Raw genomic sequence first — 115,343 nt, 5'->3', positions numbered from 1 at the left:
TTTCCTCGATCGGATAAATACCGGGGTTCCCGTATACCGCTGCCGAAGAGGCAAACACCATTTTCCTCACCTTGTACCGGACACACATGCGAAGAACATTAATCGTCCCCACAATATTCACTTCAGCATCCAGATGAGGATTCTCGAAGGAGCGGGGCACGCTAACCTGGGCGGCCAGATGAATACAATAATCGGGCTCCTCCTTGGCGAAAATTTGCTCCAGCTCTTCCGACACAATATCGGCCTCATAGTAGGTAACCGACTGGTCATAGGGCAGCTTATGATCGCCTCGCCGCTGATCGACTACAATGACCTGATACCCCTGTTCGAGCAACTGGCTTACAGTGTGGCGGCCAATGAACCCTGCTCCCCCGGTAACTAACACCTTCATCTTCTTCTACTCTCCCATTCTTCATAAAATCCGTCTCAACACTTTATGAATGAGAGGATTAAATTATGCTTTACCCACATATTCATAGTTCAGATTCAATCTTTTATAGATAGGCGAAGGAGATTAGTAATTATGACATTTAAAATATACCGGAGAGGCCCCTTACTGAAGCGAAATTTATATAAATCAAGGTTTTTAATATACTTGTTGCTCTTTGCTCTTTCGGCCATTGCCGTTCTTGCTATAGTCTCTCCTTATCGCAGTACAACCATTAATATTAAGCAGGCTGGAGCCCATGGAGACGGTATCCGTGACGACAGCGCTGTATTCATTCGCGTTCTTCATCAGGCTGTCGGACGCAGAGGCCCGACGCGGATCATAGTTCCTGCAGGAACCTATCTGCTTAATGTGAGGGCCCCGCTTGAGCTATCCAGCAAAACCCGCCTTATTGGAGAAGACAAGCCTGTATTAAAATTTAGCGTCCCGCCTTCAGAAGCCTTTGGATATGAAGCAATCCGCATCTCTGGTCCAGATGTGCTTGTTGATGGTATCGATCTGGATGGATCAGGCCGCTTCATCCGCGGCATCGGTATTCATCCCGGGTCAGCGGACGTCACGATCGCCAACTCGGTCATTCGAAATATGAGACAAGCAGCCGATCCGCAAAGCCCGCTCTATTCGGCGGTCGTCTCCGGCATCATGATCTACGGCGATACTGAGGACATTAAGGTGCTCACCTCGCTTATCACGGACATCAGCGCGAGGCACTTGCAGCCGGTTGCCCGGGGGATCATGGTCTGGAACGGATCAGGTGCGTCTCCAGCCAGGCGTGTAACCATCTCTGGCAACGAGATCTCACATATTGCTCCACGCGAGGATGCAGACGGCATCTTCTTCGATGTCCCCCCTAATCCGGCGGAGCTGTCCGGGTCGATCATTGAGAACAACCGGATTCATCATGCCGCCAAAAGAGGGATCAAAATATCCGCTCCCGGAGTCGTCGTGCAGAACAACCACATCACTAACCCTTATTCAGGGAATAATCATTATTTATTTGACCCCGATCAACCTCTATCGCAGGATATGTATTCGGCCATCTCGATTTATGCCAGCCATGTCACCGTCAGCGGAAATCTCATTGATGGCATAGGGAGCTATTATGCTGCGATTGAAGCAGATTTTGAAAATCTGGACCGGATCGTGATTGAGAACAATCGGATCGATGGAGAACAAACGGAGCAAGCGGAGGAAATGACGACAGGAATTCGCCTTGGAGCTTTGAATCGCTCTAGCGTTCGCGGCAACATCATTCGGCATGCAGGAACATCCATTCATGTCATAGGTCAGCATGCGGAGTATGATAACCATGGTCTTGAGAGCATGTTAACCGACAATGATGCAGCTGATAATACAAACAAAACAACACCTGCCAACCCTAAATAGAATAATTAGGGAGACAGGTGCTTCTTTTTTCAGAATCATGTCATTAGAAGGCAACTATCCATTTATTTGACGACAATATTTATCGCTCTGGGCGGAATGACGATCTTCGCTTTGCCCGCCGTGATATTGTTGCCAATACAGGTAATATTCTTCTGTACATATCCGCTTAGATACGTAGTAAGATCAATTCCCGTGCCTTTCCTCACGACAATAGAGTTGCCCTGGATCACTCCCTGATCGGCATTCTGCCATGTCCAGACGCCTCTCTCCCCGTTGCTGATATTGTTGTTCAGCAGCTGGAAGCCGCGAATATTTCCCAAGCGAATCGCCGTAGTCCCCGCGATACTGCTCCTGTCCCCCATACTGATCGAATTGCCCTGGATCAATGTGTTCTCGATCAGATCGCCGGCACTTACCTCAATCGCGGCGTAGAAGCTGCCAACCCCGCTAATGATATTATTCACAACCACATTGTTGCTTCCATAGATGCTTATTGCCGAATACATATCAGGGGCAAGCGTGCCTTTCTTCGTGCCTTTATAATAGTTGTTATTCAGGAACGGATTCTCAATTTGATTGCTCTGGACTTGCATCCCCAGAGCATAGACCTTGATCGCTCTTTTACTGCAATAAGTGAAGCGGTTGTTGGCAATCACACTTCCGGTATTCTCACCTTGGTTATTATCCATCGCCGGGTCCTCGTAATAAATGCCATCCCCGTCATCCGCCGGACTAATATGGTGGATATAGCAGCCCGATATTAATATTTTCTTGCCGATCTTCTCCGTACTGCCCCATGTCGTCGTCACGAAGATTCCCCTTGCGATCAGACTTCCTTGAGAGACATTAATAGCTGAAATGTTATAAATCTCCGTGTTTGAGATTGTAATCGAATTCGTATTGCCATAGATTACGATTCCGGACACCACCCCGGCGTAATAATCGCTTTTTCTATCGGTACTGTGCGTAGCATTGGCTACAGAGGAGTTGTTAATCACAATATTAGAGCTGCCCCCGCCTATAGCCAGCACCCGATTCACGCGATTATTCCCATCCAGCGATACGTTGTTAATATTGATATTGCTTCCCTGTACCCGGATCATATCCCAGCCGAACCCGCTGGAAGCGGCCTTAATGACCGATGTCTTGCCATTGCCGATAATGGAAGTATTCGTCCCTATCGACAGTGTCCTGGCCGGGTCAATGATATACACCCCGTCCGGGAAATAAACCGTATCCTTGCTTTGGGCTGCCTGCTGCAGTGCTCTCTGAATGACTGCCGTATCATCCGTCTTTCCATCTCCCCGCGCCCCTGCTCTTTTTACGTCAATCACGTTAATCTCCTCCCGCTAATACACGTAATAACGAGCACTGCTGCATATTGAGCCGCGAACATATCTTTAGCTTTATTTAATAACGGGAGATAAAATGGAACAATCGGCATCTGACCTGCAGGTTGGCCTAACTATTGTGGAGATTATTTGACATTAGCTCGTTTTCAGCCACAATTGGGCAGGATTGCTATCCATATTTTAGAGAAATCGGTACATCTCGTACTGCTGGATCGGATCCCTCTGAAATCCTAAATGCTGCAGGAATCCATGCAATCCGGCATTATTGGAGAACGATATCTGGAGCCGTGTTAAAGCTAATTCACGAACGGCGCTGTTCAGCAGCATTGGGGCTATTCCGCGTCCCCGCTCGTTCTTGTCAACCATCAACAAGCTGATCCGCCCCTGACGGGTAATAGCCATAACAGCGGCGGGATTGCCTTTTATCAAAGCCCCATAAAATACATATTTGTCCGAGCGACAAATATAATCGAGATCATTTTGCCAATTCAGATGGAAATATTCCCGGCCTTGGACTGCCTCCACGAACCGATGACTGTCAAGCTGTGCGATATTGGCCATGCCATGACCTGAGGCCTCCATTTGCGTTGCTGCAGTCAAGCCGGATAAGTTGGTCAGCGTATAATAAGACAAATCATACAGCCTCTGATATCCATGTCGGTTATAGAAGGCTATCGCCCGATCATTCCCCTGAATGACCTCTAAATATAACTGACGGCAGCCTTGATCAACGGCCTCCTGATGATGCAGCCGCAACAACTCCTTGCTTATCCCATGTCCACGCAAATCAGGACGGACGGCAAGCGCACCGCAGCGCATCGTCCGGATCCCTTCATACAGCTTGATCCCTCCAAGTATGATGCCAACTGCTTCACTCCCGGACATCGCGACAAAAGAATGCTCTCGCGCATTTCCTTCCTGATCGAAGAGGTGGGCGAAAAACTGTTCCATGGTAAGGTCAAGCTTCACGACATAGTCGACGAATCCAGCTTGAAAAGCGGAGAACAATACTTTCCTGTCCTGTTCTGTACCGCGATAATATTGGAGCATCCCCTTACCTCCTATTAAAAAGTCACTGATCTCGGTTGAGCCTGTAGGAATAGCACCGCATCATTCATGCGGCATTAGCAACCTGCTCCCAAGCTCCCTTCCTCAAGTTATGAAACCGCCGGCACTTCCTTCCCTATCTCGGGAATCTCCATCCATTCGACACCGTTCCCCCGCTGCAGCAGCTGGTCGGCGGCCATCCTCAGCTTCTCGCCCTGATGACAGGAGATCAGCAAATAATCGGTATCCACCGGATTTTCGTTCAACAACTCCTCCAGCAGGGTCGACATCGAGACGGTCCGATCCAGAACAAGCCTGGCCAGCGTTGACAGCAAGAGTTCAAACTGATCGGCTGCCGCAGAAGGTTCAATTCTGACCGATTCTCTGGGGCCATAGATCAGATGGCCATTGCAGATCAATCCCGTCTCGACCCCGCTGCGCAGCGCTTGATCGGCCACCGTAGCAGCGTATCTGATGCCCCGTTCTATCCGGGCCGGGTCATTAATATTTCGCCACATCGTATCGCTGTCCTCCAGATTAAGACAAATCATAAGCCGATGATCAGCTGTATAATCGCGCTTATGAACCTGCAGCGCACCGGTACGTGCCGTCGCCTTCCAATTGATCGATCCCATAGCGTCGCCGGGGCGATATTCGCGAATTCCCGAAGTCAAGAACGGATCCTCCACGATCCAGCGTCGTACAGCAAGCTCTCCAATCCAGCTATGATTTGGCAGCGGCAGCTCCTGCAAATCTAGGATTTGCGGATATACAAGCAGCTCCAGATTCAGCGGAAATTTCTGCGCCTTGGAGATCAGACCAAGCGGATCACCTGTCGTCAGCGTAGCCGAATCCAGATGGAAGAGGCCGCGCCGCGAGCATATAACCTGATGATGTCTCTTAATTCGACGATACGAACGAAGATAGAACAGACTGATATGATTCTGATAGATGTCCCCGGAGTAGATGTCCAGGTTGGCCTGATCCCCAAACCGGAGCCCGGATTGAATGCTCGACTCCAGCCGCAGCCAAGGCAGCGGCAGCCATTTCGCGTTGGAGATCACCTCCACCATTTCCACCGTATCCCCTTCGAATACGGCGTCCTTGGTGAAGTAGCGCGTATAGCTCAACCCTCGCATCGCCCTGCGTTGATAAATCATGGCCAACAATCCGATTAGAACGGAAGCGCTAACAATTAACCAGGTTAATTGCATGTCAACCACCTACTTCCCTCTTCCTGTCAGTACATCCTCCGCAGGAACCTCCACTTCGCCGAGCACTTGCCGCACGATAACATCGCTTTGTCGATCATCCGGACGGAGTCCGTGGCGAACGAGTAATCGATGGGCCAGCACCGGCTCGGCAACTCGCTTGATATCGTCCGGAGTTACATAATCCCGGCCTTGCAGCAAAGCGATTCCCTGCGCGGCACGCATCAGAGCAGTACTGGCGCGCGGGCTGGCACCAAGCCTCACATCAGGATGCTTCCGCGTTGCCTCCGCAATGCGAACGATATAGCCCAGCAAATCCTTAGACACGCTGATTCCTGCCACAAAGCGCTGGACAGCAGCGACCTCGGCACCTGCAGCTACCGGAATAAGCTCTTCCAGCGGATTCTTCACCTGGAAGCGTTGCAGAATATCCACGCCTTCCTCATGCGTAGGGTAACCGACCTCAATCCGCATCAGAAAGCGGTCAAGCTGCGCCTCAGGAAGTGGAAATGTCCCTTGATTATCGACCGGGTTCTGTGTGGCCATTACGAAAAACGGACTGGACAGCTCATGGGTCAGACCGTCTATCGTCACCTGGCGCTCCTCCATACATTCCAGCAGGCTGGATTGGGTTCGCGGCGTCGCCCGGTTAATCTCGTCCGCCAGCAGCACCTCCGTGAACACAGGTCCCGGCCTGAATTCAAATTCACTTGTCTTCTGATTATAGAAATTAATCCCGCTTAGATCAGAGGGCAATAAATCAGGAGTAAATTGGATTCTCTTGAACTGCCCGTCCAGGGAACGGGCCAAAGCCTTGGCCAGCAATGTCTTGCCCGTGCCGGGCACATCCTCCAACAACACATGTCCATTGCCGAACAGAGAGGACAGCAACAACTCAATGACCTCTTCCTTCCCCACGATCACTTCACTAATATTGGTATGAATTCGCTTCGATATCGATACCGCTTCCTGCAAGTCCATAGTTCCACCGCCTTAATAACTAGATTAGGATTACAATAGAATAGTTTAGTTATGTAAATTTTTTCTTCTATATATCATACCAAAAAGCCCGCTGCGATTATAGCGGGCCTTCCGATGAATATTGGGCTTACACTCTGGCTTCGATGCCGCTTAGGATGGTACGCTCCAGCGGGAGCAAACTGCCCTCGGCTGCAGCTTCCTGATAAATATCCTGAAGCTGGTCGCGCAGCTCCTTCGCCTCGGCCAAATAAGCGATCGATTGCTTCATGGAAGTGGAATAACGGTTCTTAAACGTTAGAACGGCATCTGCAAACTTCTCATCCGTCCCTTCGGCGATCGCGAGCTGATATACATCGAGGATCTGATCTCCTTCGCGCACCGGGAAGTGCTCATGGGGAGCCGTACTGTCGAATATAGCAACCCCCAGCTCCGGGAAGATCAGCATATCCAGGCTATTCGGATCAAAGCCGCAATGATAGATTTCCGTATCAATGCCCTTCTGCTCAGCGGAAGCAGCCAGACTTTTAAATAGAGTCGATTTGCCGGAACCCGGACGACCCTTTACATAAATGCGTGTCTGTAAACGATCTGTCAGATTAGGCACGAAATCGATAGCTCCTCTCCAGGTCGCCGCACCGAGGAAGCGATGGACGATTTGCGACTTTTTGCCCGCTCTTACAGGTTGTAAATACTGCTCCGACCATTCGGTTGCCAGCGTATTCATCGCCTCGCGGTCCAGATGATCAATAAAAATCTTCTCCCATTCATCATGAATACGCAGCGTCTTTAAAAACGTATCATATGCCTGCTCATAAGCTATGTCGATCTGCCCCTGCAATCGTTCAATCTCTTCGGAAGAAGCCTCCAGCTTACCTGTATCAAGTACGGAACAAAGGTCGATATATCTGATGTCCGCTCCGGCCGGCTCCGCATCTGCCGACCAGGCATCCCCATCGACGATCCCAAACGACAGATTCGTAACGATAATCCCCTCCAGGGATTCGTGGTCCAGAGGCTGATGAATTCTATGCAGGTTGAAGCCGCGCTGCTCTAATGCCGCTGCAATCCGCCCCATCATCGCCTCCGTTCCCCCAGGAAAGCCTTGCAGCACGTAAATGGTGCTGAGTCCCTGAAATACCGAATCCGCCAAGCTGACTAATCCTTGCGCTGTATTTCCCCGCATAAAATAATGAAGATCCTGCTCTGCCATTTCCAGTTCTGCCCCTTTCTCTTTGCCGAAAATCAATACCCTACACTTTATGCATCAGGTTACGACTGTGTGTTAGCCTATGACTTCCGGAAAAATTCGCGACAAGGAACCCGAGATGAAGCTCTACCTATAGGCATCGCAGGTTTGCTTGAACTGACCGGCAGAACCTGCGCATAGCTGGATCACAGCTTCAGCCATCGCTGCAGATCCACAACGGAATGAAGAGCATATTGCTTCTGCACCAGAAAGCCCGCCTGAAAGATGATCAAAGCCGGCACACTGGAGACTTCCCAATCCTGCGCCAAACCTGGCGCATAGTTGATATTTATTTTAGATACAGGAATCGTTCCGCCGGCTTCAAGAACAATCCCCAGCATTCTCTCCGCAAGCTTACAAGTCCCACAAAGTGGTGTATAGAACAGTACCGCCTCTCTGGAACCGGCCTGCTCCCATCTACCCCTCAGTTCTTTTGCTGAAATCTCCTGCAGTGCCATAGCCATATTAGTAACTCCTTAAAGAACATTATGAAGATCCAATTGCCCAATTCGTTCTCGTGATTTTGCCCGTAGCAGAGCTTAGCTGCTGCCACCCCGCTTGCGGTAACTGCTCGGCGATATTCCAGTGACCCTCTTAAACACACGGGAGAAATAGAACATGTCTTGATATCCTAACGCCTCGGCAAGCTCCTTTACGCTCCTTTCCGTGTTCAACAGTTGATTTTTCGCCTCGGCAATTTTTAGCCGATGAATAAATTCATTGAGCGGATAGCCGCTGTACTCGTGGACAATTCGCCGCAGTGTAGATACGGATATATGATGGCGGTCTGCAATATCCTCCGGCTTCTGCTGCACATAGACAGAACGGGCAAGGTCTTCAATAACTTTTAGCGTCAATGTCCCGCGGTGGCCGGCCTGGGTCTGCTCAATCTGCACCACAAGCTCGTACAAGAACAGCTCCAGCATCATGGCTGCCCTGTCCAGGTTGCCCGGCTGGTTGCTGTCAATCAGCATAAGCATCATCTCCATCCGGTGCAGCAATGCCTCATCAGCAACACCGTGCTTCACCTGTTCAGGGTTATTGAGCCAATTCTGCAGCCATTCATCAACCCGTTCGCCGTATACTGTGAAATAGTATTCATCCCAGAAGCCCCCTTGATGGGGACCATAACTAAATACAGCCCCGGGATACAGACAAAACCAGGAGCCGGGGACTACTTTCTGCCTTTCTCCCTCATTAACTTGATAAAATCCCTCTCCGCCCGTTATCATGACAAACGCCCAATGAGCGAATACAGAATTCATTCTTTGCAGCGTCCTCCCGGGCAAATGCCCAGCGCTATGGAAGGCCAATGATTTAAGTTTTAGCTTGCTTGGATCCACGAGCGGCTCATAGGTGCGAATCGGGTATGGGCTGATCATATAATCCATATATTTTGTCATCCTGAACATTCTCCCTTACAAATTCTTATGATAGATTGTAGGTAATTGAACAAATAAACCATGCCGCTGTGAATGAAGTACATAATATTGTAGCAAATTCGCTGCGGGGATGAAAGGATGTAAGCGTAAACAATGAAACAGGTAAAAATCGGTCTCATCGGCTGCGGCTCCATCTCTGAATGTCATTTGAACGCCTATCAAGCAAATCCTCATGTCCAGCTATATGCTGTTTGTGATCTGAACGAGGAACGGGCTAAAAAAGCAGCAGAAAAGTATAATGTACCTCATGTCTATACCGATTATCGCGATCTGTTGGCTAACTCGGAAATAGACGCTGTCAGCATTTGTACCTGGAACAATTCCCATGCAGAGATCAGCATCGCGGCTCTTGAAGCCGGTAAGAATGTACTCTGCGAGAAGCCGCTCTGCAAAACTGTAGACGAGGCTCTTCGCGTACAGGAAGCCGTACATCGCACTGGCAAGACGCTGCAGGTCGGCTATGTCCGCCGCCATGCTTCCAATATTGAAGTACTGAAACGGTTCATCGATGCCGGCGATCTGGGTGAAGTTTATTTTGCCAAAGCCAGCTTGATCCGCAGAATTGGCAATCCCGGTGGCTGGTTCTCCGATATTGAACGCTCCGGCGGTGGGCCGCTGATCGATATCGGCGTACACGTTATAGACCTATGCTGGTACCTGATGGGCAAACCAAAGGTTAAATCGGTTACTGGTAATACGTATCGCAAGGTAGGCAACCGCTCCAATGTTCTGAACTATGATTTCTATAAAGCAGCGGACTATGATGCTTCCCATAACACGGTTGAAGATATGGCCAACACCTTGATCCGCTTTGAGAATGGAGCTTCCCTGATGGTTGATGTCAGCTTCAATCTCCATGCGACACAGGATTCGCAATCGATCAGCATCTACGGCGATAAAGGCGGCGCAGAGCTTGAACCACAGCTGAAGATCACCACCGAGCGACATAATACGATGATTAATATCGATCCGCAGATCACATATCCAGGATTCGACTTCCAAGGGGCTTTCAACCGTGAAGTGGACCATTTTGTAGAATGCTGTCTGGGGAACACCGAGACGATCTGCCCTGTAGAGGATGGAACTCAACTGATTCAAATTCTGAATGCCATCTATCAATCGGCCGCAGAAGGAAAAGAAATTCAATTCTAAGTTCATAGAGTGTTTTGATTTTCGCTCAAGCATCAGAACGAGTCCTGCTGTGAGCAACACAAGAGAATAAAGCTCGGCTGGTCGTTCTGATGCCTTCGGCAGCCTACAAATATCAAGGAGTGTGAATCCAGGTGAAATTGACGAACAAAATCGGTGTTATTGTAGACAGCTTCGGAATCGGCGTTCGTGAAGGCTTGAAGAAAGCAAAGGAAGTTGGGGCGGAAGGCGTACAAATCTACGCGGTATCGGGCGAGATGGACCCGGATCAGCTTAGTCCAGCCCAACGTAAGGAATTGCGTCAATATATCGCAGACCTGGGGCTGGAGATCTCGGCGCTTTGCGGTGATCTGGCCGGACATGGCTTCCAGGATGCAGCCGCCAACCCGGCAAAAGTCGAGAAATCGAAAAGAATTCTCGACCTGGCTATGGACCTCGGCACCAACGTGGTGACCACTCATATCGGGATTGTCCCGGAAGATCGCAATGGACCAATTTACACGGCAATGCAAGAAGCCTGTGAAGAGCTGGGCGTCTATGCGAACAGCTTGAACGCTTACTTCGCTATCGAGACCGGGCCCGAACCGGCAGCCCATCTGAAGAGCTTCTTGGACACGCTTAGCACCCGCGGCGTCTCCGTCAACTTTGACCCTGCCAATATGGTTATGGTCACAGGGGACGACCCGGTAGAAGGCGTCAAGACGCTCAAGGATTACATCGTGCATACGCATGTCAAAGACGGACATCGTCTCCGTCCTGTCAATCCTAAGGACGTCTATGGCTATCTTGGCTATGATGCTATGGATCATCAGAAGATTGCCGAAATGGCCAGCTCCGGTGCTGCCTTCGAAGAAGTTCCGCTCGGGGAAGGCAAAGTGGATTTCCCTGCCTACTTCGCCGCTCTGCAGGAGATCGGCTATAAAGGCTACCTGACGATCGAGAGAGAAGTCGGAGATAACCCTGCCGCGGACATCGAGAAGGCTGTTAAGTTCATTAAAGCTTACCGCAACTAGATTATAATGCGAGTTCAAAAAGTTCGGTTTTCAGCAACGGGAAGGTTGGATGAGGCTAGAGACTCGAACAACCTCTTATAGCAAAAGGAGTGACTTGTCATGAAACTGGGAATTAGCTCTTATAGTTTATATCAGGCCATGGAAGCAGGGGCTATGGATATACTGAGTGTCATTGATTGGGTAAAGGAGATTGGAGCCGAGCATATCGAGATCGTTCCTCTGGGGTTCAACTTGGCAGACAATCCTCAATTAGCAGATCAAATCGTGGAACGTGCCGCAAAGGCAGGAATCGAGATTTCCAACTACGCCATCGGCGCCAACTTTATTACAGATACGGAGGAGGCCTACGAGGCTGAGATCGAGCGAGTGTTAAAGGAAGTGGATGTCGCTCACCGGCTTGGCGTTAAGTTAATGCGCCATGACGTCGCTTCCCGTCCTGACACCTCGATCGTGAACTTCAATTCCGATCTGGAGCGAATCGCAAACGCCTGCCGTAAAATCGCTGATTATGCCAAGGGCTTTGGCATTACAACTAGCGTTGAGAACCATGGCTACTACGTTCAAGCCAGCGACCGGGTTCAAACGCTGGTGCATACTGTGGGCCGGGACAACTATAAAACAACGCTCGATATCGGCAACTTCGTCTGTGTTGATGAAGATCCGATCCGCGCGGTCAAAAATAATATCAGCATCGCCTCCATGGTGCATGTGAAGGACTTCTATATCCGTCCTGCCGACCGCAACCCGGGAGAGGGCTGGTTTCCGAGTGCAGCAGGCCGTTACCTGCGCGGAGCCATTGCCGGACAAGGAGACCTCGACGTGCCGGCCCTGCTCGGTATCGTCAAGAGCTCGGGCTACGACGGATACCTGTCGATCGAATATGAGGGTATGGAAGATTGCAGACGCGGAGCGAAGATTGCCTTCGATAATGTAAAGCGTATCTGGAACGAACTGTAGTCATAGAGAAAGGGGCAGCCCCGGTCGTTGACTCGCCGTATTTTCCAAAGTTAGCTCTTTGGCGGCGGGTTCGACTTAGGGCTGCCCCTTTTTTTATTTGGTCTGAGCCGTATTCATCAGATCTTGGATTGGTCGCAGCTCGCGATTCACGTCATACGGATAACGATTCAACACCTGCAGCAATAGCTTATGCAGCTTGCCGTTATTATCGATTTGCTGCAGAAGTTCTTCCATTTTCGCAATAAGCTGTTTATATTCCTGAATATGATCCGCACCGTATACCTCGAATTCGAAGAAGGAATTGCCGAACACCGTTGCCCGCTTCACGCCCTGGAATTTAACATAACGCGCCTGCTTCGCATCAAAGGTAATTATATCGAGATTGCCCTTGGACTGGATCACGCCGTCTTTATCGCCGGATACGCTGGTCCAGTGGGTCTTGTCCGTGGACACCAGCAGCTTGAATTTCTCGGCATAAGCCGCTTGCCAGCGGATAATGACCTTGCTGATATCCTTTGTATCACCCAAATCAACCATAAACCAGGCATCATCTACATAAGCGCTGGACCATCTGGAGGTTGGGGAGACATCCCCGTCAACCGCCATATCCGGCGAGTAATACGGAAATTCGGTAGCGGAAGATTCCGCCTTTTGATGCAAGGCCAGATTATCGCTGTTCTGCAAATCGATCGCCTTGTTGTAAATCATGACATTATCCAATACACCCTTAAATGCGTTCGTTGCGCTGCCGATCCGGAGCGTTGGCAGGACAAGCGTATTCATTTTAGGATAGGTCTCTTCCAGCCGTTCTACATACTCGTCTATATTAACAAATAAAGTCACACCTTTATTGTCGCCCTTGAAGGTCAGGTGCGTCCATTTCCCCTCCGGAACAGAGTAGTTAAACGTGCTGTCATAATGCTCCTTCGTAAAGCCCAGCTTGCCTGTATTTCCCTGCTTCAGCTTCAGCGTTCCTACGGGGGATTCCATCAGAACCGCATCGGCCGGGTTGCCTGGATCGGGCTTAATCCACATGGAGGCTGTCCAGTCAAAGCCAACCGCTTCGATCGGAGTTTCAATATAGCTTTTCCCCCCATTCAGCCGGACGCCATTTTCATATTTTCCCTGTGTTATATCAACATTCACGCCGTTGCCATCATAATGGTTGCCGGAGGCATCCTCCAAACCTTTTTCGAACAAATATTGTATAACGCTGTTCTCATCATTGTTGACGGCAACCGTATGCGACAGATTGGCATTTGGCGCATCGCCGATCTTCTTCTTCCGCTGCTCGAACCGTTCGAAGGATCTGTCATCCCTTGTTCCGGTCCACATTTTCTCTGCTACAACCTGAATGCCCGGAAGCATACGATCATGTGAATCATCCATCGACAGTCCATTGACTTCGGAAGCATCATTCCATAAGCAGAACATGCCGCCTTTGACGTGGGGATGGCCGAGTGGCAGCGTCGTTGTCTCCCATTTGACCGGCTCCCATTCATTATATAGGAACTGGGTATTCAGATAGTTCCCGTATAAGGTCGGAACGATGTACATATAAGTGTTCTGGGCATTGATGACATCATAGCCAAGATCCACCGCTTGCTGCGGAGCGCCATAAGGTTCGTGCCAGATATCCATCGTGGCATCCGTACTGATCGGCGTCATTCCGTTATATTGCGTCAGTCCGCCCCATAAATGAGGGCGTTTGCCTTTGCTGTTAATATGCTTGATGAGGGTATCCATGTACCCGCGGAAAACCTCGGTATCACCATTATATTCATCCGTGCCAATGTTGATATCAGGCCCGATGAAGGTCGGGTCATTACCGTCCAAGTATTCATCCAGCAAGGACTTGACGAACTGAACCGTCTCCGGCTTGGTGATATCAAGCATGTTGTCGTCCCCTGACGACGGATTACCCAATGCCGGGTTATAAGTAGTAAATACACGGGAGTGCCCCGGCGTATCGATCTCCGGAATAATGTTTACGCCATACTCCACCCCCATGAGCTGCAAATCTTTGAATTCCTGCTTCGTATAATGGCCGTTTGAGCTAGCCAGTCCTGGATAGGTGCTGCTCTCCAGCCGGAAAGCGGCTCTTGTGCCGTCTTTGAATGGCGTACCAACACTATCGTTCAAATGAATCTGGAACGTGTTCATCTTGTACCAGGACAGCAGCTTCACATAACTTTTCAGAAAGTCCATCGTATAGAATTTGCGTGCCACATCGATCATAAGCCCGCGCTGCTCGTATTTGGGGTAATCCCTTGCCTCGCCGCGCGGGATGGTCCGATCCGGATGCTGCTTAATAATCTGCAAGGCCGTTCTTGTGCCGAAAAAGACGCCTTGGGCAGTAGATGAAGTCATGGAGACGTAATCCTCAACCCGGAACAAATTCCCCTCATCGCCAAGCCATGTCAGGGAAGGATCAATCGATAAGTACAGATCGCCTTTCTTCGGCTCTCCATACTCAACCTTAAGATCGAATCCGGTAATATCCTGCAGATCCTGGCGCGTCAATTCAGCGGCATTCTGCAGAATATCCTGGTCCTTCGCATCCACAACGATCCGCGATGACTTCGTCAGTGTATAATCCCCCTTGTTGCCGTACCATTCTCGCAGCGAGGGGATCACGTCAGGCTCGGCATTCCGATCCGCTGTTTGTTTATGCCGTCCCGGAACTATAAGGGGGATATTCTCGGAGAGCAGCTTGCGGTCCGGATTTTTCTTATCCGTAACCTGGATGAGCAGATTGACCTTGGCATCCACTAAGGGCTCGTGAATATTGCCTTCCAGATCAATTACAGGCAGTCGGTCGCTGCCATATAAGGCAACCTCATAATCTTCAGGTACATGGGCCGCAGACCAATCAAGCTTCGTCTGTCCGGCAGCTACCGTAAGCGCAGCTGTTACGCTGTCCACAATGGTCCGCAGATCATGCAATTGATACACTTCGAATTCATAAAAAGAGTACCCATACAACGTGCCTTCAACCGGAGCCCGCTTGACCCCCTGGAACTTTACGTATCTTGCCTTGAGCAGCGGAAAATCAACCGTCTCTACGCCGCCCTTGCTTGTGATGATGCCGCCGTCCGCTCTTACATTCTTCCAATGCTTGGCATCATCTGATACGAAAATCTTGTAGCTTTCCGCCGGCGTCTGCCAACGGATAACGACGCGGTCGATCTCCTTCTTCGCACCGAGGTCCACGTAGAACCACTGATCATCCTTGTAAGGGGATGACCATCTGGTATTCCCCTTCCCATCAACAGCCAGCTCCGGCTTCAAAGCATCCACTTCATTTCCCGAAGCGAAGACCGGCTTGTTCAAGGCCAGATTCGTCTGCGAGGACGAACCCTTCACAGCTTGCTTGGAAGCAGGCTGGGCATGGACGGTTGCCGACGGAGCTACAGGTGCCAACATCATAGCCAACACCAGCATGGTTGAAATGGCCTTCCAAATGATTTTCTTCATAGTCCCTCCATATGCTTTTGGATTTGATGAAACAGTTTTGCTTGACATGGATGCAGGAAAAAACCATTTTACCTTAAAAAGATGGATGAATAATCCACCTTTATCTTATAACAGGGATTTTTTCGCTGACAATATACATCTCTTTACATCGCAAAAAACCGCCTGTACACCAGACGGTTAGACGGCACTATAATTATGTACGAAAATAGGCTGCTAAAAGTTAACAGGGTCGGCTGCTTCCTGTTTCATAATTAACAGTCAACCCTGCTCCTATACCTGGAATAATCTAGACCAATCCCGGAAACTTCAGCGAAATGACCGCTCCGCCTTTGCTGCCATTGCCGGCCTGAATGAATCCCCCGCAGCGCTCCACAATCGCACGCGAGATGGCGAGCCCTAGCCCGGACTCGCCGTCCTTGCCTTTGACAAAGCGATGGAACAGATACGGCAGCAATTCCTCCGGTATGCCCGGTCCGTCATCGCTAACATTGATGATGATCTGCCCCTTGCATAACTCGGCATGAATATAGATATGATGCTGCGCATAACGCACGGCATTGGAGACCACATTGAGCATCGCCTGCAGCAGCTTATCGCGGTCCGCGCACAGCTTGACTGCTCCAAGACTCCCGTATTCCGTATGAAGCGCAAGCTCCTGCCTGACCAGCAGAGGATTCAGGCGCTCTACGGTCTCCGTCAACAGTTCCTCCAGCGAGATCTCCTCGCTTCTGAATACATCCTCTTCGCTATCCAGCTTAGCCAAAAGCGTCATCTCGGTAACAAGCTTCTTAAGTCGGGCGCTCTCATCCATAATGATGTCCAGCCCTTTCCGGACATTCTCTCCCTCAAAGACGCCGTCGCGAATCCCCTCCGCATAACCGGAAATAGACATTAGCGGCGTTTTTAATTCATGGGATGCATTTTGAAAGAACTGCTTCTGGACTTGATTGAAGTGGTTCAGCTCGGTGGCCATTTCATGCACCGATTGAGCGACCGAACCGATCTCCCCTCCCGCCTTAATGAGGGCCACATCCGTGAATTGACGCTGTTTGACTTTATTCAGTTCATTGCGAAGCCGGATCAGCGGGTTAATCAGCCTTTTTGTGATAAAGATGCTAAGTAGCAGCATGGCGACACCAGCAGCGCCGAAAATAATAAGCAATCGCTTCAGCAAGGCCTGCTCAATCGTCTGGACCTTGCTAATTGGGGTGTACAACGTTAGTTTTCCTTGAGGCGTTAATTTTTCTACCGAAATGAAGTTCTTATCCGATCCGGCCTGGATGCTCTGAACGCTGGAAGCCATGTTGGTTGTAACCGCAGCCAGTGTCTCCACTTTCTTGGTTGTATAGGTGATTGGAGACGCCGCAATCACACTGCCCGTCTGGTCAGTCAGAACAGCGCTAATGTCCGGGGAAGGAGCCGTCATTGGAAGCTCAGTCGGCAATTTTCTCATCGAGATGTCGGTGACCTGGGGATAATCCTCCTTAAGTATAGCTGTCATTTCAATACTCATCGCTTTCAAGTCTTCCCTTTGCGCTCCGATCAGGTGATCCAGCAATACATAGTGAATGACAATTCCAGCAACTGACAATACCAGCACCAGTGCAATACCAAAAGCCAAATTGATCTGATGTACGAGTTTCATTACGCCCTTCCACCTCCATCATGTCTCATCCGGTAACCGTGTCCCCATATCGCTTCGATGGGAAGGTCTCCGATTTTTTTGCGCACCCGTTTGAGCAAATGGTCCACTGCCCGATCGCTGCCGAAGTAATCATCCCCCCATACATAAGCCAGCAATTCATCGCGTGTAAAAGCGCGGTTCGGATTGTCGGCAAACACCCGCAGCATCGCAAACTCCTTGCTGGTCAGGTCCACTTCTTCCCCGTCCCAAAAAGCCCGTCGCTCATCCGGCAGCAACAGTAGCCGGCCAAGCTCAATCTGTACAGGCGGAGATGGGATTGCCGATTCCTCAAGCTGATTTAACTTGTACCAGCGCTGGAGCTGTCTTTTGACCCGGGCTACCAGCTCGCGCGGGCTGAACGGCTTGACCAAATAGTCGTCGCTGCCGAGCTCCAGGCCCAGGATCTTATCGACTTCGCTATCCCGTGCAGAAATCATTATAATAGGCACTTCCGCTTCGTTGCGGATGCGTCTGCAAAATTCATATCCGTCCATGCCAGGCAGCATAATATCCAGTACCCATAAATCAGGAGGATGGCCTCTCCATAGATCCCAGGCCTCCTCCGCACTGCTTAAGCCGATGGTACGGTAATTCTCCTTCTGTAAATAGGCCTCTACCAAATTTCGAATATTTAAATCGTCATCGACGACGGCAATCACATATTGATGATTCATTTTCATGTCCTCCAGCAGTTTCTCCTATATCAGTATAACAACGAATTCCGCTCGACAGCGTACCTGCCATCGTTTTTCCACAAATTCACCAATCGGCTGACATAGACGTTTCTTACACTAATACATGCAAGCGCCGATGGGATACCCAGCGGGGCAATATCACTTCAGCTATAGGAGAATAAACGGTGCCAAAAAACAGACGGAATTCAACTCGAAAAATAACGGCAACTATGAAAAAGGCGTGCCTGGTGACCGGTTTCATGCTGATATGCTGGTTCGTATTTTTAGCCTGTTCCAGGGCTGCGATACTGACCTATGACGTGATATGGGGAGGTTTTGGCTATTAGCAGAAATACAGAGAGGGCCCTACTGCTCAAGACAAACCGAACCAAGGCTTCCGCAAATCTACGGATGCTTGCAACAACTAACTTTTAAAGGAGTGTTCACTCATGAACCTGCAAAATGTAATTAAAAAAACCGTACTTTCCGCCGTTATGTTATCCGCAGCCGCTGTCCCGGGAATCACCCATGCTGCAGACAACGCTGCAAAAACAGTAATCCCTAGTGTGAAAACACAGGCGGCCACGATGTTAAGCATGGATGGCAAATCGCAAAACATCACCATTGCCAAAATAGCTGATCCGCTGGAGCTGGCCAAGCAATACGCTCCCGATACGGTGGAGGATTGGAAGCAAGCGCTGGAACAGTTAGGGAAAAATACCGTTGCTACAAAAACCATCGAAGCGAAGCAAGTAAAAAGCCTGTCTGAAATAAAAGTAGGCGACAAGGAGCAAGCCAAAACATTACCTGGACAAGCCTCGGTCGCTGTATTCATCTCGAAGGACAAGGCCACTGTAGCGGAGGATGCCTTCTCGAAGGGCTGGGCCGCCCTGGCCAAGGCGGAAGAATCCAAGGATGCTGCCGCTATTCGAGAAGCGCTGGACGGACTGTTAGAGCAGCTTAAACTGGTTAACGCCGAGCGGGATGCAGCGGGAAAATAAGAGGTTCTACAGTTCGTTGAACCGATGCACTGGCACATAAAATAAAGCAAACTGCAGCGTAAAATTAAAACAGGGCCGGCCCCGTCATATTCCATGACGAAGAGCCAGCCCTGTTCTATTTTTTGTATATAAAAATATTAAGCTTCAGTCTCCAAAGGATACTCTTCCATATAGCTGAGCAGCTCATCCACTGTTGTGAAGGCAAGTCCGGTTACTGTGTCCGCACAGCCATAGTAGATGGCGATCCGGCCGGTTTCTGCATCGGTCAAGGCTGCACAAGGGAAGGTTACGTTCGGAACATCGCCTACGCACTCATACAATTCCTCAGGCCCGAGAATATAGTTGCGGGAACGCGCCAGTACTTTCCAAGGCTCGTTAATATCCAGCAACGCACAGCCCACGCGGTATACGAAGCCGTTCGCCGTATTGATAACGCCGTGGTAGATCAAGAGCCAGCCTTTATCGGTCTCAATCGGAACGGGTCCTGGGCCAATTTTCTTGGATTGCCAAGCAGAGGCATCCCCGTTTACTGTACCCATTACATAACGGTGTTTGCCCCAGAAAGTAAGGTCAGGACTTACACTGTAGAAAATATCTCCGAATGGAGTATGTCCGGTATCGCTCGGGCGGCTGACCATAGCGTAATAATCGCCAATTTTGCGCGGGAACAATACGCCGTTGCGGTTATATGGCAAGAAAGCATTCTCTAATTGATGGAAGGTTTTAAAATCGGTCGTATAAGCAATGCCGATCGTAGGACCATGATATCCATTACACCAGGTGATATAATAACGGTCATCAATCTTGCAGACCCGTGGATCATAGCGATACTCACGCTTGGTTACTTCTTCATCACCTTCAAATTGAATCGGTTCATGATTGATCTCCCAATTCACGCCATCTTTACTGAAGCCGGCGAAAATATCCATACTGACGGATCTGGAGTCACAACGGAATACACCGGCAAAGCCATCTTCAAAAGGCACTACAGCCGAGTTGAACACACTGTTGGAGTTCGGAATCGCATTCCGCGGAATGATCGGATTGGCCGAATAGCGCCATACTGGAGAGTTGCTGCCAGCAGGCTTGTCCTGCCAAGGGATGTTCGTCAGTTTTTCGCCAATAATTCTGCTCATTTTAATTCTCCTTTTCAGTTAACGATAAGTATTAAGTAATGATAAATCATACTCAAGAGCACTTTCGCACTCCGAATTGTAAGTGACGAAAGCCTAATTTGCAATTGAAGAATCACGACATCGCGTCGCGGTTCATCCAGCTGCTTGCGGCTTTTTAAGCCGTTGCTGCGTTTATCTCCGGTTTACAGGATGCCTTCCTTCATGGCCCGATATACGAGCTGAGAGAAGAGGCTGTTCGACCAAGCGAACCACTTCCGTGTAAAGATCGTTGGATCATCGACATGGAAACCTTCGTGCATAAATCCGGTATCCGCATCAGTGCTCTCCAGCATCGCGATCATTGCGAGCTTCTCTTCCTTCGTCTGCGCCGTGATTCCCTGCATGGACAACGCCATATGCCATACGTAATTCTCCGGGGTATGCGGGCTGCCGATGCCTTTAGCTGCTTTTCCTTCAAAATAGAACGGATTCTCTTTGCTCAGTGCAAAACGTCTCGTATTCTGATAGATCGGGTCATCAGCCGTTACGTATCCGAGATACGGAATGGAGATCAGGCCTGGTGTACCCGCATCATCCATCAGGCAGTAGTTGCCAAAGCCATCCGTCTCATAGGCATAGATCGGGCCAAACTCCGGATGACGATAAATCCCGTACAGCTTAATGCCGTAGTCTACCTCGAACTCCAGCTCTTTCAGCTCAGCCAGGAAGTCCATATCGCGGAATACCCACTCGGCAAACTCCTGCATCTGCCGCAGGGCTACAACTGCAAACATATTGCCTGGAATGTTGTAATGGAAGTCACAAGCATCGTCGCTCGAACGGAAGCCGGACCAGATCATTCCCGTATAGTTGACCGGCATGCCAAGCCCCTTGTTGCGCAGCGAATCTTCCGGGATTCCATTGTTACGGGTAAAGCGATAAGGCGAATTCTCAAAATGATGCTGTTCCGTCTTGAAGACTTCTACGATCTTTCTCATCGCTGCTTTGAAGCCGGCATCAAAGATGTCCGTCTGCTCCGTCTCTTTCCAATACGTATAAGCCAAGCGTACAACAAAGCACAGAGAATCGATCTCGAATTTGCGCTCCCATACCCATGGGGACATATCGGTCTCATCCGTCGTATTCCAATGCCAATCATTTGCGGATTCATTGAAAGCATTCGCATACGGATCAATATGAATATATTGAATATGGCGTTTGATTAACCCGCTGATGATGCGCTGCAGATCTTCATCCTGCTTGGCAAAGGGGACGTACTGAATGACCTGCTCAACCGAGTCGCGCAGCCAGGAAGCCGGAATGTCACCGGTAATAACAAAGGTCGTTCCGTCCTCCATCAGCTTGGTCGTCGTCTCCAGCGTATTCGGGAAGCAGTTTTTGAACAATTGCAACAGCTTCGGACGGTGAGCCAGCTTCACCTCTGCTTCGGCTAATACATCCTTGATTGCCGCCGGGAGCTCCAGCTTAGGCATCGGTATTTTCGGGAGTCTGAATTGCTCCATGTCGTCACGCTCCTATAGTCTAAAATAAATGGTATTAGTTAATTAATCCGTATCCGCTTAATCCTCCCGTACCCATAAGTCAGCGCTTAGCGTGTCATTGACATGCCTGCCGACCAGAATACGGAATTGCCCCGGTTCAACTATCAGCTTATAGTCTTGTCCGATATATTGCAATTGTTCGGCACCAACTGTAAACTCGACTGTTCTGCTCTCACCCGGCGCCAGCTTGATCTTACGGAAGCCCTTCAGCTCCCTGGCCGGTCTTGTAACAGCGCTAACCACATCAGAAATATACATTTGGACAACTTCTGCACCTTCACGGTCGCCGACATTAGCAACCTCCACACGAACCGTCGCTTCTCCATCCGCAGGGATTGTCCGGGGTTCCACCGTAAGATTGCTGTAGCTGAACTCCGTATAGCTAAGCCCGTAACCAAACGGATAACGTGGCTGCGAATCGTCCTCCAGATAACGCTTGCCTCTGGAACGTTTGCCATGATAATAAACCGGTAGCTGTCCGACATGCTTCGGCACGGAAATGGTTAACCGTCCCGAAGGGTTCACATCCCCAAACAGAATATCAGCTATGGCATGTCCTCCTTCTTGACCCGGGTACCAGGCCTCCAGAATCGCATGCGCATGGTCTTCAATCCACGGCTCTGCAATCGGACGACCGTTAATATAAACAACGATGACAGGCTTGCCAAGCTTATATACTTCTTGAATCAGTTCAAGCTGTACACCTGATAATTCGAGAGACATACGGTCGATCCCTTCACCGCAATCCATATCGCTCCAGGAGTGTTCCGTCACCTTGGAGGCTCCTGTCTTCAGATCGATCGTGCCCTCGCCAAAGTCGCGTGCACTGGAACCGCCAACAACCATAACAACCGTATCGGCTTGGCCGGCCATTTCAAGCGCATTGTCAAAGCCCTCTCTCGATTCATCCTTAATCCGGCAGCCCGGAGCATAAAGCACGCGCTCTGACTCGGCCGAGAGCTTGCTGCGGATTCCGCCCAGCACGGTTGTTACATTCGTTGCCGGTTGAGGAGAAGTGTAGTCTCCAAGCTGGTTATAGCCCATATCGGCATTGGGGCCGATTACGGCGATCCGGCCGGACTTTTTCGACAGCGGAAGCACCTGGGCTTCATTCTTCAGCAGAATGATTCCCTCTTCAGCAAGCCTTCGGGCGAGGTTCACATGCTCCTCACACCCTATGACTCGAGCCGCGCGCTCAGGATCCGCATATGGCGCATCGAATAAACCGAGCTTGAACTTCAAATCAAGCACCCGGCGAACCGCAGCGTCGACAATCGCTTCGTCCAGCTTGCCCTGGCGCACGGCTTCAAGCAGATGATGACCGAACATTTCACCGGACATCTCCATATCAATACCGGCGCGAATAGCCTGAACCGCCGCATCCATTCCGTTCTCTGCGGTATCATGACCTGCGGCCACCATATCGATCGCGCCGCAGTCGGTAATAACCATGCCTTCAAAACCCCACTCTGTGCGGAGGATATCCTGCAATAGCTCATGATTTGTTGTACAAGGAATACCGTCAATTTCATTGTAAGCCGGCATGATTGAGGCTGCGCCCGCCTTCACCGCTTTCTTGAACGGAAGCAGATCCACCTCCAGCAGTTCACGCTTGCCCATATGCACCGGCCCTGCGTTTCTGCCGCCTTCCGAGCTGCCATAGCCGACGAAATGCTTCAAGGTTGCAGCTACGCTATCCTCCTGATCCAGCGACTGGCCTTGCAGCCCTTCCACCGAGGCCACCGCAAGCTCGCTGATGAGATAGGCATCCTCGCCGAAGCATTCCTCCGTCCGCCCCCAGCGCGGATCACGAACTACATCCAGCACGGGCGAATAAGTCGCTGCCCCGCCCTGGCTGCGCGTCTCGCGAGCCACAGCGCGGCACATCTCGCGATAAAGCTCCACATTCCAGGCGCTGCCCAGGGTGAGCGGCACAGGAAATACGGTAGCTCCTATCGCCATATGGCCATGTGAGCATTCCTCGCCAATCAGGATCGGAATCCCTAAGCGGGAATGTTCAATAGCATAACGCTGAATTTCATTAACCGCGGCTGCGCCGGCTTCTGGCGATAACCCGCTCTCCAGCGTAACACCGGTCCACGGGTCAGCGCGGAGCACGCCGTACAGGGAGCCTATTCCACCGTTTGCAACCTGCTTCTTGAAGGCTTCAGTCAGCTCGATTCTACCGTCCTTATGTTCATAGACCTGCCAGCCGAAAGGTTGAACCAACTGCCCGATCTTCTCTTCAAGTGTCATCAGACTCAGCAAATGCTGCGCCCGTTCTGAGTCAGAATAGCTACGATCCTTATAGATCACTATCTCCGCACTCTCCTTCCAGAGGTGTTCAAAAGGCCTGCTGTGCTGAACACCGCCTTTTTGAACTCACATTTTATGAAGAGGTTAGCTTATTCTTTAACGGCCCCTACTGTAAGACCTTGGATGAAATAACGTTGGAAGAACGGATACGCGAAAATAATCGGCAGCGTGGCCAGAACGACCATCGCCATCCGTGAAGTATCCTGAGGCAGCGATCTCATAGCTTCGAGACTGAGCGAGCTGTTCTGAGCATTTTGCATAATGAACTGCATGCTTGTCTCAATCCGCATCAACATCGACTGCAATGGCACCAGATTCGGATTGTCGATGTAGAGAAGTGCGTTGAACCAGTCATTCCAGTAACCGAGGGTACTGAACAAACCGATGGTCGCAAGACCTGGCAAAGACAATGGGAGAACAAGCTTGATAAAGATACGGAACTCGCCCGCGCCATCAATTTTACCCGATTCGATAATTGCATCCGGCACGCTTGTCGCATAGAACGTCCGCAGAATCATAATGTAAAAGGCGTTCACGGCGAGCGGCAGAATCAGCGCCCAGACCGTATCCTTAAGTCCCATCAGCTGCGTTACGATAATGTAGGTCGGTACAAGACCGCCGTTGAACAGCATCGTAAAGAATGCAAAGAAGGAGAAGAAATTGCGGTAACGGAAGCTCTTTCTGGAGATTGCATAAGCATAAAATGCCATGAACAATAAAGCTATGACTGTACCCACCACGGTGACGAAGATCGTTACCCCGTATGAACGAAGCAAAGTATCGCCCATATCGAACATGTAGCGGTAAGCCCCCAGGCTCCATTTCTCCGGAATTAATCGGTAGCCATTTTTGGCCAGTGTTCCTTCATCCGTCAAGGAGATGATAACCACGAACAGAAAAGGGAAGACGCAAAGGATAGCAAAAATCCCGGCAATCAGGTTAAAGGTTATATTCATCGGTGTGGATAGATTGTGAAAATCGCGTTCTTTCTTTCGTTGAGACACTATGCTCACTCCCTTGCAATATATTTAGAACAAGGCGTTATCCTTGTCGTATTTGCGTACGATATAGTTCGATGTCATGACGAGAATGAAACCTACGACGGATTGATACAAGCCTGCCGCAGCACTCATGCCAATTTCACCTGTTGTTTTCAGTCCACGATATACATAAGTGTCAATAACGTTCGTTACCCCGTACAATGTACCGGAGTCTCTTGGTACTTGATAGAACAGACCAAAGTCTGCATAGAATATTTTCCCGATCGCCAGCAAAGTCATAATGGTAATGATCGGTTTCAGCAGAGGCAATGTGATCGCGCGAATTTGTTGCATTTTGCTGGCTCCGTCGATCATTGCTGCTTCATAGAGAGATCTGTCGATCCCCATAATCGATGCCAAATATACAACGCTGTTATAACCTACCGCTTTCCATAGGTATACCAACACCAAAATTAACGGCCAATACTTTGATTCCGAATACCACTGAACTGGAGGAATTCCTAACGAATTGAACAACCCGTTCAGCAAACCGCGGTCCGAGCTAAGAAAACTGAATGTGAAATAACCGACGATGACCCATGACAGAAAGTATGGGAGGAACATGCCGGTTTGATATACTTTTGATAGCCGTTTATTCGTAATTTCCGACAAAATAACAGCCAACGCTACAGAGAAAATTAAGCCTAAAAAGATAAATACAATGTTGTACAGCAGCGTGTTCCTTGTGATGATTAACGCATCATTCGTACTGAACAGGAACTTGAAGTTCTGCCATCCAACCCACTTGCTGTTAACGATACTGGCCCAGAAGCCGTCCCGATCAAAGCGATATTCCTTAAATGCAATTACCGTACCGAACATCGGCAGGTATGAGAAGAAAAGGAACCAGAGCGCCGCGGGGAGCACCATGAGCAGCATCATTCTATTCTTGACGATATTCTGGAAAAATTCGCCGACCCTTTTCACGTTTTATCCCTCCTGAATGTAATGAAATAAAATGCCTGTTGATAGACAGTCGGCCCTAGACAACTATTTAAAAACGGCCGTACGTTTGAATCAAAAAAAGATCGGGCATAGGCAAATCACCCGCCCGATCTTCTCCTTTAGAGGTTCAACCTCTTATTCAAGCTATTACTTACCAGCGCTTGCTTTCCACTCATCGATTTGCTTCTGAGCTTCAGCGATGATCTTATCAAGACCAGCGGCTTTGAACTTCTCAATCGCTTTAGGAAGGTATTGATCCGGATCCACTGTACCTGTCATCAATGCAGCCCAGTATTCTTCCTTCACGTTTTGAACTGCAGCCAGCTCAGTAGTTACCTTCGAAGTATCAAAGTTGAATCCAAGCAATGGGGCTTTGATACCCGTGTCATTAAACTTCTTGAATTGTTCCCACTTGTCAGCAGGGTCACCCTCGTTCAAGTAAGTGATCATGATGTTGCCAAGGGAGAAAGTAGGCATGTCGTAGTTCTTGGATGCATCCAGGTTCTTCATAACGTTGTCGCCAACTTTTTCGTAATGAACCCCTTCAAGACCGGAGTCAACCATATTGCGAAGCACTGGATCTGTATTCAGAAGGTTCAGGAATTCCATGGCTTTCTCAGGGTATTTCGAGTTAGCGGAGATCGCTTGCATGGAGCCCATTACCGACCAGTTATAGATGTAAGGATCGCCAGCTGGTGTAGATACTACAGGGTATCCGTAACTTGCGGACCAGAGATTATCAGCAAAAGGCTGTGTGCTGGCACGGTCCATAAACCATTTACCGGATTTCATCAGATCATCTGTAGATGTTGTTGTCGCTGCTTCTGGAGAAATATAACCTGCTTGATAGAACTTGTGCATCGTTTTCAAAGTATCTTTCAATTCAGGACTTTCCAGAATGTTAACGACTTTATAGTCCTTCGTGTCCATTGCAACTGCCATCGGCAATTTTTCAATGATGTAGTCATATGGAATCAAAGGCATATAGGTCTTGTCCATTGCAAAAGGAGTAATGTTGGATTCGTTCTCCTTGATCGTCTTCAACAATGGCTCAAGACTTTCCAAGGAGCGTACACTGGACATGTCCAATTTGTACTTGTCCAAAAATTCTTTATTAAAACGCCATACTTCCTGCGCTGGCAGCTCTTTATTAGCTGGAATTCCGTAGTTATGTCCGTCTACCTTGGAACCTTCCAGGAATGCAGGATCAAGTGTCTTCACAATGTCTTGACCATGAGTCTTCAGCAGATCATCAAGCTCCATAAACGCGCCTTTACGTGCGTTTTGTACATAATCAAATGCCCACGAGCTGGTAAACATGATGTCCATCGGTTCGCCGGATGCAGCCATAACCTGCATTTTTTGCGTATAGTCACCGAAGTCGATCTGTTTCATTTTGACAGTGACATTGATCTTCTCTTTCGTATATTTGCTGACTTCTTCCATAACTTTATCTGTATCTTTTTGCGGCGTACCGATCGTGTACCAGAGTAATTCGACAGGTTTTTCACCTTTGCCGTCCCCAGACGCGCCATTGTTTGCCGCATTCTTGCCACCGCAGGCACTAACGAGCAGTGTAAGTGCCATCAGCGAGGCCAACATTAGAGAGAATTTTTTTCTTTTGGAACTCATTGTTGAATACCCTCCTTTTTAATTAACCTTGACTATTTATCTGTTCTGTATTCAAGGACTACTTTAACTTTAAATTATGAAAGCATTTTCAAATAGAAGTGAAAATAAATAAATCCATGTACAAAATAAAGAAAAAGGCCTGCAGGCGATATTCGCTAGCTAAGCCCTTTATATTCTGTCGGTGAAATGCCGACGTATTTGCGAAATTGTTTGTAGAAATATCCGGTTTCCCAGTAGCCAACCCCCCGGGCAATTTCTTGTACCTTCATGGGGCTATGCTTCAGCAATTCCTTGGCCTTCTCAATCCGGTACCAATTAATATAGTCGGTAAAGGACTGATTTACTTCCTTATGGAACAGTTGACCAAGATAGACCGGATGGATATTGTACAGGGCCCCAAGTGTCTTCAGCGAAATGTCCTCGTTGTAGGACTGATCGATATAATGGAGCACCTGCTGAACGACCGGACTCTTCATATCATTGGTTAATGATTCAACCGTAATCCCGGCAACCTCATGCATGATTTGTACCAGCTCCTCAATGGAGGCGGTTGTACGGATTCTCGCGAACTGATCCTTGTAAAGATCGGGTTCCTCGTCATGCCTGATCTCCTCCAGTTGCATCTTGAAGCGGATAATCCATTCCATAGCCAATTCCTGAAGAATTTCGGGCGATATACCTTGCATCTGCCGCAGCACTCCGAAATCTTCATCTATGCGGGCGATTAGCCCGGCCTTATCCTTCGCCATAATCAATTTGGAATATTCGTTCCAATTCATTGGAATACTGCGTTCGGCATGATCCTGATGACCCTTCAACTGATCATAATGCAAAATATTCCGCTCCGGATAGATCATAAAGTATTCCTGTGCTTTCTTGGCATGTGTATAGCTCAGGAAGGGCTCTGCCTCCATTTCCTGGGCACTGCCAATCGACATCCTGAGCGGTCGGTAAGACAACAGAACACTCATCAATTGATGATTCGTTAGTTCGATCTCCTCCAGGCCTTGCTCCAGTTCATCGAAGTTGTACACTAGTACAATATTCCCCTCTACATCACGAAACGGGATCACTCCCTCTTTCCCCCACAATTGATGGAGCACGGCCTCAAACAACGACTGGCTCAATTCCTTGCTCCGCAACAGCGATACCAGGACGTAACGCTTGTCCAAGCGAATTCCCAACAGGTCAGCGCGTTCCTGGAATTCCGGAGGCTTGATTTGATTCCTTACCCAGCGGTACATAATATTGTCCTTCAGGATGAGGATACTCTGTTCATTAAGATCGACGAAAGGACTTTTGGAGGCATTCAATTTCTCAGCGACGGTGTTCAGTGTAGCTTTGAACTCCTCCAGGTTGATTGGCTTCAGCAAATAATTCTCGATGCCAAGCATCATGCCTTCCTTTAAATAATCAAACTCGTTAAAACCACTCAGGACAATCACTTTAAGCTCTGGATGCAATTCGCGAGCCTGACGGATGAGATCAAGCCCATTCATCTTGGGCATAGAAATGTCAGTGACAAGTATATCGGCAGGGATATGCTTCAGCGCTTCCAGCGCCTCAAGTCCATTCCCGGCCTGTCCGACAATCTCCATATCGAGCTCCGCCCAATCTACAATATCGTATAGACCTTCAATAATAAATGGTTCATCATCGACTATGAACACCTTGTACATCGTCTGTTCCATCCTCCCCCAGATCAGGGAACAATACGGTGACCACCGTTCCTCTTCCCAGATCACTCTTGATATCTACACCGTACGGAGCTCCGTACAACAATTTTAACCGTTCATGTATGCTGCGCAGCCCAAACGAGCCTGAATACTCATCCGGATTCACGAGGGCATCTTTAATTTGTCCCAAGCGATCCGGAGGGATACCCTGCCCGTTATCCTTGATCTCAACACACAGATATTCCTCTATTTTCGCAACCTGAATCATAAGCTTATTATCGGTTCCATCCGTCCGCATCCCATGCAGGATATAATTTTCGATAATCGGCTGTAAAGACATTTTCAGCAAAGTTCTGCTCATCAGCTGTTTATCGCAAATAATCTCGTAGGAGAATTTATCCTTATAGCGAATTCGGAACAGCTCCAGGTACATGCGGCAGGCCTCAAGCTCATCCTTCAGGGTGTAGCGAGGCTTCTGCTGAACATAGTTCTTGAACAGCATGGACAGGCTGTAGATCATCTCCCCTACATCCGCCGCCCCCTGGGAGACCGCGCGCATGCGAATGACTTCGAGCGTATTATAGAGAAAATGAGGATTCACCCTTGCTTCAAGCGCAGCAATCTCCGTATGCTTCTGCTTAATCTCCGCTTTATAGACCCGGTCAATATACAAGTTCAGATCCACCAGCATCTCGTTGAAGCTCTTGGCAATCTGTCCGATCTCATCGTCCTTCGTCTCCTCAATTCTCGCATCCAGGTCTCCGTTCTTCACCTTGCGCGTAAATTGAATAATACTGTGGGTCCGTCTGGCGAAATTCATAATAAACAACGTGGATATCAGGATCGCGAACAGGATGCAGACCGAACTGACCAGAATAATTGTATTGCGAACTCCACGATAGGTGGCGGCGAGCTCATTTTTAGGGATCAGACTGAGTACGGTATAACCTCCCTGAGTGTCCGTCAGCTTGATAATCGAATCCCCTTGCTCCGTTACATCATTGTCGTAGACTATGTTAATCTGCTCCACATGTGGATATCTATTCCCATAGTAGCTGCCATCCGTATCGAAAATGACATCACCGCTACCGGACAATACAACGATGCGCCCCTTGATTTCCTCCCTGTAATTCTCAATGCTGTTCCATATTTTTTCCGAGTTGAAATAGACCTCTAATTGGCCGATATTGCGCAGTGTAATATTATTGTTAATCGGTATGCGCACGGAAAACATCGGTGACTCCGGCATTTCAATCGTCTTTCTTACCCACACATTAGGTGTAGAAACCTTCGAATTCTCTCCGGTATACATCGCATCGGGAACGAGGGATTTCGCCGCATTGGTGCCGATGATTTTAAAATTCGCTTTGTTATACACATACAACTGCTGCAAGGAAGCACTATATAACATCAGGGTCGCGATATCCGGATCATCCTCGAACCGATTTCTGAATATTTGCACGGTATCGCTGGTGGAACTGCTATTATTGCGATTCAGCCTGTATTCGATGTACTCTTTGTACGGATGCTCCAGGAAATAAGCGGTGTTGAAAGCCAAATCAGCGTCCCTATAGGTATCACGCATCATGTTCTGCACAGATTCATATTTATTGTTGATATATTTATTGATGTTCTGCACTGCGCTGCGCTGAATGCCGAGCTGCCGCTCTACCGCAGCGTCCGCCATGGAGCGGAACATCAGATATGAGAAGATGATAATAGTTACGATCGTAATCGTCGAAAAGAGAAATATGATCTTCAGAAACAATTTATCTTTGAAATATTTGCGGTAAATCTTCATGAATCATCAATGTCCTCCTTCGATCTATACGCCACGATCCGGTTAAAGCCGGCAGAATTATCATAACCGTTATCCTATACATAGAACAAGCGCCCGCCTTCAGGATCTACTGAAGTGCGGGCGCTGCACTGGTATATAATATATATTCGATTAACCGCGGAATTCCTGCAAACCTTGATTCAGTTCGCGGGTCGCTGAGTAAACTTGCTGATACAGCTTGAAGAGGCGGGCGTAAGTGTCCACATTGGCAGGAATCGGTTCATATATTTTGCCATATCCGATAAACTGATCGGCGCATTCCTTAAGGCTGTCGAACCAGCCGCTGCCTACAGCCGCCATCATCGCAGCGCCCATAGCCGGACCTTGCTCGTTCTTGAGCGAGACGACCGGTGTATTGAAGATATCCGCCTGCATTTGCAGCCATACCGGATTTTTCGCTCCACCGCCGATGGAAATGATCCGTCTGGTACTGATTCCCGCCTGACGGAAGAGCTCAAGCGATTCAGCCAGCGAGAATGTGATGCCTTCCATCACAGCACGGGCCATATGCTCGCGGCGATGCGTACCGGACAGACCGATGAAGCTGGCCCGAATCGCGCTGTCGGCGTGCGGCGTGCGCTCACCAACCAGGTAAGGTGTGAACAACAAACCGTCCGCACCCGGCGGCAGATCAGCAACCGGCTTCAGCATCTCGTCAAAGCTAAGCTCTGAAGCAAGTGAATCCTTAAACCAGCTTAAGGAGTAACCTGCGGCCAACGTAACGCCCATGGCATAGAAAGCGCCCGGATGCGCATGATTAAAGAAATGCACTTTCCCTGCGAAATCCTTGTTCTTGTCTTCTTCATAAGTCAGTACAACGCCGGAGGTACCAATGCTGCACATCGCATCGCCCTCACGAACGATCCCCGCGCCAACAGCTCCGCAAGCGTTATCGGCTCCACCGCCAAATACACGCGTCTTCTCGGACAAACCGCTCAGCTTGGCGAACTCAGGCAGAATCGTACCTGTATCCTCTGAGCTGCCGACAATCGGCGGACAGAATCCTTCCGGCAAATGGAAGGCCTGAATAATTTCTTCAGACCATTTGCCTTCCGGAACGTTAAGCATCAACGTACCTGCTGCATCGGAGATTTCCATCTGTACATTCCCCGTCATGCGGTAGCGCAAATAATCCTTCGGCAGCATAAAGCGGGCTGCCTTTGCGAACAGTTCTGGCTCATGCTTCTGCACCCACAGCACCTTCGGAAGGGTAAAGCCTTCCAGTGCCGCATTGCGGGTAATCTTTAACAATCCGTCACCAAGCTTCTGCTCAATCTCGCGGCATTCCTTCGTCGTGCGCGTATCATTCCATAAAATCGCGTTGCGCAGCACGTTGTTCTGTTCATCAAGCAGCACAAGGCCGTGCATTTGCCCGGAGAAGGATACCCCTTCAATGTCCTCCGGAGATATGCCGGATTCCTGCAGCAATTGCTGCAAACCGGAGACCGTTCCGTTCACCCATTCTTCCGGATTTTGCTCGCTGTAGCCAGGACGTTCGTGAATAAGCGGATAAGAGGCGGTTGCTTCGCCTCGGATCTCCCCCTGCTGATCCACCAGCAAGGTCTTCACGGAGCTCGTGCCAAGATCGATACCGATTACGTACTTCATCTCGTATGTCTCCCTTCAATTCATCTAGGGTTCTTACTATTAACAAGGTCGGTGTTTAGCACCGAAGCTTTACTTCAGTTGAATGAAGCCAGGGTCTGAGGAGCGTAGCGTACGTTTTGGGTACGTGAGCCCTGAGATGTTTCCGCAAGAGACATGACTTCGCAAGCATCTGTTTAGGCCTGGCTCAATTCAGAATTAAATACCGTTGCTTCTTGATTCACTTCGTGATTAAAAGCAAACCTACAAAAAGGGACGACCCAGCGTCCCTTTTTGTGTTGTGCTATTGCATCATCTATATCACCGGCCTGATCATACTTGTTCAATGCCGGCGGCTATTATTTGGTTCCGAAAATATATTCGTTCAGACGAGCCTTCAACAGCTCCAGATGATTCGATTTGTTCACGATGTGGCTGTGCTCAAGAGCATAGGCTTCCAAGGTCTTGAAGTTTGCTTTGCCGGATACGATATCGGCACCGACGCCTGTCTTGAAGCTTGCATAACGATCAGCCAGCAGGTTCTCGAAGAATTTGTCGTCGATCATTTTGCCGGCGACTTTCAAGCCTTTAGCAAAGGTATCCATACCAGCGATATGCGCATAGAACAAATCTTCAGGTTCGAAGGAAGTACGTCTTACCTTCGCGTCGAAGTTCACGCCGCCGGAGCCAATACCGCCATTTTCCAAGATTTCATACATCGCAAGCGTTACAGCATACAAATCTGTAGGGAATTCGTCGGTATCCCAGCCGAGCAGCATGTCGCCTTGGTTCGCATCGATCGAACCAAGCATATTGTTGATGCGAGCTACGCGCAGCTCATGCTCAAATGTATGACCTGCCAAGGTAGCATGGTTCGCTTCAAGGTTTAGTTTGAAATGTTTGTCCAAGCCGTATTTTTGCAAGAAAGAAATCGTCGTTGCTGCATCGAAGTCATATTGGTGTTTGGTTGGCTCTTTCGGCTTAGGCTCAATCAGGAATTGACCAGTAAATCCGATTTCCTTCGCATAATCAACAGCCATATGGAAGAATCTTGCCAGGTTATCCAGCTCGAAGCCCATATCCGTATTGAGCAAGGACTCATAACCTTCGCGGCCGCCCCAGAATACATAGTTCTCAGCGCCCAGCTCAAGCGCAGTTTCCAGACCCTTCTTCACTTGCGCTGCTGCATAAGCAAATACGTCTGCATTGTTAGTAGTAGCAGCACCATGAACATAACGCGGATTGGAGAACATATTAGCTGTGTTCCAAAGCAGCTTAACGCCTGTGGAATTCATGCCTTCTTTAATTTTAGCGACAATTACATCAAGATTCTCGTTAGACTCTTTCAGTGTTGCGCCTTCAGGAGCCACGTCAACATCATGGAAACAGAAGTAAGGAGCGCCCAATTTCTCGATGAATTCGAAGTTCACTTCAACGCGAGCTTTCGCCAGATCAAGACCGGATACAGTCTCCCATGGGCGAACCATGTTTGCTTGACCAAATGGATCGCTGCCGTTCATCGTCAATGTATGCCAGTAAGCTACTGCAAAACGAAGATGTTCTTTCATAGTTTTGCCGAGCACAACTTCATTTTCGTTATAGTGTTTGAATGCCAACGGGTTGTCGGAACCTGCGCCTTCATACTGAATTTTGCTAATATTCTTAAAATAACTCACGCTAAAATCCTCCCTAAATTAGAGTTTTTTGAAAGCATTTACACCCTATCTGCGAAAGGTATGATTGCCTTTACACCTAGATCGTATCATGTTCGACTTAGTTTGTCTAGTAAACTAACTAAGAAAAGTGAAAATGTGTAATATTCATGTTTTAATTGATTCTGCACATCGTAAAATAGGCCTTTACGCGGAGGGCTTGTAGGTAAACTGTGGGCAAGTGAAACTCGGCTAATTGTCGATGGAAAATAAAAAAAGACCCTGCTTGTTCATAATAGCAGGGTCTTTATCGATACTTTCGGATTGCATTGCGGTGCTTCCACTAAAGTAATTATATACTATCCCAATTATTGATACGGGGGCGATTGCTAGAGTTATTAAAAAACAAAGGCTTGTGATATGATGACAAGCAATATGAACAGAACCAAAATCGCTGCAGTTGAAGTCCCCAATCCGCCGCCACATGATCCTCCACCAAGAAATTCACCCATGTGTGCTTACCTCCTTGTATTTAGAGTACACACCATCCTATTCAATCTTTTACAATACAGATTGGACATCTTCCCCTATGATAAAGTCTATTTATTAGATACTCGTACTACAAATTCTACCCACCGCCATCAGATTTGGTTCAATTACTGATAACAACTGTTGTATCCAACAGTCCTAGCGCGATGCTGCCATCGTAAGCAGATCCTGCTTCATCAGATCGGTTAAATCGAACAATCCCGGCCGGTGTCCAAGAAGTTGAAGCAAGAGCAGTACCGGGGATACAATTCCGCCATCTGTTTATTCATCGCTCTTTACCTCCGTGATATTTTTTATTAACCGATTGATTACGATGGCTGTTTCCTCTCTCGTGATCGGCGCGCCCGGTCTTGTCCCATCAAAATAGCCGTTTGCCGCAGCTTCGCCCCAAGCCGCTGCCGCCCATGGGCTTACTTGGTTAATGTCCCGCTCTGCCATTTTCGGCGCCTCCTTTACAGGTGTATTAAATAACTCCTGTTCAGCTTTGCGCCGCCTGACCAGTCCAGCCAGCACATTACCGCCAGCCTTGTTGTACTTGGTCAGATTGTCCGCAATCTGCGCGATGCTGCGGCCTTTGCAAAGAGACAGCAAGTTCCCTGGTCCGCAGTTGTAACAAAAACTAACCAGCACATCAAACTGGTTTTGATTAAGCTGCGTGATCACAGGTACATATGCCGGATTGTTAACGTACACTTCATATTTAGCCAGATCAGCCATTAGCATACGATCTGCCTGCGCCTGAGTGATGATCATTCCCTGCCTCACATCAGGTCCATAATGCCCCCAACCAATGGTCCAATACTGCTCCGTGCCGACTGGCTTGTACGCCGCTAAGCGGCAGCCCTCAAAGTTTTTGATCAGCTTAATGCCCGCTTCTGATATTTTTCGCATCTTATATCACTCCCTCTAGTAAAATATGCTAGATTGCCACTAGCCTGCTTGTACTCACGCCCCGCTTTGCAACTTATTTACTGACTCTCTCCAAACCTTGGGTAGTTTGTTACAAAACGTCCCTTCATTTTCCTGCCAGCAGCTAAAGATCCATCCATCGTCTTCTCGTAGACTTTTATGACATGCGCTGTTATATCTTCTTAATAGAGAAGAAGCCATCCTTCTTAGTCTCAATAATCTTCTCCAGCAGCAATGATTGTTCTATTCTCCCTGGAATACTCCATATGAATACATTCAGCTGAAATATAATAGGATGTCACATGGGTGACGAGGCTCTGTTTTCCAAAATGTTATTTCACCACATCTTGCGAAGATTGTAGTAGAATGAAAAATGGTTTTATTTGCAACTATGCCCTGGCAGAATGTGAATGGCCGTATTCAAAAAAAATCCATATCGTTCAGTCGAGTATAGAAAATCGCTTCTCACGGGCTTTTTCAACCGACCTGCTATGAGGATGGATTGAAGGGGTAAGAAAGACATGACAACATTACGGAAGCTGTTCACCAATTACTGGAGTCCATATGTCGCGATTGGTATTGCAGGCGTACTCAGCGCTCTGTACTTCGGAATTACCAATACGGTATGGGCCGTTACCGGCGAGTTCACTCGCTTTGGAGGACATATTCTCCAACTCTTCGGCGTTGATATTTCCGACTGGGCTTACTTCGACCTGATACAGATGAAGGGATCAACTTTCGATCGTACGGACGGATGGATTGTCTGGGGCATGTTCATCGGCGCGCTGATTATGATTTTGCTCAGCAACAATTTCAAGATTCGCATGCCCAGGCAGAAGCGCCGCTTGGTGCAGGGCCTGATTGGCGGCATTATTGCAGGTGTGGGTGCAAGACTGGCGCTGGGCTGTAATCTGGCCGCCTTCTTCACGGGCGTACCCCAATTCTCATTTCATGCCTGGATCTTCATGGCGGCTACAGCCATCGGCACGTATGTTGGCGTGAAGATTGTCAACACGAGGTGGTGGAAGGGCAAGCCTATTCTGCAAAAAGGGAACGCGGCCCCCGCCGTGCGCAGGTCGAAAAAGGTGCAGCCTTATATCGGCGGGCTTGTTGCGCTGCTCTACGCAGGACTTATCGTGTATTTCTTCCTTCATGGCAAGACGATGCTTGGTGTAGCGGCCATCTTTGGAGCTGCCTTTGGCATCCTGATTGAACGAGGACAGATCTGCTTTACTTCCGCATTTCGCGATCTGTGGATTAGCGGACGTGCCACGATGACGAAGGCGATTATCCTCGGGATGGCGATCAACTCTGTCCTGACGCTCATTGTCATTCTTGTGAACGGCGTCGATCCGATTACGAAGATAGCCGCGCCAAGCACCTTCATCGGCGGCCTATTGTTCGGCATCGGAATCGTACTTGCCGGCGGCTGCGAGACCGGCATGATGTATCGCTTAATGGAAGGACAAGTGATCTTCCTGCCCGTATTTATTGGCAACATCATCGGAGCCACCTTCCTTGCCTACGCTTGGGATCATCTTGGCGTATTCGACTTGTTCGTGAAGAGCGGAGCAAAAATCAATCTGATCTCCGTCATGGGACCGGCATGGGCCCTTATCGCCACGCTCGTATTGCTTGCCATCGGATATATCGTAGCAAGCTACTGGCAAAAAAATTACCGCTTCGGCGTTGGCTTCAAAAAAGGAGGTGCAAACAAATGACCATTGATTTCACATTGGATCTTAGAGGGGAACCTTGTCCGTATCCTGTCATCTATTCATTAGAAACGTTGCAGGACATGAAGAAAGGCCAGGTATTACAAGTCATTGCAGATTGTCCGGCTGCCTTCAAGAACGTCCCGGAAGAGGTCGTCAAGCATGGCTATACCCTTGTGCAGGAGCCTGTAAAAAACGGCCAGGAACTGATCTTCTACATTCAAGCGTAATTTTATTAGCATATGTTCAAAGGAGCTGATCCACAGGCAGCTTGCCTGCTTGCCAGGGCAGCTCCTTTTCTTATCGTATTATTATGTATAATTAAAAGTAGTTAATTTGTTCATTAAACTAACTAAGTTGTTTATTTTTATTTCTCGCCTTGTGTTATTATAGTATCATGTTCAATAATTTCTGGAGGACTAATGATGAAAATTACGGGCGACCAGCAGTTAATCAAGAAAATGAACAAGACGATCGTCCTGGATACGATCAGACAGCGGCAACCGTTATCAAGAGCGGATATCTCATCGGTGATCGGACTTAATAAAGCGACGGTCTCCTCGCTTGTGTCCGAACTGATCGAGAGCCAGCTGGTCTCCGAGATCGGACCGGGTGAATCCAGCGGGGGACGTAAACCTACCCTGCTCCTGTTCAATCGTAGCGCGGGATTCGCCATCGGTGTGGATATCCGCGTAAATGATCTGCTGGCTGTCCTCGTAGATATGGAAGGCCATGTGATCCGTGAGAAGACAGTTCCACTGGAGGACTACTCTCCAGGCAAAGTGCTTGATCAAATTCGCAAGACAATTCGCATGCTGATGAGAAGGCTGCCTGCTACACCTTACGGGGTTGTTGGCATCGGCATTGGCGTTCCTGGCCTGGTTGACGAGAAGAGCCAGGTCATCTCTGCTCCTAATCTTGGCTGGGATAATGTCAATCTATATGAAGCGCTAAGCGCTGAATTCGGGTCTAATATTCATATTGATAACGAAGCCAACGCCGGGGCAATCGGGGAGAAATTGTACGGCGCAGGCCGTGACTCCAAGGATTTAATCTATTTAAGCATCGGAATCGGTATTGGATCGGGCATCATCGTTGGTGGGGATTTATACCGTGGCACCTCCAACTTTTCGGGCGAGGTAGGCCATATGACCGTTGCTGAAAATGGACCGTTGTGCCGCTGCGGCAATCGGGGATGCTGGGAGACGCTTGCCTCCGAGAAGGCTTTGCTTGACCAAGCGGAAACGCTCTGGCAGGATCACGCTCCAAGTCTGGAGGAGATTCTCAAGGAAGCTGAGCAAGGGAATGGGCAGGTCCTGGCCCTACTTGAACGGATTGGCTCCCAGCTTGGCGTCGGCCTTGCTAATCTGGTGAATATTCTCAACCCGGAGTTCATTGTGATTGGCAACCGACTCTCACTGGCCGGCGACTATTTGCGGCAAGCGATGTTAAGTACGCTGGGCAAGCGCAGCCTGTCCTATCATCGCAAGCAGACTCACGTCGATTTTGCCAAATTAGGTATCCGCTCTACTGCGTTAGGAGCTGCCTCCCTGCCGATTACTGCATTTCTGGCAGAGCCGGACGGAAGCATCACGGAAGCCGCAATGAATCCCTAACAAGTCATACTAAAGTTATCTAATGGCTACAGAACTTTCCTGACCTACCAATAAACAAATCCGGTCCACTGGGGTGTAATTCCCAGTGGACCTTTTCGTTTGCCCTCATTATCCATACAATAGAGGTATAGCCCATTGAATACTCAATGGAAATATCTATACAAGGAGCATGTCCACATGTCTGAACCGCTAAATATTCTGGTCACTTTGAACTCTAACTACGTGAAGCCTCTGCGAGTGATGCTCTACTCTTTATTCCTTAATAATAAGGGAGAGCAGTTTACGGTTTATGTCATGCATTCAAGCTTAAAGCGCCAGGAGATCGAGGGGTTGCGCCGGTTATGTGCTGAACAAGGGAACGGCAGCATGCTGGAGGAGATTGAAGTCGATGACCATAGCTTCGCCGCAGCCCCTACCCTACTCCATTACACGAAGGAAATGTATTACCGCCTGCTCGCCTTTCGCTTCCTGCCGGACCCTATGGAACGAATCCTCTACCTGGATCCGGATATTCTGGTGCTGAACTCTGTCAGGGAGCTTTACGAAACCGATCTGGAGCATTATTTGTATGCCGCTGCTTCCCATGACCTGATCTCTATTAAAGAAATCAACAAGCTTAGGTTAAACCCTTATAAAATTGAGTCTTATTACAATTCCGGAGTACTGTTGATGAATTTGAAGCTGCAAAAAAAGCTGGTTAGCGAGGAGGAAATCTACGACTTCGTTGAGAATAATCGCACCAAGCTGATTATGCCGGATCAGGATATTATCAATGCGCTGTATGCCAAACGAATCAAAAACATCGATGAGAAGCTGTACAATTATGATGCGAGATACTTCCGCTATTACAAAATTACGAGCAACGGGGAATGGGATATGGAGTATGTGATCAACCATACCGTTTTCCTACATTTCTGCGGCAAAAGAAAACCCTGGAAGAAAGACTATAGCGGCAAGTTCCATGCACTGTACAAATATATGGAGAGGTTATGTGATGCTACCAACTCACATTAAGCTGCTGCACGTAGGTATAAAAAGGCCGGTGACATCACCGTCACCAGCCCTAACTTCCTATTCGTCCTTCCCCTTCTCCACCGCATCCAGAAAGGGCTTGTTCACGAAATAATACATAAAGCCCATCAGCAGTACGCCGCCGATTAAATTGCCGATCGTTACCGGAACGAGGTTGTGGATAACCCCATAGAAGGAGATCGTTCCTGGATGGTTCAGCACAAGCGCAATCGCAAAGGTACACATATTGGCAATACTGTGCTCATAGCCGGATATGAAGAAGCAGAACACGAACAGCATCATCGCAAACATCTTGGCTCCGTCGCCTTTGAGCGACATCGGAATGAAGAAAGCCAGACAGACAAGCCAGTTACATAGAATAGCCCGGAAGAACAGCTCGATCGCCGAGGTGTTCATCTTATGCTCAACAACATTCAGCAGGAAGCTATTCACTGAAGCATCGGTAAACAGACCTGTCAAAAAAATAAGCAAGGCGAACGCGGCCGCTCCCATAATATTTCCTACATAACTGAATACCCATAGCTTACCGACCTCAGACCATTGCAATTTCTTGCGCAAGGCCGCGTAAGTATAATAGAACGTATTGCCGGTGAATAAATCCCCTCCGCCATAAGCGATCAAAATGATAGCCGCGCCGAACGTAATCGCCGCCATCGGATAGGTGAACGGGGAGTTCTCCATATAGAAGAAGTTTCCGGTCTTAAAAGCAACAATCACTCCGAATCCGATGAACATACTTGCCAGCATGGCCCTGGCGATGTAGCGCAATTGGCTCTGCCGAAAGATCCTATATTTCTTTAAGGCCAGCTCTTCAACCTTCAATAGCGATTCTGTCTCCATAAACCCTCCAAGTATGTTATTTCCCTCATTTTCCATGATTTCTGGACAAAGTCAAGTCAAGTATTACGATTCTGTGAACCATTTATGCACTTTCCAGAAACATATACGCCAATTGACGAAATCCCCCATTTATGTGTATATTAAACGAAACTGCAATACGATCAAACTTACGATGGAAGCACCCGTAAGCTTGGCTCTTGATGAGCCTGGCCTGCGGGTGCTTTTTGGCGTGTACGTGTATATGTATAGATGTTGATGACTCGTATTGCGGCAATCTGATTAAGGAGAGATGCTCTATGTTAAACCCTCTTAGAACCGGCATAACTGTACTGGTGTTCGTCATTCTCATTGCCGCGGGAATCACCACCTTGTCCCCACCGGGACAGGCCTCCGCTGCCGCCTTCGAGTTCACCGACTCGATCAACGCTCAACTCGGCGCAACCGCAGATAAAGCTGGCAAGAACGGGGCCAAGCTCCGCAAGCAATACACGGATTTCAAGAGCAGCCGGACGCAGATAGCAAGTCTGGATGACCGAACCTCGGCCCTGCATTACGACAATGAGAGCAAGGCAACGGCTGTCCGCAAGGCCATTAGCAATATCGATTCAAGCAAGATCAGCAAGCTGGAGGAGCAGGTCAAGACAACCAAATCGAAATACCAGCCCCTATACACCTCGTATACTTCATTGAATAAGCAGGTAGCTGCCGCCAATAAATTGAAGGACAAATCCCTTTACAAGGTATTGAAGGCACAAGCTGAAGGAATGAAGCTGGTGGTCGACATCACCAAGCAGGACCTCAAGTCGAAGGAGGCCGCTTTGAAGACCGCCAAAGCAGAAAGAACAAAGAAACAGAAGCAAATCCGTAGTATCCTGTCGGAAATCGATGCCGTAAAGACGAAGATCAAAGCTGAGAAAAGCGCTGTCTCCACCCCCAACAAACAGCTAACCACCGAGTGGTCCAATTTCAAAGCTGCGGTAAAGAAAAATGACGCTGATCGAACGATGGATATCCTGGCCAGACTACTTACTCTATCCGCTCAAATCAATACGAAGAAGCAAAACATATATAATCACGAGTCAAAAATATCTTCGATCATCCAGCGAGCCAACAGTATGCTGCCCTAAACTCCCACTTATTGCAAAGAGGCCTCGGAAACTTAAATTCCCGAGGCCTCTTTCCCTATCCAATATATCTCTATCCCCGCCTTAAGGCATAGGGTCTCTCCCTGAATCGCTGTACCGTAGCAGGTTGTGAGCATGTTACCACCATATGGATTGCCGGATAAATGAAGTATGTCACATCATACAGCGGACTTTTTTTGCACCACTTTTTGTCCCTTAACCGAAAAATGAGTACATCAATACGAAATCTGAAGCATTATCCTCACTCCGTTATCCAATTACAATGAAAGTATATTTAGCGAAAGTGCTTTCAAACAAGATACTGCATAACTTGGAGGTTACTATGGAAATGCAAAAGTCTACACCGCCCACAGCCATGATAGATTCGAATATATCACCACCAACGGCAAGGCAGAAATGGCTGAAGAAACTTGTATCTCAAAGACATATTCAAATTATGGCTTTGCTCGGAATCGCATGGATGATCATCTTCAACTACATCCCCATGTACGGCGTTGTTATCGCATTTAAGGATTATGACATTATCAGAACGATTTCCGAAGCACCCTGGGTCGGACTGGAGCACTTCAAGGAGTTCTTGTCGGATGAGAACTTTGGCTACGTGATGAAGAACACTTTGGGAATCAGCTTGATTAAACTGATGACCTTCCCGCTTCCGATCATATTCGCGCTCTTCCTGAATGAGGTGCGCAACCTGCGGTTCAAGCGGGCGATTCAGACTATTTCGTATCTTCCCCACTTCCTGTCCTGGGTTGTACTCGGTGGAATCCTGGCTACTTGGCTGTCGGATGTAGGGATCATTAACGATATCCTGATGGCCCTGCATTTGATAGATCAGCCAATTTCCTACCTGGCTGAGCCAAAATATTTCTGGACGATTGTGATTACATCGGATATTTGGAAGGAGCTTGGCTGGTCAGCGATTATTTATCTGGCAGCGATCACAGGGATTTCGCCTGAAATGTATGAAGCAGCAACCATCGACGGTGCCGGACGCTTCCAGAAGATGTGGTATGTTACTCTTCCGGCAATTAAAGGCACAATCAGTATCCTGTTTATACTAGCCGTCAGTGGTGTTCTGAACTCCAACTTTGATCAGATTCTCGTATTGCGCAACTCTCTGAACGACAGCGCAAGTAATGTTATAGATTACTACGTCTACTATACAGGGATTTCCCAAGGCCGTTACTCGTTCTCAGCGGCGATCGGATTGTTCAAATCCGTTATTGCGCTCACACTGCTGCTGATTGCAAACCAAGTATCCAAAAAACTCAACGATACTTCGTTATTTTAGGCCAAGGAGGAACTGCACATGTCTTTCATAAAACGTAAAACCATAGGCGAAGCCATTTTTGATATTATTAATAATCTGGGGATGCTGCTGATCTGCTTCGTTACCCTGTATCCGATCTGGTATGTCCTGATCAATGCCTTCAACGATGGCAAGGACGCTATGCTGGGCGGCATCTACTGGTGGCCACGGGTATTTAGCCTGGAGAACTTCAAGGCCGTATTCGACAACCCCGGTATTACGACAGCCATGCTGCTGACCGTTGCCAAGACTCTCGTGGGGGTGGGAGCTCACGTCTTCTTCACCGCTATGGTAGCTTACGCATTCTCACGCAGAGAGTTGATTTTCGGAAGGTTCTATATCTTCCTGGGAACGATCACGATGATCTTCTCGGGAGGCCTCATTCCCACTTATTTATTGATTCGCGATTTGCATATGCTCGATACATTTGCGGTATTTATTATTCCGGTGCTGTTCAGCTTCTTTGACCTCATCATCTTTATGACCTTCTTCCGGGAAATTCCCGACGGACTGGATGAGGCGGCTCGAATCGACGGGGCCAACGACTGGACGATTCTTCTAAGAATCGTGCTCCCGGTGTCGATGCCTGTTATTGCTACCATCGCCCTGTTCCACGGGGTATACCAATGGAATGACTATTTTGCCGGGATTATCTACATTAATAAAGAGTCGCTGCAACCGATCCAGACCTTCCTTTACCGGGTAGTCGCTCAATCCAGCTCGAATATTATGACTACCGCCTTGCAGGGAAGCGCCGTAACCAAGACGGTCACCTCGCAATCGGTGAAGCTGGCGACGATGGTTGTAACTACGCTTCCAATCGTATTTGCTTATCCATTCCTGCAGCGCTATTTCGTCAAAGGAATGATGATCGGCTCTATCAAGGGATAAGCCCTCATTTACAGTAACTCCTCCAGGCCGCTTAACCGCGGCTTTGGAGTTGCACAATATAGCACTAATCAAATTGAGAAAAGGGGTTAAAAAGCATGGGCATGAAAAGAAAGTCCAAAAAAGTGATAATGCTTCTAATGGCATGTATCATGGTTCTGTCCTTGGCGGCTTGTTCCGGTAAAGGAAATAATACCGCTAAAAAAGAAAACGCTAACAATACTCCAGCGAACACATCTACGTCTGACAAACCAGCTCCATCCGCAGACGAGCCAGGTTGGAAGTCAGACACCTCTCCGATTACGTTTGACTGGTATTTGAACTTCGCCTGGTTCCCTAATAAATGGGGGGTTGATCCGACTTCCCAGTATGTCACTAAAAAGACAGGCGTTGATATTAACTTCATCGTTCCGGCCGGTAACGAAAACGAAAAGCTGAATACACTGATTGCTTCCGGCAAGCTGCCTGACTTCATTACGCTCGGCTGGTGGGAAGATGGCGTGAAGAAGATGATCGAAGGCGGGCTCGTACTTCCGCTCAACGAATTGGCAGAACAATACGACCCTTACTTCTTTAAAGTATCCGACCCTGACAAGCTGGGCTGGTACACCCAAGACGATGGCAACGTGTACGGTTATCCGAACTCTTCCTCGTCCCCTAAAGACTATGAACAATTTGGCGATACTTATGTATCCAACCAGACGTTTGTAGTACGCAAGGATATCTACGAGGCGATCGGCAGTCCAGACATGCGCACGCCGGAAGGCTTCCTGTCTGCCCTGAAGGCTGCCAAGGAGAAGTTTCCGGAAATCGACGGTCAACCGATCATTCCGTTAGGACTGCATGAGTTCATCCAGACAGGAAACGACTCCCTGGAAGGTTATATCCAGAACTTCCTGGCGATCCCGCGGGAAAAAGACGGTCAACTGTATGAGCGTGAACGTGATCCAGAATATATCAAATGGATGAAAGTGCTGCGTCAAGCGAACCAGGACGGCTTGCTGGCGAAAGATATCTTCATCGACAAACGTGCCCAAATGGAAGAAAAAATCGCTCAAGGCCGTTACTTCGCCATGCTGTATCAACGTACGGACTTTGCGGCCCAACTCGGCACCTTGTACCAGCAAGATCCTAACAAAATTTATATCGCCGTCGACGGTCCTGCAAATGCTAACCTGGATGCGCCAACCTTGAACGGCCCAAGTATTGCCGGCTGGACTTTGACCCTGATCTCTAAAGATGTGAAGGACAAAGAGCGCGCCATTAAATTCCTTAGCTACCTGAACAGTGAAGAAGGACAGAAAGACCTTTATCTTGGTGAAAAAGGCGTGAGCTATGATACAATTGACGGGAAGGATCAATTCCTGCCTGAAGCATTTGATCTGATGAACAAAGATCGCTCTGCCTTTGATAAGCAGTACGGTTCCTCCTTCACCTTCTGGATGATGCAAAATACGAATATTACCCAGCAATGGGCACCGGAATCGGTTGAACCATATAAACAATTGGAAGATTGGACTCGCGGCAAAGCGAAGAGCTTCTCTGAATTCGATGAGCTTGATCCGCTTGCCAACTCGGAAGAAGGCATTATCAATACCAAGATTAAGGATCTACGCGGCAAGACATTGCCTAAATTGCTTATGGCAAGTTCCGAAACCGAATTCGATAAAATTTGGGATGATTATATTAAAAAGCAAGATGACCTTGGCTATGCCAAAGTACAGGCATACAAACAAGCGAAATATGAAGAAAATAAGAAGAAGCTCGGCATGTAACTATAGCCCTGCCCAAAACGCCCGCTTATCGCGGGCTTTTGGGTGTCTATAAAGGAGTCGGCTAGCTATGATGAGGGAGAAGCGCTTGCGAGCGATTTGGGATTCATTAATGTATTGGATCGGACGCCGTTCTCTGCAGAGCCGCCTGATCGCTGCCTATATTTTTATCATTTTAGGGCCCTGTTTGCTGGTGTCCTTCTATTCTTATAAAGCAATCAACAATATGTATTTGCGCGATGCTCAGGACAAGAGCATGTCCCTGCTGGAAATGGAGCAATTGCATATTGATACGCAAATTGAATCCATGGTTCGGGCAGCACAGGTCGCTTATGACGATCCGGATGTGAAGGATTACCTCGCTAATACCAACGCTCCGGATACCGATGAACTTGTAAACTTTAACAACTACAGCTTCAAGAATTTGACTCGTATTCAGTACTATAATCCCAATGTGGCACATCTTCGCCTGTTCTCCAGCAGCGATATTGTGGAAATATGGCCGATCTTCTTCCGCGAATACCGTGTAGCCGATGAACCATGGTATAAGAAGGCTGTGCAAATGAAGGGCACGGAGTCCTGGTCTTTCCAATACAAGGATCCGGATCTGATGGAACGGTACATAGGGCAAACGCCCGCGCTTACGCCGAAAGTGTCGCTGCTTCGTGAATTGAGTATCCCTGCAGGGCATCATGTCGGCATGGTCCAAGTTGATATGCTGCTGGAGAACTTCAGTCCAAGGACTTACTCCGTCATGCAGGATAGTAAATCGCAGATGCTGCTTGTGGACAGCGAAGCACAGACGTTCACACGGGAGAAGGATTCTTTTCTGAAAGCTAACCCGGAAATGGAAAGCATGATTAAGGAGCGCCTTCAGCGATATCAGGACACGGGAGAATGGGATGTTCGTTATAAAGAGAACGGTAAACAGTTTCTGCTATTGCACCAGCGAATTGAACGAATTAATGCCAATCTGATTAATATCGTATCTATGGAGGGTGTGATCCAGGATATATCCCGTACCCGCAATCTCCTCATCGGAGCCAATATCGTTTTTATTACGCTGGTCACCCTGATCGCTTATATTCTGAATGCCTTTATCCTGAAAAACCTTCGCCTATTAACGGAGGAGATGAAAAAGGTACGGCGTGGAGAAGCTTACAGCGGAATCTCTATTCGCGGCGGTGGCGAGGTCGGAGAGCTCGCACATCATTTCTCCAAGCTGATGAATACGATTAATACATTGGTCGCTCAAGCGGTATACAAGCAAGCGCTAACGAAGGAAGCGGAGCTGCGCTCGCTTCATAATCAGATTGACGCCCACTTTTTATTTAATACTTTGGAAAACATAAAAATGCTAGCCGAAATTGAGAATCAACGAACGATTTCGGATTCGTTAACCTCCCTTGGGGGGATGATGCGATATAACTTCAAATGGTCTGGAGAATACGCAAAGCTGCGCGATGAAATCCGACATATTGAGAATTACACGAAAGTGATGAACATCCGGTTTGACGAACCGATTCTTCTCAAGCTCAATATTCCTGAAGAAGCTCTGGAGATGGAGATGCTCAAGATGTCCCTGCAGCCGATTGTTGAAAACGCCGTAAAACATGCCTGGATCGGAGAAGAGTCCGATAAACAGATTTCGATTCAAGTGCATGATTGGCAGAATCACGATGTGCAAATTATAGTCACGGACAATGGCATTGGAATGCACGCAGAGGATTTATCCGTCTTAAATCAGGAATTGCAGTCTATAGGGATGAATGATAAACTTTTCCGAAGTTCCGGACCAGAGGCAAATCGTAATGGAATTGGCCTGCGAAATGTTCAGGAGCGTATCCGGTTATATTACGGTAACGAATACGGTCTTAGGGTATTCAGCGAGTATGGTCAATTTACAACGGTTGTCATGTCCTTGCCGAAGGTACTGTTAACAGGGAGGGTAGGCACGAATGACAAATTTGATGATCGTCGATGATGAGAAAAATATCCGCTTGGGCCTGAAAACAATGATTGAACGCGAATTTCCGGACCAGTTTGCATTGTTTACGGCTACTCAGGGCGCGGAGGCGCTCGAGCTATATCGGGAACATGGCGCGGAGATTATTATTACGGATATCCGGATGCCGGTTATGGATGGAATCACTTTAATTGAGAAATTATCGGCAGAACCTCTGCCAGCGAGTCAAAATGAGCGGCCGCTAATCATTATTTTAAGCGGGTACGAGGATTTTGAATATGCTAAAGCAGCGATCAGGTATCAGGCAATCGATTACCTGCTCAAGCCGATTCACAGGGATGAGTTATTTACTGCGCTGCGCCAATGTAAGGACCAACTGGCAAGACGCTCCCTCATTGCCGAGCAGATGGCTATTACTGAGGGTTATCGGCTGCAGGTTCAATTGGTACGCTTGCAGGATTTGTTGATGCAGCGCGATTTGTCGAAGGATGAGATCCGGTTGTGGAGCAAAGAGATCGACTTTGAGCAGTATTCCCTGCCCTTCTCGGTCGCTGTCTTAACCTATAAATACGAAGATGGCAGCCGGATCAAGAAGGAAGGGTTGAAGGCCCTTGCCGAGGATCTGTTTGGAAGCGTAGAAGGCCAGCTAAACGCCTCTCTACTGGATCGTGAAGGAAGAGTGGTGCTCATAGGTGGAACGCAGCAGAAATTTGCCGACATGTCGCTTTTGGCCAGCAGTAAAGGGCTTAATGGCTTATTAATCGGCGTTAGCGAAGAAGGAAATCGATTGGAGGATCTCGCCAAATGCTACTGCCAAGCAAGCGAGTCCCTGAATTATTCCTTTATCTATCCCAAGACTCGTCTGATCTGGTACGCTGAGCTTCCAAAGGAACGACTGTTTTACGCTATACCCATGGAGGATATTCGCAAACTGGGCAACATTCTCGGTACAGGCCGAGAGAAAGAGATCAGCCCCCTCTTGCATCAAATTTTCCGGATCGATCAATTGGCAGGGATTGATACTCAATATCTGGAGGCGGTCAGCAAGCAAATCAATGAACAGGTCCTTGATGAGGTCTTCCGAATATACGGAGAAGCATCTGTGGAAGTGATCAAGCTGTATCGCAAGGTTGGCGACCTTTCTAATTTCGACCATTTTCACAATTATTTCAGATCGTTGGAGCAGCTTTTATCCAGCCTGGACAAATATATCAAGGAGATCCGATCGGCTCATACCGAACATGGGGATATGAAGGAAGCGGTAGCTTTTATTGAAGCAAATTATCATCGTCCGCTGAATATGGCTATGGTGAGCAATCATGTATCTCTGAATTATTCCTATTTTAGCGAAGCATTTAAAACTTTTACCGGGGAAAGCTTCGTGACTTACTTGAAGAAGGTACGCATTCGCAAGGCGAAGGAATTAATCGGAAATGGCTCGCTGAAGATAGCCGAGATCAGTGAAGCGGTTGGATTTGAAAATACGAGGCACTTCTCCCGAGTATTCAAGGAATTAGAGGGCATCTCCCCTTTTGAGTACCGAGGCAAGCTGTTTGTAGAGAGTGAGCGGTTCACCCCACAGGAAAATACGGGTAACGAAGATTAATAAGAGTGGTCTGCGGTTTCACGCTGAATGCGCGAAATCGCTTTTTTGTGTTCCTCTGGGAACTAGTACTTATCTACTACATTTACAAACTGTTCAGAACAATCGAACTACGTATGGCTCCGAATATGGTAATATCATCTTAGACAATACATAATTTCGCTGGGGAATGATCAGCTCTGCCATTGATTTCCTTTCGGTCCAGCATGTATGATGTGGAAGAGAGGTGCTCCCAACCGAACATCGTCCGAAAGAGTCAATTTCAAGACCATCCTGATTATTTAACCAATGCGATTCATACTATGAAATTGGTTCTTCATACATATTTCATTACGGTCTGTTAGGGGGTATTAGTATGGACCAAGCGTCAGAATATACGCATATTGAGTCAATTATCAATTCCTCGGCCCTGCTGCGATCCATCGATATGATGGGTGTTGGGATAGCTATTACGGACCCTAGGCTTAAGGACAATCCCTTAGTATATGTCAACCAGGGATTTGAGAAGATTACTGGATACAAACGCGAAGAAGTACTTATGCGCAACTCCCGCTTTCTGCAGGGGGATGAGACAGACAAGCGTCATCTGGGAGTGATCCGACAAGCGATCAAGGAAGGCCGGGCGGATACGGTAACGATTAAGAACTACCGCAAGGACGGATCCACGTTCTGGAATCAGTTTATTATAAGCCCGATTTTGAATCCCGATGGAGAATTAATCTATTTTATCGGCTTGCAGTTCGATGTAACGGAGGAAATCGAAGATCGCAATGCCTCCAAACAGAGAATTCGTCAGCTTACATATTTTGACTCTGTCACCGATCTGCTGACGATGAGCCGGTTCAGTACGGTGATGAAAGCCAGCCTGGAGCAGACCAAGGCTGAGCAGAAGACAGCGGCCGTGCTTAGAGTAAACCTGAATCGCTTTCGTTACATAAATGAGAGCTATGGAGAGCGTGCCGGCAATGAACTGCTCAAGGGAGTCGGGGATCGCATGCGCGCTACCTTTCCGGAAGGAACACCGATATGCCGCAGCTTCGCCGATGAGTTCATCATCCTGTTATCCTGCCTGTCTGATCCGTTGCAAATACATAAAATGGCCTGCGAGCTATGCGAGGCGCTTAGACATTCCTATCTCGTCAATGGGGAGAAAATTCATGTCGGATTCGGCATGGGGATCAGCCTCTTCCCGGATGACGGAACCGATGTAACCCAGCTGTTGAAGCATGCGGAGTTAGCGATGAAGGAAGCGAAGCTGGCTTCGGTACAGGAACCGCATTACTTTGATTATTACTTGATGGATAAGCTGCTGGAGAGAGTTAAAATCGAGAAAAAATTACCGGAAGCCTTGGAGAACGGTGAATTTGAGTTATATTACCAGCCCAAAGTCGATTCATCCAGCCTGGTTTTGACCGGCTATGAAGCTCTTATTCGTTGGAATGACTCTGATCACGGGCGAATCCTGCCCTCTGCCTTCATCCCTGTGGCAGAAGACACCGGGTTTATTGTACAGCTTGGAGAATGGGTACTGCGTGAAGCCTGTCGAACGAACAAAGCCTGGCAGGAAGCCGGCTATCCGAAGTTGCCGATCTCTGTTAATGTCTCGGCGATTCAATTTCGGCATCCCAGATTTGTACATATCGTAGAGGCCGCGCTGGAGCAGACCGGATTAGACCCGCAGTACCTCGAGCTGGAAGTTACCGAGTCGATTCTGAATGATCCGGTAATTATCAAGAATAAGCTGGACTACCTGAAGGAACGGGGGATATCACTATCCATCGACGACTTCGGTACAGGTTATTCCTCGATCTATTACTTAAAAGAACTGCCCCTCCAGGTGCTTAAGATCGATCGAACCTTCATCACGCAAACTCCAGAGGATCCGAGAGATACGGCTCTGCTCCTATCCATAATTCAGCTTGGCAAATCGCTGGGTTTAACGGTGCTCGCTGAAGGGGTCGAGACGGAAGAACAGCTCAAGTTTCTCCAGGCTCATGGCTGTGATCAAATACAGGGTTACTATTATAGTCCGCCATTAAGCAAGGAAAAGTTAGAAGCCTTGCTATATAAAGAAACGTTGTCTCTAAAATAACGCCGCGCTGCACGAAGCGTGGCTTAATTGAAAGCAAAGAGAGCTGAGGGTATCCCCTTCAGCTCTCTCTTAATTTATCAGACGGCTTCACTAGCAATATTATTGCGGGTTCTCATTGCTCATCCAGCTGTCTACTTGCAGCGTCTCATAGTAATCCTCGCGTTCAGACAATTGATGAAGCTTCTCCTCGGCCTCGGCCCGGGATGCAAAGCCGCCGATCGCCAGCACGAACTTACCGCTCTTCGTCTTGATGACCGAACTTCCATCCTGAGCATACTGCTCATCCAGCATACCAAGCGATTCACCCTGCTCCATCTCCTGGCTGCGAACATAGAATACTTCGTGAGGCTCTGCCTGCTTGGCAGCACCAAATAGCTTCAATTGAATATAACCAGGCTCCTTGTACTCGGACACAGAGTAATCGATATGATCCTTAAGCTCAACGACGAAGCGGATTGCAGAGTCATCGAGAACCACATTGGTATATACGTCCTTCACATTGGAGAGAGAACGAATATCCTGCTCCAATCTCTGCAAGTCCAGGTCACGCACGCCGTTGAAGTTAAAGATTAACCGATTCGGCGCCTCCTTGTAGTCCACCGTATATGCCGGTACGCTTGCGGTTTGCTCTCCATCGACGGTGAAGTGGATATCCAGCGCATTCTCTTGAACGGAGGTGCTTACCTTGGCCCCATCCGTACGCTCTCCTCCGCCTCCAACCTGCAGAACCTTGACGATCGATCCTACAACGGGCACATCGGATAAGGCCATAGCTACACCGGGTACATTAACGGCGATCATCAACGCAGCGCATGCTGCAACAAGCGTGGATGTTCCACGAATCATTCTTCGGTTTCTTTGGTGAGCCCGCCCGCGCTGTGTCGCCTTTTCTATAACGTCAGAGAGCTGGGATGGAATTTCTATATTTTCATAGCGTTCTTTTCCAGTCATAGCGCATCTACCTCTTCCTTGATTAATTGTCTCTTCAGCTTATCCAGGATCCGATAGAGTCTCGTCTTCACCGTGCTCTCCGGCATCGACAAAACCTCGGCCATATCCTTGAACCGCTGATCTTCAAAATATTTCAAAATAATAAAGGCCTTATCCTCCGGCTTAAGACGATCCAGCGCCTCATAAAGATCCCATCTGTCCTCCAATGGAACCGGGTCCTCCTTGGCGGAGAATTCCACTACGCTGTCTTCCATATAAGTATATTTCTTGTGCCGTCTCATATGGTCCATAGCGCAGTTAATGACAATTCGACTGATCCAGGTCTCAAAATACTGCGAATTATCCAATCTTCTGTACGCGAGATAAGCCTTATAGGTCGCCTCTGAGACGATCTCCAGCGCCTCCTGCTCATTCTTCACATAACAGTAGGCAAAGCGATACAGCTTCTCCTTGCACGCTCCGACCCGTTCGCTGAACTGTTGCTCCGTCATTTGTGCTGTTTCTTTATTCAGTTGGTTCACCCCCAGTTGGTTCGCAAATCCTTTGCTTGTTACAAGCTTGGCTTGCTAATGTGCTCGTTAGACTATGAAGGCACAGAAAAAGTTTCAAAATTTCTTTCATTTTTTTCTGTACGCGCTGAAAAGATACAAAAAAGGCCCCCCATAGAATTGATATTCGTTCTCCGGGAGGCTCCAGTTCTTATAAGGATAGGCCTTAATGTCCTTGCTGCGTCTTCTCATATTGTTTCTTTGCTTTATAAGCGAAAATCACATATACCAGAATAAATATCGGTAGAATCACCCAACTAAAGCCGCGGAGAAGGGCGAATGGTGTCTCGAATAGAAATGCTCTCCAGAAATGCGCCCCGCTCAGCTCCCAAAGTCCCGGCGTATAGTAGAGAAGCTTAGGCTTAACAAAAGCAGTGATGTTAATCGCACCCGTGGATATTAACACTGCTAGCAAAGGAATGAAGCAGCCAGCCAGTGACAGCCACATTTCCGAAAGCCGTTTGTAGCGCGCCGCTTTGGAGTCCACATCCGAGAATATATCTTCGTCTCCTTGGTCCATCACTTGCTTGAAATATTGAGCTCCCGAGCTCTTCGTCCCAGCGATATGCTTCCAGCCACTGTCCTCAAATAACATCCGATAATCCTCGAAATCTTGTCTATTCTTAAAGGTGCGATAATCAATCCGGTAGTTGGCATCCTCGGGGGATCCTAGCACGAATTCATAGCTATAGGCTTTATTCACGAGCTGATATCCTGAATGAGCCATCTCGTTCAGCCACTTCTCTTCACGGTCAAAATCGGTAAAAAACTTATATTTCTTCATATTGCTCCCCCCTTTCCCTATCCATAATCATCCCTGTCATCTCAATCATATGACGCATGCGGGCATAATCCTGAAGCAGAATATCGCGGCCTAGTTCGGTAATAACATAGACCTTGCGGCGGCTATCCTCGCTGCGTACGGGTTGGATCAGCTTCTGCTTCAGCAGATTGTCCACCGCCCCATATAATGTTCCGGCTGCCATATGTACCTGACCGGCGCTCAGCTCATCCACCTTCTGAATAATTAAATATCCATGGGCCGGCTCAAGCAAAGCCAGCAGTATATAATAAACCGTCTCTGTCAGCGGTAAATTTTTATCCCGTCTCATATTTTGTTGCCCTCCTTATTCAGTATCGCTATATATCGTATAACTGTATAGTTACACTATATACAGTTTGACTGTATAATGCAAGAAATAAAATTAGCTTTTCTAACAATGACTGTGTTCACACTAAAAAGAGGGCTATCCCGTGTAGTCTTGACGACCCACCGTGACAGCCCTGCTGCTTCCCGATTTACTTCCCTTGCCTCTGCACCTTCTGCAATGCACTCCATGAGGCCCGAACAATTCCCTGCTCTTCAATCACCTGCTGGACTTCCGGGTCCCGGAACAGCTCATAATCCCATTGCCGCTTCTCCCACTCGTGGTGGACCGCCTTAAGCTCCTCGCTCGCAATTGCCGGGTGAATCAGAATTTCCGATACCCCGGGCTGCAAATTCCGCAGCACTTCAATCATGCTCTGTTTATAGCTATCATATGTCTCCCCCGGTAATTTCCCGAAGGGCAGACCAATCAAATGGTCCAGAATTACGACGCCCATCCGATCGGCCAGAGCCGTAACCTGATTTGCCACTTCTATCGCCTCGGAAGGCACTTTCTCCATATTCGGAAGCGCTCTTGGCATGCGGAAGGGAAGCCCGTACCAGGCGCAAATTTCAAAGACAACATCCAGGAATTGCTTGCCGGTCGCCAATCCATACAGGCTGCCCATATGATTATCAAGATGCGTCGGATGGACGCCCATCGCCAGCGCAGCTTCAATTTGATTGACGATTTCCAGGCGTACCTGCTCCGGTTCTGCCTGCTCTTCAAACGTTTTGCAGTCCGTCGGAAAGTACCCTTCCTTCGTGACCAGGGATCTTACATCGCCATTTCTTGTCACAGGCCCCCATTTATAACCACTCCATTCGCTGGTAAAGGTCAAGTGCACCCCGACATCATACTCACTATGATTTGCGCTCCAGACCGCAGCCTCCTTCGCCCATCCACAGGGCATCATAATCGTCGATGAAGAGATGACCTCCTCCTGGAACAGCCGCTGAACTGCCAGATTCTCCGAATGACACATCCCGTAATCATCCGCATTTACAATTAACAACTTTGCATCATCTTCGTACCCCAAGCTGTGATTCAAACTCATCCTGCATTCTCCTCCCGCCCATAACCTCATCATTCCAAAATTATAAATTATAGCGCTTACAAAATAAGAATCACTCTTTCGGGTGATTCACCCGAGAGTGCCTACTGCGTATCTCTGACCATCCCTGCAAACAGGGCTACTCTATACATATGAAATAACCTTTTCCCAATTTCCTCAATTCGGATGATTTCGCTTATTCCTCAAATGATTTGTTGTACCTACCTCAACCACTGATCAAAAAACTTCTCATACCCTTGCTTCATCACTGTAGAGGAAAATTTACCAAAAGCGTACTCTCGATTATGTACGGAAGTCTGCAATGGCAGAGCCGTCGCCATATTAACCAGCTCAAACCAGTTCTGCTCGTTGCCGGCAAAGGCATGCCGCGAGCTAATGTGATCATAGCAAGGGTGCTCAGGTTTGACCACCATCTTTCCCATCGCCAGCGCCTCGGTTAACGGCATCGCAAACGTATCAAATCGGGAACAGCTCCAATACACCTTGGCCGAATTCATCAGTTCGAATACTTCCGCCTGGGTCAGAGCAAATTTAAGCTTCACATTGTGTGGAATATCGTATTTCTTCATACTTTCCTTGTAGCGCATCCCGCCGAATACCATATAAACCTCTTTATCCGGATTCTGTCTGGCATATTCCAGCACAAGATCGGGGCGACGATTCTCTTCATCCCGGCCGATCCATAATACGCGATTAGCAACGACAGCGTTCGGGTCGTAATACCGATGGGCTAATTCCTCACTAAAGCCGATGGGAATCACATCCACATCGCTAACGCCAAATACCGTATCCAGCTGGCGCTTCAGAAAGTCTGTCTGTACAACCGCCTTGTCAACGATGCTATAGAAGGGCTTCATCATCTCATATCCAGTTAGGGCTGGATCAGGGAAGCTATGCGGAAACAGCACACTATTCTTCAGGAACATCTTCAGGAAGGTGAACCCGGATACCGTATAGATCACATGCTCGATGCGCTCTGCGTAAATCTGATCGAGCACAATATCGTAATTGACCAGATCGCCCTTCTCATGCTCATAGCCCGGAATCCAATCATGGCCGCTGACATGCCGCTCAGGAGAAATAAAGACGATCTCGACTCCCAGCTGTTGGGCGATATTTCGCAGCCTTTCGGCGAATACCCTGGGTCCCTGCGCCTCCGCAAATTGAATTTTGCGCATCACTAAACCGACTTTCTTCATGAATCCATGTCCACCTTATCCTAAATTTTGCTGCTATAGCCTGTCTCTTTATTGTACAACTACTTGATTGCCGTATGCCAGTCTATGCCGTTTATACATAGAATCAGCTTTGGAATAACTGAATCTGTGTTATGTACAACAAGAAGGGACTCCTTCTTATGGCCCATGAAGCACCATTGAGGAGTCCCCTTTGTGAAGAAATTATTTTAGCCTATCTCTTAAGGTTGAGGGTTAGGCTCTTGAGTTGGAGCAGTAGGAGTGGCTACGTCTATTTGAAACGATGAGGATAAAGCTGCCTTTTTAGCATTTTTACCATCCGGTTTCGAAAGAACATAGAGCCTGTAAGAACCAGGTGTCGTCACATTAATCTTAATAGCTCCACCTGTAAATTCTTTAGGAACTGTCGTAGACGGATTAACCGAGTTAAGGTTGTTTAGATTAAAATCCGTTATATTGCTCGGCACTGCATATATCTCGTAACTATCGATATACGCCTTCTTATCCGGCGTTTTAACTGTGACTGTGATTCCATCAACGGTCGTGGAAGCATCTGTAATCGTAGCTGAATCTACAGCAACATCATCCGGATTTGGCAAGAGGGATACCGCGTTAGATTTTGCTGACAATGCTGTGACTCCTGTCTTCGCTACAGTTAGTACTTTAGCAACATAAGAAGTTCCGATTTCAATAGTATTTCCAGAGGCATCTTTTGGAGTCATCAAGGTTTGCACAACATCATTATTATTGGGTTTAATTATGGAGTACCAAGTTTCATTTTTAATGCTTTCGGCACTCTGTTGATTGAAAGTATCAGCCCAACCCTCTGGAATTAGAAACACTCTATACTCTTGTACTACAGTTAGATCATCCTTAACTTTCTTAAAACTGACCTCAATATCACTATAGCTGTTTTTATTTCCTTTAACATCCAGCTTTAGCTGTCCTACTGTATCAACTTTTGCATTATTAACCAATTTAGTAATATCGGAAGGAGCGGACAAGTTATACATCCCCTTAGAGCTTCCCGTACCTATTGATAATACGTACACCCGATATTCTTTATCATTTGCAATTGGATTTCCGTCCGTATCCCTATCGCCATTTCTCAAGTTCAGACTATACTGACCTTTAGTTACATCAATATAATAAGAAGCTTTAGTGGCGGCATTCACATCAAAGCCGTTCGCTTTTGACGCAGGAACAACCAGAATCCGATAATTACCAATATTCGATTCGTCGGAAGCCTTCGTGAATGTTACCTGCAAATCCCGGCCATCTCCATAATCACCAACATCGCTTGCTCTGACATTGCTCACCGCTTGAACCGCTTTATTCTTAGCAAGCGCAATTACGGATGAAGCTGAGGACAATACGTTAGCATTGGAGGAATTTCCGTTTGCAACAGTCAATACATAGATGCGGTAGTTAGTTCCTTCAGTAACATAATTACCGCGCACATCCCTGGCCCCATCAAGGGTCCTTGTTACCGTTCTATTCCCGCCTCTGCCCTCAATGGTGTAATAAGAACTGCTATTGGCTTGCGACAGGCTGAAGCTACTGTAATAAGAAGTAGGTACAACCAGAATTCGATATTGATTGATATTCGATTCATCGGAAGGCTTCGTGAAAGATACCTGCAGATCTCTGCCATCCCCATAATCATTCACATCAGCGACAGTCAGGTTAGATACAGCTTGCACATTGTAATTCTTGCCAAGTGTAATCGTGGACGATGGCGAGGACAGCGCATTGCTGCCGGAATAATTGCCATAACCTACGGAGAGAACATAAATACGGTAGCTGACGCCTTCCCTGATGTAATTGCCGCGCACATCGCGGGCAGATGATGAGAGCGCCTGCCCATAAGTGTAATTCCCCGTCTTGTTCACCTGCGTATAATAAGAGCTGGATACGTTATTCGCATCCGACAGACTGAAGCTGCTGTAATTCGCAGTTGGGACAACCATGATCCGATAGTGACTAATATTGGACTCATCGGATGCCTTGTTGAATGAAACGTAGAGATCACGACCGTCTCCATAATCATTCACATCACTGGCGTAAAGATTCGATACTGTACCTACATTGTTGCTGTACAGGGTAATTGCATTGGAAGCGGACGATAACACGTTATTCCCTGAGTTCTTAGCTACAGCCATAACAAATACGCGATAGCTGACTCCATTTTGAATGTTATACCCATCTGTATCCCGGGCTCCGGATGAGAGAATCTGGGTAATATTGTACCCCGTCTTGTTCACTTGCGTGTAATAGGAGCTGGACAGGCTATTCGCCTTCGTTAATGTGAAGTTGGAATAGTTGTTGGCTCTTACAACAAAGATGCGGTAGGCGCTAATATTCGACTCATCCGATACTTTGTTGAAGCCCACCCGGAGGTCGCGTCCGTCCCCATAGTCATTAACATCATCCACTTGAGTAACAACTGGCGTCGACACGGTATTCGGATTAAGTGTTACCGATGATGAAGCTGAAGACAGCTTATTAACGGCGGAATTGCTGTTGCTCACAGACAGCACGAACGCGGTGTAAGGAACGCCGTTCTTAATGTAATCGCCGGAGGTATCACGTGCCGAGGAAGACAGCGTGCCTGTCATCGTGCTGCCGTTGCTCCCCGATTTATATACTGTCGTATAATAGCTGCTGGATAAATTATTTGCCGTAGTAAGACTGAAATTGTTAGCATCTTTAGTCTTGACGATAAACACACGGTAATTGGAAATATTGCTGTCATTTTGCGGACGAGTGAAGCTAACCGAGACATCGCGTCCATCGCCGAAATCGCTAATATCGCTTATCTTCACATTGGTTACTTCCGCAACCGAAGACATATTCACTAGAGTAATCTTCGGGGAAGGATTTGATAACACGCTGGCATAGGAACCTTTTCCAACCGCAAGCACATAAACCACATAAGGCTGGTCATTTCTAATGTAGTCTCCGTCTACATCGCGTGAACTCTGTGACAAAGCCACCGCACGATCCGAATTTGCAGTCGACACCGTCGTATAATTCGAAGCGGAGACATTCAGAGCAGACGCCAGATTGAAGCTTTTTGAAGCCTTCACAACCAGGACGCGGTAATGATCAACCAGTGACTCCGTAGACGATTTGGAGAAGCTAATCTCCAGGTCACGGCCATCTCCCTGATTACCCACATCCCGTACAGATACATAGCTTACTGGAGAAATACTGTTATTGCTCGGAGTGTCAGACTTAATAGATACGATCTGATCCTTGGAGTTCCAGCCTACATCCTGACCAAGCGCTTCACTAACGAAGCGGACCGGCACCATCGTTCTGCCTCTCAATGTCTGCGCTGGCACGTCAAGCGTAACAGTCTGATCATTAATGGTAGCTACCTTCGATTTAATCTTGAGGACGATCGTTGTATCTCCTTTAATCCCTGTAACGGTTTGACTCTTTTGATTCCAATACACTCTTGCATCCAATGCCTCAAAAATTGCTCTAAGCGGCAGCATCACACGTCCTTGAACCATTACCGGTGGTACATCGGTCTTCAATTGAACCCCATCCACATAAATCGTAATGGCCTTGGCCGCTTGTGCGGTCGCTGGCTGCAGCAATAACGGTACAACAAGTATTGCTGCAAGCAGCATAGTCCATATCTTCTTCAAAAATTCCACCCTCCCTCATGCCCTTCAGTTCATCCGGCATGATAATTATCATCGTCTAATTTAACGCAGCAACAGGCATAAAAGTTTCTTCTTTTTCCCTTGTAAAGAAAATTTAACCGAGCAGGTACAACCTTGAAACTATTCGGCCTGATTTGGCGCGCTAATTATGTCTTTTTGCAATTAAAATAATAAATGAAACCTTCCGCTCTTCCCCGACGTATTATTCTTAGTACAAGAACACCTCTAGTAGAACGAAATTGGAGAGGATTACATTTCTATGATTATAAAACGAATCGTTATAGTAGGGACGATGGCTTGCTTTATTACATTGGGTTCAGGCCTATCGGGACAAACTGCTGCAGCAGCCAAAGCGCTGGCTCTGATTCCAGCCAAGCAAGCTGACCAGAATAATAGCAACTCCAAACAGAAGAAAAGCGACCCCCTTATTGATGCAATAGGTATAACTAATAGCGAGGATCATACAGATGGATTATACGAAGCACTGGCAGTAGGCAACTCTCTTGCCGACATCGCCCTATCCAATCAGAAGGATATAGAGTCGGTCATCCGCCTGCAGGTATCCCAGCTGCAAGAACAGCTGGATCAGAGGTTGGTCGATGGCCATATCTCTATAGAGGCTTATCAACAGCAGTCACAGGAGCTTGTCGCGATTATAAGCGAAAGCGTTGCCAAGAAGTACCATATATTCTAATTTGAATTTGTCTATTACACAAGCCCCGCAGAAGCCTGCGGGGCTTGTGTGTGGAATAGTATGCTGGTCAGAGGAGGATTGTACAATTATCCCCTCTTGGGCAGCAGCTTCACATACTGATCGGACAAACCCATCAGCTTCATAATATATTCGTAGTCACTGCGATACTTCGAGAAATCGGCGACTGGTTTAAGCGTCTTGAGCGAGACAGCGGAGCCATCATCAAAGCCTTGACCCGGAACGAACATGATATCGTCATTGAAGAAAGAACCGGTCGGCAAATAATATCGCATACCGATGACATTGCGGTCAATATTAAGCAAATCTTGGCCTAACGCGGTAAAACCCTCATCCTGTAAAGAGATGCCCAGCAAATTCAATGCTGTGGGCATAATGTCGACCTGACCGCCAACACGCTCTGAACGGATACCTGGCTGCTGTCCGGGAATATGCATAATGAGCGGAATATTGAACCGGCTCACCCGATCATCATAAGCGATGCCCAGCTTCTGCTCAATCTCGCCAGCGCTCGTATCACTCGGCTGCACTCCGAAGTGGTCCCCATAGATAACGAGCATCGTGTCGTCCCACATGCCAGCCTCTTTTAACTGGTCTATCAACTGTCCTATTGCGTAATCCGTATAATTCATCGCCGTAATATAATTTCCCAGATTCGTTCCTTCGATATCTGCCGGAAGCTGAATCCGTCTCTTGTCTTCAGGGACAATAAAAGGAGAATGACTGGATGTCGTCACGAATTGAGCATAAAATGGCTTGCCTTCGTTATGAATCTCCTTCAGCTTCTCTACGCCTACCCGATACATCTCCTCATCCGAAGCGCCAAAATCGTTAAAATGATCATTTTCGTAATAAGGCTTGTCGTAATACTTATCAAAATGAAGCGCCGGATATAATTTGTTCCGGTCCCAGAATGTTACGTCATTGATATGGAACGTATTTGCCACATAACCATGCTTCTGCAGCAACCGGGGCAGACTTGGCAATTCGCGGTTCCCATACCCTGTAGACATCGCTACGGCCGCTGTTGGATAAATCGAGGTATTCGACATGAACTCCGCATCCGATGTATTGCCTTGTCCGATCTGCTGATAGACGTAAGGGAAATAGATCCCTTCCTTAGCGAGTCCATTCAGTACCGGTGTTACTTCCTGATCACCAACCTTCAGCTGAATCGGGAAATTCTGAAAAGACTCCATCTGAATGACAATCAGATTCTTTCCTTTGGCCGCACCAAAGTATTGGGGAGTCCCCGATGCCTTCTGATCACGGTAGGGATACGTGTTCTGCAAAGCGTGAATCTCGCCAGTTGTCTCCTCCAGATTCCCCTCCTGGATCATTCTCTCCTCTTTCTGATTACGGAGAGCAGCATCGATCTGATAGTTCAAGAATCCGATCTTCTCGCCCCGGACTAATTCGTTATCGATATCTTTGCCGGTACGAACATATAACACCGATGTACCGACACAGAGGACTAATCCGGCAGCTACCCCAATGATCCAGCCGCGGTTTCTGCCGCCTGAATCACGACGCTCCATAGAGAAGTGGAGTCTGCGACTCCGGCGATTGGAGACTATCTTGCGAACGATATACACGATCAATAACAACGCAAAATCAACAAAATACAAAAACTGCTCCGGCCGCAGCAGCGCGTTGACACTGCCCCGAATCTGCGGAACCTGATTCAATTCACCTAACACAGCATAGGTAGGAATCGTCCCGAAGTGGGCGAAATATAAAGTAGCTGCGAACAGCATAAGGGAAAATATGAAATTAAAGCTAGTATATACGATCCCTTTTCTCTTAATAGGGAACAATAAGTCAACAAGACAAAGAAGAGCCAATGCAGACAGCGCCTCGGCAGGCAGTCCCCCCAGATGAACTCCATTATAGAAGAAATAACGCATCAGGCCGATTTTTAACAATATGAGCAGGAACGTAGCAGCAAATTTCCAGCGGTTCATAATTCGGTAATTTTCCATCCTCATTTCATCTCTTTCTAGTATTGGTCAAGTCAACATTATAACAGCAATGAGCAAGATTATCTAACTTGAACCGAATGGCAAATACCGCCTCCAAAGTCGGGAATAAAAAAAGAGGCTGAACTATTCAGCCCCTCACATAAGTTTATGCATTATTCCACTGCGTGATTTAGAAGCTAAGGATGGAATACCTCCGCTGGTGCTGCTTAAATAAAGTCTGCCATAGACATCACTGTAACGTGGCCCGGAACCCCCTCAATAAATGGCCTCTCTTGATTACTGCGTCGATAAAATTGTACGGTTATTGGCACCCCAGGGATCAAGTCGAAGAAATTGTCTGAGAAGATTCCCTCTTCCTGTGCGGATAGCCATACCTGCCTGGCCAACGAATCGCTCTCCAGAGTGAAGGAGGTTCCATTGGTCCCCGGAACTTCACATATCGTAATGAGTGGCTGCGACAGTTCAATATCCCTGAATCCGGCAAAATAAAATAGATTGCTCGCCAGCAGTTCATGCTCCCTCTCCAGACGAATCGACAGAACAACCTGCTGTGGGTCACTCGACTGAAGCAGCGACTCTCTCGCCATGGATTTGATCTGTACGGAGGAATCCGGCTCCAATGCAACGGCCTCATCATTTTCATACAACACCCTTCCATAAAAATCGAACAACTGCAGCCGCAATCTGGCCGATATCTGATCTCTGAGATCATTTACCGCATAGATCGCAATTTCTCCTTCTGGCGCTTCCAATACGGACAGTATAATATCGCGATAGCTTCTCTGTACCTCATATTGCAGCGCCTTCCAGCGTCCATAATAATCCATTCCCGCCCAGGAGGCGACAGGCCAGCAATCATTCATCTGCCAATACAACGTCCCCATGCAGTAAGGCTTATTTCTGCGATGAGCTTCAATCGCCGTCTTAATCGCTTGAGCCTGTAAAATCTGACTCATGTAGAGAAAAGATTTGAAGTCCTTCGGATCAGGCAGATACTGCTCCACATACTCCTTGATCAGCCGGTTGCCGCTGCTGTTCTTCTGATGGGCAAGCATAACGTCCGATTCCAGTTCAAGCTGCTCCTCCGGAGCGTAACTAAGAACGGATTTAAGCTCGGGAAAAGATTGAAACCCATACTCACTCATAAATCGGCCTATATAACGGTTGTAATTGTCAAACGGTTCTACTGAATGCCATACTCCCCAGTAATGGATATCCCCTTCACCGGATAATGTATTGGCATGCTGATTCTCATCCCGACTCAAGCTGCGGAGCGGAGAGGACGGCCAATAGGCGATGTTGTGGGCCAAACGGGATACCGTCTCCGGCAGTATACGATGAAATAGGGCTTCATAGCTCGTCCATAGCTTCTCACGCTGGTTCCTGTCATAATGCTGCTTCCAGCCCCAACCGCTCTCTTCAATATATTGAGCCCAGGCTGAATCAATCTCATTATTCCCGCACCATAGAGCAATGCAAGGATGGTTGCGCAGGCGCCGGATATTGTATTCTGCTTCCATAGAGATGTTATGCAGGAAGGACTCATCCCCCGGATACATGCTGCAAGCGAACATGAAATCCTGCCAGACAAGCAAACCGTATTCATCACACAGCTCATAAAATAGATCCTCTTCATAAAATCCGCCGCCCCAGACACGCAGCATATTCATATGGCTGGCTGCGGCCGTTGCAATCTCATGACGATAGCGTTCATTCGTTATTTCCGGAATGAAGCTGTCATTGGGAATATGGTTGGCCCCCTTCGCAAACACGGGAATACCATTCAGTTCGAAATAAAAAGAGGCTCCTGCCTGATCGCGTTCGCGCACAAGGCGAATCGTCCGCAGCCCCGTCTTAACCTGCTTCGCAGACATAAGACGATCCTGCTCCAGAAGCTCCGCCTTAAAAGTATACATGGAAGGTTGGCCAAGACCTCGGCACCACCATAGATCGGGCTTGCTGATCTGCATATCCAGCTTAATGACCTGCGAACCGGATATGAGCGTCACTTCTCTGGCCCATACTGTACCGTTAGAGGAGACTTGCAGCCTCCCTGTCCAGTCAACGGGACTATGAATCTCTATCTCAGCCGTTAGATCAGCTACTTGTGCAGTTATTTGATTCTGACAGATATAGAGCTCGGTGATCTTCGGCGCCGACCAGCCTTCTAATCTAACCTCGCGCCAAATTCCACAAGTTACGAAGCGAGGCCCCCAATCCCATCCGTAATGATACGGAGCCTTCCTTGCGAACACACTGAGCTTATGATCCTCCAATCCACCTAGCTGAGATTGATCATTGGGAGCCGGCATCTCCATGCCCAGCTTATGCAATGAACCCTGATCTCTGGTGATCGGAGAATGAAATACAACTCTGACCTGGTTATCGCCAGCATGAACATAATCCTTCACATCAACCCGCCAAGCGCGGAACATATTATCGGCGAACAGGATAGGCTGCCCGTTTACATAAACATCGGCGTAAGTATCCAACCCTTCAAATACAAGCTCCAGCTGCCCCATCCCGACCCATGACTCGGACAGCCTTATCGTTGCTTCGTATTCCCAATCCTTCTTGTCGATCCACTGCAATTCGTGTTCATTGACCCCATAGAATGGATCATTAATAATGCCATGCCGCAGCAAATCTGTATGTACCGTCCCCGGCACCTTGGCCTGCCGCCACTCCTCTTCATCGCATGCTTTGAATTTCCAGTTGCTCAAGACAATCTGCTGGTTCATATTTCCCTCCATGAAGTAAACGTAATTAATTCGTTTGTTATCTAACGGAAGCAATTTGTTATATATTTGTTATTATATTTATACAACAAAACAAACGAAATAACTATAATCAGCAGTTCGATATATAATAAAACTGGCAGAGGCAAAGGTATCTGCAAGCCTATATCGAATATAGAAGAACGCTGATTTTCTTTTATGATTACTATAGTTAGGAGACTGCACCAGTGAACAAGAAGAGTAAAACTTTAAAGATTGAATCGCCCAGAATAGCTCCGGATGAACTCGCTCTATTAGAGCTCTCTGGAATCCATTCCAACGACAATTATGAAATAGGACGGGTCCAAGATGGTGTAATAGAGGATCAGGAGGCTAACAAGGCAACTTTTGATAAGGTGAAATTTAAAAATGTACTATTTTCCAACACCTCATTAACCGGTATCGAACTAACGGATGTCATCTTTGAGAAATGCGATTTGTCGAATATAGACTTTAGCGGCGCCATCATCCATCGGACCGAATTCAGAGATTGCAAAATGATGGGCATGAACCTGGCAGATGCAACATTGAGAAATGTCCTATTCGACCATTGTATGGCGGATTACGCAAATTTCAGATTCTCCAATATGAAGCAAGTCCTTATACAAGAAAGCTTCTTACGCAAGGCCGACTTCGGCTATTCCAAATGGCAGAAAATACAATTTTACCAAGCGGATATCGATCAAGCTCAACTCTCCGACATCGACTTGAATGGAATCGATCTGAGTGATTGCTCCTTTAACGGACTGGGCGTTAATGTGGAAAATCTGCGTGGCTGTATCATTACCCGTGAACAAGCCTATGTGTTTGCCAATTTATTCGGCCTCGTCATTAAGGAATGACTGCGGGTCCAACTTGTAGACGAGTGCCTCGTAAGGTCTCATCACAAAGCTATCATTCAGACGCCTGTTGTCCTGTTCATAATTGGATAGAACGATATCTCGCTGATATGCGCCCAGTTCCTGCGGTATATTGAATTCCGGATTGTTTCCGTAGAAATTAAGGACGATCAAATATATCTCATCTCCCAGAGAGCGAGTGTATGCGAATATCTCCGGATGCTTATCCATATAGCTGCCGTATTTGCCGTATATCAGCGTTTCGCTTGATTTACGCAAAGCGATTATTTTTTTATAGTAATTCAGGATAGAATCAGGATCTGTCAACTGCTGCTCCACATTAATGCAATGGTAGTCAGGATTGACGCGAATCCAGGGGACCACACCGGAAAATCCGCCATGCGGGGAATCCCTCCACTGCATCGGCGTTCTCGCATTGTCACGCGCCCGATATCGAATCCTGCGCATGGTCTCTTCAATATCCTGACCATCCATCAACCGCTCGCGGTAGAAGTTATATATCTCTACATCCCTATACTCGTTCAGGTTATGAAAATGAACATTGGTCATGCCGATTTCCTGCCCTTGATAAATAAAAGGAGTACCCTGCATCAACATGTAGAAGGTGGCCAGCATTTTGGCAGATTCCTTGTGGTACTTAACGGGATCGCCAAACCGGGACACGCTGCGAGGTTGATCATGATTCTCCAAATATAGAGCATTCCAGCCGACCCCATCCAGGCCAATTTGCCACTTCTGCATGATCTGCTTCAGCTTAGCTAGACTCCACGGTCCGCAATCCCAGCGTCCCTCCGCTCCAAAATCAAGACTGACATGCTCGAATTGAAAGATCATATTGAATGCGCCATTCTTCTCGCCAATCCACTTATCCGCCTCCGAGATTGGCGTTCCGCTTGCTTCTCCAACCGTCATAATATCGTAATCAGCGAAGGCCTTCCGCTTGAATTGCTGCAGAAATTCATGAATTCCTTCCACATTACGATGACCAACCATCGCATCAACATAACGCAAATGCCTGGGATTCGGCATGTCCGGCAGCCCCGGCAGCTTCTTGATATGTGTGATCGCATCTACTCGAAAGCCGTCGATCCCCTTATCCAGCCACCAGCGAATCATAGAGGTTAATTCCTGTCGCACCAGCGGATTTTCCATATTAAGATCAGGCTGCTTTACAGAATACAGATGCAAGTAATATTGCTCCGTAAGCCCATCGTATTCCCATGCAGACCCATTAAACATCGATTCCCAGTTATTCGGTTCTGCCCCGACCTTGCCATCGCTCCAAATATAATAATTCCGTTTAGGGTTATCCCGAGAAGAACGGGATTCTATGAACCAGGGATGCTCATCCGATGTATGATTCAGGACCAGATCCATAATAAGCCTGATGCCCCTTCGATGGCACTCCTCCAGCAGCTCATCGAAATCATCCATCGTCCCGAACTCATCCAAAATATCGTAATAATCACTAATATCATAACCATTATCATCATTCGGAGATTTATATATAGGGCAAATCCAGATGACATTAATTCCGAGATCCTCCAAATAATCGAGTTTGGAAATAACCCCTTGCAGATCGCCGATACCGTCTTCATTGGAATCCTTAAAGCTGCGAGGATAGATTTGGTAGGCCACAGCCTCTTTCCACCATACTTTTTGCATTTCGTGCCTCCATAATTGCAAACATTAGCCGATAATATTAATGTAGATCCTTAGAGCCAAGTTGAACGTTCCTGAACATACACTTTAATATTCTGCCCAATGCAAAATGTATAGAAACTTCTGCAGGTTCGCATTCCTGACAAAACAAAAAAGAAGCCATTTCGCTCAAGCAATCGGCTTCTTCTTCTGAGAGTCATAATACCTAACCTTATTATATTTATTTATCAATTCATCGAGTTCTATAGATTGTTCAAGCACACGCTTGTCCAACAAACCATATTGCGCTGCCAGCCGGTTTAATTCCTCTCGTTCCTGCTCAATAATAGTACTTATAGTCTCTCTTCTAATCACTGTCAATCACCCTATGTTATATTTTAGGGTGTGTTGCTAAATAATGCATATTGATCGTTTGTGCATACAATAAAAAATTCCATTTATGGTTAAAAAAATAAAGAATCGGCTCAAGCTGAGCCGATTCTTCTTATAATCCAACATTAATCCTAGTAACCAGCGCCATGAGTGAACGTTGTGATAACCCCTCCAACAACAACGCTAACGGAGAGAATGTGCATAGTCATCCATACTAAACTCTTCTTCATTGTCCCACGCCTCCTCACATAGTTTAATATAAGCTTTTTGTTGCTCCTCAGTTGTGTAGTCTCTGTAGAATTCATATAATATCATGCTGTTCGCCATCATGCTCTTACTGTTAATCTGAATAGAGTACTTCAGGCTATCCAGGGTATTCTTGATGCCCTCAGACAGCATCTTTTTCCGAAAACAGTAAATCGCATATTTCTGAAAAAATAAGGAACAGCGGAATGTATGAACTTGTTCTTTGTAAACAAACTCTCGGGAGTTACTATCCTCCTGACTTTGTTTACTAATGTGGAGGAAAAACTTAATCTCATCCGAAAACTGCTGCAGATGCTCGTCCACGAAAAACTTATGCCTATTTGCTGATTCCAGCAAGGTAATCAATCCTTCCAATACCTCGCTTGGATTCTCCTTCAAGAATTGAATGTATTCAGGGATTCTCGATACCTTCCCTTCCTTTACATCTATAGAGAGCAAATTAGCACGTGCGAACATTTTGTATCTTTCTACATCTACCGCCATATTCTGATCCGAGCTTTCGAACCAACTAAGATCAGCGTATTTAGCAATCCACTTTCTGGATTCAGTAAACATTCTTCGAAACTCATAACAGGCACCCTTATAGAGATAGCCTATACCATAATAATAAACCAATGATCGGGAAGGCTTGAAATCCGGCTTCTCCCAACGACGCTTGGTATAAAAAATCTCCGTCAGGTTACATAATTCATCCGTATACTTCTCGACTTCCTCCCAATCTTTATTCACATAGTACAATTCTACCAGCATGACTAATCCATCAAGAACCAGCGCCTCCGGTAGTCTGTGGCGGTAAGGAATAAATTGGGCAGCAGCAGTAAAATTCCTGTGGTTATCCTTTTGATAGATTTGAAACAACCTGAAGTAACTGATAGCTAGACGTTCGCTATGACTTGACCTTTCACTCTCGATCACACAAACATAAAGAAGAATAGCTGCCTCTTTCAGACCTTGTTCAAACATGATTTCCGCCGTTTCAAAAATGCCTGCCACCTGCTTAATATCTTCAATGAGGAGTTCAAGCACCTTTTGAATACAATCATGTCTCCGAAGCTCCGCGCAACGAAGCAAAAAGGGACGTAATCTACGCCAATGAGGAGCGGTCGAAGCAAAGCTCTCATCCACGTACATCTCATAAAAGCTGCCCTCCGGAAGGTTCATAACATTGGTAATCAGATCCAATTGTCCAATCGATATCGATCTGTTCCCGTTGATGATTCCGCTTAGGGTACCCACATTAATTCCGGATAGCTCAGCAAATTGATGAAGTGTTATCCCCTCCTTCTTGATGTAACTTTCTAATTCTGCGCGAATCGTGACGGTGGAAATCAAAAAGGATTCACCCCCTTATGGAAGTAATGCCTAGCCATAAATCCATAATATTGAAAAAAAACTATAATTTAATATTAAGGCTAATTTTGACATCGGTCAATTAAAAAAATCACGTTTTCGTCAATTTTTCCCAAATATTAAAGGTTTTTGTCTGTTTTTTATTGTCGAAAAAAGCTTGCTCTCTATTAAAATAACAAAAGAACCGATGCCACGTCATTACAACGATCACACCGATTCTTGTAAACTCCGTGGTTCAACGAGTCCGCATTCCAGCGTGAGCCCATTTTGATTCAGTTCGGATCAAACGCGGCGCTAGAGGAGCTCAGCTGCCGCAGCGTTGGACTCCACCTGCGCCGGGTTTTTGCAGCCCGGAATTACGGCAGATACGACCGGATTCTTAAGACACCAGGCCAATGCCCACTGTGCCATATCAACACCCTGAGGAACCTCATTGCGACGAATTTCTTCTACCTCTTCCAGCTTACGGCGAGTGTTGTCCGGATCATGGCGATGACGTACGTCCGTATTATCGAACACAGCACCTGGCTTGTACTTCCCGCTCAAATAACCGCTGGCCAACGGTACACGTGCAAGCACGCCCAAATTCTGCTTCTCGCAGGACGGGAAAACACGCTCTTCCGGTTTCCGATCCAAGCGGTTATATACGACCTGAATCACTTGCGAATTTACTTTGGTGGATTGTTCAGTCTGATGCAGATTGTCATTGCTGCCGATCGAGGTGCCCAAATGACGCACTTTACCGGCCTGTACTTGCTTGTCCAGCATCGTCCATAGATCATCATTATCGAACACCTGATCCGGACCCGAATGGAACTGATACAAATCTACATAATCTGTATTTAATGCTTTTAGAGAAGCATCGAGCTGCTTGAGAACACCGGCGGCATCGAATACATCTGTACGGGTAAAGCGCTCGTGGAAGCGATGTCCGAACTTCGTAGCAATCACCCAATCCTCACGCTTACGTCGGCCGATATAATGGCCAATAAAGGTTTCCGACAAATGGTCGCCATAGCACTCCGCCGTATCAATCAGATTAATCCCAAGCTCCTGGCCTTTATCGAGAATCGCATCCACCTCATCCTGAGTAAATTGAATTCCCCATTCTCCACCGAATTGCCAGGTTCCGATGCCGATGACGGATACGTCCAATCCTGTCTTACCAAGTGTACGATATTTCATATTACCCCTCCTGAGTGAATACCGATTTTCCAGAGCATATCGACTCTACTGGATCATACCGCAAATAACCTTATTTTTCTATATCTGTAGTTTAGAAAATCACGTCTATTTCTATACATTTAGACAGGATAATCCCCGCAAGCAAAACAGGATTGCCTATTGGCAATCCCGTTGCTTCTATTTTCACACTCTAACGAAACTGGGTAACGTTATTTAGCCAATAGTAGGTGCTAAAAAAAATTAACGAAACCAGGTATCGCTATTGAAGATAATTAGCTGTTAAAAGGCTATATTTCTGTCAAATAACGATATAACGTTTCGCTAGATTTGAAATGCGGCAGTTAGTGTGGAAATAACGATCTATGGTTCCGTTAGCCTCGGCCAAGCTGTGTTTCACTTGCTGCGATATAAACCTCAATCTGGCGATCCATGCATTCAGGCATGCTCCATCCCTCTGGCAGCCGATTTGTAATGACCCCGGAAACTTGGCATAGCTGAATAATCGTAAACAAAGCCGATTTCTGAAGCTTGCTGTCATCAAACACTGCGAAAACCTGACTGGAGCGTTCAATAAGCTGCTGGGCGATCCGCGACTCCATCTCGGAATGCATCGTAAATCCGTGCTCCCGAGATACCCCATCTACACCAAGGAACATCTTCGTAATGTTGATTTTGCCAACTACACTCTCAGCCAGCGGCCCGATTAATTCATAGCTCTTCGTGCGCATAACTCCGCCTGTCACGACCACTTGAATCTCTTCCGCATCAACCAGTTCGGCAGCGATATTAACCGCATTGGTAACAATCGTAATATTGCGATGCTTCTTCAGTTCCTTGGCGATTAAGAACGTCGTCGTGCCACCGGTAAGACCGATTACATCGCCTTCCTCAACTAATGAAGCCGCCATTTGGGCAATTCGTTCCTTATCCTGAAGATGGGAGAAGCGCTTATCAGCAAAGGACACCTCGGAAGCCATCGTACGGTCTCCATCATAGATAGCACCGCCAATCGTACGGATGATCTCTCCCGATTTCTCCAGAGAGTCAAGATCACGTCTGGCCGTTGCTTCCGAGCAGCCTGTGGCTTCGATGATTTCCTGGATCGATATTTTCCCGCTCACTTTGATCAGTTCCAGAATCTTCGCTCTGCGAAGTCCGGTCTTAGAAATTTCCATAGCCTTCTCCTCTAATACACTTATGGTCCGTCAACAATTCTAACCTAATTTTGGAGGATGAAGGACAAGAATGCAAGCGGCAACTTACAACGGCTTAACCTTCACTTGCTGAAGGTACTGCTTAAATACATCATCCTCAATATGCCCCGCCTTCTCCGACATTGCGTTTGCCGCAGCCGCAGCCGTTGCGATGCGCAGCCTCTCCATCGGGGCATCCCCGCGCGCCTCCGAGAATGCCATGCCAGCTACAAAGGAATCTCCACAGCCGACTGTATTCACCGCCTGAATCGAAGGCGAAATAATGCGGAATACTTGCCCGTCGATAACGGCAATCGTTCCTCGCTCCCCCAATGTGACACAGACCTGCGATACCCCTTCATCGAACAGTGTCTTAGCCGCTTCGATGGTTTCATTTTCGGTTAAGTTCACTTTACCAAGCCAGACAGCTAGTTCATGCTCATTGGGCTTCACGAAATGCGGCTTCGCCTCGATTCCGGCACTAAGCGCAATCCCGCTTGTATCCAGGTATGCACGCGCTCCGGCTTCCTTCACAATACCGATCAATTCCGCATACAGCTCAGCCGGGGCACCGGGGGGCAAGCTTCCCGATAGAACAACGATACTTGACTTTCTCGCCAGCTCAAGCAGAATTTGCTTGAGCTGTGCGATTTGCCCCCGTCCAACCGCCGGGCCTTGTTCCAGCAGCTCTGTGGAGAGCCCATTAGCCTCATCCATAATATTTAGACATATACGTGATTCCCCAGTGGCAGCAATGAATGCTGTATCAATTCCTCTAGCTTGCATCCCGGTCTCAATAAATGCTCCATTGTTGCCAGCGATAAGGCCCGATGCTGTCACCTCTCCGCCCAATAACCGTATCACCTTGGCTACATTATTTCCTTTCCCGCCCGGTTCAGCAACCTGTCGGGCAACCCGGTGGACTTCACCAGGAATGAACGAGGGGACATAATAGGTTTTGTCAATCGCCGCATTCAAGGTGACCGTGGTGATCATTTCAAAGTTCCCGCCTTGCCGATGCATCCGCATAATTCCATCTTCTCAATCGCCAGACGTTTCACGGCTTCTTTTGCCGGAACCATATATTTGCGAGGATCATTCTCTTCAGGGGACTTAGCGAAAACTTCCTTGATCGCATCCGAGAACGCAATTCTCAGTTCTGTCGCTACGTTCATCTTGGACATGCCAAGTGAGACTGCCTTGCGTACCTGCTCCGCCGGAATACCTGATCCGCCATGAAGTACGAGAGGTACCTCTACCTTCTCAGCAATCTTGGCAATTCTCTCAAAATCGATGTTAGGCTCCCCTTTGTAAATCCCATGCGCTGTACCGATTGCCGGCGCCAATGTCAGCACCTTCGTCCGTTCAATGAACAGCTGGCAATCATCCGGATCAGCCAGCATTGCATCGCGCTCATCGACAACAATATCATCTTCTACACCGCCAACCTTGCCAAGCTCAGCTTCCACATTCACACCTGCTGCGGCAGCAACCTCCATGACACTAAGCGTACGCTGTATATTTTCTTCAAAAGGAAGCATCGAAGCATCGATCATTACCGAGGTATAACCCGCCCGAATACATTGAATAATGGTGGCGAAATCCGTGCAGTGATCGAGGTGCAGAGCGATAGGCAAGCCGGTCTGATCCGCTGCAACCTTAGCTGCAGCTGCAATATACTCAGGTCCTAAATGCTTAACCGTCCCTACCGTTGATTGAATAATCAAGGGAGAATTGGTCTCGTTGGCAGCCTCGACAACAGCCTGCAGCATTTCCAAAGTATGAACATTAAAAGCGGTAATCGCATAACCGTTCTCTCTCGCTTGCTGAAGCATGGAAGTAGATGAAATAAGTGACATAATAAGTCCTCCTAAATATATGATTGAATTGGTTTGTATTGATGTGATTAGGCCTAGACGTTATTGCGGTTAAGCGCCCATAGAGCACTTCCGATAATGCCGGCATGGTCATTCAGCTCAGCCGGCTTAATGACAAACTGACCGATATAATCCTGAAGCAGCAGACGATCGAGCTCCTGTCTTATCGGGGCAAATAACGCTTCACCAGCCAGTGCTCCGCCTCCGCCAATCACGATGGCATCCGGCGAGAGCAACGGCACAGCCCAGGCCAATGCCTTGGCAAATGTCCTGCCCGTCTGGGCCAGAACATCCTGAGCCAGGGCATCGCCGGCATTGCTGGCTTGGGATACAGCGCTCGCCGATATGTCCTTCGGATCGGGGAACCATTCCTGAAGCAGGCTCGCCTCTCCCTTGGCAATCCGGTCCCGCGCCTGTCTGGCGATGCCAGTCGCCGACACAATCGTCTCCAGGCAGCCTATCCGGCCGCAGTTGCACGGGAAATCCACATGCTCTACAGGCACATGCCCGATCTCCCCGGAGATATAACGATGTCCATAATACAAGCTACCGTTCTGCACAAAAGCCGAAGCCAATCCTGTACCGATCGTAACCCCGTATACATAGTCATAACCTCTGCCTGCTCCAGCTACCGCTTCCCCGTAGACATACATGCGCACATCATTATCGATATAAACCGGCTTGCCGATAAGCTCGCTTAACCTGGCAGCGACAGGAATGTCACGCCAATTCAGATTGACCGCTCTCATACTGACGCCCTGTACCGGGTCTACCAGTCCGGGAATTCCCATTCCCACCGCGATACATTGCTCTCCGGGTATGCCGGCCTCTTCTATTAATTGTTCAATCGACTTGCCGATTTTCACCAGAATGGCCTGAGGACCCTCATGCACGGCGGTGGGGTATTTCCGCTGGGCGACGATGCTCCCGTCCCCAGCAACTAATCCACAGACGATGTTGGTTCCCCCGACATCGACTCCGATGGCGTATCTCATGATGAACTCCGCTCCCTTCAACACTTCATTTGCTAACGGCTTGTTGCATCCTAGACCCGATGGCCTTGAACATAGGTCTGATAGATTTGGAACTCCTCATCGATGATGACGATGTCTGCATCTTTGCCCAGTTCGATCGTTCCCTTCCGATCCTGTACGCCAATCTGGGTAGCCGGATGAAGGGTCAGCGCAGGAACAATGTCAGCAATCTCCTTGCCGGTAAAGGCTGCAGTTCTGGATAACGCATCAATCATCGTTAGCGAGCTTCCCGCCAAACTTCCTAAAGATCCGTCATCCAGCTTCAGATGAACCTGTCCGTTGTGCATCAATACCGGGAGCTTGCCGAGCAAGTACTCTCCATTGGGGCAGCCGGCGGCGCACATGCTGTCCGTAATCATGATCACCTTGCCCTCTGGCTTAATGTCGAACACCCATTTGACTAAATCTGGATGAACATGATGGCCATCGCAGATCAGCTCTACCGCTAATTCATCCAACATAAGCGCCGCCCCGGCAACACCGGGTTCCCGATGATGCAGCGGGCGCATGCCATTGAACAGATGCGTGACCTGCGTCGCTCCCCACTCCACAGCCTTCTTCATCGTCAGGTAATCCGCATCCGTATGAGCCAGCGAGACCGTGACCCCTCTATTAACCGCGTGGACAATCACTTCCTCCGCAGAATGCAGCTCAGGAGCAATGGCCATCAGCTTGATCTGCCCCTGGGAAGCGGACCAAAAGCTCTCAAATTCCTCAATAGACGGTTCACGAAGATCATCCGGGTTCTGGGCTCCGCACCTTGTCTGATTTAGAAATGGCCCTTCCAAATGAATTCCCAGAAGATGAGCGCCATCCGGCTCACGTTCAGTATCCTGGACCGCTACGGCCGCTGCCTCCAGTGCAGAGATGATCTCCTCATGCGAAGCGGTCAACGTTGTTGCCAATAAGGAAGTAGTGCCTCTCGAAGCATGGAAACGACACAGCCCATACAGCTCATCAGCGCTTCCCTTCATCACGTCATATCCTCCGCCGCCATGTACATGCAGATCGATGAAACCAGGCAGCAGCATCCTTCCTCCCGCATCAAGCTGTATCCATGGCTCTTCGGCGATGACCACTTGTCCGCTGCTCTCGACTCCACTTCCATCGCCTTGATCTATGCCGACAATCTCTCCATCCTTGATGAATAGACTTCCGTTATTAATCCAGCCACGGGGCGTAAGAATCCGTGCGTGATGAATTTGAATCGAGCTGGACTTCATAGATGAACCCTCCCCATATTATTGACATATATTTTGATTGATTCAATCATTTTATGATTATAATATTCTTGTTTTTGAAGTAAATCAATATGTTTTTGATCGTAAATTGAGTTTATATTGAATATTATGATGGATATTTAACTTTATGATCATAAATTTATATTATTTTGATTGAAATAATCATTTTATTGATATAAACTGTCCTCATACGATATGAATGATCATTCGAATTCATTTATAGGAGGTTTAAGCTATGAGCTTGACTTATAGTGAAATCAAACAGCAATACGCTGCCCTGCAACAAACCTATGACTACATGATGAACCAAAGACAACATATTATTGACTTCGTTCAAGCCCGGGCTATCACTTCAATCACCTTCGTCGGTTGTGGTTCAAGCTATTGTCTTAGCCGCTCCGCTGCGATGTCCGTCACCTTGCGGGCCGGCTTGCCTGCTTATGCACTGGCCGGGGGCGACCTCATGCTGAATTATGAGCAATATCGCCCTATGCTGAAAAATACATTGCTCGTCGCCCCTTCACGTTCCGGCAGCACCAGTGAAGTTGTCGAAGCCGTTCGTCTGCTTCGTGAGGGCAGCGACAGCAATCTTCCGGTATTATCCTTATCCTGCGTCAGCGATTCACCGCTCTCAAAGCAGGCCAATTTTGCCTTGGAGCTGCCTTGGGCATTCGACCATAGTGTCTGCCAGACCCGGACAGTGACCAATCTGTACATGGCTAACCTGCTGCTTGGCGCGTTCTTAGGCGAGGATGAAAAGCTAATTGAGGATCTTCAGACCGCAATTCATCAGGGAGAAGCTTATATGAACACCGTAGAGGACAACATACGCAGCGCAGCCGATTTCAACTGGTCCAACGCGGTTCTATTGGCCGATGGAGAACTGCAAGGCCTCGCTTCTGAAGGGGCTATCGCTTTGACGGAGATTGCCAAGATTCAAGCTCATTCCTTCCATCTGCTTGATGTACGGCATGGTCCGATGGTTACTGTAGGGGAAGACACTTTGGTAATCGCCGCACTCTCCGAGCAAGGAGCGGAGCATCAGAGCAAGCTCATGCGCGATATTAAGAACCGAGGTGCAAAAATTATCGCTTTCGCAGACCAGGCAGAGGTCATTCCTTCGGAATATGTTGACCTTGCCGTCGTCTCCGAGAACAGGCTCGATCCAGCGGCGCGCGGTATTCCATTCATCTTCATCCCGCAGATTGTGGCCCTGAGTAAAGCCGAACAGTTAGGTATCGATCCCGATCAGCCAGATGGGCTGGTTGCCTGGGTTAAGCTATAATTGAACGAATTTCCGAGGAAAATTTAATATGCAAAGAAGCAGGCCGGGGATGGGAATTCCCAGGGCCTGCTTTTTATTTTTCCGGGCATATGATCACTCTTGAACTATAGTTTACAGGTCACTCTCATTGGCAATAATGATTGCTAATATAACGTAAGAGGGTGAACAGCCGTGCGCATGCGTAAAAGAAAAAGCCTTCGTCAAATCAATTCGTCCTCCGCAGCAGATGAGCAGAAATCGGCCGAATCGCCGGGTATGCAAGAGGCTGTTAAGACTCCGGAGAAACAGAACCATCAAGGGGATTCGGCAACGGAAAATGCAAAAGGGGATAGCCCGGGTCAGGGTCATCAACAAATGGAGGATGCCCAAGGCAACCAACAAACACTGGATATCATGGAAGCAGAGAATGGGCAGGATACCCAAGAAGCTCAAGCCAATCCCGCATCGCAGGATACGCAGCATCAGCGGCAGAACAAGCCCGCAAATGAAAACTATGAAAAGAAGCAAAACAATGGAAATACTAACGATAGAAATCATCAAAACCATACAAGCCGCAATGACAATAAGGATGAAAATAATAAAGCCAGTGAAAAGAAGGGCGATAATGACAGCAATAGCAACGGGGATCTAAATGGGGGCAGCCTCAGCCATCCAAGCGGTGATAATAGCGGAACTGGCAATGACAGCAATAATACCAGCAGCGAAAGTAATCGCAATAAAAATAGCAATGACAATGACAGCAACAGCAGCGATAGTAACAACAGTAACGGAAACAATGACAGTAGTGGCGGCGATAACAACGATAATAACAACGCCACCCCCAGCGGCAGTGGCAACAATAATAGCGGTAATGTTAATGACAAGATGCAACCGGTACAGCAACAACAAAACCAACAGCAGAACCAGCAGGGGAAGCAACAAAGTAACCAACAGACAAGCCAGCAATCCGAGTCAGATCATGAAATAGAAACGGACCTGGATTCCAAGCTCCCGCCAATCGATAAAAGTCTCGAAAAAAACATCAAGTATATTGAAACGACGCTTGGAAACAGCACTGATCTGATTATTAGGAAATTCCCTCTTGGCCTGGCTAATGACCGGCTCATTGCCGTTCTATTCATCGACGGGTTATGCGACGGCTCTGTCGTAAATGACTTCATTATGGAACCGTTAATGCAGCCGGAAGGGAATATGCTGGCCCAGCTTGATAACAAGAAAATGGATACTTCTAATGTGATCCAGCTCATTAAAGATCGTGCGCTCACTTTCAGCGACATTCATGACCTGTCAGATTTCAATACCCTGTTCCACTCTCTGATGTCCGGGGACGCTATTCTGTTCATAGATGGAGAAACGTCTGTGATTGCAGCAAGCATCCGCGGTTGGAGAGACCGCGGTGTGACCGAGACCTCTTCGGAGAATGTCGTCCGCGGATCGCGCGAAGGGTTCTCCGAATCGCTGCGCACCAACACTGCGCTGGTGCGGCGTAGAATCAAGGACCCCTCGCTTTGGCTGGAATCGCGGCAAATTGGCCATGTCTCACGGACCGATGTAGCCATTATGTACATTAAAGGTCTCGTTAGCGAGCAGATCGTACAGGAAGTTCATTCCCGACTGGACAATATCAACATCGATTCGATCCTTGAGAGCGGTTATATCGAAGAATTGATTCAAGATGAGACACTAACGCCTTTTCCAACTGTCTATTACACGGAACGGCCTGATGTCATTGCCGCCGAGTTACTGGAGGGGAAAATCGCCATCTTAGTTGATGGTACGCCGATTGTGCTTGCCGTACCGGCGCCCTTCGTCTCCTTCATGCATGCGGCGGAGGATTATTACCAGCGGGCAGATATCAGCAGCTTCATCCGGATTTTAAGGTATGTAGGCCTCGTTATCTCTCTGTTGAGCCCGTCCTTCTATATTGCAGTGACGACTTTTCATCAAGAGATGATTCCGACCCAATTATTAATGAGCTTGGCTGCACAGCGGGAAGCGGTACCTTTTCCGGCATTTATCGAAGCGCTTATGATGGAGCTCACCTTCGAGATCCTGCGCGAGGCCGGCGTACGGATGCCTAAATATATCGGAGCAGCAGTCTCGATTGTGGGCACGCTGGTTATAGGTCAAGCGGCAGTTCAAGCCGGATTTATCTCCGCTGCTATGGTCATCGTTGTGTCCCTTACGGCGATCTCCAGCTTTGTACTGCCTTCCTATAACATGTCCATTGCCTTCCGCATGCTGCGCTTCCCTCTCATGGGATTGGCAGCTTCATTCGGGCTGGTGGGCATATTTGTCGGATGTACAACGATAATTCTTCATCTATGCAGCCTGCGCACCTTTGGCGTTCCTTATATGACACCATTCGGGCCGATGATTCCTAGCGACAACAAGGATACTCTCTTGCGCTTCCCGCATCGCTTTATGATTAAGCGTCCACGGCTTATTAATCAGAAGAATATTCAACGGGAGACTCCCGGTTCGGGACAGAATCCTCCGAAGCCAAGATAGAAAGGTGGCCCGACCAAGGCTATGAAGAGATTTACAGCTTGCCTGTTCCTGCTTCTCATGGCGTCTACACTTTTGACAGGATGCTGGAACCGCCGCGAATTAAATGAACTTGCCATCGCTGTTGGACTTGGACTGGACAAGGACGGAGATGGATACCAGGTATCTGTTCAGGTCGTGAATCCCAGCGAGGTATCCAGTGGCAAAGGAGGGGGCGAATCCCCGGCCACCCTATATACAGCCAAAGGGCATACGGTCTCTGAGGCTATCCGTAGAATCAGCAACATTAGTCCGCGGAAAATATATGTCTCGCAACTCAGAATGGCGCTGCTTGGACAATCCTTGGCGGACACCGGCGTTGCCGAAGCGCTCGATTTCCTGCTGCGGGACCATGAGTTGAGAACTGACTTCTATTTAGCAGTCGTAAAAAATGCTTCCGCAGAGGACGCGCTCAAGATTATGACTCCCTTGCAGAAGATTCCCGCGAATAAATTGTTCGCCTCATTGGAGACTTCGGAGCAAACCTGGGCTCCCAGCCTGACAGAAACGTTAAACGAGATGATCAGCGATCTGCTTAGTGACGGCAAACAACCCGTACTCCCCGGAATTCGCATTCTAGGCGATCCCGAGATCGGTGCGAAGAAGCAAAATATTGAAGGAATCGATACGCCAACCCAGCTGAAATTCACAGGGATCGCCGCATTTAAACGCGATAAGGTAGTGGGCTGGCTAACGGAGGACCAGAGCAAGGGCTACAATTTCATCCGCGGCAATATCAAAAATACAATGGAACACGCTAAATGCCCGGACGGAGGCAAACTCTCCTTCGAGGTTATCAACTCCAAGACCAAATCTCACGGCAAAGTGATACAAGGCAAGCCGCAAATCGATATTGATGTGAAAATCAGTGGAAATATCGCGGATGTGGAGTGCAAGAATCTGAATCTGCTAAATGTCGAGACAATCGAAATGATTGAACACCTGCTTAACGAACGGATTAAATCAATTATGGAAGATTCTATTCATACGGTTCAGCAAAATTTTGGCGCGGATATCTTCGGCTTCGGAGAAGTTGTCCACCGTTCTAATCCGCGGGCATGGAAGGAACTAAGACATGACTGGGATGAACGATACTTCCGTACCCTGCCTGTAAACATCAAGGTATCTGTCAAAATACAACGACTTGGTACAACCAAGGATTCTTTTCTGAAAAACATGAAGGAGTAATCAGCCATGCTCTACAGTGTAATCATTCTTGGGGTGACCAGCCTGATCATACGGTTTGATGTCCCCTCATTAGTTAAGAGCAAATATACCAAAGAGCTGTGGGTGTTCTCCATTCTCTTGCTCATTGGCATCACCATGAATGTCATCGCAAATGTGTTACAGAATGTCCCTACGCCGCTTAAAGCGCTGACATTCATCCTCGATCCGCTCAATCATCTGCTAGAGAATATTGGGCTAATTCAGACGGAGAGGTGAAATATGAACAAATACAGCCAAGCCAACATATCTTCGCGGCAGTTGACGACCTTAACCACCTTCTTCACCATAGGCAGCGGCATACTTATCGTCCCCTCCAGCGTGACTTCCATAGCGAAGCAGGATGCGTGGATTGCTTGCCTGGTTGGACTGAGCCTCGGAATCGCAATACTGTCCATGTATAATTTATTGACGAAGTTTTATCCCAAACTAAACCTGGTGCAGATCATGGAGACTCTATTTGGTAAATGGCTGGGCAAAACGCTCGCTTTACTGGTAGTAATAACATTATTTCTGACGGGTCCATCCCCCGCGCTCTATTTTACCGGTAATTTTGTGACGACACAGATCATGCCAGAAACACCAACACAGGCTATCAACATCCTGTTTATTGTTGTCATCATCATGGGTGTGAGACTTGGGGTCGAGACCCTCGCCCGTTCCTCTGAGCTGATGTTCTTCCCATTCATCGTCCTCTTCATCTCATTCGTTATACTGATCCTGAATCAGACTCAGACGGAGAATATTCTTCCGCTGATGGAGAATGGAATGAGACCGATCTGGCCTGCCTCGCTGGATTTTCTGGCAACCGTCTTGCTGCCGCATATTTCCTTGCTTATGATTCACTCATCCGCAGTTAAGCAGCCTACGGAGGCGCGGCGGGCTCTGCTTATAGGCAGTATTATCGGGGGATTGGCAATCACCCTGATCGTTGCTCTGGGATTGCTCGTTTTTGGACCGAATATTATCTCCAGCAGTATGTATCCGAGCTATCTGTTAGCGCAAAAAATAAACATCGGCAATTTCCTGCAGCGGATCGAGGTTATTATGGGGATCATGTGGTATACGACATTGTTCTTCAGAGTCTCCATCTATTTATATTTCTCGGCCCTTGGTCTGACTTATATATTTAACCTGCGGGACTACCGTCCTCTGGTCATGCCGCTGGGAATGATTCTGGTGAGCTTGTCGGAGATAATCTACCCCAATGTCTCCTACCAGCAAAGCTGGGACAGTACGACATGGATATCCTATACAGTGGCCGTATCCGTGTTCCTGCCATTCATCATGCTGATGACCCATATGATTCGTAATATGGGAGCAAAAGGAGCCGCTGCATCGCCGTCCAACTCATCGGGCCCATCGAATTCATTCGAGACACAAGGCTCATCGGGTGCGTCCAATTCACAAGGCTCATCGAATTCATCGGGTTCGACGGGTTCGTCCGTCATCTCGGGAACCGGTATAGCTCTCTCATTGGATTTGTCGAACTCGTCCGGATCATCTGGATCGTCTGACTCACCGGGTTCATCCAAGCCATCGAATGCATCGAAGGCGTCAGACTCTTCAAACACAGCGAATGCATCAGGCGACTCTTCGAATGGATCAAAGCCTTCAGATTCATCAGACTCGTCAAATTCATCAGATTCAGGTTCCTCCAATTCGTCCAAATCCTCGGATTTATCGGACTTGTCGAATTAGCTCAACCTTTTCCACTCGCAGACTTATAGAGCAAAAGTGGCCGTTTACCCGGTTGGTTCAGGCAAACGGCCGCTTCTGTTACTTCAGGAACCTCTTTACAAGTCCTAATTTTTTATCATTGTAAGGCGGGAACAGGAAGCTTGGATTCATCCATGTCGACCTGCCCAGCACGCTCTTCTTATGCGAGAAGGCATCGAAGCTATGTCGCCCATGATAGGCTCCCATCCCGGAAGAACCCACTCCCCCGAATGGGAGATAGGGACTGACCAAGTGCATAATCGTATCATTCACACAACCCCCGCCAAAGGATACCGTACTCATTATCCGTTGTTCAATCTGTTTATCATTCGTGAACAAATACAAAGCCAGCGGCTTTGGCCTGGAGTTCACCGCCTCAATTACCTGGTCCAGATTATGGTACTCCAGCACCGGCAGGACCGGCCCGAATATCTCATCCTCCATCACCTTATCGCTCCAGTCCACTTGCTCAATCAGCGTCGGCGAAATATACAGATCACCCCGGTCCGTCTGTCCGCCAGCTGCGATGACAGCCCCTTCCAGCAGCCCGTTCAAACGCTCCCAATGGGCAAGGTTGACGATACGTCCATAATCAGGACTCCGCTGCGGCTCCGTTCCGTAGAAGGAAGTGATACATGTCTTCATCTTCGCAATCAGCTCTGCACGGACATCCTTATGAACAAGCACGTAGTCAGGGGCTACGCAGGTTTGCCCTGTGTTTAGATATTTGCCCCATACGATTCTCTGTGCCGCTACATCCAGATTTACGTTCTTATCGACAATACACGGGCTTTTGCCTCCAAGCTCCAATACAACCGGGGTGAGATGCTCAGCGGCGGCCTTCATCACAATCTTGCCGACCCGTACGCTTCCCGTGAAGAAGATCATATCAAAGGGAGCCTGCAGCAATGTAGAAGTAGTCTCTTGTCCCCCCTGAATGACCCGTACATAGGACTCATCAAAGCACTCGCCAATCAATTTGGAGATGACCGCCGAGACATGCGGCGTAAATTCCGAAGGCTTGACGACCGCGCAATTCCCGGCGGCAATCGCCCCAACTAGCGGGTCCATCACCAGCATGAACGGATAATTGAACGGTCCGATGATTAAGGCCGAGCCATACGGCTCTGAATATATATAGCTTCGTGAACCCAAATGAACGAGCGGGTTGCGGACACGCTCCGGCTTCATCCAGTGATGCAGGTGCTTCATTACATATCCGATACTGTCATAGAGGTACCCGATTTCCGTCGAATAAGCCTCGAACTCCGGCTTGTGCAAATCCTGATGCAACGCTTGAATAATCTCGCGCTCATGCTGCTGAACAGACCGCTTCAACGCCCGCAGCTGCTGTAGCCTGAACTCCAGCGATCCGGTCTTTCCCCCGTTAATGCTGCTCTTCTGCTGCTTAAGCCATTGTCTAATCGTATCAGGATCTAACTCTGCCATTTTGCTCACTGCCCCTTCATTATCTCTTATTACTAACCATACACCGATTTGTACTACAGGGGCAATCCTTTCAAACCGGCGGCTCAGACGCATGAATATATTCAGCGAATAAGGTAGGTACAACGTATGAATAGGTAGAGCGAATGGCCTGCCTTCGCAATCTGCTTTGGACATACGGACATGCGCTTGTTAGAATGAAGGGAACATGGACCGGAGGTGCAGGGAGAGAGAGATGGGAATGAAGGTAATTATCGTAGACGATGAAAGCCTTGCTATACTTAAAATGGAGAAGTTGCTGAAGGAACAGACCGTGGTCCAGAATATAGAGATTATCGGTTCCTATATGAATCCCCACGAAGCGCTCGAAACAGCCCAACGGCAAGTTCTGCAGCTGGCTTTCCTGGATATTGAAATGCCGGAGATCGATGGCTTTGAATTGGCTAATCAACTGCTGAATATCCAGCCGCATATTCAAATCGTATTTACTACCGCTTTTCAGGAATATGCCTTGAAGGCATTTGAGATCAACGCGCTCGACTATTTGCTGAAGCCTGTGAACCAGGACAGACTAGTTATCACCCTACAACGTATAGCCTCTTCCTTACAGGTCTCCGCTGACGCAAAAAACGTCGGGTCGACCCAGCTTAATTGCTTGCAGAGTATCCATTACATTGACGCTAATGGGGCAACGCAGCATTTTGCCTGGAGAACCTTAAAAGCACCGGAGTTATTCGCTTATTTGCTCTATCACCATGATAAGACCGTGTCCAAGCAAGACTTGATCGACTTGCTATGGCCCGAATACGATATTGAGAAGTCAACTGCGCAACTACATACAGCAATCTATCAGATTCGCAAGGTGCTTAAGGAAGCCCGGATTGAGCTTGAGATTAAGTACAAGGATAGCGGGTACAGTCTGTTGCTCGGGAACCAGCGACTGGATGTTGAGGTCTGGGAAGCCCAGGTCAGTCAAGCTCCGCCAGTCACAGCCGAGACTCTGGATCAGCATTTATTAATTATGGGACTGTACAAAGGGGATTATCTCGCCGATCATCGCTATGTATGGGCCGAATACGAGCAGGAACGTCTTCGCTTAGTCTGGCTGGCTCATATTAAACAGATCGCAGAGTTTTACTTGCAGCGGTCCATGTATAATGAAGCGATATCATTATATCAGCGAATCATAGATAAATTGCCCCATATGGAGGATGGATATTTTGGACTGATGCAAATCTATTCGACATTAAATCATCCGGTTGAAGTCAGGAAGCTGTTCCAGATGCTCACCGACAGGCTGCAGGATGAATTCGATGTTGCCCCGAGCCAAGCGCTAATCGATTGGTATTCGAAATATAGCAGATGAATATAGCAAATGGATTTGAATTAGAGCGATATGCTTCCCTGGCGGGAAGCATATCGCTCTTGTTTTTTTATATAAAGCCGATATTTAGAAAATATTCAGTGACCTATCTTATAGTAGCTTGGATAAGTATCGACCTGAATCGACATTGTTTTGGGGTACCTCATTTCCTGTAGGCTTAATCCACGAAGATCGTCTCTGCTGCTTACTGGGAGACGGGTCCGGTAAGGGAGGTAGATTGTGAAATTATCGAGATACTTAGCCTTAGCATGAGTCAGAACCTACAAATTAAGGAGAGGTGAAATCACTTAGTCATGAAGAAGTTCAAACGACCATTATTTTTATTTCTAGCTATGATTCTACTGCTCAACATCGTACTCCCTTCTTCCATTACTCGCGCTGAGGGCGAAACCGAAGATGTAATAGTTAATCAAGAGAGTGTGACAGATGATGTGTATGGCAAGACCGCGCTCCTTGGCACCGGAGTTGAGATTACAGAGAATCTGATTACAGGGGTTAAAATTTACAACCAACAACCCCTTATTGAAAATGACGGTTCAATCACAGTACAAGGTGAAGAAATTCAGAATATTCGGCCTAAACCTTCCGATGAAGTAGCGATTATCTATGACTGGTCCTTGCCGGATGATCGGCATGCCTATGATGATGGATCGACCTACAGCTTTTATCTTCCTGAAGAGTTCGCTATACCGTATGAGCTAAAGGGAGACTTGACCGGAGGTGTTGGGAAATACGTTGTTTCTGAGAACAAGCAAGTCACCTTTACATTTAATGATCAAATTCGTGGACAACAGCTGCATGGGCAATTTTTCGTATGGCTGTCTTTTGATCAATCCAAGCTTGGAGAAAGTCTGCAGCATAAGATTGACTTCAGTTCAGTCGGACAGCAAGATATTACGGTCAATTTCGCCAACAGCGCCATGAATATGCTCAAGAAATCAGGCGTCGCCAACAAACACAATTTTAACTCCGATGAAATCGAGTGGACGATTGAGTTCAACCAGGCAGAGAAAGAGATCAAAGATGCCAAACTCACGGATAATCCTGGGGATGGCTTGGAGATCAAAGGTAACATTACGATCACCGAGATGGAAGTTCTCTTAAATGGGGATTTAAAACCAACAAATCATGTAAGAACGGAAACAGCCTTTCCTATCGATCTAGGGGATATCAATAAAGCCTATAAGGTAACGTATAAGACAAGCGTTAAAGCTCCCACAGAGGGAAACTTTAAGAACCGGGAATTCAAAAACACAGCCACGCTTACCGGAGATAATGGATACTCGGAAGGTATGCCAAGCAGCGTATATATCAGCTTCAATGAACCGCTGAATAAGAAAGTGGGAAAGGCCGAAAGCAAGGACCTCCCCTCCGGAGGCTCCCTGTGGATCGTCGATTGGTCGATCGAATACAACTATAACCAGCAGAAGATAAGCCAGCCGATTCTTGAGGACTCTTTTGGACCATCCAACGGCGTCCACTTTAAACTGGCTAATGACAAAGTGAATGTGTACAAAGTGAACATTGATAGCAATGGTAGCGCTACTCGTGATGCTCTAATCAACGCTAGCGAATACGATTTAGTTATCCTGAAGGACGCCTCCGGGTTCGAAACAGGCTTCACTTTGGAGTTCCATAACGAAATCACCGAGGCCTATGTCATCGAATATCAGACGGAAATCACAGAGCGTATATACAGCGGTCAAGATGTCAACAACTCCGTGACTTTTGGAACCCTAACAAAATCAGATCATAAATGGCTTAATGAACGGATTTTCAAAAAGAACGTAATACGCGAGGATTTTAACAAAAAGGAAATTGAATGGCAGCTCATTCTCAATGAGGATAAGTTCGAAATGACCGAAGTCAAGATCCAGGACGATTACGCGGGCAGACATATGAAGCTGCTCCAGGATAGCATCAGAGTGGATGGCCAGAAGCTTGCGGTTTCCGCCTTTGAGCTGGAACCAGGAAATTATAGTGAAGGATTTACACTCAAACTAAAAAGTGGAGAAACGATCAAAGATCCAGTTATCATCACCTATGCAACATCATTTGATCCTAAGGCGGGCAAACCGGCAGAAGGGCTTTATAAAAACAAAGCCACAATGACATGGAAAGATCTAAATGGCCAAAAAAGCCTTGTAAAAGAAGCCTATGTAAAACCGGAGGACTATACCAACAATAATGGTAGAAAAACAGGCGAATATAGCGCTAAGGACAAAGCGATCACTTGGACGATTATTGCCAACTACAATCTATTTGATGTGAAGGATGCGATCATCACCGACGCCTTAAAAGGTGATCAGATGTATATCGATAATTCCTTCGAGGTTCATAAGCTCACTCTAAATCCGGCAAATAATCAGATCAGCTTAGGCGATCCCGTTACAAACTATGAGCTTAAATTAGCCGATGATCGTAAAAGCTTCGAGTTGAAGCTTGGTGGTATCGGCGAAGTGGCCTATCAAATTAAGTACAAAACGAGTCTTGATGGCGACTTCAATATTATAGGGGAGTATTCCAATCATGCAGTACTATTTGACGGAACTCGGGAGCTCTTTAGTCAGGATGGCAAGGTAACGCCTAAACACGGAGGGGAACTGCTCTATAAAACAGGAGCCCAAGTCGGCAAAACTGATAGAGCCCAGTGGACAGTTACTTTGAACCCTAGCCAATCTTATATTCCAGCGGGTTCCGAATTAACCGATACCTTATCTGACAACCAAATTTTATTAGTAGATTCTCTAAAACTGTATGAAGCGGCCCTTCCTGCCAACAACTCGGGTAATATACCAAAAGGAGCTCAGCTTAATAAAGATGGCAACAACGACAATGACTTCTTTAAGCTGCAGGCTGAGGGCAACAGCATTACTCTCACATTCAAGAAGGAATTAAGGACCACATTTATTCTCGAATATGAATCATTTATCAATGCGGATAGTGGGCAGAGAATCAAAAATAAAGCTGAATTTTCCGGGAAAACAGCCTCAGTGATCGGTGAGGGAAATGTAGAAGGGATTAAAGTCTCTCTCGCCGGAGCAGGTGGTGGCGCCTCCACCGGTACAGGGAAACTGAAGGTTCTGAAGCTGGATGATTTGAACCATCCCATTAAAGAGGTTGTATTCGAGTTATGGAACGCATCGGGAACTACTTTGCTTGAGACACTTACTACTAATGAGAATGGTCAAGCCGAGACATCCAGGAATTATCGACTCAACAGCACAGATGGATTGCCTTATATATTAAAAGAGGTTTCCACCCCTAGCGGTTATATTAAAGACACGGAATATGCTGCCGGGAAAACAATCTACTTCAAAGACTCTGACGAGCCATTTACGGTTATTAATGAAATTATTCGTCAAGGGTTCGAATTAACAAAGGTAGACCAGGCAGATCCGGGCAAAACCTTAAAAGGGGCAAAATTCGTATTAAATCAAATCACTAGCACTTTTCCAAATGGTACTCCTATCGATGTTTTAGAAACGGATGATAGCGGAAAGATTGCTAAAGGTGATTTGGAGCCAGGGAAATATCAACTGATTGAAACCAAGGCTCCGGAATTTTATGAATTAGATTCGACACCTGTCACCTTCGATATCGTGGAGAATCAAACCTCAATTAAAATACTAGAGAAAACCAACGAATGGGGTTCCAACGGGAAACTGATCGTAACCAAGGTGAATGCCAAAGATCAGTCGGCCATTGAAGGCGTCGAATTCGAGCTTCGTGACAGCTCGGATGCGCTTGTGGGTCAAGGGGTAACCAATGAGAACGGACTCCTTGTGTTTGAGAATCTGAAATACGGCAGCTATACGCTGATCGAGACCAAGGCCGACGGCTTTGTCATTGAACAGGCCGAGACTGCGGTATCGATCATTCAGCCAGAGACAACCCAGACGATTGAAAATAAGGAGAACGACCGCTCCGTTAAGTTAACCAAATATGACTCAGGCAAAAACCTTAAGCTTCAGGGCGCTGTGTTTGAGTTATGGGAGCAATCGATTCTCTTTGATCCGGAAGGGAACTATTTATATCAAAAAGTTGCCGACATTGACGAGTCCAAATTGATTACGGACAAGAACGGGGAACTTCTCTTGGAGGACCTGAAGCCGAATAAATATCAGTTCATCGAAGTTAAAGCACCAGCAGGGTACCTCTTGGATAAGACACCAGTACCATTTGAAATTACGGATAAACAGATTGAAACTGTGTTCCTAGAAAAGACAAATCAAAGAATCCCATCCACCGGTGGCGGAAATGGCGGTGGTGGCGGTGGCGGTACTCCTCCAGTAAATCCGAATCCTGAGCCTTCAGTAGATCCGGACAAGGAAGTGGATCCTGGTGAGACTCCGGATCCAACCGAGCCGGAAGGACCAAAGCCGGGAACCGAGGAGCCTAAGCCTGAACCTGAGAAGACAACTAAGCCAACGGATAAGGTGCCAGCTACAAATAAGACGCCAATCAAAGGAAAGATTGAAGTTCCTAAGAACAGCACGCCGAAAATTAGCGAGAAACCTAAAAATGGTAAAGTTACGGTGGACGCCAAAGGAAATTGGGTGTACACGCCGGATAAAGGCTACACAGGCCCGGACTCCTTTAAGATCAAGGTCGCAGATGCGCTAGGCAACGAAGTGGAATATGCAGTAGACGTCGATGTCCTGCCTAGTGCGGACGGGGCGTCAACGAAAGGGAACTCCGGGAAGATGCTTCCTAAGACGGGTGAATCCAGTCTTCTCCCTATCCAATTGACGGGTCTGGCCCTAATAGCACTTGGTGTGGTTCTGTATTTCTTGCGAAAGAGACAATTGCAGCATAAATAAGAATAGCAGGCACTATGCCTAAAAAGGAAAAGAACCAGCAGCCGCAAGGGCGCTGGTTCTTTTGATCTCTATACTTCCTGAATCTGAATTAGATTTGTTGTTCCTGCCTGGCCTAAAGGCAGCCCTGCTGACAAGACGACAGTATCCCCCGTTTGTACAAATCCGGTTTTCAGGGCATGTTCGGTCACCGTTTGAAACATTTCGTCCGTAGTAAAAACCTTCTCACTTAAATAGGGGAACACCCCGGAGAGCAAGCAGAGCTTGACCAGCACATGCGGATGATGCGTAATCGCCAAAATCGGGGCTTTAGGCCGATATTTGGACACCATCTGAGCTGTATAGCCGCTCTCGGTAGAAGTAATGATCACCTTCGCCTCCAGTTCCAGGGATGCGCTAACTGCACTCTGACTAATCACCTCGGTGATCGTCTTGGTATGGCGCAGACGCCGCTTAATGAACTGGCTGCGGTAATCAATAACCGATTCGGCTTTGCGCGCTACAGCTGCCATCGTGTTTACCGATTGCACCGGATATTTGCCTGCTGCTGATTCGCCCGAGAGCATAACGACATCCGCTCCTTGCAGGACCGCATTAAAGACGTCGCTCACTTCGGCCCGGGTCGGTCGTGGATTTGATTGCATCGAATCCAGCATTTGCGTAGCCACAATAACCGGTTTGCCCACTAGATTGCATTTTTCAATAATATCTCGCTGCATGATGGGCACATCTTCAATCGGAACCTCTACACCGAGATCTCCGCGAGCCACCATAATTCCATCCGAGGCCTCGATAATATCATCTATATCGTCGATCCCTTCGTTGTTCTCGATCTTGGATATAATCTGTACATGTCCAGCGTTATTCTCTTGAAGAATAGCCCGAACCTTCCGGATATCATCGCCATTTCTTACGAATGACACAGCGATGATCTCAATTTTCTGCTCCAATCCAAAATGAATATGGCGAATATCCCGCTCCGTTACACCCGGTAATGTCGTCTTCACCCCAGGCAGGTTCACTCCCTTTGTGGGCTTAAGTGTACCGCCATTAATGATCTTACAGTGGATTTCAGTTCCTTCTACAGAAGCGACATGAAGTTCAATCAAACCATCATCAATCAGGATACGATCACCCACTTGAACCACATCCGTCATGTCCGGATAATTCACTGAAATTCGTCGGTTATCCCCTTGGATCACTTCCGTTGTCAACGTCAACTCCTCACCAGCGACAAGCTGACAGGATGGCTCTCGCAACTTGCCGATGCGTATCTCCGGCCCTTTAATATCCAGCATTAGCGGAATATATGTATTCGTCTCCTGAGCTGCCTGTCGTATATTGCGGATGCGCCCCGCATGCTCCTCGAAGTCTCCGTGGGCCATGTTCAGCCGTCCTACCGTCATTCCTGCACGAATCATTTCTTTTAACGTTTCCGGCGATTCGCAAGCAGGTCCTAACGTACAAACAATTTTTGTTCTTAGCATCATCGATCTCCCTTTTAGAAGTTATACAAAAAGTCAGCCTTATGCCTAGCTTCATTCCGCCCTCTAGGTGCTGTAAATCGGCCCTTTTTCAACATAATTCTTGCTGTAAATTCTCTATTTCAGGGTTCCGACATTTATCTCCCTATTTTCTGAATTTTCTAATATTAGAGTTGCCTAAAGAACGGCCCCCTATTCTATCCCACTGCAGTTCAAGAATGATTTGAGATGACTAAAAAGTAAGATCATAATATAATATGTGGAATAATATGGTATGTAAAAACTGCACTATATAATAAGGAGAAAATCATGAGGATAAAAAGGATTACCTTCGTTGGCTGCTGCCTCTTACTGTCTATAAGCGCACTACTTGCCTCCTGTTCGAATCATAGCAAGGACGCAATTCAACAAACCGATACTCCTGCCATTTCTTACAACGTGGAGAATTCTCTGTATGCTGCATATCAAGAAGAGGCTGCAGATGAGCAAAAGGTCAATGACATGATGCTGCAAATCGCAAATGTGGATTGGAAGGTCTATGGGGAGCTTCGAAATAGCGAGTATCCGCTTGTTATAGAAACACTGGAGTATTTATATAATCATCTTGCTTTAATTAAGCCCGAGCACTATTCAAATCTGGTATTAGCTACAACGAATTTGGATGGGGCAGCAAGTGAACAATATGCAGCAATTGTAGGAGAGTTATTCTTAAATCATAAAAGTGAATTTCTCGATACATTGACTGGAATGACTGACAAGAAACATCGCAGCTCAATCATCTCGAAGATCGCGTACAATCTAAGCTATAAAGACCCTAAAGAAATAAAGCAAGAAATAACGGTATGGCAGACCCGCAGTAAACACAACTCGAAGGAAAATGAAGTTATCGCTGAAATAATTGAAGCGGTGGAAAATCCTTATTGATCAGCTTAGGCCCGGCTGAATTCAAGATTCGATGCCGGGTCACTTCCTGCTTCACTTCGTGTTAGATGCAGAATTTTTAAGTTATCGAGCCGGGCTGATGAATTTCTATAAGCAAGAAAACCTGCCATTAAGCCGTGGTCTCTCATCCTTGGTTTGGCTCAATCAGGTTTTCTTAATAAAAGCGGACTTTTTGAACTACCTCTATCAGGAGATGGTCATAACCTCGTATTTCTCCGACAACTCCATGAAATACCCCATACTGGACACTTTCCCGGCCACTAGCTTATCGTGAATTTTATAGTAGTCAACGCAGGTCCCGCAAGCAAGTACAGGGACCCCCTTGTCCTCAAGCTCCTTCAAATGCAGGGATGCGAAGGATTGCTCCGTTAATGCCAGCACCCCCCGATTCACACAAAATACCGCTGCCGGCAAAGCCTCGCGCTGCTTCAGCAGATTAACATAAGTCTCTAGCAACTGCGCCCCAAGTTCCTTATCCCCATCGCCAAGACTGTCTGTCGTCAGAAAGATGACTTTGTTGTTCATGCTCCTCATCCTTTCAAAATGCTTGTCTTTAATATAATAAGCATATACTTTATCGTTAATCCATGAAATATGATTTCTCATGGGCATCTTGAATATTAGTTTTTATCTCTGATTTATCTACCTTATGCCATAGATACCCAGCAAAATTTGCGAAATAATAGAGGTCTCATCCACTGATAATTTAGTTCTAGTGTTAGTTCACCCAGTCAAAATCGCCCCTTGGCATCAAGGCGCATTTTACACTTGCCACTGGCTAAAGCTTAACCTTGGTCAACCTTCTCTTTGGCTTCTTCATAAGTGAGTTCTTATCTTTGTTGCGTTCGATATAAAATTATCATTAACTGGATTGTTATCTGAAATATCACTCGGAGACTGTAGCGTCATAGATTTAAGTTGTGAAGTTAATTCGTACATTTTCATTTATACTTTCCTCCAGTAAATCAGATTTCGGGATAAAAACTAACAATGAACTTGTATTCCAGCTTGCCACCTTTTCGAGCGGATGGTATATTACGACCATATTATATAGAGAGATTTCTGTGGATAGGAGAAACGAATGAATGGACTATAAAATCGCCTTTTTTGATATTGATGGTACGCTAGTGAACGATGAGAAGAAGATTCCGCAGGATACCATTGAGGCGGTCGCCGAGGTCAAACGACGTGGAGTTGAACCGGTTATCGCTACGGGCAGAGCGCCGTATTTCTTTGAGAAGCTGGCCCAGCAGTTAGCCATTGATTCCTATGTTAGTCTGAACGGCGGCTATGTTGTATACCGCGGACAACCGATCTATCAACACCCGATCCCCCGTACCGATATAGAAGCGCTGGTTAAGCTCTCAACGGAGCATCGCCATTCCCTAGTCTTTGAGGGGAATTCTGCCTTCTATGCGAATAGTGAGATTGATCCTTCTGTTCAAACTTCCGTGCAATCACTAAAGGTTGATCTACCGGGCTATGACCCTGATTTCTGGACTAAAGAGGACATCTATCAAATATTCCTCCACTGCGAGGAAAGCGACGAATATTTGTATCAAGAGCATATTTCCGGACTGCGTTATATCCGTTGGCATAAATCCGCTATGGACGTCCTGCCCGCTGACTCATCCAAGGCTATTGGAATCAACGCAATGCTTCGCCTGTTAGGCCTGACCCCTGAGGAATCTATCGCCTTCGGCGATGGCCTGAACGATAAAGAAATGCTAGCCTCGGTAGGCCTCGGCATCGCGATGGGGAATGCCCATCAGGAGCTGATCCCGTATGCGAATTATGTAACTACCCATGTTGATCAAGGCGGCATCCTCAACGGTCTGAAGTACGCGCAAATTTTGTGAACAGTAGCACGGGGCGTCCTTACATGCAGATTCCCTGGACTGCCCTGTGCTGTGATCTTCCACTGACCAAAACTGCAAAAATGCAGTTATTTGGAATTGCTACAAATAAACACAAGTATTTCTAATCTAATGTAATAATCTTACTTCTTCTCTTTTTATTAAGCTGTACTATTAGTAAAAATGCCACAATCTGAATTAACAAAAAGGCAACTGAAAGTTTGATTTTTAATATTGAACCTAACGGGGCTAAGATAATAATCAACATTAACAACCATTTATGTACCCCGCGCAGAAATTGTTTCTCGATAAATGATAATAGTATTATTAAAACAAGACATACGCTAAATAAAATTGACAATGACCACATGATAACATTCAATTTATCATACCAGGTTGGCTGGGACATATATTCGAAGAGTACAAATATGGAGAAAAGTATAATTAACCAAACTATTATTATTGGCTTCAGCGGTGCATAAAGCTTATTTATGTACGATTCTATATCTGTATTATCTTCTTGTAATAGGCTCCTCTTCTTACTTAGGTTATCTAATTCTTTGTTAATAAATACGAATAAAGATTCCAGATATACAGGATTATTTCTCTTTATATAATCCACGGCTATTTGCCGGGAGTCCGTATTTAGAACAGTATTATATTCTCCAAACTTCTCAATAAATTTTACTTTAAAGTGATCATTATCTTTTTGGTGAATAATAGCTAATATGTTGGCTAAAAACTCACTATGTATTCTTATTTTCTCATTTAAAGCAGCCTCTTTGGCCCTCATATTATTATTAATCATCTCTTTGAATTCTTTATAAAGCCATATTGTAGATGTAATAAGTATAGTAACTACTAAAGAAAGAACCGGATTATCTCCTATTATTCTCGAAATACTCTCCCACATATCAATCCCCTTCTCTGTGCTATTTAATCTCTGGAAAATCTATGGCCTATTACTCGTTAACCCGTTAATCGTATATATTCAACATTCGACAGATAATTCACGTTACCTCCAAGGATCGTTACACAGAAAGCCACGAATCATTTATCAATGATCCATGGCTTTACCATTATGAATTTAATTACGAACAGCCTTCGGTCCCCTACTTCGTTACACGAACCACAACGGTCTCGCTGGAGGTGAGGCCTGCGGCGTTCACCAGTTCAGCACGGTATTCATAGGTCCCGATTGCCTTATTTGTTACCGTGGTGGCTGCTCGCTGGGCAGAAGGTGTGTTGAGCGATAGCGCTTGCGTATCGATCAATACCCCATTTTCATAAAGGTGATACTCGGCACCATTCGTGCCCCACCACATGTTCATCGATACTATATAGTTGCCGTCGCCATCCCAGTTGTCGTGCGACAGAACCGCTTTGCCAGGCGTGGCATCGGTAACTACGACGATCAGCGGCTGGGACTTTGTAATACCTTGTGAATTAATTAGCTCTGCCGTATAGACGTAAGTTCCGTTTGGTCTGCCGGCCATATCCACGCTCACAAACTGAGCCGACGGGGAGGCATCCTTTAATTCTTTTGTACCGATCAGTATGCCATTCTCATACAGCTTGAACTCCGTACCGTTATTGCCCCACCACAAATTCATGGTGATCTTATAATTTCCATCCCGCAGTCCATTAGCATGTCCACTCGTGTCGGACAATACAGGAGTCCCTGGAGCCCCGTTTGCAAGCGGCTTACCCACTTGGAAAGCAACGCTCTTCTCCGTTCCATTGCCGGCCAAGTCTACTACTGCAAACTTCACAGTATGAGCGCCCACCCCAAGGTCCTTCGCGTATATGGTTTGTCCATTTTGAATTTCTTTTCCATCTACCCACAACTGCTGCACGGCTACCCCGGAGCCTGTATCCGAGCTGGCCAGCTCAAACTTCAGCACGTCCTGCTCCAGTACATCGCCCACAGCTTTTCCCGATTGAGTCAGGACAGCCGAAGGTGCAGTCCAATCTACCTTGACTTCAATCGATTTAGCTTCTTCTACAAAGCCATTCTTACCGACCGAATAATAACGAACTGTGTTGATTCCTTCAGCGATTGACACAGGCCCCGTATAGACAGCTTCTGTTCCATCATTAATTGCATATTTCGTAGTAACTTCGCCGGCCCCCTCATTATCAGTGGCCAGAGTGAGCATCACTTCCCGATTGAACCAGCCGTGATCATTAGGCATCTCGGACAGTGTCGCCGAAGTTACTGGCGCTGCAGCAGCTTCTGCAAGAGAGATATCGCTCGCTCCGCGCAGCTTCAATTGATATACGCCTTTAAAAATAGAGGAAATCCCCCGCATATTTACGGTTTGACCTTCCTTATAAGGAAAATCCGTCAGCTGAATGCCTGTTCTTGCATCGACGCGAACATGATTGCTGATACCGTCGCTCACCGCATCAAATTCAAACGATCCTGCCGGTGAAGCGGTGATGATGTTATGGATCGTTGCTTTTTTCAATTCAACCAGTTGTCCTTGATTGTCAGCACTAACGGAAGCAGTCTGCTTCGGCAGAGGCAATTCAGCTGTGCCCGCCTTTTCGATCGCAATCGGATCGGACAACTCTAGCTCCGTATTATACAACGCTAGGGGAGCGGTAACCTTGATCACATCCCCCTGATGGAATCCGCTGGTGCTCTGGAATACGTATATCCCTCCGGTCTCATCCTGCATGTAGAAGGCTTGTCCTCCATACACACCCGGTTCAGTCGTAACCGTCCCTTGCAGCGTAACGAGGCTTCCTTCCGACTTGCTTCTCGCTTCCGCGATCGTGCTCAATGCCGGAATCCCGTTAGGATCACCTTCCTCCGGAAGTGGTTCGGCAGGTACATCTGCCAATGATACCGACGTAGTCAGCAGATTGTTGCTATTTTGTCTTAGACGAAGGCTTGCAGCCCCAGCTGTACCCGGCTTAATGCGAACCGTCAGATCTTTATATCCACGGCCTTGGCTGTTCGAAGTTACACTAAAGGTCTCGCTATATCCGTAAGCGGCTGGCCAGCTTCCATTTGCATTTTGAACCTTGGCCACCTGTGTACCGCCAGTCAGATAAATCCCGACACTCAAGCCTGACACCGAGGAGTTGGCCGGCAGATGATCTACCGCAACGCGGACTTGGAAATCCTGTGCGTTCGGAAGAACCGTTTGATGCACGAACGAATAGGTTGCATTTGCCGTTGCCGCCGGCCCACCATACGAACCCGCTTTGAATGTCGATGAATCCCACCACTTATAGCCGGCAGCTGGAGCAGACCAAGGTTCGGCTTGTGGTTCTGTTGAAGCGGCAGGCGTCTCGAATGGCAGCAATTCTGTCTTCGTATCAAGCTGTAGATTGTTCACTTGATCCAGACTCGTAAAGCTCTCCTGCTTCGACAGCCAATCTACCAAGTTCAAGAGCAGCGCTGCATCATCCTGCTCCTTGAAGCCGTCATAAGTCGTCTTCTTGGTCCCCGTCTCTTCACGCAAATATTTCGGAGAGGCATCCTCTACAGCTGAGGAATCCCCAATAAATGCCGCCTTGCCTGTGCCAAGCTTGGATACGGCAACATACGGGCCTTCCGCCTTGCCCCCGCCATTATAGACGCCTTGATCCACCGCACTAGCCCAGGCATCCTTTGTCTTCGGCAAGTAAACAATTCCTTTTGCCTTGTTCGGATCGGTGATCGCCAATGTTGAACCAGCATGCATCGCTACCGTAAATACCCCTTGTGTAATGCCGAAGGCTTGGTCCGGCGCAACGACATCATTGGCCGTGATGTCGCCAAGGGCATTATAGCGGAAGCGTACGCCAAAATTGTCCGCAAGCCAGTCGGAGCTTACAACGCCTTGCATCGCTGCTGAATTTTTCTCCTCTGCGCTCATTCCCTTCGCAGGGTCTTCCCAAGCTCCGCGACGATACCCATTGATGGACTCCGATCCGTCCCAACGATTCTTGTTACGGTCTGCATTATAATGATCGCCAACGAAGAAAATGCTGCCTCCTGCCTCAACGTATTGCTTCATCGCCTGCTGTTCGCTCTGCTTAAATGGAATGTTGGGCTCGGCTACAACGAACACCGAGTAATTGCTCAGATCGCTATAAGTAAATGGCGTAGACTTGCGGAGCTCCTTCACATCATATCCACGATTAGCCAACGCATTGCCAAAATCCGAGAAGCCGCCATCGATAACCCAATCCGCGGCGCCTGCCGTTTGACCATGAGTATTGTCGAAGAGCACCTTTTTTCCGGCGTTCTCATTAATAACCTTCGCCGCAATATACGGTGCAGGATCGCTTGGTCCCTCCGCACGAGCAGATGGAACCTCTTGGCCTAATCCCAATTGAATTGAGAGTGCCAATGACAGGGCAATCCCTGACTTTACCCATTTGGAGATAACTCCATATAATTTGTTCATCATTTCCCTCCGATTGATAATGACTTGTACAACATCTTTATTCTTACATTGGATTATTATAGGAGAACAAAATGATGTTCATATTTATGTAAATTAGGTAAAATTATTGGAGTTAAAACTTTGGCTTTCAGACATTGAAATGAAATGGCATTACATCCGGCGCAAAAAAGTCAAGCCACGGAATCATAATCATGATCCGTGGCTTGATCTATGTCTGTCCTGAAGCATAAAGCGTAATCTTCCCTACAAAGGCCGGACATAGCATCGACCTTAGATTCCATCTCAAGCAATTACAGCAAATACTTTCTAAGGAAGTCCAGTTCCTGAACAAATGCCTGCCGGACACTCTCTTTATCCTTCTGCAAATCAAATAAATGATCCTCACCTGGCAGCGTAATTAACGTATGGGCAACTCCCGCCTGCTCCAGCCGCTCTGCCATCTGAACCGATTGTGTATAAGGCACATCATTGTCCTGATCTCCATGCAAGAGCAGCGTTGGCGGATATTGCGCAGTGACAGCTTCCGCCGGACAAAGTGCTTCCAGCTCCGCTTGATCCCATTCGGGATCCAACCCTGTTACCTCCTGAACCCAGGTGCCTTGTTGACGGCAATATAAATAAAGACCGAATCTTTGCTGAACAGAAGCTTCCGTGAGTACCTCCCCTGCGATCAATTGATCAGCCAGCTTACGGGGAACGATCGGCTTCTGCAGATAATGCGAGCTCGCCCCGGTGGCCCAAGCTGCCCGGATATCCCCATAACCATAGAAGGAAACAACGGCCTTCAGCTTCGGCTCCCTCGCTCCAGCCAGAAGCGCCAGGTATCCGCCCGCCGAATGACCCACCACACCGATGGAGGACGGCTCAACCCCCAGTTCTGTGGAAGCATTATCCTGCAGCCAGTGAATGGCGTCCAGAACATCCTCGGCAATAGCCGTGAGCCTTGTCTCTGGCGCTAGCCGATAATCTATGGAGAATACGTGGAATCCGGCCGTATTATACCGCTCTAACTGATCCTTCGGAATCTCTCCCCTTGAACCAAAGATGAAGCCGCCCCCGTGAATATAGACGACAACGGGCGAGCTTGCTTGGCCGGTACTATAGAAGTCCCCTAATAAACGAACATCCCCAACTGTTTTATAGCAAACCGTTTTCACACTTTCTCCCCTTCCTGCCAGGAATACAATAATAATGTGGCCAACCTATCGAAAAACCTCGGATTTGTATCTCTTATATTACTGGCTTTATGAATCCGGTTCAACAGCCCGTCTATCAGGGCAGGATATCAAAGCGTTGGTGTCGAAAATTAGGAGGTTAGAGCACAACCCTAACGATGTACAACACCTTAAGAAGACCACAACAACCTAAGCTTAATGATCCCCAAATTTGATCCCCCTCTTCTACCAAGATGGGGATTATTTAATGCTTCAAATTCAAGATAACTAATTTTACATAATTCGCTTCAGAAGGAGACGTGAATATGGAATTTAGAGTCGAGCATGTATTAAGAATGAAAGGCTTGCATAAGGCTGAGGTCCTTGGAGGCAAGGCGGGCCTGTCCAATGTAATCCGAGGCATCACGATTATGGAGGCCCCCGACATCGCCGACTGGCTGAAGGGCGGAGAAATGCTGCTGACCAGCCTCTATCCGATTCTCAATTATACGGAGGAAGAGCAGAGTGTGTTTATACAACGCTTGGCGGACAAGGGAGTCAGTGCTCTACTGATCAAAAACCACCGCTTTGTCAAAAGTATTCCGGATGTCATCGTAAAGACGGGGGAAAAGACCGCTCTACCCATTATTCAAATTCCCGAGAGCATTCCTTATGTCGATGTGCTCTATCCGGTGATGGAGGAATTATTTAATACCCAGGTCATGAAGCTTAAATATTTCAAGGATGTGCATGATCGCTTCACGACCCTCTCCTTAACCGACGCCGGGCTGGAGCCTATCATCGCGACATTGCAATCATTGATCGGCAATCCTGTTGCTCTCTATGACCGTAACTTCGCCTGCATGATCTCCGATTCTCTCTCCGCGGTTCCTATCGAGCATGCAGAGTCGGATACCGAGAGAGAAAAAAGCTTCGAGACTAAATTCCCTTATTTCTGGAGAAAGACGCAAATATTAGAGCCGGCAGTCAAGACGGTGGATCAGGTCGTCGTTCCGATCCGAACCGTGAATCGCATCAAGGTGCATCTGGTCGTTACTGAAGCCTTGAAGCCATTGGAAGAGCTTGATTTTATCGCGATAGAAAATGCAGCTACGGCATTATCCCTCGAATTGGTTAAGCAGTTTGCCGTTGCGGAGGTAGAGCGCGAGTTCAAGAACGATATCATCGACGATTTGCTGGCCGGCAAAGCTCAAATGCTGGAGACCGTCTATCATCGGGCTAACCTGATTGGTTGGGATTTGGAGTGTTCTTATGCGGTCCTATTATTTCATGTAAAAGAAGAGTTCTCTTCGCTAGGCGATAAAGAGCTGGATAAGCCCCATAACTCACGCATGCTCAAGAGTAAGGCCTTCACTTATTTGCATGATGCAATTCGCTCCACTTTCTTGGACGGCATCATGCGCAGCCGCAGCGATATGATTATCCTGCTTTTACCGGTGGAATCGTTAAAATCCAAGAGCAAGGACTGGCTAATGTCGACCAAGAAAAAAGCATACAAGATTCAGGAAGCCGTCCACATGAAGACGACAGATATTGTCGTTCAGGTCGGTATGGGCAGTGTGGCGGAGACGGCGATGGATATCTCGGGGAGCTATCAGGAAGCCCAGGAGGCCCTGGAACTCGGGGCCATGCTCTTCGGCGACGAAGCGGTTACTGCCTTTTCCGAGCTTGGCCTGTTCCGGCTGCTCTGCCAATTCCCGGACCCGTCGTTGCTCACCTCCTTCATTCCCGCACCGCTGAGCAAATTAATAGAGAGCAAAAATGCGATCAAAAACGATCTGATTCATACGCTCGAAGTGTTCCTGCAGCATAATCAAAACGCGGCTAAAGCCGCCCAGGATTTATTCGTCCATTACAAGACCGTCATGTACAGGCTGGAACGAATCAAAGAAATCACTGACATGGACTTCGAAGATCCTGAAGAAATGCTGGAAACCCGAGTGGGCCTGAAGATTCTAAATTTGTTAAAAAAAGAAGGTTTCAACCAAAAAAATTAAATAGGCGCACGCCTGTTTTTTACCCAAAGTGGATAAAACGTCCGTCGGACTTTTATCCACTTCTGTTAATGATCTCATTTTGGGAAGCGTTTACAATTTTCATGTAAGACATAATCTTCACTGATTTTAAGCTCAATACACACTTTTCATCAACCAGAAAGGAACGATGGGCATGACAGAATTAAGCAAAGATATCCTGCAGCTGCTGGAATGGCTCGGATATTTCGGCAATGATCCTGAAGGCGGAGTAACCCGACTGCTCTATACCAAAGAGTGGCTGGAAGCCCAGAAAGCTCTGGAACATTGGATGAATACGGAAGGCTTCGATGTTCACTTCGATGAAGTGGGGAACTTGTTCGGCGGTCTGCAAGGAACGAAGTATCCGCAGGAGACGATCATGACCGGCTCTCATGTCGATACGGTGCGCAACGGAGGTCTGTATGACGGTCAATTCGGAATTATCGCCGGCCTGCTCGCTCTGAAGCACTTGAAGGAAACCTACGGGCAGCCGCTGCGCAGTCTGCAGCTCGTATCGATGGCGGAGGAAGAAGGAAGCCGATTCCCTTATGCATTTTGGGGCTCCAAAAATATAGCGGGAACCGCCCGACGCGAAGAGGTAGAGAATATCTCTGATTTTGACGGTATTGCATTTGTAGATGCGATGAGAGACTGTGGCTTTCATTTCCGTAATGAGTCAGCACCTCTCCGCCAGGATTTGAAAGCGTTTGTAGAGATTCATATCGAGCAAGGCAGCGTACTGGAGAAGGAAGCGAGGTCGGTCGGAGTTGTGAACAACATCGTTGGACAGCGCAGATTCACCGTGGAGGTGACCGGCGAAGCCAATCATGCGGGTACCACACCGATGGGCTATCGCAAGGATGCCGTTCAGGCCGCCAGCGCCATGATCTGTGACGTCATGAACCGGGCCCGGAAGCATGGCGACCCCTTGGTAGCTACAGTTGGCAAAATCGAGGTCAAACCCAATGTCGTGAATGTCGTACCAGGGCATGCCCTATTCACCTTGGACATCCGCCATACCGCGAAAAGCATGCTGGCTCAATTCACGGAAGAAATCACCGCTGCTTTGCATCAGATCGCAAAGGACCTGAACGTAGGACTTCAAATCGATATGTGGATGGATGCGGACCCTGTACCGATGGACGCACGCATCGTAGAAGTCATTGAGCAGCAGTGTCAGCGGCTCGGCTTGAATTACAAGCTGATGCACAGCGGAGCAGGCCATGACTCGCAAATCTTAGCAGGCCTGGCCCCAACAGCGATGATCTTCGTACCAAGCAAGGACGGAATCAGCCACAACCCGGCGGAATATACCGATCCCTATGATTTGGCCGAAGGGGTCAAAGCACTGATCGGAACCCTCTATACACTGGCATACGAGGAATAGAACACCACTCAGGCAAGCAGCAGCATCCCGAGCCCCTCACTACTAAGGAGGATACAAGAGATGAATCAACAAGCTTCAACGAAGCCAAAAGGCGGAATGGAGTATTGGAAGAAGATTGTTATCCTATTCTGTCTTGGATGGACGGTCATCTGGATTTACAGAACTGTGCTGAATCCCATCTTACCTGAAATCAAAGTGCAACTCGGAATCGAGTCCGATGCAAGTATGGGCCTTATCTCCAGCTTGTTCTTCCTGGCCTATACCTCCATGCAGATTCCTTCCGGCTTCCTGGCTGATAAATTCGGCAGAAAAATCATGCTGATTCCAGGCTTTTTAATCTTCGCCTTCGGGGCCTTTACGGTCGGAATTGCCCCGTCCCTGTTGTTCCTGCTTGTCGGCAGCTTCCTCGCGGGCCTTGGACAAGGAACCTATTATGGACCGGCATATTCGATCTCCTCTTCCTCTATACCCAATGAGAAACGGAGCTTTTCTACAGCCATTATCAACAGTGGTTCAGCTTTGGGTATGGCAATTGGTTATATCGGCTCCTCATATTTGGTTAAAGGGCTGGGTTGGGATTGGAGACCACTGCTCTTCGTTACAACTGCGCTGATTATCGCTGTCGCCATTGCCTTCGGCAAGGTCATTAAGGATAAGAAACCGGAGCCTGCAGCAAAAGCCGGCCAGGAAAAAGAAGCTGGCGACAAGGCAACACTCAAGACGCTATTTGGCGACATTCGAATGATCTCAGCTTATGTGATCTACTTCGCCATCTGTTACGGCTACTACATGATTGTAACGTGGCTGCCGAGCTATCTGCAGATGGAGAGGGGCTTCCAAGGCGCCGCTATCGGCTTCGCCTCGGCGCTGGTCGCGTTTGCCTCCGTCCCCGGCGCCCTGCTGTTCAGCAAGCTGTCCGACAAATTCAAGAACAGAAAGATTATGGTCGTCATTATTTTACAGATCATTGCTGCGCTAACTCTATATCTGACCGTTGCCATCCAAAGTAATAATTTACTAATCCTGTTCCTGATTATGTACGGATTCTTCGGCAAGCTGGCGGTGGACCCGATCATGATCTCCTATGTAGCAGACATCGCGCCTAAGCAAGGCTACAGCACCACATTTGGCGTCTTCAATTTCTTCGGCATGATGTCCTCTGTCATTGCCCCGTTTGTCACGGGAGTGATCTCCGACGCTACGGGAAGCAAGATTCTGGGCTTCTACCTGGCCATCGCCATCATTATTGTCGGCACTGCATTCCTGTTCATAGCCAATATGATCAAGCGCACCAAGACGCAAACCAGGCACTAATTTCTCACATTATACTCGATAAAAAAAGGAGAGAATCACAATGGGATACCCAACTGATCTGTTATCTAGCCGCTCTATCATTAAACATGGCAAATATGCCTTAATTACTCCGGAAGGTCTTGTTAATAACGTAGTTCCGGGCTTTGAGAACTGCTCTATTTCCATTTTGGCTACACCGAAGCTTGGCGCAAGCTTTGTAGATTATATAGTAACCATGCATCAAGGAGGCGTTAACAAGGATGGCTTCGGCGGACAAGAGCATATCGAGACCTTCGTCTATGTGCTTGAAGGAAAAGTTAAGGCCTCTGCCAATAACGAGACTTACACACTGACTAGCGGCGGCTTCCTATACTGCCCTCCGGGAACAGTGATGTGTCTAGAGAACCTGCAGGATGGAGACAGCAAACTGTTTCTCTACAAACAGAAGCATAAACCGCTGAAGGATCTGAAGCCATGGGTCGTAACCGGCAACTCGAATGATATTCCCGAAGTCGATTATGATGGCATGACAGATATGCGGATTCAGGATCTGCTGCCAAAAGAGCTTGCTTTTGATATGAACTTCCATATTCTGACCTTTGATCCCGGCGCTTGTCATCCATTCATCGAGACGCATGTACAGGAACACGGAGCTTATCTGCTCTCTGGAGAAGGAATCTACAATCTGGACAATGAGTGGATCCCTGTCAAGAAAGGCGACTATATCTTCATGGGTCCTTATGTGCAGCAAGCCTGCTACGCCGTCGGCCGTGAGAAGCTGGCTTACGTCTATTCCAAAGACTGCAACCGGGATGCGGACCTCTAAGCTAAGCTTGCCGCATGCCGCGGATGACCTATCCATCTAACCTAACTGAACAGAGGTGTTGAAGTTGAGAGTAAGCCGATCCGAATTAAGTCAACTGATTGCTGTGAAACTGCACCAAGCGGGTTTGTCGAAGGAGCATGCCGACGGAGTGGCAGACGTCCTGGTCCATGCCGATATCCGAGGCATTCATTCCCATGGCGCGATGAGAGTGGAGTATTATGCGGAACGAATCGCCAAAGGTGGAATAAACACAACGCCCCATTTTAAATATGAAGTTACCGGTCCCAGCACGGCTGTATTTGATGGCGACAACGGGGTAGGCCATGTGGCTGCCAAGCAAGCGATGGATGAAGCGATCCAAATGGCAAAAGCCAGCGGCATAGCAGCTGTTGGTGTCCGTAGAATCGGTCATAGCGGTGCCCTGTCCTATTTTGTGCGGCAGGCTGCCAAAGCCGGAATGATTGGCATCTCCGTATGTCAATCCGATCCGATGGTCGTTCCCTTTGGTGGTTCAGAGCCCTATTACGGCACGAACCCGATTGCATTCGCTGCTCCAAGCCATGATGATCGCCTTCTTACCTTGGACATGGCCACAACCGTGCAAGCGTGGGGGAAAATCCTTCACGCCAGATCAAGAAATGAATCGATTCCCGATTCATGGGCCGTGGATAAAGAAGGTCATCCGACAACGGACCCCTTCAAAGTGAATGCCTTGCTTCCCATCGCTGGTCCTAAGGGCTATGGCCTAATGATGATGGTGGATGTGCTGTCAGGTATTTTGCTGGGTCTTCCTTTCGGAAATAAGGTTTCATCGATGTACCACGATTTGACCGAATACCGTAATCTGGGACAGTTCCATCTCGTCATCAATCCTGCATTTTTTACAGACCCTGTTGTATTTAGACAGCATATTTCGCAGACCATGGATGAATTGAACCGGATTAAGCCGGCTCCGGGCTTCGGGCAAGTGCTATTTCCGGGACAGAATAATGACCTGATCCAAGAAGAATACGAACAAAATGGCATCGAGATTGTGGATGAGATTTACGAATATCTGGTATCCGATACGGTCCATCGCAATCAATACGACCATAAAGATCCGTTTGCCAAATGATCTGACCGGCAGTCTGTAATACGAAAACTCTATCTGAACGAGAGAGGTGCACAGCTTCATGTTATATTCCATCATTCAAGAGAATTCCTATCAAGATTCCGTTAACCTGATGCTTCTAACGAACAAGATTTCCGCAATGGCAGGGGTGGATCAAGCTTCTATTATGATGGGCACACCGGCGAACAAGGAAATCTTCCAGAATACCGGCATGTATAAGGACGAACTGGAAGCCGCTGGCCCCAATGATATGTGTATCGTAATCCGTACCGATCATGAGGGGAAAGTAGCCGAAGTACTCGCTACCATTGAGGAAGAGCTGAAAAATCAGGCGGTGAGCAGCAGCAAACAGGCCTTTGAATCGGTACGCACCTGGGATAAAGCTATGCAGGCGTTGCCGAATGCCAACCTTGCCTTAATCTCCGTGCCAGGCCAATATGCGGCCGAGGAAGCGGACAAAGCCTTGGACCAAGGCCTTCATGCCTTCATATTTAGCGACAATATGGATCTTCAGGACGAACTGCGCCTGAAGCAGAAAGCCCGGGACAAAGGGCTTCTGGTGATGGGTCCTGACTGTGGGACGGGAATTATCTCCAATATTCCAATTGCCTTCGCCAATATCATCCAGGAAGGCAATATCGGTGTTGTAGGTGCTTCCGGCACGGGGATCCAAGAAGTCACCAGCCTGATTGACCGCTTGGGCGGAGGCATCAGCCATGCGATCGGAACCGGAGGACGCGACCTGTCGGATACGATCGGCGCGATCACAATGCTAAGCGCGATTCAAGGGCTGGAGAAGCATAAGGAGACCGAGGTTATCGTAGTCATATCCAAACCGCCGGCAAGGGAAGTGCGGAATCAGGTCGTCCAGCTGCTGCAGCGTCTGTCAAAGCCAGCGGTGGCTATCTTCGTCGGTGAAGAGCCTACGGCTCATGAAGGCAATGTATATTATGCCTCTACCTTAGAGGAGACAGCTATGATTGCCGTAGATCTATCCAAAGACAGAGTCATCCTGACGAATTACAACATGTCGAATGGAAAAATTCCAAAGGTGGCCTTCAAACCGGAGCAAACCTCTATTAAAGGTCTTTACTCCGGCGGTACCCTTGCCTATGAAGCTGCTGTTCTGCTGTCCAAAGGTCTGAATCTCGGGCCGCTTATTCACGACGACGGTTATTTGCTGAGAGCAAACGGTCATGAAGTGATCGACTTGGGCGATGACAAGTATACCCAAGGCAAACCTCACCCGATGATCGATCCGGAGACAAGAATCCAATATATTAAGCAAGCCGCCAGAGATGATTCCACGGCCATCATCCTTCTTGATATCGTACTGGGTTATGGCTCCCATGAGGATATGGCTGGAGCTTTGCTGCCAGTCATGGAGAGCACTCGAAGCGAAGCTATGGCGAGGGGCAAAAACCTGTATTTCGTAGCCGCTGTATGCGGCACGGCGCAGGACCCGCAAAATTATCAGGAGCAAAAATCCAAGCTGGAGCAAGCTGGGGTTATCGTCAAGGACAGCAACAATCGAGCAGTCCGAACCGCACTGGCAATGATGGGAATCCGGCTGCAGGACAATCACAAAGCATCCTTACCTGCAGCCGGAACCAAGCCAGCCCCGTTCCAGGTTTCAGAAGCCATCGCTGAATTGCTCAGCAGCAAGCCAAGAGTGGTCAATATCGGACTTAAGAAATTCGCCAATACAATAAATAGCTACGGCGGACAGACTGTGCAGTACGATTGGCGTCCGATTGCCGGCGGGAATGAAAGAATGCGCAAAATATTGAGCCTTCTCAAATAAAGGACAATTTCCCATTTCAAAATACAACATTAGGAGGATGCAGCATGTACGGACCCTATAGGACAATCGATGAAGCAAATCAGGCGGTTATTCAAAAAATTATAGCCGGCGCGCCCTTCCTGGTAGACGTAGTTCCCGCCAAATCCGTAGTGGAGCAGCTGAACGGGCAAGTACTTCTACATGCAGGGCCACCGATTCAATTCGAGGATATGACTGGCCCAATGCAGGGAGCCTGTGTCGGAGCCTGCCTATTCGAGGGCTGGGCAGAAAATGAAGAGAAGGCGATGGCTCTTCTGAGGCAGGGGGAGATCGACTTCATTCCGTGTCATCATGTGAAAGCCGTGGGCCCTATGGGAGGAATCACCTCCGCGAATATGCCAGTGCTGGTTGTCGAGAACCGCACCGACGGCAATCGTGCCTACTGTACGATGAATGAGGGAATCGGTAAAGTATTGCGCTTCGGCGCTTATTCTGATGAGGTCATCCAACGTCTGAGATGGATGCGGGATGTGCTCGCCCCTGTCCTCTCCAAGGCGTTGTCCCTTATCGACAATGGTCTGAACATTAATGTAATGATCGCTAAAGCCATCACAATGGGCGACGAATTCCATCAACGAAATATTGCCGCTTCGCTCGTATTTTTGAAGGAGATCACTCCTTATATTCTACGGACGAACTTGTCCGAACAAGATAAATCGGCTGTCGTGGAATTCCTGGCTGATACGGATCAGTTCTTCCTAAATATCGCCATGGCGACATCCAAAGCCGTACTTGATGGCGCCAGAACGATTGAGTATGGCACCGTAGTCACCGCAATGTCCCGAAATGGCCAAAACTTCGGCATCCGGATCAGCGGAATGGGTGACGAATGGTTCACCGCGCCTGTAAATACACCGCAGGGCTTATTCTTCACCGGCTATTCCCAGGAGATGGCTAACCCGGATATCGGCGACAGCGCCATTACTGAAGCATTTGGCGTTGGGGGCATGGCCATGGTAGCCGCACCGGGCGTTACCAGATTTGTAGGTGCCGGAGGATTTGATGATGCTTTGGCGACCAGCAATGAAATGACGGAAATCTGTATCGATCATAATCCGAACTTTGCGATTCCAACCTGGAACTTCCAGGGAACCTGCCTCGGGATTGATGCCAGAAAAGTGGTAGAGACCGGAATCACTCCGGTAATTAATACCGGGATCGCCCACAAAGAGCCCGGAGTAGGTCAGATCGGGGCAGGGACCGTTCGGGCACCTTTGGCCTGCTTCGAAAAAGCACTTGAGGCTTATGCCCAGAGGCTGGGGCTCATCTAGCCATCTACAAGGAAGTAACAAGCGGGAGGAGAGCAAAATGGAACCTCTCATACAAGCGAGCGGGGCGTACAGTCTGACTGTCCCCCCTCTCCTTCAAACGGACGAACCGGGTTATGTGCACAGCATTTTTAAAAATGGCTGGAATATTCGCTGCGGGGACAGGCTGATCTTCATCGGCAGCAGGAAAAACGGAGAACTCCCCTTTGGCATCCATCTGGAGGACGAGCTGGTGCCTCGGCTCATCTCCTTACTTCGTATGGGAGAGCCATTTCTCTATGATAGAGAGGCATCTATTCTCCTCTTTTCCGCATTTGCCATTCAGCTCGATCCTCATCAGGCTTTTGACACGAAGATGGGACCCATTGCAGCGCTGTCCCTGCGGTCTGGTCTAAATGCATTTGCATCCGAATTATGCGCGCATAACCAGCATACCGGCACAGGCATTTGGGTGAGCGATTTCCTTGATCGCTTGAGCAATGCCGCAGAACCTTCCTGGTCAGAACATGAACAGAGGGTTCTGCAACTCATGGATGCAGCCCGGAGCGAACGCTTGCCTCAAATCGATAAGCTCCTCAGATACTGGATCGGTCGCGGCAACGGGCTGACCCCAGCCGGAGATGACATGCTGGCCGGGATGCTCGCTGTAGACACGATTACTGGAGGATTTACAGAACACTTCCGGCTCCATTTAACTACATTGGTGGAGAAGGAAGCTCTCACTACAGATATTAGCCGGGAATACTTGAAATATGCGCTGCAAGGACAGTTCAGTTCCGTAATATCCAATGTATTGAACACCCTTGCCTTGGACGATAGCGAGGAATTAATAAAGCGGACCCGAGAGCTTCTGTGCGTTGGTCATAGCTCAGGTCTGGATACATCATTTGGCATACTGATGGGTATGTTGATCCTAAGGAGGAATTCCACTTGGCACAGAAAGTCGTGATTGCGCTTGGCGGCAACGCTATTCTTCAACCCAAGCAGCAAGCTACCTATGAGAATCAATTAGAGAATGTACGTCAATGCTGTGAGATTATCGCCAGAATTGTTCAGCAGGGCTATGAAGTGATTGTCACCCATGGCAACGGCCCGCAGGTGGGCAATATATTGCGCCAGCAAGAGGAAGCCAAGGCAGTCGTTCCGCCCTTCCCGCTTGATGTGTGCAGCGCGGAATCCCAGGGCTTCATCGGATACATGATGGATCAAAGTCTGAAGAATGCGCTGCAAAAACGCGGGCTGGACAATGCAGTGGTCAGCATGCTCACCCTGACAGAAGTCTCCCAAGACGATCCTGCTTTTCTGGATCCAGTCAAACCTGTTGGCGTCTTCTACCAGGAGGATGAAGCCCAGCGGTTGGCTGCCGAGAAGGGTTGGATCGTGAAAGAGGATGCGGGCCGTGGCTGGCGCCGTGTGGTCCCCTCTCCGATGCCGAAATCCATTCTCGGGGCAGATGTTATCCAATCACTGGCCGACAGTCGGGCCATTGTTATTGCTGCGGGGGGCGGAGGAATCCCCGTATGCCGTCAAACGGATGGAACCTTGTCTGGCGTGGAAGCGGTCATCGATAAGGATCGCAGCGGATATCAGCTAGCCTGCGACGTCAATGCTGATGTATTTATGATTCTGACGGATGTTCAGAACGTATATGTGAACTATGGAAAACCGCAGCAAAAGTCGCTTGGAACCATCTCCTTATCCGAAGCCCAGCGATATGCTGCGGAAGGTCAATTTAGCGCCGGAAGCATGGGTCCTAAAATGGAATCCGCGATTCGATTCGCCGAGAATGGCGGAACTGCGATCATCTGTTCACTGGATCAGGCCGATCTTGCGCTGGAAGGTAAAGCAGGTACACGGATCACACAAGAAAATCTAATTCATTGCAATTAATGCCCCATAATTTCCCTACGTCACGTGTTGTTAACCAGGGTATTATGAATTGAACATAGTCAATATTTGCTTCTCGCAGCGTATTTCAAGCTTATATGAACGTATTCATTGTCGGTCTTCTCTCCCGATAACAGAGGAATCCGCACAGCTGCCCGGTTCGCTTGAGCCGGGTTGCTATTCCGAATAGACCGCTCTCCCTTAGTCCTTCTATTGTGATCTGGCGCTTGCCACTCACCCGTCGTTGATTTGCTGGCCAGTCCGGTAGACGAAGCCTTGTTTCTAGCCGCCACGATAACTTGATGGAATGCTTCACGAACAGGCAATTGCTACCTGCTCTTTATTCCCTTTCAATCCGTCTATACGCCGATTCACGCCAACTCCAGAGTCCCTCTTGCGATCTTAGCACTATTATCCATTGGTTAATTTCCTTCCTTCTCTATTCGAGCTGTTGCCATGCTCACTATATCTTCATCCAACCTCATCCACTCAGCAGCAGAAGCCGATGCCCAGCGACTATAAAACTCTCGATTCCCATGCTATGACCGGGATCTTGCCGCAAACTAGAAGAAAGTCTACTACTTAGTATTCACGCTAACTATACGATTTCAGGGTGTTAATGCCCTATTGGCAACTTGCCGTATTTTTTCGATGTGCAGGAAAAACTTCAAAATTTATTGTATAATATTGGTACCTTGCATTGACGATTCTGTCGATTAGAGGTATACCAGCCATATACAGTACTTTCTAAAAAGCAGAAAGTGGAGGTGTCATTGTTTTCAAACCGCTGTTAGCCCCTATTTAGAACGTTTCAAAATAAACCTCGAGGTGATCGAAGCTATGGCTAAACAGACAACCGACATCATTGAGAAATCCTTACATAACCTGCTGAATGAGCCCAATTTCCTGCCTGAGCTCAAAGATGATGCAAGAGATAAAGCGATTCACTCGCTCATCACTATTCTATCAACCCCTAACCATATTCATAAATCCTACCTCAGAATAGCCCGGGAGAACGGCGTCATTGAACGCATTCCGGCTTTTCGTATGCAGCATAATGACACGCTGGGGCCTTATAAAGGCGGCATCCGCTTCCATGAATCCGTAAATGAAGCCGAGGTAATTAATCTCGCAGCCCTCATGACGTTGAAGAACGCTCTGCATGAAGTTCCCTTTGGCGGCGGCAAAGGCGGTGTTGCTATCAATCCAAGGGATTATTCCACTAAGGAACTCTATCAAATCTGTACGAAATACGTACAATATTTTAATGAAATCCTCGGCCCGGACAAGGATATCCCCGCCCCTGACGTTGGAACCAGCGCGCGGGAGATGGATTGGATGATGAGCGAATATAAAAGCATTCATTACGGGAAGCCATATTTGGGCAGCTTTACAGGCAAGAGCGTGCTTAATGGAGGCTCCCTGGGTCGGAAAGAAGCAACCGGCAAAGGAGTCTACTACACTCTTCGGTATTTGCTTCATGACTACTTGCAGGAGAATCATCAACAGCTGGCGCAGTCCCGGACTCAACAGGCTGCAGTTGCCCTGAGCTGCCGGAATCGGCCGATCACTCTGGCTGTACAAGGCTTCGGCAATGTAGGTTCAGTTACGGCCACCGAAGCTTATCATTGTCAGTACATAACCAGTACCATCGTTGCGGTCAGCGATCGCAATGTAACCCTGTATAATCCGGATGGGCTGAACATTCCAGCGCTCGCCAAATACGCAGCAGCCAATCGTGGAGATCTTCCTTTTACCAAGGAGCAAATTGGCGAAGCCGACATCCAGGCTGAAATTCTGGAGCGGGAAGCCGTTCTATATCTGAATGTGGATGTACTTATTTTAGCCGCCTTGGAGGATCAGATTCGAACAGACAATGTTGAACAGGTACAGGCACCGATTATTGTCGAAGGGGCAAATGCCCCTATCGCCGGCGAAGCCGATGATACATTGGCGGCTAAAGGAACCTTGGTTATTCCGGATATCCTGGCTAATGCTGGCGGGGTAATCGTATCCTATTTCGAATGGCTGCAAGGGCGCGAGACTCAATATTATAGCGAATCGGAAGTATTTGAGCAGCTTCACTGTAAAATGGGCATGACGATGGACAAGGTTTATCCCCTCTATTTCAATTCGAACAAATCGCTGCGGCAGACTTGCTTTGATCATGCCATTATGCGAATATCGACGATTCTCTATGCCCAAGGGAAGCTGTTCTAGACTTTATCAAGCTTATATTTAATTAAAAAGGTCGAGCTTGGGGCATCCCTTCACCCCTGAACTCGACCTTTCCTATTACCTGAATTATGCGGTTATTTCTGCCCCTGAGCCTCCAACAGATGCATTACGACAGCCAACGCCTCAGCGCGGGTAGCCACATCTTGGGGGGCAAAGCGGTTGTTGCCGCGGCCTTGGACCAGGCCTTCGTTCACAGCTAGCGCGATCCAGC

At 47.8% G+C, this 115,343-nt stretch carries 87 protein-coding genes (2 of these 87 cut by a window edge); 37 read left to right on the top strand and 50 right to left on the bottom strand.

Features of this window, described 5'->3' with window-relative positions; all coding sequences use genetic code 11:
* Positions 1 to 391, bottom strand: partial view of an NAD-dependent epimerase/dehydratase family protein gene (locus tag BN1360_RS08475; RefSeq protein ID WP_069188310.1) — the 5' portion only. The gene continues 587 nt to the left of window position 1, outside the view; only the first 391 of its 978 coding nucleotides appear in the window; its start codon is at positions 389 to 391; the stop codon falls past the left edge of the window.
* Positions 392 to 523: 132 nt separating this feature from the next.
* On the opposite strand from BN1360_RS08475, the gene BN1360_RS08470 reads away from it, so the two are divergent.
* Positions 524 to 1,834 carry a right-handed parallel beta-helix repeat-containing protein gene (locus BN1360_RS08470; protein WP_068779427.1) on the top strand — a complete coding sequence of 437 codons (1,311 nt, stop codon included), beginning with the start codon at positions 524 to 526 and terminating at the stop codon, positions 1,832 to 1,834.
* 62 nt (positions 1,835 to 1,896) lie between these two features.
* Here the strand turns inward: BN1360_RS08470 and BN1360_RS08465 are convergent, their stop codons facing one another.
* The 7 genes from BN1360_RS08465 to BN1360_RS08435 form a co-directional block, all read right to left on the bottom strand.
* Positions 1,897 to 3,168, bottom strand: coding sequence for a glycosyl hydrolase family 28-related protein (locus tag BN1360_RS08465; RefSeq protein WP_068779426.1), 1,272 nt, complete (start codon positions 3,166 to 3,168; stop codon positions 1,897 to 1,899).
* Positions 3,169 to 3,366: 198 nt separating this feature from the next.
* Positions 3,367 to 4,236: a GNAT family N-acetyltransferase gene (locus tag BN1360_RS08460; RefSeq protein ID WP_068779425.1), complete on the bottom strand. Its 870-nt coding sequence runs from the start codon at positions 4,234 to 4,236 to the stop codon at positions 3,367 to 3,369.
* Positions 4,237 to 4,343: 107 nt separating this feature from the next.
* The gene (locus tag BN1360_RS08455) at positions 4,344 to 5,447 is read right to left on the bottom strand and encodes a DUF58 domain-containing protein (protein WP_068779486.1); all 1,104 of its coding nucleotides are present in this window, start codon (positions 5,445 to 5,447) and stop codon (positions 4,344 to 4,346) included.
* Positions 5,448 to 5,456: 9 nt separating this feature from the next.
* Positions 5,457 to 6,425 carry an AAA family ATPase gene (locus BN1360_RS08450; protein WP_068779424.1) on the bottom strand — a complete coding sequence of 323 codons (969 nt, stop codon included), beginning with the start codon at positions 6,423 to 6,425 and terminating at the stop codon, positions 5,457 to 5,459.
* Between the two features lie 127 nt (positions 6,426 to 6,552).
* Complete coding sequence (locus tag BN1360_RS08445) at positions 6,553 to 7,671, bottom strand: hypothetical protein (RefSeq protein ID WP_082789982.1); 1,119 nt, start codon at positions 7,669 to 7,671, stop codon at positions 6,553 to 6,555.
* Positions 7,672 to 7,817: 146 nt separating this feature from the next.
* Entirely contained in the window at positions 7,818 to 8,135 is a 318-nt protein-coding gene (locus BN1360_RS08440; RefSeq protein WP_229520925.1) for a thioredoxin family protein, read from the bottom strand.
* A gap of 75 nt (positions 8,136 to 8,210) precedes the next feature.
* A complete protein-coding gene (locus BN1360_RS08435) occupies positions 8,211 to 9,074 on the bottom strand; it encodes a helix-turn-helix domain-containing protein (protein WP_068779423.1) in 864 nt (287 codons plus the stop codon).
* Between the two features lie 132 nt (positions 9,075 to 9,206).
* On the opposite strand from BN1360_RS08435, the gene BN1360_RS08430 reads away from it, so the two are divergent.
* The 3 genes from BN1360_RS08430 to BN1360_RS08420 all read left to right on the top strand — a co-directional run bounded on the left by BN1360_RS08430 (position 9,207) and on the right by BN1360_RS08420 (position 12,232).
* A complete protein-coding gene (locus tag BN1360_RS08430; protein WP_068779422.1) occupies positions 9,207 to 10,265 on the top strand; it encodes a Gfo/Idh/MocA family protein in 1,059 nt (352 codons plus the stop codon).
* A 131-nt stretch (positions 10,266 to 10,396) separates the two neighbouring features.
* Positions 10,397 to 11,275 (top strand): sugar phosphate isomerase/epimerase family protein, encoded by an 879-nt coding sequence (locus tag BN1360_RS08425; RefSeq protein WP_068779421.1) that lies wholly within the window; start codon positions 10,397 to 10,399, stop codon positions 11,273 to 11,275.
* Between the two features lie 99 nt (positions 11,276 to 11,374).
* Positions 11,375 to 12,232 (top strand): sugar phosphate isomerase/epimerase family protein, encoded by an 858-nt coding sequence (locus BN1360_RS08420; protein ID WP_068779420.1) that lies wholly within the window; start codon positions 11,375 to 11,377, stop codon positions 12,230 to 12,232.
* Positions 12,233 to 12,325: 93 nt separating this feature from the next.
* Here BN1360_RS08420 and BN1360_RS08415 read toward each other — a convergent pair whose 3' ends face one another.
* The 3 genes from BN1360_RS08415 to BN1360_RS08405 all read right to left on the bottom strand — a co-directional run bounded on the left by BN1360_RS08415 (position 12,326) and on the right by BN1360_RS08405 (position 18,067).
* Complete coding sequence (locus BN1360_RS08415) at positions 12,326 to 15,709, bottom strand: discoidin domain-containing protein (RefSeq protein ID WP_229520923.1); 3,384 nt, start codon at positions 15,707 to 15,709, stop codon at positions 12,326 to 12,328.
* Positions 15,710 to 15,995: 286 nt separating this feature from the next.
* Positions 15,996 to 17,354 carry a sensor histidine kinase gene (locus tag BN1360_RS08410; RefSeq protein WP_068779419.1) on the bottom strand — a complete coding sequence of 453 codons (1,359 nt, stop codon included), beginning with the start codon at positions 17,352 to 17,354 and terminating at the stop codon, positions 15,996 to 15,998.
* Positions 17,354 to 18,067 (bottom strand): response regulator transcription factor, encoded by a 714-nt coding sequence (locus tag BN1360_RS08405; protein WP_068779418.1) that lies wholly within the window; start codon positions 18,065 to 18,067, stop codon positions 17,354 to 17,356. The genes BN1360_RS08410 and BN1360_RS08405 overlap by 1 nt, the downstream gene beginning before the upstream one ends.
* Before the next feature lie 449 nt (positions 18,068 to 18,516).
* Here BN1360_RS08405 and BN1360_RS08395 point away from each other — a divergent pair, with 449 nt between their 5' ends.
* The gene (locus tag BN1360_RS08395; RefSeq protein WP_068779417.1) at positions 18,517 to 19,068 is read left to right on the top strand and encodes a hypothetical protein; all 552 of its coding nucleotides are present in this window, start codon (positions 18,517 to 18,519) and stop codon (positions 19,066 to 19,068) included.
* Positions 19,069 to 19,205: 137 nt separating this feature from the next.
* Here the strand turns inward: BN1360_RS08395 and BN1360_RS08390 are convergent, their stop codons facing one another.
* The 12 genes from BN1360_RS08390 to BN1360_RS08335 all read right to left on the bottom strand — a co-directional run bounded on the left by BN1360_RS08390 (position 19,206) and on the right by BN1360_RS08335 (position 35,870).
* Entirely contained in the window at positions 19,206 to 20,204 is a 999-nt protein-coding gene (locus BN1360_RS08390) for a glycoside hydrolase family 130 protein (RefSeq protein WP_068779416.1), read from the bottom strand.
* 182 nt (positions 20,205 to 20,386) lie between these two features.
* Positions 20,387 to 21,706: a glycoside hydrolase family 125 protein gene (locus BN1360_RS08385; RefSeq protein WP_068779415.1), complete on the bottom strand. Its 1,320-nt coding sequence runs from the start codon at positions 21,704 to 21,706 to the stop codon at positions 20,387 to 20,389.
* A 57-nt stretch (positions 21,707 to 21,763) separates the two neighbouring features.
* On the bottom strand, positions 21,764 to 24,064 hold the full coding sequence (locus BN1360_RS08380; protein ID WP_148466539.1) for a glycoside hydrolase family 3 N-terminal domain-containing protein: 2,301 nt from the start codon (positions 24,062 to 24,064) through the stop codon (positions 21,764 to 21,766).
* Between the two features lie 86 nt (positions 24,065 to 24,150).
* On the bottom strand, positions 24,151 to 25,017 hold the full coding sequence (locus tag BN1360_RS08375; RefSeq protein ID WP_068779483.1) for a carbohydrate ABC transporter permease: 867 nt from the start codon (positions 25,015 to 25,017) through the stop codon (positions 24,151 to 24,153).
* Positions 25,018 to 25,089: 72 nt separating this feature from the next.
* Positions 25,090 to 25,983 (bottom strand): ABC transporter permease, encoded by an 894-nt coding sequence (locus BN1360_RS08370; RefSeq protein WP_179013307.1) that lies wholly within the window; start codon positions 25,981 to 25,983, stop codon positions 25,090 to 25,092.
* Between the two features lie 210 nt (positions 25,984 to 26,193).
* Positions 26,194 to 27,678, bottom strand: a complete 1,485-nt coding sequence (locus tag BN1360_RS08365) for an ABC transporter substrate-binding protein (protein WP_068779412.1) — start codon at positions 27,676 to 27,678, stop codon at positions 26,194 to 26,196.
* Positions 27,679 to 27,833: 155 nt separating this feature from the next.
* Positions 27,834 to 29,369, bottom strand: coding sequence for a response regulator transcription factor (locus BN1360_RS08360; RefSeq protein ID WP_324254251.1), 1,536 nt, complete (start codon positions 29,367 to 29,369; stop codon positions 27,834 to 27,836).
* Positions 29,332 to 31,155: a sensor histidine kinase gene (locus tag BN1360_RS08355; RefSeq protein ID WP_068779410.1), complete on the bottom strand. Its 1,824-nt coding sequence runs from the start codon at positions 31,153 to 31,155 to the stop codon at positions 29,332 to 29,334. The genes BN1360_RS08360 and BN1360_RS08355 overlap by 38 nt, the downstream gene beginning before the upstream one ends.
* A gap of 150 nt (positions 31,156 to 31,305) precedes the next feature.
* Complete coding sequence (gene xylB / locus BN1360_RS08350) at positions 31,306 to 32,802, bottom strand: xylulokinase (RefSeq protein WP_068779409.1); 1,497 nt, start codon at positions 32,800 to 32,802, stop codon at positions 31,306 to 31,308.
* Between the two features lie 335 nt (positions 32,803 to 33,137).
* Complete coding sequence (gene xylA, locus BN1360_RS08345; protein ID WP_068779408.1) at positions 33,138 to 34,454, bottom strand: xylose isomerase; 1,317 nt, start codon at positions 34,452 to 34,454, stop codon at positions 33,138 to 33,140.
* 374 nt (positions 34,455 to 34,828) lie between these two features.
* Positions 34,829 to 34,942 (bottom strand): YjcZ family sporulation protein, encoded by a 114-nt coding sequence (locus BN1360_RS08340; RefSeq protein ID WP_148466538.1) that lies wholly within the window; start codon positions 34,940 to 34,942, stop codon positions 34,829 to 34,831.
* 298 nt (positions 34,943 to 35,240) lie between these two features.
* Complete coding sequence (locus BN1360_RS08335) at positions 35,241 to 35,870, bottom strand: lysozyme (protein ID WP_069188309.1); 630 nt, start codon at positions 35,868 to 35,870, stop codon at positions 35,241 to 35,243.
* A 539-nt stretch (positions 35,871 to 36,409) separates the two neighbouring features.
* On the opposite strand from BN1360_RS08335, the gene yedE reads away from it, so the two are divergent.
* The 4 genes from yedE (at position 36,410) to BN1360_RS08315 (ending at position 40,233) form a co-directional block, all read left to right on the top strand.
* Complete coding sequence (gene yedE, locus BN1360_RS08330) at positions 36,410 to 37,609, top strand: selenium metabolism membrane protein YedE/FdhT (protein WP_068779407.1); 1,200 nt, start codon at positions 36,410 to 36,412, stop codon at positions 37,607 to 37,609.
* Complete coding sequence (gene yedF / locus BN1360_RS08325; RefSeq protein ID WP_068779406.1) at positions 37,606 to 37,833, top strand: sulfurtransferase-like selenium metabolism protein YedF; 228 nt, start codon at positions 37,606 to 37,608, stop codon at positions 37,831 to 37,833. The genes yedE and yedF overlap by 4 nt, the downstream gene beginning before the upstream one ends.
* A gap of 195 nt (positions 37,834 to 38,028) precedes the next feature.
* Complete coding sequence (locus tag BN1360_RS08320) at positions 38,029 to 39,219, top strand: ROK family protein (protein WP_068779405.1); 1,191 nt, start codon at positions 38,029 to 38,031, stop codon at positions 39,217 to 39,219.
* Positions 39,220 to 39,396: 177 nt separating this feature from the next.
* Positions 39,397 to 40,233, top strand: coding sequence for a glycosyltransferase family 8 protein (locus BN1360_RS08315; RefSeq protein WP_068779404.1), 837 nt, complete (start codon positions 39,397 to 39,399; stop codon positions 40,231 to 40,233).
* A gap of 57 nt (positions 40,234 to 40,290) precedes the next feature.
* Here BN1360_RS08315 and BN1360_RS08310 read toward each other — a convergent pair whose 3' ends face one another.
* Positions 40,291 to 41,091 (bottom strand): formate/nitrite transporter family protein, encoded by an 801-nt coding sequence (locus BN1360_RS08310; RefSeq protein ID WP_068779403.1) that lies wholly within the window; start codon positions 41,089 to 41,091, stop codon positions 40,291 to 40,293.
* A gap of 296 nt (positions 41,092 to 41,387) precedes the next feature.
* On the opposite strand from BN1360_RS08310, the gene BN1360_RS08305 reads away from it, so the two are divergent.
* The 7 genes from BN1360_RS08305 (at position 41,388) to BN1360_RS08275 (ending at position 51,869) form a co-directional block, all read left to right on the top strand.
* Positions 41,388 to 42,218 carry a hypothetical protein gene (locus BN1360_RS08305; protein ID WP_068779402.1) on the top strand — a complete coding sequence of 277 codons (831 nt, stop codon included), beginning with the start codon at positions 41,388 to 41,390 and terminating at the stop codon, positions 42,216 to 42,218.
* A 373-nt stretch (positions 42,219 to 42,591) separates the two neighbouring features.
* Complete coding sequence (locus tag BN1360_RS08300; RefSeq protein WP_068779482.1) at positions 42,592 to 43,530, top strand: ABC transporter permease; 939 nt, start codon at positions 42,592 to 42,594, stop codon at positions 43,528 to 43,530.
* A gap of 18 nt (positions 43,531 to 43,548) precedes the next feature.
* Complete coding sequence (locus BN1360_RS08295) at positions 43,549 to 44,439, top strand: carbohydrate ABC transporter permease (protein ID WP_068779401.1); 891 nt, start codon at positions 43,549 to 43,551, stop codon at positions 44,437 to 44,439.
* 95 nt (positions 44,440 to 44,534) lie between these two features.
* Positions 44,535 to 46,211, top strand: a complete 1,677-nt coding sequence (locus BN1360_RS08290; RefSeq protein WP_068779400.1) for a type 2 periplasmic-binding domain-containing protein — start codon at positions 44,535 to 44,537, stop codon at positions 46,209 to 46,211.
* A 67-nt stretch (positions 46,212 to 46,278) separates the two neighbouring features.
* Positions 46,279 to 48,192: a cache domain-containing sensor histidine kinase gene (locus tag BN1360_RS08285; protein WP_068779399.1), complete on the top strand. Its 1,914-nt coding sequence runs from the start codon at positions 46,279 to 46,281 to the stop codon at positions 48,190 to 48,192.
* Positions 48,167 to 49,780 carry a response regulator gene (locus tag BN1360_RS08280; protein ID WP_068779398.1) on the top strand — a complete coding sequence of 538 codons (1,614 nt, stop codon included), beginning with the start codon at positions 48,167 to 48,169 and terminating at the stop codon, positions 49,778 to 49,780. The genes BN1360_RS08285 and BN1360_RS08280 overlap by 26 nt, the downstream gene beginning before the upstream one ends.
* A 352-nt stretch (positions 49,781 to 50,132) precedes the next feature.
* A complete protein-coding gene (locus BN1360_RS08275; RefSeq protein ID WP_068779397.1) occupies positions 50,133 to 51,869 on the top strand; it encodes a putative bifunctional diguanylate cyclase/phosphodiesterase in 1,737 nt (578 codons plus the stop codon).
* Between the two features lie 99 nt (positions 51,870 to 51,968).
* Here the strand turns inward: BN1360_RS08275 and BN1360_RS08270 are convergent, their stop codons facing one another.
* The 7 genes from BN1360_RS08270 to BN1360_RS08240 form a co-directional block, all read right to left on the bottom strand.
* The gene (locus tag BN1360_RS08270; protein WP_068779396.1) at positions 51,969 to 52,820 is read right to left on the bottom strand and encodes a DUF4179 domain-containing protein; all 852 of its coding nucleotides are present in this window, start codon (positions 52,818 to 52,820) and stop codon (positions 51,969 to 51,971) included.
* A complete protein-coding gene (locus BN1360_RS08265) occupies positions 52,817 to 53,341 on the bottom strand; it encodes a sigma-70 family RNA polymerase sigma factor (RefSeq protein ID WP_068779395.1) in 525 nt (174 codons plus the stop codon). The genes BN1360_RS08270 and BN1360_RS08265 overlap by 4 nt, the downstream gene beginning before the upstream one ends.
* Positions 53,342 to 53,534: 193 nt before the next feature.
* The gene (locus BN1360_RS08260; RefSeq protein ID WP_068779394.1) at positions 53,535 to 54,152 is read right to left on the bottom strand and encodes a DUF2812 domain-containing protein; all 618 of its coding nucleotides are present in this window, start codon (positions 54,150 to 54,152) and stop codon (positions 53,535 to 53,537) included.
* Positions 54,139 to 54,480 (bottom strand): PadR family transcriptional regulator, encoded by a 342-nt coding sequence (locus tag BN1360_RS08255; protein WP_068779393.1) that lies wholly within the window; start codon positions 54,478 to 54,480, stop codon positions 54,139 to 54,141. The genes BN1360_RS08260 and BN1360_RS08255 overlap by 14 nt, the downstream gene beginning before the upstream one ends.
* A 187-nt stretch (positions 54,481 to 54,667) precedes the next feature.
* Positions 54,668 to 55,573 (bottom strand): polysaccharide deacetylase family protein, encoded by a 906-nt coding sequence (locus BN1360_RS08250; RefSeq protein ID WP_068779392.1) that lies wholly within the window; start codon positions 55,571 to 55,573, stop codon positions 54,668 to 54,670.
* Between the two features lie 218 nt (positions 55,574 to 55,791).
* Complete coding sequence (locus BN1360_RS08245; protein WP_068779391.1) at positions 55,792 to 56,790, bottom strand: glycosyltransferase; 999 nt, start codon at positions 56,788 to 56,790, stop codon at positions 55,792 to 55,794.
* 218 nt (positions 56,791 to 57,008) lie between these two features.
* Entirely contained in the window at positions 57,009 to 60,446 is a 3,438-nt protein-coding gene (locus tag BN1360_RS08240; RefSeq protein ID WP_082789979.1) for a copper amine oxidase N-terminal domain-containing protein, read from the bottom strand.
* A 277-nt stretch (positions 60,447 to 60,723) separates the two neighbouring features.
* Between BN1360_RS08240 and BN1360_RS08235 the strand changes: the two genes are divergently transcribed.
* Positions 60,724 to 61,158: a hypothetical protein gene (locus BN1360_RS08235; RefSeq protein ID WP_068779390.1), complete on the top strand. Its 435-nt coding sequence runs from the start codon at positions 60,724 to 60,726 to the stop codon at positions 61,156 to 61,158.
* Between the two features lie 86 nt (positions 61,159 to 61,244).
* On the opposite strand, the gene BN1360_RS08230 is transcribed toward BN1360_RS08235, so the two are convergent.
* Positions 61,245 to 63,158: an LTA synthase family protein gene (locus tag BN1360_RS08230; RefSeq protein WP_068779389.1), complete on the bottom strand. Its 1,914-nt coding sequence runs from the start codon at positions 63,156 to 63,158 to the stop codon at positions 61,245 to 61,247.
* A 206-nt stretch (positions 63,159 to 63,364) separates the two neighbouring features.
* Complete coding sequence (locus BN1360_RS08225) at positions 63,365 to 65,899, bottom strand: beta-mannosidase (protein ID WP_068779388.1); 2,535 nt, start codon at positions 65,897 to 65,899, stop codon at positions 63,365 to 63,367.
* 224 nt (positions 65,900 to 66,123) lie between these two features.
* Between BN1360_RS08225 and BN1360_RS08220 the strand changes: the two genes are divergently transcribed.
* Positions 66,124 to 66,777: a pentapeptide repeat-containing protein gene (locus tag BN1360_RS08220; RefSeq protein WP_068779387.1), complete on the top strand. Its 654-nt coding sequence runs from the start codon at positions 66,124 to 66,126 to the stop codon at positions 66,775 to 66,777.
* On the opposite strand, the gene BN1360_RS08215 is transcribed toward BN1360_RS08220, so the two are convergent.
* From BN1360_RS08215 to nagA, 9 genes are all read right to left on the bottom strand, one after another.
* Positions 66,751 to 68,460 (bottom strand): glycoside hydrolase family 13 protein, encoded by a 1,710-nt coding sequence (locus BN1360_RS08215; protein WP_068779386.1) that lies wholly within the window; start codon positions 68,458 to 68,460, stop codon positions 66,751 to 66,753. The two genes, BN1360_RS08220 and BN1360_RS08215, sit on opposite strands and share 27 nt — an antisense overlap.
* 165 nt (positions 68,461 to 68,625) lie before the next feature.
* The gene (locus tag BN1360_RS08210) at positions 68,626 to 68,811 is read right to left on the bottom strand and encodes an aspartyl-phosphate phosphatase Spo0E family protein (protein WP_068779385.1); all 186 of its coding nucleotides are present in this window, start codon (positions 68,809 to 68,811) and stop codon (positions 68,626 to 68,628) included.
* A 201-nt stretch (positions 68,812 to 69,012) separates the two neighbouring features.
* Entirely contained in the window at positions 69,013 to 70,428 is a 1,416-nt protein-coding gene (locus BN1360_RS08205) for a helix-turn-helix domain-containing protein (RefSeq protein ID WP_068779384.1), read from the bottom strand.
* A 312-nt stretch (positions 70,429 to 70,740) separates the two neighbouring features.
* Positions 70,741 to 71,631 carry an aldo/keto reductase gene (locus BN1360_RS08200; protein ID WP_068779383.1) on the bottom strand — a complete coding sequence of 297 codons (891 nt, stop codon included), beginning with the start codon at positions 71,629 to 71,631 and terminating at the stop codon, positions 70,741 to 70,743.
* Between the two features lie 371 nt (positions 71,632 to 72,002).
* On the bottom strand, positions 72,003 to 72,806 hold the full coding sequence (locus BN1360_RS08195) for a DeoR/GlpR family DNA-binding transcription regulator (RefSeq protein ID WP_068779382.1): 804 nt from the start codon (positions 72,804 to 72,806) through the stop codon (positions 72,003 to 72,005).
* Between the two features lie 84 nt (positions 72,807 to 72,890).
* Entirely contained in the window at positions 72,891 to 73,853 is a 963-nt protein-coding gene (locus BN1360_RS08190; protein ID WP_082789978.1) for a 1-phosphofructokinase family hexose kinase, read from the bottom strand.
* Positions 73,817 to 74,683: a class II fructose-1,6-bisphosphate aldolase gene (gene fba / locus BN1360_RS08185; protein ID WP_068779380.1), complete on the bottom strand. Its 867-nt coding sequence runs from the start codon at positions 74,681 to 74,683 to the stop codon at positions 73,817 to 73,819. Before fba ends, BN1360_RS08190 begins: the two co-directional genes overlap by 37 nt.
* 53 nt (positions 74,684 to 74,736) lie before the next feature.
* Positions 74,737 to 75,696 (bottom strand): ROK family protein, encoded by a 960-nt coding sequence (locus BN1360_RS08180; protein ID WP_069188308.1) that lies wholly within the window; start codon positions 75,694 to 75,696, stop codon positions 74,737 to 74,739.
* Positions 75,697 to 75,746: 50 nt separating this feature from the next.
* The gene (gene nagA, locus BN1360_RS08175) at positions 75,747 to 76,958 is read right to left on the bottom strand and encodes an N-acetylglucosamine-6-phosphate deacetylase (protein ID WP_068779379.1); all 1,212 of its coding nucleotides are present in this window, start codon (positions 76,956 to 76,958) and stop codon (positions 75,747 to 75,749) included.
* A gap of 253 nt (positions 76,959 to 77,211) precedes the next feature.
* On the opposite strand from nagA, the gene BN1360_RS08170 reads away from it, so the two are divergent.
* From BN1360_RS08170 to BN1360_RS08150, 5 genes are all read left to right on the top strand, one after another.
* The gene (locus BN1360_RS08170) at positions 77,212 to 78,261 is read left to right on the top strand and encodes an SIS domain-containing protein (RefSeq protein ID WP_068779378.1); all 1,050 of its coding nucleotides are present in this window, start codon (positions 77,212 to 77,214) and stop codon (positions 78,259 to 78,261) included.
* 864 nt (positions 78,262 to 79,125) lie between these two features.
* A complete protein-coding gene (locus tag BN1360_RS08165) occupies positions 79,126 to 80,772 on the top strand; it encodes a spore germination protein (RefSeq protein ID WP_082789992.1) in 1,647 nt (548 codons plus the stop codon).
* A 21-nt stretch (positions 80,773 to 80,793) separates the two neighbouring features.
* Complete coding sequence (locus BN1360_RS08160; RefSeq protein WP_068779377.1) at positions 80,794 to 81,996, top strand: Ger(x)C family spore germination protein; 1,203 nt, start codon at positions 80,794 to 80,796, stop codon at positions 81,994 to 81,996.
* Positions 81,997 to 82,002: 6 nt separating this feature from the next.
* On the top strand, positions 82,003 to 82,251 hold the full coding sequence (locus tag BN1360_RS08155; RefSeq protein WP_068779376.1) for a hypothetical protein: 249 nt from the start codon (positions 82,003 to 82,005) through the stop codon (positions 82,249 to 82,251).
* Positions 82,252 to 82,254: 3 nt separating this feature from the next.
* Positions 82,255 to 83,733 carry a GerAB/ArcD/ProY family transporter gene (locus BN1360_RS08150; protein WP_069188307.1) on the top strand — a complete coding sequence of 493 codons (1,479 nt, stop codon included), beginning with the start codon at positions 82,255 to 82,257 and terminating at the stop codon, positions 83,731 to 83,733.
* Positions 83,734 to 83,811: 78 nt separating this feature from the next.
* Here the strand turns inward: BN1360_RS08150 and BN1360_RS08145 are convergent, their stop codons facing one another.
* Positions 83,812 to 85,200 (bottom strand): aldehyde dehydrogenase, encoded by a 1,389-nt coding sequence (locus BN1360_RS08145; RefSeq protein WP_068779375.1) that lies wholly within the window; start codon positions 85,198 to 85,200, stop codon positions 83,812 to 83,814.
* 232 nt (positions 85,201 to 85,432) lie between these two features.
* Here BN1360_RS08145 and BN1360_RS08140 point away from each other — a divergent pair, with 232 nt between their 5' ends.
* Positions 85,433 to 86,563: a response regulator gene (locus tag BN1360_RS08140; RefSeq protein WP_229520919.1), complete on the top strand. Its 1,131-nt coding sequence runs from the start codon at positions 85,433 to 85,435 to the stop codon at positions 86,561 to 86,563.
* Between the two features lie 311 nt (positions 86,564 to 86,874).
* The gene (locus tag BN1360_RS08135; RefSeq protein WP_068779374.1) at positions 86,875 to 91,404 is read left to right on the top strand and encodes a collagen binding domain-containing protein; all 4,530 of its coding nucleotides are present in this window, start codon (positions 86,875 to 86,877) and stop codon (positions 91,402 to 91,404) included.
* 68 nt (positions 91,405 to 91,472) lie between these two features.
* Here BN1360_RS08135 and pyk read toward each other — a convergent pair whose 3' ends face one another.
* The gene (pyk, locus tag BN1360_RS08130; RefSeq protein WP_068779373.1) at positions 91,473 to 92,888 is read right to left on the bottom strand and encodes a pyruvate kinase; all 1,416 of its coding nucleotides are present in this window, start codon (positions 92,886 to 92,888) and stop codon (positions 91,473 to 91,475) included.
* A gap of 306 nt (positions 92,889 to 93,194) precedes the next feature.
* Between pyk and BN1360_RS08125 the strand changes: the two genes are divergently transcribed.
* Positions 93,195 to 93,809 (top strand): hypothetical protein, encoded by a 615-nt coding sequence (locus BN1360_RS08125; RefSeq protein ID WP_068779372.1) that lies wholly within the window; start codon positions 93,195 to 93,197, stop codon positions 93,807 to 93,809.
* 204 nt (positions 93,810 to 94,013) lie between these two features.
* Here the strand turns inward: BN1360_RS08125 and BN1360_RS08120 are convergent, their stop codons facing one another.
* Complete coding sequence (locus tag BN1360_RS08120) at positions 94,014 to 94,352, bottom strand: DsrE family protein (RefSeq protein WP_068779478.1); 339 nt, start codon at positions 94,350 to 94,352, stop codon at positions 94,014 to 94,016.
* Between the two features lie 560 nt (positions 94,353 to 94,912).
* Between BN1360_RS08120 and BN1360_RS08115 the strand changes: the two genes are divergently transcribed.
* On the top strand, positions 94,913 to 95,686 hold the full coding sequence (locus tag BN1360_RS08115) for a Cof-type HAD-IIB family hydrolase (protein ID WP_068779371.1): 774 nt from the start codon (positions 94,913 to 94,915) through the stop codon (positions 95,684 to 95,686).
* A 121-nt stretch (positions 95,687 to 95,807) separates the two neighbouring features.
* Here BN1360_RS08115 and BN1360_RS08110 read toward each other — a convergent pair whose 3' ends face one another.
* The 3 genes from BN1360_RS08110 to BN1360_RS08100 form a co-directional block, all read right to left on the bottom strand.
* Positions 95,808 to 96,596 carry a hypothetical protein gene (locus BN1360_RS08110; RefSeq protein WP_068779370.1) on the bottom strand — a complete coding sequence of 263 codons (789 nt, stop codon included), beginning with the start codon at positions 96,594 to 96,596 and terminating at the stop codon, positions 95,808 to 95,810.
* 199 nt (positions 96,597 to 96,795) lie between these two features.
* A complete protein-coding gene (locus tag BN1360_RS08105; protein WP_148466542.1) occupies positions 96,796 to 100,089 on the bottom strand; it encodes an endonuclease in 3,294 nt (1,097 codons plus the stop codon).
* 290 nt (positions 100,090 to 100,379) lie between these two features.
* On the bottom strand, positions 100,380 to 101,246 hold the full coding sequence (locus BN1360_RS08100; protein WP_068779368.1) for an alpha/beta hydrolase: 867 nt from the start codon (positions 101,244 to 101,246) through the stop codon (positions 100,380 to 100,382).
* Positions 101,247 to 101,569: 323 nt separating this feature from the next.
* Between BN1360_RS08100 and BN1360_RS08095 the strand changes: the two genes are divergently transcribed.
* The 9 genes from BN1360_RS08095 to arcC all read left to right on the top strand — a co-directional run bounded on the left by BN1360_RS08095 (position 101,570) and on the right by arcC (position 112,897).
* Positions 101,570 to 103,261, top strand: coding sequence for a PucR family transcriptional regulator (locus BN1360_RS08095; protein WP_069188306.1), 1,692 nt, complete (start codon positions 101,570 to 101,572; stop codon positions 103,259 to 103,261).
* A gap of 172 nt (positions 103,262 to 103,433) precedes the next feature.
* Positions 103,434 to 104,666 (top strand): allantoate deiminase, encoded by a 1,233-nt coding sequence (gene allC / locus BN1360_RS08090; RefSeq protein WP_068779366.1) that lies wholly within the window; start codon positions 103,434 to 103,436, stop codon positions 104,664 to 104,666.
* 60 nt (positions 104,667 to 104,726) lie between these two features.
* The gene (locus BN1360_RS08085; protein ID WP_068779365.1) at positions 104,727 to 105,980 is read left to right on the top strand and encodes an MFS transporter; all 1,254 of its coding nucleotides are present in this window, start codon (positions 104,727 to 104,729) and stop codon (positions 105,978 to 105,980) included.
* A 40-nt stretch (positions 105,981 to 106,020) separates the two neighbouring features.
* Entirely contained in the window at positions 106,021 to 106,785 is a 765-nt protein-coding gene (allE, locus tag BN1360_RS08080) for a (S)-ureidoglycine aminohydrolase (RefSeq protein ID WP_068779364.1), read from the top strand.
* 64 nt (positions 106,786 to 106,849) lie between these two features.
* A complete protein-coding gene (gene allD / locus BN1360_RS08075) occupies positions 106,850 to 107,899 on the top strand; it encodes an ureidoglycolate dehydrogenase (protein ID WP_068779363.1) in 1,050 nt (349 codons plus the stop codon).
* A 58-nt stretch (positions 107,900 to 107,957) separates the two neighbouring features.
* A complete protein-coding gene (gene fdrA / locus BN1360_RS08070; RefSeq protein ID WP_068779362.1) occupies positions 107,958 to 109,700 on the top strand; it encodes an acyl-CoA synthetase FdrA in 1,743 nt (580 codons plus the stop codon).
* 44 nt (positions 109,701 to 109,744) lie between these two features.
* Positions 109,745 to 111,010: a YlbE family protein gene (locus BN1360_RS08065; protein ID WP_068779361.1), complete on the top strand. Its 1,266-nt coding sequence runs from the start codon at positions 109,745 to 109,747 to the stop codon at positions 111,008 to 111,010.
* Between the two features lie 37 nt (positions 111,011 to 111,047).
* On the top strand, positions 111,048 to 111,956 hold the full coding sequence (locus tag BN1360_RS08060) for an oxamate carbamoyltransferase subunit AllH family protein (protein WP_068779360.1): 909 nt from the start codon (positions 111,048 to 111,050) through the stop codon (positions 111,954 to 111,956).
* Entirely contained in the window at positions 111,938 to 112,897 is a 960-nt protein-coding gene (gene arcC, locus BN1360_RS08055) for a carbamate kinase (RefSeq protein ID WP_068779359.1), read from the top strand. The genes BN1360_RS08060 and arcC overlap by 19 nt, the downstream gene beginning before the upstream one ends.
* 59 nt (positions 112,898 to 112,956) lie before the next feature.
* Here arcC and BN1360_RS08050 read toward each other — a convergent pair whose 3' ends face one another.
* Positions 112,957 to 113,187, bottom strand: coding sequence for a hypothetical protein (locus BN1360_RS08050; RefSeq protein WP_195714244.1), 231 nt, complete (start codon positions 113,185 to 113,187; stop codon positions 112,957 to 112,959).
* Between the two features lie 547 nt (positions 113,188 to 113,734).
* Between BN1360_RS08050 and BN1360_RS08045 the strand changes: the two genes are divergently transcribed.
* A complete protein-coding gene (locus BN1360_RS08045; RefSeq protein WP_068779357.1) occupies positions 113,735 to 115,114 on the top strand; it encodes a Glu/Leu/Phe/Val family dehydrogenase in 1,380 nt (459 codons plus the stop codon).
* A gap of 92 nt (positions 115,115 to 115,206) precedes the next feature.
* Here the strand turns inward: BN1360_RS08045 and BN1360_RS08040 are convergent, their stop codons facing one another.
* Positions 115,207 to 115,343, bottom strand: partial view of a polysaccharide lyase family 8 super-sandwich domain-containing protein gene (locus BN1360_RS08040; RefSeq protein WP_229520916.1) — the 3' portion only. The gene runs 4,243 nt beyond the window's last position; 137 of the gene's 4,380 nt are visible here — the last part of the coding sequence; the start codon falls outside the window, past its right edge; it ends in the stop codon at positions 115,207 to 115,209.

Origin of the sequence: Paenibacillus sp. GM2 (assembly GCF_900069005.2) — a bacterium.
In the GTDB taxonomy this organism is placed as follows: Bacteria; Bacillota; Bacilli; order Paenibacillales; family Paenibacillaceae; genus Fontibacillus.
Note: the sequence above shows the minus strand (reverse complement) of the source record. Positions and strands in the feature narration are given on the sequence as shown.

Coding starts and splice junctions, on each gene's coding strand:
- BN1360_RS08470 (WP_068779427.1), top strand. CDS start 524: ATGACATTTAAAATATACCGGAGAGGCCCCTTACTGAAGCGAAATTTA.
- BN1360_RS08460 (WP_068779425.1), bottom strand. CDS start 4,236: ATGCTCCAATATTATCGCGGTACAGAACAGGACAGGAAAGTATTGTTC.
- BN1360_RS08455 (WP_068779486.1), bottom strand. CDS start 5,447: ATGCAATTAACCTGGTTAATTGTTAGCGCTTCCGTTCTAATCGGATTG.
- BN1360_RS08450 (WP_068779424.1), bottom strand. CDS start 6,425: ATGGACTTGCAGGAAGCGGTATCGATATCGAAGCGAATTCATACCAAT.
- BN1360_RS08440 (WP_229520925.1), bottom strand. CDS start 8,135: ATGGCTATGGCACTGCAGGAGATTTCAGCAAAAGAACTGAGGGGTAGA.
- BN1360_RS08435 (WP_068779423.1), bottom strand. CDS start 9,074: ATGACAAAATATATGGATTATATGATCAGCCCATACCCGATTCGCACC.
- BN1360_RS08430 (WP_068779422.1), top strand. CDS start 9,207: ATGAAACAGGTAAAAATCGGTCTCATCGGCTGCGGCTCCATCTCTGAA.
- BN1360_RS08420 (WP_068779420.1), top strand. CDS start 11,375: ATGAAACTGGGAATTAGCTCTTATAGTTTATATCAGGCCATGGAAGCA.
- BN1360_RS08415 (WP_229520923.1), bottom strand. CDS start 15,709: ATGAAGAAAATCATTTGGAAGGCCATTTCAACCATGCTGGTGTTGGCT.
- BN1360_RS08410 (WP_068779419.1), bottom strand. CDS start 17,354: ATGAAACTCGTACATCAGATCAATTTGGCTTTTGGTATTGCACTGGTG.
- BN1360_RS08405 (WP_068779418.1), bottom strand. CDS start 18,067: ATGAATCATCAATATGTGATTGCCGTCGTCGATGACGATTTAAATATT.
- BN1360_RS08395 (WP_068779417.1), top strand. CDS start 18,517: ATGAACCTGCAAAATGTAATTAAAAAAACCGTACTTTCCGCCGTTATG.
- BN1360_RS08390 (WP_068779416.1), bottom strand. CDS start 20,204: ATGAGCAGAATTATTGGCGAAAAACTGACGAACATCCCTTGGCAGGAC.
- BN1360_RS08385 (WP_068779415.1), bottom strand. CDS start 21,706: ATGGAGCAATTCAGACTCCCGAAAATACCGATGCCTAAGCTGGAGCTC.
- BN1360_RS08375 (WP_068779483.1), bottom strand. CDS start 25,017: ATGAATATAACCTTTAACCTGATTGCCGGGATTTTTGCTATCCTTTGC.
- BN1360_RS08370 (WP_179013307.1), bottom strand. CDS start 25,983: ATGATGCTGCTCATGGTGCTCCCCGCGGCGCTCTGGTTCCTTTTCTTC.
- BN1360_RS08365 (WP_068779412.1), bottom strand. CDS start 27,678: ATGAGTTCCAAAAGAAAAAAATTCTCTCTAATGTTGGCCTCGCTGATG.
- BN1360_RS08360 (WP_324254251.1), bottom strand. CDS start 29,369: ATGGAACAGACGATGTACAAGGTGTTCATAGTCGATGATGAACCATTT.
- BN1360_RS08355 (WP_068779410.1), bottom strand. CDS start 31,155: ATGAAGATTTACCGCAAATATTTCAAAGATAAATTGTTTCTGAAGATC.
- xylB (WP_068779409.1), bottom strand. CDS start 32,802: ATGAAGTACGTAATCGGTATCGATCTTGGCACGAGCTCCGTGAAGACC.
- BN1360_RS08340 (WP_148466538.1), bottom strand. CDS start 34,942: ATGGGTGAATTTCTTGGTGGAGGATCATGTGGCGGCGGATTGGGGACT.
- BN1360_RS08335 (WP_069188309.1), bottom strand. CDS start 35,870: ATGCGAAAAATATCAGAAGCGGGCATTAAGCTGATCAAAAACTTTGAG.
- yedE (WP_068779407.1), top strand. CDS start 36,410: ATGACAACATTACGGAAGCTGTTCACCAATTACTGGAGTCCATATGTC.
- yedF (WP_068779406.1), top strand. CDS start 37,606: ATGACCATTGATTTCACATTGGATCTTAGAGGGGAACCTTGTCCGTAT.
- BN1360_RS08320 (WP_068779405.1), top strand. CDS start 38,029: ATGAAAATTACGGGCGACCAGCAGTTAATCAAGAAAATGAACAAGACG.
- BN1360_RS08315 (WP_068779404.1), top strand. CDS start 39,397: ATGTCTGAACCGCTAAATATTCTGGTCACTTTGAACTCTAACTACGTG.
- BN1360_RS08310 (WP_068779403.1), bottom strand. CDS start 41,091: ATGGAGACAGAATCGCTATTGAAGGTTGAAGAGCTGGCCTTAAAGAAA.
- BN1360_RS08305 (WP_068779402.1), top strand. CDS start 41,388: ATGTTAAACCCTCTTAGAACCGGCATAACTGTACTGGTGTTCGTCATT.
- BN1360_RS08300 (WP_068779482.1), top strand. CDS start 42,592: ATGATAGATTCGAATATATCACCACCAACGGCAAGGCAGAAATGGCTG.
- BN1360_RS08295 (WP_068779401.1), top strand. CDS start 43,549: ATGTCTTTCATAAAACGTAAAACCATAGGCGAAGCCATTTTTGATATT.
- BN1360_RS08290 (WP_068779400.1), top strand. CDS start 44,535: ATGGGCATGAAAAGAAAGTCCAAAAAAGTGATAATGCTTCTAATGGCA.
- BN1360_RS08285 (WP_068779399.1), top strand. CDS start 46,279: ATGATGAGGGAGAAGCGCTTGCGAGCGATTTGGGATTCATTAATGTAT.
- BN1360_RS08280 (WP_068779398.1), top strand. CDS start 48,167: ATGACAAATTTGATGATCGTCGATGATGAGAAAAATATCCGCTTGGGC.
- BN1360_RS08275 (WP_068779397.1), top strand. CDS start 50,133: ATGGACCAAGCGTCAGAATATACGCATATTGAGTCAATTATCAATTCC.
- BN1360_RS08270 (WP_068779396.1), bottom strand. CDS start 52,820: ATGACTGGAAAAGAACGCTATGAAAATATAGAAATTCCATCCCAGCTC.
- BN1360_RS08260 (WP_068779394.1), bottom strand. CDS start 54,152: ATGAAGAAATATAAGTTTTTTACCGATTTTGACCGTGAAGAGAAGTGG.
- BN1360_RS08255 (WP_068779393.1), bottom strand. CDS start 54,480: ATGAGACGGGATAAAAATTTACCGCTGACAGAGACGGTTTATTATATA.
- BN1360_RS08250 (WP_068779392.1), bottom strand. CDS start 55,573: ATGAGTTTGAATCACAGCTTGGGGTACGAAGATGATGCAAAGTTGTTA.
- BN1360_RS08245 (WP_068779391.1), bottom strand. CDS start 56,790: ATGAAGAAAGTCGGTTTAGTGATGCGCAAAATTCAATTTGCGGAGGCG.
- BN1360_RS08235 (WP_068779390.1), top strand. CDS start 60,724: ATGATTATAAAACGAATCGTTATAGTAGGGACGATGGCTTGCTTTATT.
- BN1360_RS08230 (WP_068779389.1), bottom strand. CDS start 63,158: ATGGAAAATTACCGAATTATGAACCGCTGGAAATTTGCTGCTACGTTC.
- BN1360_RS08225 (WP_068779388.1), bottom strand. CDS start 65,899: ATGAACCAGCAGATTGTCTTGAGCAACTGGAAATTCAAAGCATGCGAT.
- BN1360_RS08215 (WP_068779386.1), bottom strand. CDS start 68,460: ATGCAAAAAGTATGGTGGAAAGAGGCTGTGGCCTACCAAATCTATCCT.
- BN1360_RS08200 (WP_068779383.1), bottom strand. CDS start 71,631: ATGAAATATCGTACACTTGGTAAGACAGGATTGGACGTATCCGTCATC.
- BN1360_RS08195 (WP_068779382.1), bottom strand. CDS start 72,806: ATGGAAATTTCTAAGACCGGACTTCGCAGAGCGAAGATTCTGGAACTG.
- BN1360_RS08190 (WP_082789978.1), bottom strand. CDS start 73,853: ATGCGGATGCATCGGCAAGGCGGGAACTTTGAAATGATCACCACGGTC.
- fba (WP_068779380.1), bottom strand. CDS start 74,683: ATGTCACTTATTTCATCTACTTCCATGCTTCAGCAAGCGAGAGAGAAC.
- BN1360_RS08180 (WP_069188308.1), bottom strand. CDS start 75,696: ATGAGATACGCCATCGGAGTCGATGTCGGGGGAACCAACATCGTCTGT.
- nagA (WP_068779379.1), bottom strand. CDS start 76,958: ATGAAGTCCAGCTCGATTCAAATTCATCACGCACGGATTCTTACGCCC.
- BN1360_RS08170 (WP_068779378.1), top strand. CDS start 77,212: ATGAGCTTGACTTATAGTGAAATCAAACAGCAATACGCTGCCCTGCAA.
- BN1360_RS08165 (WP_082789992.1), top strand. CDS start 79,126: ATGCAACCGGTACAGCAACAACAAAACCAACAGCAGAACCAGCAGGGG.
- BN1360_RS08160 (WP_068779377.1), top strand. CDS start 80,794: ATGAAGAGATTTACAGCTTGCCTGTTCCTGCTTCTCATGGCGTCTACA.
- BN1360_RS08155 (WP_068779376.1), top strand. CDS start 82,003: ATGCTCTACAGTGTAATCATTCTTGGGGTGACCAGCCTGATCATACGG.
- BN1360_RS08150 (WP_069188307.1), top strand. CDS start 82,255: ATGAACAAATACAGCCAAGCCAACATATCTTCGCGGCAGTTGACGACC.
- BN1360_RS08145 (WP_068779375.1), bottom strand. CDS start 85,200: ATGGCAGAGTTAGATCCTGATACGATTAGACAATGGCTTAAGCAGCAG.
- BN1360_RS08140 (WP_229520919.1), top strand. CDS start 85,433: ATGGGAATGAAGGTAATTATCGTAGACGATGAAAGCCTTGCTATACTT.
- BN1360_RS08135 (WP_068779374.1), top strand. CDS start 86,875: ATGAAGAAGTTCAAACGACCATTATTTTTATTTCTAGCTATGATTCTA.
- pyk (WP_068779373.1), bottom strand. CDS start 92,888: ATGCTAAGAACAAAAATTGTTTGTACGTTAGGACCTGCTTGCGAATCG.
- BN1360_RS08125 (WP_068779372.1), top strand. CDS start 93,195: ATGAGGATAAAAAGGATTACCTTCGTTGGCTGCTGCCTCTTACTGTCT.
- BN1360_RS08120 (WP_068779478.1), bottom strand. CDS start 94,352: ATGAACAACAAAGTCATCTTTCTGACGACAGACAGTCTTGGCGATGGG.
- BN1360_RS08115 (WP_068779371.1), top strand. CDS start 94,913: ATGGACTATAAAATCGCCTTTTTTGATATTGATGGTACGCTAGTGAAC.
- BN1360_RS08110 (WP_068779370.1), bottom strand. CDS start 96,596: ATGTGGGAGAGTATTTCGAGAATAATAGGAGATAATCCGGTTCTTTCT.
- BN1360_RS08105 (WP_148466542.1), bottom strand. CDS start 100,089: ATGAACAAATTATATGGAGTTATCTCCAAATGGGTAAAGTCAGGGATT.
- BN1360_RS08095 (WP_069188306.1), top strand. CDS start 101,570: ATGGAATTTAGAGTCGAGCATGTATTAAGAATGAAAGGCTTGCATAAG.
- allC (WP_068779366.1), top strand. CDS start 103,434: ATGACAGAATTAAGCAAAGATATCCTGCAGCTGCTGGAATGGCTCGGA.
- BN1360_RS08085 (WP_068779365.1), top strand. CDS start 104,727: ATGAATCAACAAGCTTCAACGAAGCCAAAAGGCGGAATGGAGTATTGG.
- allE (WP_068779364.1), top strand. CDS start 106,021: ATGGGATACCCAACTGATCTGTTATCTAGCCGCTCTATCATTAAACAT.
- fdrA (WP_068779362.1), top strand. CDS start 107,958: ATGTTATATTCCATCATTCAAGAGAATTCCTATCAAGATTCCGTTAAC.
- BN1360_RS08065 (WP_068779361.1), top strand. CDS start 109,745: ATGTACGGACCCTATAGGACAATCGATGAAGCAAATCAGGCGGTTATT.
- BN1360_RS08060 (WP_068779360.1), top strand. CDS start 111,048: ATGGAACCTCTCATACAAGCGAGCGGGGCGTACAGTCTGACTGTCCCC.
- BN1360_RS08045 (WP_068779357.1), top strand. CDS start 113,735: ATGGCTAAACAGACAACCGACATCATTGAGAAATCCTTACATAACCTG.